The organism is Pseudomonas laurylsulfativorans, assembly GCF_002906155.1.
Taxonomy (GTDB): domain Bacteria; phylum Pseudomonadota; class Gammaproteobacteria; order Pseudomonadales; family Pseudomonadaceae; genus Aquipseudomonas; species Aquipseudomonas laurylsulfativorans.
In genome coordinates this window covers 280,415-395,757 of the sequence record NZ_MUJK01000005.1, presented here as the reverse complement: position 1 = coordinate 395,757, position 115,343 = coordinate 280,415, and the positions used below count along the sequence as shown (strand labels likewise).

Below are 115,343 nucleotides of genomic sequence, written 5' to 3'. Positions count from 1 at the left end.
AACAGCCTACCGTGGAGCAATTGATTCCACTGGTGGCAACCCCGGATCAAGACCTCAAGCACCACTGGGATTATCTGTACGAACCGGACGCCAAAGAGCTGCTAGACGGCTTGATGGTCCGTTACGTTGAGTCGCAGGTCTACCAGGCGGTGGTCGAGAACAACGCGGCTGAACAAGCTGCGCGGATGATCGCGATGAAGAACGCTACCGACAACGCCGGTGATTTGATCAGCGATTTGCAGCTGGTCTACAACAAGGCGCGTCAGGCTGCGATCACCCAAGAGATCTCGGAAATCGTCGGCGGCGCTGCCGCGGTTTAACGGTTCAAATATTCAGAGGATCCAGCTATGAGTAGCGGACGTATCGTTCAAATCATCGGCGCCGTTATCGACGTGGAATTTCCACGCGACAGCGTACCGAGCATCTACAACGCGCTGAAAGTAGTGAGCGCGGCCGAAACCACCCTGGAAGTTCAGCAGCAGCTGGGCGACGGCGTGGTTCGTACCATTGCGATGGGTTCCACCGAAGGCTTGAAGCGCGGTCTGGAAGTTACCGACTCTGGCGCAGCCATCTCCGTACCGGTCGGTAAAGCGACTCTGGGCCGGATCATGGACGTCCTGGGTAACCCAATCGACGAAGCTGGCCCGATCGACACCGAAGAGCGCTGGGGCATTCACCGTCCTGCGCCTTCGTTCGCGGAACAAGCTGGCGGTAACGACCTGCTGGAAACCGGCATCAAGGTTATCGACCTGGTTTGCCCGTTCGCCAAAGGCGGTAAAGTCGGTCTGTTCGGTGGTGCCGGTGTAGGCAAGACCGTAAACATGATGGAACTGATCCGTAACATCGCCATCGAGCACAGCGGTTATTCCGTGTTCGCCGGTGTGGGTGAGCGTACTCGTGAGGGTAACGACTTCTACCACGAGATGAAGGATTCCAACGTTCTGGACAAAGTGGCACTGGTTTACGGTCAGATGAACGAGCCGCCGGGAAACCGTCTGCGCGTAGCACTGACCGGCCTGACCATGGCCGAGAAGTTCCGTGACGAAGGTAACGACGTTCTGCTGTTCGTCGACAACATCTATCGTTACACCTTGGCCGGTACTGAAGTATCCGCACTGCTGGGCCGTATGCCTTCGGCAGTAGGTTACCAGCCGACCCTGGCTGAAGAGATGGGCGTTCTGCAAGAACGTATCACTTCGACCAAGGAAGGTTCGATCACTTCGATCCAAGCGGTATACGTACCTGCGGATGACTTGACCGACCCGTCGCCAGCGACCACCTTCGCCCACTTGGACGCTACCGTCGTTCTGTCCCGTGACATCGCTTCCCTGGGTATCTACCCAGCGGTCGATCCACTCGACTCGACTTCGCGCCAGCTGGACCCGAACGTAATCGGCCAGGACCACTACGACACCGCTCGCGGCGTTCAGTACGTGCTGCAGCGTTACAAAGAACTGAAGGACATCATTGCGATCCTGGGTATGGACGAGCTGTCGGAAGCCGACAAGCAGTTGGTAAACCGTGCTCGTAAGATCCAGCGCTTCTTGTCGCAGCCGTTCTTCGTGGCTGAAGTCTTCACCGGTGCATCGGGTAAATACGTTTCCCTGAAAGACACCATTGCTGGCTTCAAAGGCATCCTCAACGGTGACTACGACCACCTGCCAGAACAAGCGTTCTACATGGTTGGCGGCATCGAAGAAGCGATCGAGAAAGCCAAGAAACTGTAATCCCGGCGCCCGGCAACGGGCGCTAATTTAGGTTGAGGCAATCAGATGGCTATGACAGTCCATTGCGATATCGTCAGCGCGGAAGGGGAAATCTTTTCCGGTCTGGTCGAGATGGTGATTGCGCACGGTGCACTGGGTGATCTTGGTATCGCTCTGGGTCACGCGCCGCTGATCACTAATCTGAAGCCAGGTCCGATCCGCCTGGTCAAGCAGGGCGGGGAAGAGGAGGTGTATTACATCTCCGGTGGTTTCCTCGAGGTTCAGCCGAACATGGTCAAGGTACTTGCCGACACCGTGCAACGTGCTGCCGATCTGGATGAAGCCTCCGCTCAGGAAGCCGTTAAGGCTGCCGAGAAGGCCTTGCATGAACGTGGCGCTGAATTCGATTACGGTTCCGCTGCCGCACGTCTGGCCGAGGCTGCAGCTCAGCTGCGCACCGTCCAGCAGATCCGCAAGAAGTTCGGCCACTAAGGCAGCACTTGTTGTGTGATTGATTAAAAAGGGTAGCCTCGGCTACCCTTTTTTCTTTTCCGATTTTTACAACCTGGTCGCAGCCGCTGACCACCCAGGATTGGTAGCCAGTCATGTCTCTTGAAATCGTTATTCTCGCTGCTGGCCAAGGCACGCGCATGCGTTCCGCTTTGCCGAAAGTTTTGCACCCGATCGCCGGCAACTCCATGCTCGGTCATGTTATCCACAGCGCCCGGCAACTTGATCCACAGCGCATCCACGTGGTGATCGGTCATGGTGCCGATGCCGTGCGCGAACGCCTGGCGGCGGATGACCTGAATTTCGTGCTGCAGGATAAACAGTTGGGTACCGGTCACGCCGTTGCTCAAGCCGTGCCGTTCATTCAGTCCGATACCGTGCTGGTGCTCTACGGTGATGTGCCGTTGATCGAGGTCGAAACCTTGCAGCGCCTGCTCAAGCTTGTCGTACCAGGGCAAATGGGTCTGCTCACCGTCGAACTGGACGACGCGACCGGTTATGGCCGAATTGTTCGTGACACTGATGGCAAAGTCTCTGCCATCGTCGAGCACAAAGACGCCACCGAGGCTCAGCGTGCCATCAACGAAGGCAACACCGGTATCCTCGCAGTCCCGGCAGATCGCCTGGCTGACTGGACCAGTCGCCTGTCCAACAACAACGTGCAGGGCGAGTATTACTTGACCGACGTGATCGAAATGGCGGTCAACGATGGGCTGGTGGTAGCTACCGAACAACCCCACGACGCGATGGAAGTGCAGGGCGCCAACGATCGTAAACAGCTTTCCGAACTTGAGCGTCACTATCAATTGCGCGCTGGTCGCCGCTTGATGGCTCAAGGCGTGACGCTGCGCGACCCGGCGCGTTTCGATGTGCGCGGTGAAATCACGGTTGGTCGCGATGTGCTGATCGACATCAACGTGATTCTCGAAGGCAAGGTCGTCATTGAAGATGACGTGGTGATCGGTCCGAACTGCGTGATCAAGGACAGCACCCTGCGCAAAGGCGTGGTCATCAAGGCCAACAGCCATATCGAAGGTGCCATTCTGGGTGAAGGCAGCGATGCCGGTCCGTTCGCCCGTCTGCGTCCAGGTACCGTGCTGGAAGCCCGCGCGCATGTGGGTAACTTCGTCGAGTTGAAAAACGCCCACCTGGGCGAAGGCGCCAAGGCCGGTCACTTGGCCTATCTGGGCGACGCCGAGATAGGCGCGCGCACCAACATTGGCGCCGGCACCATCACCTGCAACTACGATGGTGTGAACAAGTGGAAAACCGTGCTGGGTGCGGATGTGTTCATCGGCTCCAATAACTCGTTGGTAGCGCCTGTGGATATCTTGGACGGTGCAACCACGGCAGCCGGATCGACCATTACCTCGACTGTGGATAAATCCCAGTTGGCCATCGGGCGTGCTCGCCAGAAGAACATCGACGGCTGGAAGCGCCCGGAGAAGGTTAAAAAGAGCTGAGTTATCCACAACTCCCTTGTAGGAGCGAGCTTGCTCGCGATGAATTCGAGAGCGACGCATTTTTCCAGAAGGAATGCGGAATCGTTCACGACCATCGCGAACAAGCTCGCTCCTACAAGTTATCCACAGCTCTTTTTATCGCATGGCGCTTGACGAAGTTTCGCCGATAGGTTTTGATTGCTTCCGTTATCTTTCGAAACGAAACTTACCCACTCATGTCGAAGCGCAACACACCTCAACGTCGCCACAACATCCTCGCCTTGCTCAATGAGCAGGGCGAAGTCAGTGTGGATGAGTTGGCCAAGCGCTTCGAAACGTCGGAAGTTACGATTCGCAAGGATCTGGCGGCACTTGAAAGCAATGGTCTATTGCTGCGTCGTTACGGCGGGGCGATCACCATGCCTCAGGAATTGGTGGCCGACCTTGGTCAGCCGGTTTCCAAGTACAAGCAAGCCATCGCTCGTGCCGCCGTTGCGCGGATTCGCGAGCATGCGCGCATCATTATCGACAGTGGCAGTACCACCGCCTCGATGATCCCGGAACTCGGCCAACAACCCGGCCTGGTGGTGATGACCAACTCGCTGCATGTCGCCAATGCCCTGAGCGAACTTGAGCACGAACCGGTGCTGTTGATGACCGGTGGCACCTGGGACCCGCATTCCGAGTCCTTTCAGGGGCAGGTGGCCGAGCAGGTACTACGCTCCTACGACTTCGACCAGCTGTTTATCGGCGCCGATGGCATCGATCTGGTTCGCGGTACAACCACCTTCAACGAACTGCTCGGGCTGAGCCGGGTCATGGCCGAAGTCGCCCGCGAAGTGGTCGTGATGGTGGAGGCCGACAAGATCGGCCGCAAGATTCCCAACCTGGAACTGCCCTGGAGCAGTGTCCATACCCTTATTACCGATGAACGCCTGCCACTTGAGGCTCGCGATCAGATTCAGGCCCGCGGCATCACATTGATTTGCGCGGCTGTCAGTCAGGAGAAATAGCATGTGTGGAATTGTCGGCGCAGTCGCAGAACGTAACATCACCGCCATCCTCGTCGAGGGCCTGAAGCGCCTCGAATACCGTGGGTATGACAGCGCTGGCGTGGCGGTCTACACCAACGATGAAAAACTCGAGCGCATGCGTCGTCCGGGCAAGGTCAGCGAGCTGGAACAGGCACTGACCACCGAGCCGCTGGTCGGTCGTCTGGGCATCGCCCACACCCGCTGGGCTACTCACGGCGCACCGTGCGAGCGCAATGCTCACCCGCATTTCTCCGGCGACCTGGCAGTGGTGCACAACGGCATCATCGAAAACCACGAAGCCCTGCGTGAACAACTCAAAGCCCTGGGCTACGTGTTCACCTCGGACACCGACACGGAAGTCATCGCCCACCTGCTGAACCACAAACTCAAGGATCTCAGCGACCTGACCGTGGCCCTGAAGGCGACCGTCAAAGAACTGCACGGTGCCTACGGCCTGGCGGTGATCAGCGCGCAGCAACCGGATCGCCTGGTCGCAGCCCGCAGCGGCAGCCCGCTGGTGATCGGCCTGGGCCTGGGGGAAAACTTCCTGGCATCCGACCAGTTGGCCCTGCGTCAGGTCACCGACCGCTTCATGTACCTGGAAGAAGGCGATATCGCCGAAATCCGCCGCGACAGCGTGCAGATCTGGGACGTTGACGGCCAGGCTGTCGAGCGCGAAGCGGTGCAGTATCGCGATGGCGCCGAAGCCGCTGAAAAGGGCGAATTCCGCCACTTCATGCTCAAGGAAATCCACGAGCAACCGTCCGTGGTGCAGCGCACCCTGGAAGGTCGCCTGAGTCAGAACCAGGTGCTGGTACAGGCATTCGGTCCACAGGCTGCCGAGTTGTTCGCCAAAGTGCGCAACGTACAGATCGTCGCGTGCGGCACCAGCTACCACGCCGGCATGGTCGCGCGTTACTGGCTCGAAGAGCTGGCCGGCATTCCTTGCCAGGTCGAAGTTGCCAGCGAATTCCGCTACCGCAAGGTGGTGGTGCAGCCAGACACCTTGTTCGTGACCATTTCCCAGTCCGGCGAAACCGCCGACACCCTGGCCGCGCTGCGCAACGCCAAGGAACTGGGCTTCCTCGCCAGCCTGGCGATCTGCAACGTTGGCATCAGCTCGCTGGTGCGTGAATCCGATCTGACCCTGCTGACTCAGGCCGGCCGTGAAATCGGTGTGGCTTCGACCAAAGCCTTCACCACGCAATTGGTTGGCCTGCTGTTGCTGACACTGTCCCTGGGGCAGGTTCGTGGCACCCTGGCCAAAGGCGTCGAAGCGACGCTGGTCGAAGAACTGCGTCGCTTGCCAACCCGTCTGGGCGAGGCGCTGTCCATGGCCAGCACCGTGGAAAAAATCTCCGAGCTGTTCGCCGAGAAAAACCACACGCTGTTCCTCGGCCGTGGCGCGCAATTCCCGGTAGCGATGGAAGGGGCACTCAAGCTCAAGGAAATTTCCTACATCCACGCTGAAGCCTATCCCGCCGGCGAACTGAAACACGGCCCGTTGGCCCTTGTGGATAACGACATGCCAGTGGTGACCGTGGCGCCGAACAACGAACTGCTGGAGAAGTTGAAGTCCAACCTCCAGGAAGTCCGCGCCCGCGGTGGCCAGTTGATCGTCTTCGCAGACGAAAAGGCCGGCATGACCAACGGTGAAGGCACTCACGTGGTGCACATGCCGCACATCCACGACGTCCTGTCGCCGATCCTCTACACCATCCCGCTGCAACTGTTGTCGTACTACGTCGCTGTGCTCAAGGGCACCGACGTCGACCAGCCGCGCAACCTGGCGAAGTCGGTTACTGTGGAATAAGTTATCCACAGGTAAGTTGAGCTGTTGTTTCGAAACAATTAGGTTTGTCACAAGATAAATAGCTTTGTCACAGAATAAATAGGTTTGTCACAAACCCACTTGAGCGTAAAATATTTACCGCGTCGCACCAGGTTCCAGCTTGGGCGACGCGTTCCATCAACCCTTGGTCAGCAGTGATGGTCAAGCAAACCAGCGTTCCAGCCCGTCGTATCCCCTCGCGCCTTGTCACACAGGAATGGATCGAAAAGCGAATTGCCTCCGGCGTTGGTCAGGGTGTAAGGGAGCTGTACCGTCCTTGGATCAAAGTCCGATCTGTCGCATCGCTAGGCTCCTCCCATATTGTTCCTGGGGTGAAGATTCAGCGAGCCCACCATCTTCTGTCGAAGGCGGAATTCCACTTCCATCTGATCCTGGAACACGATCCCGCAGTAATTGATATTCGCGAGCAATTCCCCCTTTTGCCGCAGGCAGAGACCTTCTCCATCGCATGCAGCCTTGGATATCGGCCAGTTTTCTATCCTCGGACCAAGGTCCCACTTGTGTTCACCACCGATTTTGTCATCACCAAGGTTGCCGAGGGTGGGGGCGAAAAAATCGTTGCTAGAACGGTCAAGTATCGCTCAGAAATTGAAGAGCTCTCTCCGAAGGAGCGTACCCGCTTGCTAGAAAAGCTTGCGATTGAGAAGTTGTATTGGAGTCGTAGGGGCGTTGATTGGAAGCTGGTGCTGTATGAGCACCTTTCTCCATTGCACATTCAAAATCTGGTCAAGCTTAGGAGCCACGCATTAGTGTCGGCGCTCTTAGCCACTGAAAAATATTTTCAAAGAGTTACCGAATTCATCGATCAGTCAAAGACAGATGAAATTTCGTTGCGGCTACTTTTAACTAAGCTCTCGAAAGCATTGTTCATAGATTACAAAGTAGTTAAATCACTTTTTTTTCATATGCTTTGGCAAAGACGGCTATTGATGGACTTCGAAAATCAAGAAATTGACCTCGCGCGACCTTTGAAAGTTTTCACACCACGTTCTATCGAACTAAACATTTGTGATGAGAGGCGAGACCATGCGTAACCTCATTGCTAACTGCATTATTACCCCCTGTGTAGAGTCGGCAATTTTCGGCTGTCCAGTGCGACTCCTTGAACTTGATTCGGCACGCCGAAAAGTTATTGTAATTGAGTATGCATTTTCTTCCAAAAAACCTTGGGTCGAGGATCTTGACCCAATACTTAGTGAGCTTGATTCAGCAGTACTTTGTATATCTCCAGAACAGGTGCCAGATTTTCTAGTTCGAGATGATGATGAGATATCAGAAAAAGAGTTAGATCTTCGGGAGAAACGATGGAACCTAGTTCGAGAGCTCGTTGAGGGCCGCACCGTTGGGGAGTTGTTAGCGGGCGGCTGCTTTGGTTCCAGGATTAATGCTCATGCGTCTGCCGTAGGCGTCGATCGAAAGCAAATTTACCGATTATTGTTCAGGTTCTGGAGTATGGGGCAAGTAAAAAATGCCTTCTTGAACAACTCTACAAATTGGGGTAAAGCCAAAAATCGGAGTATCACTCCTGGTAAGCAGCTGGGCCGCCCGCCTAAATACTTAGGTGTTGTCTATGAAGACCGGGCCATCATGCTCGGAGAAAAAGAACGGTCAGCCATTAGAATTGCCTATGATCGATTTGCCAGCGGAAAGTGCGGTACAGTTCGTGACGCATGGGACTGGATGTTAAGAAAATTCTACACAAAAATTTTACCGGGAGGTGAGCTTGGAGAGATTGCCAGAGGAACTTATCCTACAATTTCTCAGTTCAAATATCATGGGAAAAAACTTTTCGACGATATTTATGTATTAAAAGGTCGTCGGGGTTCTATACGGTGGAATAAAGATTATCGAGCATTAACTGGGTCAGCAAGTGACGGAGTTTTCGGTCCATGCCACCGATTTGAGATAGATTCGACCATCGCTGATGTTTATTTGGTTCACCGGATTAACCGTAACTGGTTGATCGGGCGTCCAGTAATTTATGTGGTTGTCGATAATTATTCTCGCATGATTGTAGGAATACATATCGGTCTTGAAGGCCCTAGCTGGAATGGCGCTCGCCATGCTTTATTTAATGCATATACTTCTAAGCAAGAATTTTGTAAGCGTTATAACGTAGAAATTTCGGAAGATGAATGGCCTTGCCATCATTTGCCTTTCGAGCTCTCGGCAGATAGGGCTGAGCTGCTCAGTGAGGCGGGTGAAACCATGAGCAATACTCTCGGGACAATACTGAAAATCGCTCCTCCTTTTCGACCCGACTGGAAATCGATTGTCGAGAGCCGATTTCGTCTGATCAACGAAGGACTTGATCTAAAATTTTACCCTGGAGGAGTCGATGCCCGGCGTTTGGAGCGAGGCGATCGCGATTACGAGTTGGACGCAATCTTAGACATAGACCAGTTTACTGAGATGGTCATTCTCGCGGTGTTGAACCACAACAAAAACCTGCGTCTGCCGCATCTCTTGACTGAGCAGATGATTGCGGACGAGGTGAGTCCGACCCCCCTCGGGATATGGCGATGGGCAATGGAACACAGTCCTATCAACGCACGAACAAAAGGGGCCGAAGAACTTAAAATCGCTTTGCTGCCGTCTCGCGAAGTCCCCATCAAACGTGGCGGGATTTACTTCCAGGGCCTGTATTTTACGTGTGAAATTTTGCAGCGAGAGCAATGGGCGGAAAACTCGCACAACGGTTCCACTCGCTATGTCCGGGTTTGGTATGACCCTAACTGTGTAGATAGTGCATGGGTAAAGGTGGGCGCCGAATTTCATCCGCTCACACTGGTGCCACACATGGCACACAAATTCAGCGGTTATCGTCTGGAGGAAATCCTGGACGTGCTGAACATTACGAAGCAGGTGTCACCTGATGAGTCGTTTCATGCAACCCAAGACCGGGTGAAACTGCAGCAGCGAGGAGAGGAGATTATTGCCGAAGCGACCAAGATGAAGAAGCAAGCCGGGAAGCCACCATCCAAAGCAAAATTCAAAGCAGATAAGCGTATAAATCGACAGGCTGAACTCGCAGTGGATCGTGCTCGCGATAGTGTTGAGCTTAAGGTAATCCATTCCGGCTCTACGGGCAGTTCTGAATCACTTCGTGAACCGGTCGCCCTTGAAAAAGGCGAACTATCTTCCCGAGGTCGGAGCTTTCTTAAACTGGTAACCGGAGAATCTAAGGGCAGCGGTCATGAGTGAAAAAAAACACCAACCCGCGGTCTATAGACCGACGGGTCTGCCTCATTATGATGGCAATCCGCTTATCGAGGCACTCCCTCCTATCCTCAGTGATGACGATGTCGCTCGGATGATTCTCCATTCACCTCTTAAACCTACGGAAGCTGAGCGCAGCCTCCCCGCCAAGCTCAGAGTCCATGGAGTGAACAGACTCACTGACGCTGTTATTCCGCTGGAAATCCATCTGCATTTGGAGGACATCTTCAGCCAGTTGCTTAGGCATGGATATACAGGCCGTCATCCTTTCCATCGAGATACAGTCGCAATGCTTCACGCCTCCTCGACCAAAGATATCAGGCATTCAGGGTTCAAGTCGTCGGCATCGACAATGACGCTCGTTGGTCTCAGCGGTATGGGTAAAACTACCGCTTTGAATGCTATTGCCCGCCTTTATCCACAGACCATAAGGCACGCTGAGTATGCTGGTCGTCCGTTCATCCAGACCCAAGTTGTATGGTTGAAAATTGAGTGCCCACACGATGGTTCTCTACGTGGATTTTGTGCCGCATTTTTCGCCGCATTGGATGAAGCGTTGAGTGTGAATCAGTACAGCAAGCTCATGACCACGCGCTTGAACATCAGCATCCTTCTTCAACGGATCGCGCAGCTGTGTCGAAGTTTCTTTATCGGTGCATTGATCATTGATGAGTTGCAGCACCTCAATTCTGCGCGTGTCGGTAACGGTAAGGAGACGCTGCTCAATTTCTTCGTCACCCTTTCAAACGAGGCAGGCATTCCCTTGGTATATGTGGGTACTAATGCCATGGTTCCGCTGTTCTCAGGTGTGTTGCGGAACGCACGACGTGCTGTGGGCATGGGAGTGGTGTCGTTTGATCGATTCAGCGCGGACGATGATTACTGGCGATACCTCGTACAAAGACTCTGGGAATATGATTGGACAGGATCCCCTGAGCCGCTAACTACGGCTTTGGAGGATAAGGTCTATGACCTGACCCAGGGCAACACAGACTTTTTGGTAAAGCTGCTCACACTGGCGCAGCGATATGTGATCTATGAAGGGCTGCCGAAGGTATCGGAGGCAATTTTGCAGCGCGTTTATAACGAGCAGATGCGTTTGTTGCATAAGCCTATCGAAGCGCTTCGCAGTGGTGACCCTCTTCAGATCGCAGATTTTGAAGACATGATGCCTGCGAAAGATCAGATCGCGCAGATGATGAATTTCGACACAGCGCGTCGGGCAAGACGGGCTGATCTAGCGTTGATTTCGAATATCAATGCGACAAGCAAGAGAGAGAAGGCCAATGAGCCAAGCGCGAATCCAATGGTCCCAGTGAGCAAATCAATAGATTCGAATATTGCTAAAGAAATCGCTGAGTCATCCGACCTAGATGCAGCTTTATCGGCAGAAGGATGGATAGACGATAAGCCTTGGTAGTCACCCTTTATGGGCTTTAGCAGGAGACAGCTATGGAGTTTTTTCCGCAAGCTTTCCCTGATGAAACAATCTACAGCCTGGCGGCTAGGTACCATCGGCTCGCAGCCAATGCCAGCTATCGCCAGACGAGTTACGACTTGTTTGGTCGGTATTCTAGGACCTGTGGCTCGGCCTTTCCTTGCTGTCTCGATGCACTCTCACAGCAATTGGCTAATAAGTTGTCAGTGAGTTACCTCATCCAGGCACATACGCTGTTACCGATTTTCGCACCGTTCCTCAGCAGTAGTCAGCTGGACACTGCAATTAAAGCAATGTCTGGACCTTCGGGAATTGGGTTGAAGATGTCTGTGGGGCTCACTGCTTCGGGCTTTGAGCGCTTCGGAGCACTGAAGTTTTGTGAGCGCTGCGTTGCTCGTGATATTCGACATGGAGGTCAAGCGTACTGGCATCGAATCCATCAAGTAACTGGTGTGCTGGTGTGCCCGTACCATCAGATTGTGCTGAAGGTCGCGAGTCCGCCATTCGATGACTGGAGGTACTTGTTTCTTCCCGATGGTCTCAAGGACCGCGGGTTTGAAGACGCAGTTCAAAATCAAAATGAGATACCAGCGTTAACTGAGGTAGCACAGCTCACGGCATGGGGGTTCCGTAATTCAGCAGAAGTATCAAAGCTACTCACCGGAGGTTTGCTTCGCTATCGGCTGGCGGAGCTGGGAATTCTTCACAGGGATCGCATTCGTTTATCACTGCTTCATGATTACCTAAATGGCGCTATGGCAGGCGCACCTCAATCACGTGAGTACCAGCTATTGAACGCCGGCGAACCCAAAGGGCATGAGTGGGTTCTCCGGCTGCTCCGTACTCCGCGAAGGTCCCATCATCCATTTCGCTTCTACTTCCTCTGTCACCTGCTTGGGCTTGATTCCGAAAGGCTTTCCAATTTGGCGTTCGCCTTTGAAGATCAAGGCTTATCAACGTTTGTTCGTGAAAATAAAATTCCTTACCAGAAGCGAAACGTCCCGGGCGAATTAAAGGTGAACGCTCATCGAGAGCGGTTCGTCGCATATCCCGAATCAACGCGGGTTCATGATCGGACTGACTATATGTGGCTATATCGGAATGATCGGATCTGGCTCACCGACTATGTCAGATCCCATCATATGGCCGCTATCAGGTACCCGTATGTAGATTGGGCTGCCAGAGATGCCGAACTAGTAGTTGAACTACAAAAAGCAAGCGATTGCCTTCTCCAATCCCATTCTTGGCCGATTAGGATCTCTTATGCAGCACTTGCCCGAGCTGTTCCACGCCATTACGATTTTCTGCGACTAGCCACGAAATTCCCTTGTGCGATTGAAACTGTGAGGGACCTTGTCGAAACGGAGCATGACTTTCAGCTTCGGAAGATCGCCTGGGTGTTTGCGACCTATCCACAAGCTAAGGAAATGTCGACTTCGAATCTGCTGCGACTAGCAGCGATCCGCATTCGGCGGGTATCGGATACAGAATTATCTATGTTGCTTCAAGGATCGCTGGAAGACTCTCGCCAGGCGTAGCGCAAGCCTTGAGTTCGGGCCGCGTACCAATCCTCAAACCTCAGAATGCTTCACTGTCCGTTGCGAAAGTGCTGCAATCCAAGGCTGCTTTCCTTTAGAGCAGCTATCGACTGAAGCAGCCAGTCAGATGCGTCTGGGAAATCAGGAGCATTCACCTCGAACCAGGCTCTATCGCGAGTGGCCTATCCACCACTGAGGAGCCGAACAGCGTGCTTGCTATAATTCAAACGAATGGTTAAAAACCTCAGCGCCTTTGGCGTTGGCGGTGGGTTTTCTAAGGTTAAGCGCAAATTCTAGCGGAGTGCGACACATGACCATGCCCTGCGAGCGTACCCGAAGTATCGTCCAAACAGGTGAGTTCTTGCGTGAGCTGTCCAGAGATCAGACACTTCCGGAATCTGTTCGTCAGCAGGCAAAACGCCTCCTGCGACATTTCCCAGAACCATGGGTAATATTTGGGATCGGTTCCTTTGAAGAGTTGCTTCAAACGAAGGATCCGAGTGACCCAACACGAGAATTCGCGATAGTGGTCCACACCCCTCAGTTGAGCTCCAGTATTGACCGTTAGGAATGGCCATGCCTCCGGACGCTGGACTGGTTATTGATAACTGCCGATGATGACACTCCGCCGTTCTGATCGTCGATTCTACTGGAGCATCACGGATTGAGCCCGGAACGTCGTCACCCTTATTCAGGTATCTAGAAAATTCTCACGATGCCTTCTGTATTTTTTGGAAAGCGTTCATTGCCCAATTTCAGCTAGCAGGGGACAGTCATTGAACGCTTTACCAAAGTATCTGTGTGCCTGTCCCATCCGCATCTACAAGCACACGACCACAACAAAAAGGCTTTGACTCGATGGAAACCACAAACCCACAACGTCAACCCGATGGATGGATGCTTCTTCTCTGTGCATGGTTGCTCTCCCTGATTTCAACCATCGCCGTATTGTTTATCGGGGAAATCATGGGGCAAGCACCCTGCGTGCTTTGTTGGTTTCAGCGGGCATTCATGTTTCCTCTCGTCCTGGTGCTCGGGGTTGCTTGCTGCATTTCGGACACGGGTGTCTGGCGTTATGCATTGCCTTTAGCGGTGATGGGCTGGTTGATCGCGTTTTATCACAATCTTCTTTATTTCGGGGTTATTCCTGAAAGTCTCAAACCCTGTGGGGCTGGACCATCATGTTCCGGTGCCGACATGACCATTTTCAGCAGTGTTCCATTGCCATTGCTATCGCTGGGCGTATTCAGCTTTCTTATCCTTCTTCTAGCCATCATTCGCCGGAGATTTTCCGCATGAGCAAACGTAGTGTCGTTCTTGTTGTCAGTCTGTTTGCCATCATCGGCTTCGCAGTTGCAGCTTTTTTTTATGATCGAGCATCCACTGATCCCCAAGCTGAAGTTCCCGTGCCGAAAGCAAGTTCACTTGTGCGCTTTCATTCGCCAAGCTTTGGTCCTGCCGATGCACCCGTGACGATTGTTGAGTTCTTCGATCCCTCCTGTGAAAGCTGCCGTGCTTTTTATCCCATCGTTAAACAGATGATGGCCAAGCATCCGTCCGATGTTCGACTGGTTCTACGTTATGTACGACTTCACAAGGGCTCAGAAGAAGCCATCCGGATCTTGGAAACAGCCCGCAAGCAAGGTGTATTCGTACCTGTACTGGAGGCCGTTCTAGAGTCGCAGGGGCAATGGCATGATGACGCGACTGCATCGGCTGCATGGACCGCAGCAGGTCAGGCCGGGCTGGATGTTGATAAGGCCCGGGAACAAATGATGTCGGCGGATATCACGGCTACGGTCGAAAAAGATGCGGCTGATGCCACGGCCGTTGGCGTGAGCAAAACACCAACATTCTTCGTCAACGGCAAACCGCTGACCAACTTCGGGGCTCAGCCGCTTTACGACTTGATCCGCGGGGAAATCGATCAGTCGCGATAGTTCGCTGTTGTGCCTGCTGGGAATAATTGACAGTTTTGAGGACAACCTTTACCGGAGAAACGCAGTTTGGTAGCACTCTTCGCGACTTCTTGCGCAGAGTGCTCCAATAAGCGAGCCATCACTCGGATTAGCCGCCTTGTTGCTGAATCTTGGGGCCAGCGTGCTGGTGGGCTCCGTCATGCGTGTCCTGCGCCATCGGCGCCTCAGGTTGCAACCGTTCGGTCTCTTCTGCCAGATAGGTGAGTACGGCACTTGTCTCTATTTCGCCTAGGCGCAGATTGGGCATCGCGATGTTGTTGTATTGCTCATACAACTGCATCGCCAGCGCGTCTTTCTCGGCCAGCATCTGATCCGGTTCTTTGATCCAGCGCTTCAGCCATTGCGGGTCGCGCTGGCGAGTGACTCCGATCAGGTCCGGGCCAATGCTGCGGATGCCAGCGTTCTGAGTGTCTCCAAGGGTATGGCAGGACGAGCAGCGTGTGCGGTAGATCTGTTCACCGGCACTCGGCGGGCGCAGGGTTGGGGCGCTGGCATAATCCTGGTCGTTGGTGCTGGCGTCTTTCCAGTTCTGTAGTGTTTTGCTCAAGCGATCGGCCAGAATGTAGGGGTTTTCCATGGGCGAGGATTTCATCCAGCGCCCCGTACTTTGGTTGCCGATGATCAGGCTCAGGTTGTGGTCCTTGTTGCGGCCGTTGTCGATGCCGTCGATGAACAGCCCCAGGCTTTTACGCAGTGCAGTGATGTCGTCCTTGTTACCGGTGAGGAATTGCCAGCCGGGGCCGATCCTGAATTTCTCGGTGTACTTCTTCAGCACTTCCGGTGTATCGGTTTCCGGGTCAATGCTAATTGAGTAGAGGAATACATCCTTACCAACCCGGTCACCGAGGACTTTTTGGACCTGGAGCAGGCGTGCAGTTTCCAGTGGGCAGGAGTCGGTGCAAGAGGTGAAGATGAAGTTAATCGCCACCACCTTATCCTTGATCATGTCATCGAAAAAACGCATTTTCTGGCCGTCTTGATTGACCAGCTCAGTATTGGGGAAGTAGTCCCGTCCCCAAGGTGTGCTTGAACCGCTGTCTTCGGCAACGGCGGCCGAGCCGCCTGTGATGCCCAAGGTAAGCAACAGCAGCAGGCGGAGAAATTTGATCGTCGGGGTCCAATGTGAAGTGATCATGATTTGTGTCCTGTCCTGAATACTGATGAAAGCCTTGCACTCCACCTGTACCGGCTGGAGTGCAAGGTGGTGCAGGTCAACGTACTGAGATAGGCGCCGTGACCGACTTACCGGAGGACGACTTGATCGTCACGGTCGCAGTCGCCGCCGGCCCGTTGCCGGTGGTGCTCGTCGATATCCGCCAGCGGGCTCCGGTGGCTATTGGCGTCATGGTTGCCGTGCCCAAGACCAGCGGCCCGCCGGTAGTGGCTGCGGTAACGGTCAGGGCGGTGCCGGTCTGCGACGTGGTCCCCGCCAGATCCCAGGTGTAACGGTTGTTGCTGCGTACCGAGACGATGGCGCTGGTCACTTGCAGGTCCTCGTTGCTGGTCGCTGCCGGTGTCACCGTAATGGTCACGGTGCCTGGCGTTGCCGAGACTCCACCCTTGGCATCGCGCACCTCATAGGTGAAGGATGCGGTGCCCGGCTCGGTGAGCGCGGCCGGCGGCGTGTAGATCACCCTGGTGCCATCGGTGGTGGCGGTACCCATGCCTGAATCTGGCTGGCTCAGGCCGACCACAGTGAGCGGTACGTTTTTGTCAGGGTCACTGTCATTGGCCAGGACGCTGAGGGTGACGGGCACACCGGCTGTTGTGCTGGCAATGTCGGGACCAGCAATCGGCAGCTTGTTAGTGCTGTTGTCGTCGCCACCGTCGTCCTCATCGTCATCACTGCCGCTACCCTTGCCGCCGGTACGGAAGGTCGGTAATGCGGCGGTTGCGACGTATTCCACGCCATCCCAGCTTGGCAGCGGCGTGGGCATCAGCTCGAATTGGCCCGGGTGCTCGATGTCCCATCGCAGCAACATCGACGAGTCCTCGTGCTGTGTGTTGTGGCAGTGCTCCATGTAGGTTCCGGCAAATTCGCGGAAGCGGATCGCCATGGTCACTTCGGTGGAGCTATCGACTTCCGGGCCGATGCGGAACACGTCCTTGCGCGCCCATTTTTCCCAGTCCGGCGGTGCTTTGCCATCGCGGTTGAGTATCACCCCTTCCTCGAAGTGCACGTGCACGGGGTGGCTCCAGCCGTTGCCGCCGTTCTTGATGTTCCACACTTCAAGGGTGCCGTCGCCACTGAAGCCGGCATCGGTCGGGCCGGTGGATAAGGCCGGCGCTGCAGTGAGCTGGCGTGGGTCCATGCTGTAGCCAAAGCCGCCGTCGGTCTTGATGGTCCAGGGCGCGAGGTCGGTACCGTCGGAGCGACCGAAAGTGAAACTGCGATGCCGGGCCAGATCGAGTTTGGCTTTGTCGGCCGGATCATCACGGTTGATGGTCAGCGGGATCATTTTTTTACCGGCCACTTTGCCAGGCTTGGCCGGTTCATAAGCGGTCGGGTCCATGCTCAGGTCCTGGCCAGAGTAGGAGTTGACGATCAGTTGCAGGAACTTACCCACCACCGGGTCGCCCTTGTCCCATTGCGGCCCCTTGCTGCTTTGCTTGAGGACGGCCTTGTACTTCTCTGACAGCACATCGGCCAGTGACAGCTCTGCTTTCTCGGGACCCTTGCCGGTCTTGTGTTCCATCAGGTTGACGAAGTAGATCTTGTCTCCGGTCTTGATCCCGTTTTTAGCGAAGTTGATGATGATGTCGTAGCGCTCGGCGATGGCCTGGGTTGGCAGGATGCCGTTGTTGTCTTTGAAGTCGCCGTCGCCATCGAGGTCCATGCTGCCGTCGAACGGAATGGCGTGTTCCATGATGTTGCCGTCGTTGCCAATCATGTGGAACGGCACGCGGTTGTAGGACACCCCCGAGCCGGACGGCCCAGGGAATTCACCGCCGGTGCCCTTGATTTCACGCACCACGGCGAGCTTGAAATAGCGTGACACCGAGCCATTGAGAATACGGAAGCGATAGCTGCGCGCGCGCACGTTCAGGAACGGCTGGTACTGCCAGTTGACCAGCATCTGGTCACCAAGGAAGCCGTCGGTGTTGAACGGGTTGAACCATAGCTGGCCGGTGGAATCCCAGGCCTTGTCGCCGATCACCAGGTTGACGTCGTAGTCGCGGTTGCCCCAAGGCATGGCTGAACCGCTGGGCAGACGCAGATTGACGCCATCCTCCAATGCCTCGTTGCCGCGATCGATGGCGCTGTAGTAATTCATCATCACCGCGTTGCCCTTGTAGACGTTCTGCGCGGTGAAATCGAGCATGTGGTCGTGGAACCAGTGGGTACTCATAGTTTCCCGCCAGTCGCCACGGATCTTGATGCTGCCGTTTTGACAAGTTTTGAGGCCTGGGGTCATGTCATTGACCCAGAGGGTTTCTCCCGGAGAACAAGGAAAGGCTGCGCGCGGATCCTCGGCCTTGGTGTTGATGGTGTCGTAGCCGGCCAATTGCACCGGCCAGCGGTAGTCGTAGTATTGGCCGGGGAAGAAGAAGGCGTTGGCATAACCATCGCTTTCGGCCGGGTTGTGACCGTTGTGCTCGTGGGTGCTGATAGTGTGCAAGCCGAAGCCGTTGTTGGCGGCCGGGTCGATGGGCAGGGCGTTGTAGTGACGCATTAACAGCGGTTGCCCATAACGAACCATCAACAGTTTCGGCGGCAGGGTACCGTCGAAAGTCCATACGGAGTTGTGGTTCTGGATCGGCATCTTTGGATGGATGCGGATGTCGATGCCCTTGGTAGTGCCATTGGTGGCCGTAGTACCTGCGGTGTTGTGGTAGAGCCCGTTAGGACCAAATTCACCTTTCGTGTAGCCGTGCATCTGTTTGCTATCGCGCAGGCCAAGGTTCTGCCGCGCACCCGCTTGCACGGTCTTGAATGAAGCTTGTGGGTAAAACTCGTTCCAGCGCTGGTGCGACCAGCCTTTTCCGCCAGGCCGTCCCTCGGCCGGGGAGCCTACCGGGGCACGGTTGAGAAAGGCTTCGATCTGCGCCTTCCAGGGGTTTCGGTCCAGTACGTTGGAATACTGAGTTGGGAACGGCGTCAGCCCCGGTTGACGCAGGAAGGCTTCCAGCGCCGTTCCCGAGGGGCCGCTGCGGGCCAAGCTGTTAGGATCCTGACTCGGCATCGGGCCCACCGTCGGCACGGGGAAGGTCATTTGCGCTGGTGGAGTTTGCGGGTCGAGTTTCTCAGGGCCGAACTCTTCGAACAGGAGCATTTGCTGGGTGTAGGGTTCCGCGCCAAACAGCGGACTGGGTTTGCCGTTGGTGGGGAAGTTGAAAGAGGTCTGCAAAGCGGGAGGCAGGACGTTTTCAGTCCGAGGCGTATCGCGGTTGCCCTGGCCACCATTAGGCAGTGCAAGTGAGCCATGGTTGGCCTCAGGTAGCGTCCTGATTTCCAGCAGTGCGGCCGCGGGGTCGGCAGGCTGTGGTCGATAGTAGGAGGGGTCGGTGGGAGATGGCTGGCTCTCATCGTCAATCGGCGATGCGCCGGCATCCGCCCCGCAGAGCGCCAACAACAATGCCGAGGCCAGGTCCGGCCGGATAAAGAGCGAGATAGGATGGGGGGTTAGATTTGTTTTCATCCTCATTGCCTCCCAGCATGATTAGGTGGTGAGCCATACATGCTGCGTGTCGATAGCACTTTGCCCTTGGTTTAGGCTGCAAGCAGAGTCCATGCCAGACACGACGAACAATTTTGAAGTATGAGGAAAGCTTCATTGAACCGACGTTCTGTAGGTGATGGAGGTCAATCCACTGGCGTCGGATGGAAAAATGAACATTGGGGAGATTCCCCTGTTTGGGGGGGGAATTGGGTAAACATGCCCAGACCGCGTTTTGAGATTCGAGCAAGCGGAGGTAGGGGTTAATGGGCGGCGATTGACACTGTCATCGTTTGGCCTGGGGCGCGCTGAAGGTCAGGAATGAGTTTCCTGAGCAGTGGATGTCTCTGCTTCGGATCTCCCCTACGCCAACTGAAAATATTCCAGTGGCATAGCGGCGGTCCATTCCTATCCCGAAACACGCTTGAACTGATTCTTAGTGCTGCATACCTTCGTTTTCTGCAAGGCCGGCATGAAACTCTGAGTTTTCTATCTGAAGTGTCGTATGGTCAATATGGAATTCATCACTCATCAATCGTGTTACTTCAGTCAATATTTCTTGTTCACCGCCTGAGGAGTGCTGGACGACGAGGTGTGCACTCATCACGTTCTTACCGCTGGTTAAAGCCCAGATGTGCAGGTCATGGATATCCTCAATGCCTTTAACCGCCCTGATTCTGAGCTCCACTTCAGCGATATCAATTCCATCCGGAACGCCCTGCAAAAGGATGTTCATGCTCTCTTTGAGCAAAACCCAAGTTCTGGGGAGCACCCAAAATCCGATCGCCGCAGCAACAATAGAGTCAATCCAGATCCATCCGGTAAAACGAATGATCAGCGCCGCTCCAATCACGCCGAGAGAACCTAACATATCGCTCCAGACCTCAAGGTACGCGCCTTTGACATTGAGGCTTTCATTACTGCCAGACATGAGCAACCGCATTGAGACAAGGTTCACAGCCAACCCTATCAACGCTACGATCAACATGGCTGTCGACTGAATTTCTGTTGGAGTCTTAATCCGCTGATATGCTTCATACAAGATGTACACCGCCACCATGAACAGCAGCATCGCATTGAACGCAGCCGCGAGAATTTCAAATCGCGCATAGCCAAATGTCCGTTTCCTATCCGCGGGGCGTTTGGCGATCTGAATAGCGACCAATGAAATTGCAAGGGCGGTGGAATCGGTAAGCATATGAGCGGCATCAGATAACAATGCCAAGCTGCCAGTGATGAAAGCCCCTATGACTTCCGCGACCATGAAGCTCGTGGTCAGCGCCAAAGCTATCCACAATTTTTTTTCGTGCCCTGCACGTACTTCACCGTGACTATGACCAGCGCTCATAGGGTTCTCCATGTTTGTGAGGGGTTAGGCAGGTGCTTTGGATGCCGTTCCAACTCAATTTCGTTCATTTACAGCTACCTGCTATCGAGAGAGAGGCGCTACAAGGCCTGCAGCTCAAAAAGGTCTCTAGAAAAATAGCACTGCTACAAAGACGCAGCTCTATGTCCGATACCGATAACCAAAAAACCACCCTACTGGAATGTGAAATAGCTTCAATTCATTGCTTGACCCTGTAGTTGGTTCAGGCTGTTGAATGGTGCCATTGTTCTTACCGGTAGAAGCACCATGAGTCAGGAAAGCAAGCCAAAACCGATCGTCCGCCTTCAGGCTGTGAAAAAAGACGATTGTTGTGGGTCCGATCATCCGCATGCGGTTGAACCTTCTCATCACAAAACGCACCAGCATGATCCTGGCTCGCATAATCACGACCATGGCGCGCATGCCCATGCCCACGACCACGACCACGACCACGACGACCCGCACGATCACGATCATGGCACGCACATTCACGATCATGCCGATGCCTGTTGTGCTCATGGCACTCACGCAACTGAGGCATTTGCACCCAGCAAGACCAATCCGGCTCCCGAGGGGACCAATAATGTTCGATATCGCATCGACAAAATGGATTGCCCCACCGAGGAACGCCTCATCCGTAACCGGCTAGAGCCGATGTCCGGAATTGTCCGCCTCGACTTCAACCTACTGAATCGTGAGTTGACCGTGCATCACCGTCTGGATGATCCGCAGTCAATCGTCACCGCATTAGTTGCACTGGACATGGGGCCGACCTTGATCGAAGCCGGCGCCGCACCTTCGGCTCTTCCGCCAGTGCTGAGCGCAAAGTTGAAAGGGTTGTTGGCCGTCAGCGGCGTCGCGGCTATCGCCGCTGAAGTCACTGCATGGACAACCGGGCAGGAAAGCTCTTGGCCAGTGATGGTGTTGGCTGCTCTGTCTATCCTGGCTGCTGGTCTGCCAACACTTAAAAAGGGTTGGATCGCGGTTAAAAACTTCACATTGAATATCTATTTCCTGATGTCGCTGGCTGTCGTAGGCGCCCTCGTCATCGGTAAATGGCCTGAAGCCTCAATGGTGGTTTTCCTGTTCGCCATTGCAGAAGCCATCGAAGCACTTTCTCTGGAGCGGGCGCGCAACGCTATCAAGTCGCTGACTGCATTGGCGCCGGAAATCGCTGAGGTCATGACTGAAAGTGGCTGGAAAGAACTGCCAGTAGCGAGCGTATTGCTCGGTAGTCGTATCCGGGTTCGCACAGGTTCGCGCGTGCCGCTGGATGCTCGGGTAGATTCTGGACGTGCGGCACTGGATCAGGCTCCGATTACTGGCGAAAGCCTACCGGTTGATAAGGAGATTGGAGATCCGCTTTACGCTGGCACCATCGTTACGGACGGTGTGGTTGAAGCTACCGTCACGGCAGTAGCTGGGGAAAGTACCCTGGCGCGCATTGCAGCAGCGATTCAAGACGCACAGTCTCAACGGGCACCTACACAGCGGTTTGTAGATCAATTCGCGCATTACTACACCCCCGCAGTAGTAGTTCTCGCTGTTCTGGTAGCTGTCCTGGGCCCTGTCCTCATCGGTGGAGCTTGGGGAGAGTGGCTCTATCAGGCGCTGGTTCTGTTAGTCATTGCTTGCCCGTGCGCTCTGGTGGTTTCAACTCCGATTACCGTCGTCAGTGGGCTAACAGCAGCAGCCAGGCACGGCATCTTGATCAAGGGTGGTGCGTATCTTGAAAGCGGCCGGTTTCTGAAGGTTGTTGCACTCGACAAGACCGGTACTTTGACTCAGGGCAAGCCGGTACTGACCGATGTTGAGCCGTTTACAGATATGCCCATTGAGCAGGCTTTGCTGATCGCCGCAAGCCTGGACGAGCATAGTACGCATCCCGTAGCCAAGGCCTTGGTCAGCGGCTGGAAATTGCAGCAGCCGGAGGGGGCGATTATGCCGGTTGAGGACTTCAGTGTACTCAACGGGCGTGGTGTCAAAGGCAATATCAATGGCCAATCCTGGCACCTGGGTAACCATCGCCTGGTTGAAGAGTTGGGCGTATGTTCCCCAGAGCTTGAGGCTCGATTGTCGCTGCTGGAAAACGCGGGAAAAACTGTAATCGTACTTTGCGCAGCCAACGGTCCAGTAGCGATCTTCGCAGTAGCTGACACCGTACGGGCTGAAAGCTTTGCTGCCGTAGCCGCTTTGAATGCCATGAATGTTGTACCGGTAATGCTGACGGGTGATAACCCGGCAACCGCCAACTCTATTGCCGGGAAATTGGGCATAAAGGATGCGCGCGGAAATCTCATGCCAGAAGACAAACAAACCGCCGTCGCTGAACTCAAACGTCGATATGGCCCGGTTGGCATGGTTGGGGATGGCGTGAACGACGCCCCTGCATTGGCACAATCCGATATCGGTTTTGCAATGGGAGCCGCAGGCACCGCTACCGCACTTGAAACCGCTGATGTAGCCATCATGGATGATGACCCGCGCAAGATCGCTGATTTCATAAGCTTAAGTCATCGATGCGCATCGGTTCTAAAACAGAACATCGGATTGGCATTGGGCATCAAATTCGTTTTTCTAGCGCTGGCATTATCTGGCCACGCAACCTTGTGGATGGCTGTTTTTGCGGATGTTGGGGCGAGCTTGCTCGTCGTATTCAACGGGCTGCGGCTGCTGCGCAGGTGATATGACTGCCGCGCCCTCGATTACTGATTAGCACGAAGGAATCAAGATTATGCAATGTCCAATTTGCAAAGATATCGCGTTGGTAATGACTGAACGTCAAAGTATCGAAATCGATTACTGCCCTCAATGCCGTGGTGTTTGGCTTGATCGAGGTGAGCTCGACAAGATTATTGAGCGCAGTCAGCAACAGGACGCTGGTCGTTTTCTCCCACAGAATTCACCAATTGCGACGCCAGATAGGGCGCCAGCGGGTCAGACAGGGTATGTCCAACCTGCGTACAACCAGCATGGTGGCGACCAAAGCTACACAGAACAGCGTGGACATAATAGTGGCGGTTGGAGGGATGAACATCATGGCGGCCATCAGAGCGGCCATCAGAGTGGCCATCAGAATCAAGGCGGACATCATGGTCAGAAGCCCCACCATAAAAAATCGTTTCTACGAGACATCTTCGATTAATTGGTCAGGCGTTGTCTTTAAATCGTAGCGATGGATTTTTCACTTCGGCATTGCGCGTGCCTGCATATGCCGAAGTCGAAGATTGGCTCCTTGCTGATTCTGCCGGCTACGATTACAGCGGATCCAAGTCCGAGGTTGGGATGAAAGAGATTCTGCGTACTGCAATAAATGAAGCCTTCCTTGAGGCTTCTGCCGCGCGTAAGAACAACGACGTTCAGGCTGCTTATCTCTGGTTGGAGCGTGCTCATATCATCGCGCAACGCATGCCTCTGGCTCATGCGAGATCGCATTGGCTCATGTTGAAACTGGGATTACAGACAAGGGATTGGCGTGAGGTTGTGGGCCAGGTTCCTCGTATTTTTGCTGCGTTATTGTTTTCCAGGATATGGGTGCCAGTCGGCAACACAGGCAGAGCACGTGTCAGTGCATTTAGTGTCATGCCGCTTTCTGCCGATCTACAGGAACTGCTGCGCGACGACTAACGCAGCCCCCTTTCTATTTGAACAGTTGGTGTGCTCAATCGAGCACGTCTTTTCCGTCTGAAGTGGAAATTGGGCATTCGAAATAATCGGAAGCTTCAGCTCTCCTATTTCCGGTGTACGTAAAAATGTACGCGTGCCCAAACAACTCAACGAATAGGCTAATGGCCTGTGCGAAAAGTCGACCCATGAAGTAGCCCAATCGCAACAATTGGGCTGTTCGTGGTGCTTAGCTCTTGGGGAAAACCAGCCTGAACACAGTTAACTCGCCAGGTTGACTTTCAACCTGAGCATCACCCTGGTGCAAGCTCATGATCGAGCGCACGATGGCGAGACCCAGCCCGGTACTGCCTTGGGAACGGGTGCGGCTGCTGTCGACCCGGTAGAAACGGTCGAACAGATGTGGCAAGTGTTGTGCCTCGATACCCGCGCCAGGATTGCTGACGAACAGTGAAACCTGTTTCGCACCGCTCTCAATGACCAACGAAATGGTGTTCCGAGGTGGGCAGTGGCGCAGGGCATTGGATAGCAGGTTCGAGATCGCCCGTTGAATCATCAAACGGTCGCCCGACACCCGTGCGTTGCCGACCACACTCAGCTTGATCTCCTTGTCCTGCGCCGGTAGGGAAAACAGTTCGACCACTTTCTGCGCCTCGGCTTCAAGATTGACCCATTCGAAAGGCGCGTGCGCCGTCGATTGGCTGGACTGCGCGAGGAATAGCATGTCGGAAACTATCCGCGCGACGCGTTCCAATTCTTCGGTGCACGACACCAGAATGTCTTTGTACTCCTCGCTCGAACGCTCCCGGGAAAGTGTCACTTGGGCCTTGCCCATCAGGTTATTGATCGGCGTGCGGAGTTCATGAGCCAGGTCGTCGGAGAATTGCGACAGTTGCTGTACGCCGTCGTCGAGGCGATGCAGCATGAAATTGATGCCTTGGGCCAATTCGCTGAGTTCCTGGGGCATGTTGACCACCGATAGCCGATGCTCGAGATCCTGCGTGGTCACTCTTGCCGCCACTTTTCGAAACTCGCGCAACGGTATCAGGCCCCGCTGTACCGCAAACCAAGCAGTGAGGCCGATAAAGATCAACAGCAGCGGCAAGGCAGTCAGTGTCGAGCGCAGATAGGCGCTGAGCAAAGCTTGATCGTGGGTGTTGTCGATCGATATCAGCACCGGCACGGGGGTACCGTCCTTGACGCGGATCAGCTTCGAGGCGGTGAGAAAATTGGTGCCCTCGACGTCGGTGCTGCTGGAGTAGACCAGTTGCTCGGTGATACCCCGCACGGCTTTCAGTTCCGGGCGCGGATCGACCATGCCTGAGCCGGACTTAAGCAGCGGTGTACGAAGATTGTTCTGGTCATAAATGCTGAGCGTCAGGTTGTCATGTCCCATGACCTGATCGAGCAGGATATGCGGTTTTCCGCTGATTTCAGCGACATTGGCGTACAACGCCAGGCTATGTTCCACCTGCTCCATTTTCTTTTCCAGGTTGTCCCTAGATAGCGCGTTCAGTTGATGAGTCAGGGCGAAGTAAGCCAATACCGCCAGGAACACCACCAGCAATGCCCCCAGAAGACTGACTGTCAAACCAAGGCGCAGCGAAAGACTGGCTGGCTTCATGTCCGTGACTCCAGTACGTAGCCGACACCGCGAAGGGTGTGGATCAGCTTGCTGTCGAACGGGTCGTCGATCTTCGCCCGCAGGCGGCGGATGGAAACCTCGACCACATTGGTGTCGCAGTCGAAGTTCATATCCCACACCAGCGAAATAATCTGGGTCCGGGTCAATACCTCGCCGGAGTGGCGCATTAGCAGATGTAGTAGGGCAAATTCTTTGGTGGTCAGGTCGATGCGCTGTTCGCCACGGAAGGCCCGGTGACGGCCCGGGTCGAGCTCCAGGTCGGCAACCTTGAGTACTTGCGGCACGGGAATGTTTTCACTGCGACGCATTAGAGTGCGCACGCGGGCTAACAATTCCGGGAACTCGAACGGCTTGACCAGATAGTCGTCGGCACCCATGTCCAGTCCGCGGACTTTGTCCGCCAAGCGCCCGCGCGCGGTGAGCATCATGACCCGGGTGGAATGAGCGCGACGCAGCTGTTCCAGCACGCCCCAGCCGTCCAGTTCCGGCAGGTTAACGTCGAGAATGATCAGGTCGTAAACCTGATGCTGGGCCAGATGCAGCCCATCGGCACCGGTTGTCGCACGGTCAACAATATAACCACTCTCGGTCAATCCCTGATGCAAATACTCGGCAGTTTTAAGCTCGTCCTCGATGACAAGGATTCGCATGGTCAATCACCACTTTTATTTAATGGGTAAGTAATTAAGGAAGTCGTGAAAATTGTTATTTTTATAAGTTCTTCCGAATGTTATTCAATAACAGTTAAATGAATTTACTGCTGTTCATTACGTAGGGCCAACGATTGATTTCACACAAAATAAAGGCTGTAGCGGCTACAGAGTCAACTGAAAACGGTTGAGTGGAGGCTCTAAATCAGTCCTCTGCGACAGCCTGTCGCAGAGGTTGGGACTTGCACGTCCTCATTTCATGAGAACGGAAACACAGCTAGTGCTGTTCGGCGGATAAGCATGGAGTATTTGTTTCTTGGTGTTGCTGTGTAGGTTTGAGCGTTTCGAATACTAGATCAAAATAACTTGCTGTAACAGTGGATAACGTATTTGTAATGTTCCAGTCACCTTGTCGATAAGTTCAAAAACATAACGTGGCAGTATCGAAATTTCTCTATTTTAAAGGAAGTGTTCAATTGCCCGGTCCAAGAGAACTGACGGCGCGATTACGCCTGAAAAAAGCATTGCGAATCGCGGGTACTACAGGCTTTTTTTTAATGGCCAATCCTGGTTTTGCGGTTGCTTCGTCAACGACACTGACCCTTGATCAGGCCCTGCAAACGGCGCTCGCCGCAAACCCCGATCTCGCAGCAGCGCAGTGGGACATCGGCATTGCCGAAGGTGACCGAAAACAGGCTGGTTTGATCCCCAACCCCACAGTGTCGTTGGAGGCCGAAGACACCCGACGTGACTCGCGCACTACTACGGTGCTGCTCAGCCAGCCGATTGAACTGGGAGGCAAGCGCGGCGCGCGTATCGAAGTCGCCAGCCGCGCGCAGGACGCTGCCGGGATCGAACTGGAGCGCAAGCGCAACGCGTTGCGTGCCGATGTGGTTCAAGCGTTTTCCAGCGCTCAAACAGCGCAGCAACGGTTGCAGTTGTCTCGTCAGTCTCTGCAACTCGCCGAGCAAGGTGTGCGCGTAGCCCAAGGGCGTATACAAGCCGGCAAGTCCTCGCCGGTCGAAGGGACGCGGGCGCAGGTGCAATTGTCTGAGGTACGGCTTGAACAGAGTCGTGCCGAGCGCGACCAGGCCAATGCGTATCAGCAACTGGCTCAAGTCATGGGTGCCCCTTTGCCGGTCTCGGTCGATGTGCAGGTTGCCCGACAATCAACGCTCGCCGTGCCGTCGACAAAGTTACTTGAACGCCTGAATGAGACCGCCGAGATGCGCCTGGCCAAATTGCAGATCAATCAGCGTGAGGCTTCTTTGGGGCTGGAGAAGGCACAGCGAATTCCCGACCTGACCGTAAGCATCGGCAGCCAGTACGACGCGACGGAGCGCGAGCGGGTGAACGTAGTCGGGCTGTCGATGCCGATTCCATTATTCAACCGTAATCAGGGCAACGTACTGGCAGCCGCTCGACGCGCAGATCAGGCGCGGGACTTGCGCAATGCCACCGAGCTGCGTTTGCGCACGGAAACCCAGACTGCCCTGGAGCAATGGCGGACCGCGAATGGTGAAGTGAAGGCGTTCCACCAGACCATCCTGCCCTCCGCGCAGAGCGCTGTCGACAGCGCTACACGAGGATTCGAGATGGGTAAGTTTGGCTTCCTCGATGTACTCGATGCCCAACGCACCCTGATCAGCGCCCGCACCCAATACATCCAGGCGGTTGCAGAGGCGACAGACGCGCGGGTGCGGATTGAGCGCATTTTCGGCGATCTCGACGCGCTCGCTGTCAGCCCTTGATTTTCAACTTTCACAGAAATGCGTGATGGCTTGGCGCAGAGGAGTTTCCATGAACAAAAAACTGATCGTTGTCGCCGTAGCAACTTTGGCGCTGGGTATTGGCATCGGTTCGATTCGCACGGGTAACTCGTCCATCGAGGCGCATGCCAATGAAGCGGCGGAACATGCCGAGCATGCTGAACACGCCGAAAATGGCGCCGCAGCTGAGGGTGAACATGCTGCAGGTGAAGAGGGACATCTGACCCTCAGCAACGAGCAGATCACTGCGGCAGGTATTCAATTGATCGAAGCCGGTGCGCAGAGTATCAATCTCGGTTTGCCATTCCCCGGTGAAGTGCGTTTTGACGAAGACCGAACGGCCCATGTTGTGCCTCGAGTCCCCGGCGTGGTCGAGTCAGTGTCGGTCAATCTCGGGCAATCGGTGAAAAAGGGTCAGCTGTTGGCAGTGATTTCCAGTCAGCAGATTTCTGATCAGCGCAGTGAACAGGCCGCGGCGCAGCGGCGTCTGACACTGGCACGGACCACTTACGAGCGTGAGAAGCAGTTGTGGGAAAGCAAGATTTCCGCTGAACAGGATTTCCTCCAGGCTCGACAGGCGCTGCAAGAAGCTGAAATCGCCCTGAACAACGCTCAACAGAAAATCAGCGTACTCAGCGGCAGCGTGGTCGCCACCGGCGGCAATCGCTATGAGCTGCGCGCTCCGTTCGACGGCGTTGTGGTGGAAAAACACCTGACGCCGGGAGAAGTGGTCGACGTGACCAGCAATGCGTTCATCCTTTCGGATCTTTCCCGGGTTTGGGTGACATTCGGCGTTTCACCCAAGGATTTGACCAAGGTGCAGGTGGGCAAACCCGTGACGATCAGTGCCCCGGAGCTGAACGCCGAGGTCGTTGGCAACGTGGCTTATGTGGGCAGCTTGCTCGGTGAGCAGACGCGTACCGCCACCGTGCGCGTGACTCTGGAGAACCCCCAAGGCGCGTGGCGTCCGGGCCTGTTCGTCAACGCACTAGTAGCCACCGACAGCCGTGAGGCCAGAGTCGCCGTGCCGGAAACCGCGATTCAGACGGTCGAGGACAAACCTACAGTATTCGTGCGCACCGACGACGGCTTCAAGGCGCAGGCGGTGGAGCTGGGTAGTCGAGCGGACGGGCAAGTGGAAATCACCAAGGGGCTGGAGTCCGGGGTTCAGGTCGCAGCTGCCGGCAGCTACGTTCTCAAATCGGAACTGGGTAAAGCCTCGGCTGAGCACTCTCATTGAAACAGCGCTTTAACAACACCCACCGATCTGCCCCCTCGACGAGAAGGTTCTCATGTTCGAACGCTTGATCCAGTTTGCCATCGAGCAGCGCATCATTGTGCTGCTCGCCGTTTTACTCATGGCCGGCCTAGGTATCGCCAGTTACCAGAAACTGCCGATCGACGCCGTGCCCGATATCACCAACGTCCAAGTACAAATCAATACCGGCGCCGCCGGGTTCTCGCCGCTGGAAACCGAGCAGCGCATCACCTTCCCGATTGAAACTGCCATGGCCGGTCTACCGGCATTGGAACAGACCCGTTCGCTGTCGCGGTCGGGGCTGTCGCAAGTCACTGTGATATTCAAGGACGGCACTGATCTGTTCTTCGCCCGGCAGTTGGTCAATGAGCGCCTGCAAACAGCTAAAGAACAATTACCCGAAGGCGCCAAAGCGGTGATGGGGCCGATTTCGACGGGGCTTGGGGAGATTTTCCTGTGGACCGTCGAAGCGCGGGAAGGCGCGCTCAAGGAGGACGGCACCCCCTATACGCCGACGGACCTACGGGTAATCCAGGACTGGATCATCAAGCCGCAGCTGCGCAACGTTCCTGGCGTGGCGGAGATCAACACCATCGGTGGATTCGCCAAGGAGTATCAGATTGCACCTGATCCGAAACGGCTGGCAGCGTACAAACTGACTCTCACCGATCTGATCACTGCGCTTGAGCGCAACAATGCCAACGTCGGCGCGGGCTACATCGAGCACATTGGCGAGCAACTGCTGATCCGCGCGCCTGGACAAGTGGCGAGCACCGAGGACATTGCCAACATTGTCATGGCTAACGTCGACGGCACACCGATTCGGGTGAAGAACGTTGCCACGGTGGATATCGGCCGTGAACTGCGCAGCGGGGCCGCGACTGAAAACGGTCGCGAAGTGGTGCTCGGCACCGTATTCATGCTGATCGGCGAAAACAGCCGCACCGTCTCCCAGGCAGTTGCCAGCAAGCTTGAGCAGATCAACCGTTCGCTGCCGACCGGCGTCGTCGCGGTGCCGGTTTATGACCGTACGCACTTGGTCGACAAAGCCATCGCCACGGTGAAAAAGAATCTGGTCGAAGGTGCGATTCTGGTGATCGCGATTCTCTTCCTGTTCCTGGGCAACATCCGTGCGGCTTTGATCACGGCCATGGTGATTCCGCTGTCGATGCTGTTCACCTTCACCGGCATGTTCAGCAACAAGGTCAGCGCCAATCTGATGAGCCTCGGCGCACTCGACTTCGGCATTATTGTCGACGGCGCGGTGGTAATCGTTGAAAACACCCTGCGACGGCTGGCCCACGCACAGCAGCATCACGGACGATTGCTGACCCGATCCGAGCGCTTCCATGAAGTATTCGCAGCGGCCAAAGAAGCGCGGCGACCGCTGATTTTCGGCCAGTTGATCATCATGGTCGTGTACCTGCCGATCTTCGCCCTCACCGGTGTCGAAGGAAAAATGTTCCATCCAATGGCATTCACTGTGGTGATCGCGCTGCTTGGCGCCATGTTGTTGTCGGTGACCTTCGTACCAGCGGCCATCGCCCTGTTTGTCACCGGTAAGGTCAAGGAAGAAGAAGGCGTGGTCATGCGCGGCGCACGCCGGTTTTATGCGCCGGCGCTGGCTTGGGTGATGTCCCATCGCGCCGTGGCAGTGGGCATGGCCTTGATCGTGGTCGCGCTCAGCGGCGTGATGACCAGTCGCATGGGCAGCGAGTTTGTACCGAGTCTCAGTGAGGGCGATTTTGCCCTGCAGGCGTTGCGCGTACCCGGCACCAGTCTCACGCAGTCGGTGGACATGCAGCAGCGTCTGGAAACCTTGATTCTCAACAAAGTGCCGGAAGTACAGCGCGTATTCGGCCGCACCGGCACCGCCGAAATTGCTTCTGACCCGATGCCGCCGAACATTTCCGACAGCTACGTGATGCTCAAGCCCAAGGAGCAGTGGCCGGATCCTGGCAAATCCCGCGAAGCCCTGATGGCCGAACTGCAACAAGCCGCCGCGACGCTACCGGGCAGCAACTATGAACTGTCGCAGCCAATCCAACTGCGCTTCAACGAACTGATCTCCGGTGTGCGCAGCGATGTGGCGGTCAAGGTTTTCGGTGATGACATGGACGTGCTCAACGCCACGGCGGCGAAGATTGCCACTGCTATGCAAAAGGTTAACGGTGCGTCCGAGGTCAAGGTTGAGCAAACTACAGGTTTGCCGGTGCTGACCATCAACATCGATCGTGACAAGGCTGCACGTTACGGACTCAACGTTGGCGATGTACAGGACACCATTGCGGTAGCGGTGGGAGGACGCCAGGCAGGGACGATGTATGAGGGCGATCGGCGTTTCGACATGGTGGTGCGTTTGTCCGATGCCATGCGCAAGGACATCGAAGGTTTGTCGACCCTGCTGATCCCGGTGCCGGCACCGCAGAATGGCGCGTCCAATCAGATCGCTTTCATTGCTCTTGAGGAAGTTGCCAGCCTTGATCTGGTGCTGGGGCCGAATCAGGTCAGTCGCGAAAACGGCAAGCGCTTGGTGATCGTCAGCGCCAACGTGCGTGGGCGCGATATCGGTTCGTTCGTCGCAGAAGCGGGTGAGGTAATCGAGCGCGATGTCGAGGTTCCGGCGGGTTACTGGACCAGTTGGGGCGGGCAGTTCGAGCAATTGCAGTCGGCGGCCAAGCGCTTGCAGATTGTGGTGCCGGTGGCCTTGCTGTTGGTGTTTGGCTTGCTGTTCATGATGTTCAACAACCTCAAGGACGGGCTGCTGGTGTTCACCGGGATTCCGTTTGCCTTGACCGGTGGCGTAATGGCGTTGTGGCTACGGGACATCCCGTTGTCGATCTCGGCGGGCGTCGGGTTCATTGCGCTGTCGGGAGTCGCGGTGCTCAATGGCTTGGTGATGATCGCGTTCATCCGCAACCTGCGGGAGGAAGGACGTTCCCTCTCCGATGCCATCAGCGAGGGCGCCCTGACAAGGCTGCGTCCGGTGCTGATGACTGCACTGGTGGCGTCCCTTGGCTTCATTCCGATGGCCCTGGCGACCGGTACCGGTGCGGAGGTGCAGCGGCCGTTGGCGACGGTGGTAATTGGCGGGATTCTGTCCTCGACCATTCTCACGTTGCTGATATTGCCTGCGCTGTATCAGCTGGCGCATCGACGTGATGAAGAGGCCATCCCAGTTAAATAGACGTACCCCTTGTGGAAGCGAACCTGCTAGCGATGACGGTGAGTCAGTCAGCATTGATGCCAACTGACTATTTGCTATCGCAAGCAGGCTCGCTCCCACAGTTCATTGGTGCTGATTCAATTCAACTCCCACGACATAACGGATATGTAATTTTCGCGCCACCGTGGCGATAGGTTCGGATTGTTACCCTGACCTCGTCAATCAAATGAGGCCTGAAAACATGAAACTTGCACAATTGAGCATCTTTGCAACAGCGTTGGTGATGTCGTCCATGGTGTTAGCTGAAGGCGGCGGCGACAGGGCTTTCGAGAAAATGATGGCGGCTAAAGAACGCTCGATGGAACTGTTTGTAGCCAAAGAGAAGACGCATGATCCCGTTGTTGTAAATGAAAAGAAAGACGACAAAGCCCAAGACATGTAAGCGCGTCGCACTTGGATAAGCCTGCCATCGCCCCCCGATGCCGGGCTTTTTTTTGCTGGTTCTTCTTAAGGAAATGGATATGAAATTTATCAAGTCGATGACGTTCATCGCGGTCATGGCCCTGTCCCTGAATGCGCTCGCTGAGGGCGGTGGTGACAAAACGTTTGAGAGGGCCGTCAGCGCAAATACAAAAGCAATGGAGCAGTATGCTGCCAACCAGGGCAAACCTGCACCAGTGATGAAAGACTATGAATACGGGATGAAGTTGGACGTGGTCAAAGTAGTGAGCACCGTGCGACCGCAAGTTTCATGCGCCGCAGTCCCTACCGTGATGACCTATGAGGACTCCCAAGGACAGCTCAACACCATTAGATACACCGTAGGAGGCGAATGCCGCAGAAACGGTCGGTGAACCGGTATCGCCCCGTAAGGACTGTCGAGTGCTTCGATTTTTCGATTTTCAAGACAAGTTCGCAAGATTGCAGCACGTTGCACTTTTCAACTTCAGTGAATGCGACCCGCGAAAATAAAAAGGGCGCCCCGAAGGACGCCAAAAGATTCACCTCTTACCAAAGGAGCAAGGAGCTTCTAAAGGTGAATTTGTATCAACCGCGATGTCAGAGAATCGCCAACGGGTATTCGATGATCACCCGGACCTCATCCAGATCCGATTCAAATGCCGTAGCGCGGGTAGTGGCTTGACGCAACCGCAGCGACATATCTTTCAGCGAACCTGTCTGCACGACATATTTGACTTCAATGTCACGCTCCCATCGCTTCTGATCGGTCAGCGGGTTGCCGTCGGCATCACGGCGCATGTACGTGGCGTTGGCGTTGGAGTAGTCGGCATCGGTGCCGCGGGCGTAACGAGTCATGAACGACAGACCCGGAACTCCGTAGCTCTCCATGTCTAGGTCATAGCGCACCATCCACGAACGTTCCTTGGGTGAGTTGAAGTCGCTGTACTGGATGGAGTTGTCGAGGAAGATCGAGTCGGACTGGCGCAGATAATCGAAGTCGTCGTTGCCGTTGTTGCGCTGGTGGGACAAGGCCACGGAGTGCGCACCGAGTTTCACCCCGACCCGGCCGCTCCAGATGTTGTTGTCGAACTTTCCAAGCAGTTGTTTGCCTTCGTCGACCGCCTTGTAATAGTTCAGGTCACCGAACAGTGAAATGTCATCCGATAGCGGATAAGTCCAAGCGTTCCCGGCGTAGTACTGGTTCCAGGCATCTTTTAGGCGACTGGAATACAGGCTGAAACTAAGGTTCTTGTTCAGCGAATAGTCTCCGCCGAAATATGCGATCCACGGCGAGTTGACCGGGCCGGCATAGAAGGTCGCGAAGTTCTCGCGCATGTCGCTGGACGTCGGCTGGCTCATCGCGTGCAGTCGACCGCCCTGGACCGACAGGCCTTCGATGCTGGTGTTGGTAGCCGTCACACCGCGGAAGCTTTCCGGCAGCAATCGAGAATCACCCGCGGCCACTACGGGGTTGGCGGGGAACACGTCACCGACTTTTACCACCGTATCGAAGGCCCGGACTTTGGCGGCACCACCCACCTTGGTGTATTCGTCCCGCGCCTCTCCGTCACTGTTGACTGGCAGCACATCAAACGAACTCTGGCCGCCGTTGCGGCCATCCCCGGTATCGAGCTTTAAACCGATCATCGCAAACGCATCGACACCGACCCCGACGGTGCCTTGAGTAAAGCCGGATTCGAACTTGCCAATAATGCCCTGAGCCCAGGCTTCCGAATAACCATTGCCGGTGGGGCTGGACTGACCTTTACGGTAATCACGATTAAAGTAGAAATTGCGGTTGAGCACCGTCAGGCTGCTGTCCTCGATAAAGCCCTCTGCCTTATCTTCCGCAAACACCATGGACGGCCCTGAGCCGACAACTACAGCTAAAGCGGCTATCGACATTTTTGAATTGTTAAGCATCAATCACTCCTTGGTTTCGGCAGAACTGGAAGCTGCGTCGGCGTGGGTTTTATTGTTCGGCGGAAAAAGGCCCGCCGGCATGGTCGCCGGGTGACATCGTTGCAAGCTGCAGATAACGCCAAGGTGATTGGAGGATTACAATTTCGTCAGGTGGGTGTAGTCCAGGACTTCTGAGTTTTGGCAATAACCGCTAAAGACAACTGGTTTGAAAGGGTCGACGAAGGCGGGCTAAAGATGCAGCCCTACCTCATCCGCTATCGCGAACGAACTCCGGTTCTCTGCGCTGCCATCTGCCAGTATCCAATTGCCGAACATGAAGCAGGTGAGCACGACGGATTCGTCATCATCACTGGCAGCGTCGGCGGAGTGATGGATATCCACGACCGCCGATCAGTGAGTCTGCCAGGAAAACTTGCCCAAGAATGGTTGTCTCCGGCGACACCCAAAGAGAGTGCAAAGCAGATGGTGCTGCTACTGGATGAATCTCCGGAGGCTTTCGAATGGTTCAAAATTGACCGAGCGATCGGCAACGTACGTAATCAAGGGCGAGCGCTCATCAAACTCACCGGACAGATCCAATGCGGTGACTATAAGGGTAACGGTTAAAGCAGCCGGTATTGCCTTCAATGCGACATCGAATGTGCCACTAACGAGGCGACAATCTAGCAATACCAACCTACCAGCACGGCTGGTAGCTAGGTCCTATCAATGGAATGAAAAGATTGTTATCAATGATGCCTTTTGCTCAGCGCCGTCTCCCACAAGCACGTATACCGTGTTTCGCGTCTCAAAAAGAAACCCGTCTAGGAACTGAACACACATGCTGGAACGGACCCAATCGCCGGGTTGAAAGCGGCCCTTACTGTCGTAGACAACTTCAAAGGCATACACAAAGAGCGGGAGGTGGCCGGCCCTTTCGACGGTTTCAAGCTCTTCGGGTGTGAGGTCCGCAAGGAAGAGCGTCCAATCTCTGACTAGGCAGTAAGGCTTAGCTGGGTAACGTGAGATAACCATTGTTGTCAGCTTTTCTAAGTCCAAAGACGTTCCATGCCTTGCGTCTCGGGGACCACCCAAAAACTCGTGGCGTTCATGTCCATCGTCTGTATTCATGAAATCACCTTCTCAAGTGATCGCAGACTGGATCTCTACATTTGCGCGAGTAAGCTCAAGGCTCACAATGCTGGAGTTATCCACAAACCTGCATATGGGCTGCTTGGTCTGCGTCATACCTTGCTTAGTGGAGTCCGCTCACAAGAAACGATCCTGCGAGCAATTTTCAACCGCGCTATTTTGAGTCGCCGAAGAAATCATCCTTAGCGATCATGCCGAAGTCGTCGCCGGCAAAAGCCCCTTCCTCATCGTTAAAGAGATTTTGGGTTCGCCGTTCCCGCTTGAGGTAGCCACGCGTCTGAAAGAAGCAGGTTTCGCAGAGGTGCAGTTCATACCGCTCACCGTCATGCTTTGCTCCATATCCCCAGTGCGCCTGAACGATGGCAAACTGAAGTCCGCCACCGTCCACACGGGTGGAGCACAGACAAATGTCGCAAACGATATCCGTAACTGCGTCGACCTCAATTCTCTCGATAATCTTCATCAGCTATCTCCAACCATGGGGTCGAGATCAAGCATTAGCATACTGCTGCTCACCGAAGATCACTGCTCAATCCAGAGGGCAGTCGTGTCCGTTGATCGGGTAAACCTTTTGTGATGGCGGGGAGCCGTAGTATCCATTGGATAACGCCGTTCAGAGGGACAGCAGTGAAAAAGAATGACCGAATGGAAGTGCTGATATTTTTGCGCTACCGAACTGAGGCTCAAGTCGTGTTGGCGAAGCGCACTGACAAGCGCAACCGATTCTTGGACTCTGCCTTATCGAATGGGCCTGAGTTTGAGCCCATTGGCTGTCTAGCAGGCTGCCGCCAAACCGCGGCGGAGGATCACCTCGTCAATAGGTGAGGCTACGAATAGTTAATCTCTGTCTCGGTCTATTTGGAGCCATATCTGGTTTAACGTCGTTGAATGGCCGATTATTGCTTCACGCTAAGGGGCCAACAGCGGTCGGAAGATAGATAAACCTGTTTCCGGCACGAATCCCCAAAGCTGAGGCATCCATTCAAGCAGCGGCGCATCTAGCCGTGAATAATCCCGTCCACCTCGTCTTGCGCGGCTAATATCACATGAACCGCATCCGTGGAAACCAAGTCTCGTGGACGTTTGCCACCGAGCATTCCATTCGGCGAAAAAAACCAGAACGCCATCGACCAACTGCCTTTGGTAGGAGAGAGAATAGAGATTATTTCTTTTAATTCTGGATAAGGGCTGAGCCCAGCTTGAGTGGAGAACGCATAACAGGGAAATAGACTACAGCCTTGATGTTCGATCGAGAAAATTCGATTGCCTACCCCCCACTCAACCAAGGCCGGAGTAAGTATTTCCGCGGGAACACTGAGATGCTGTGCAAGCCTATTAACAGGCAAGAAGTCGCCGCATCCTAAAATTTCGTTCTTGGCTTGAGCGAGCATTTCCTGCTCTCTAGCGAGAATTCTGCACCGGATCTCGTCTTTTTCCACAACGCCACCTCGATTCGGATTTTTTCCCAATCGTACTCCGCTGGCAAGTCGACGTAACGGTGTAATCTCGCCACTCATCTGGCACGTAGACCACCGAACATTCCAACGTCTAGCCATTACCCGGCTGAATTGCGGCTCGGCGGCACCGTAGATCGGACCGCTAGACTTGGCGAATTTAGTGCTCTGAGGCCCCTATAGGAATCTTAGACACATGGCTGTTGAGGACGTCGTAAGGAGTAAGGCAACGAGCCAAGGCGGCTGTCTTATGTTTAAGGAACTGCCGAGCATCTATAAGGCATAGCCCTCTGCGATTTGCAGCAGCATCAACTCGACCTGATTTAAGCCGCTAAGTGTCGTCAGCATCCTAGCTGGCGTTTGGCCGCTAAAACGAGCTTTAGGCTTATCGAGCCAACGCATTGCATTTTCCGGACGTCCAAAGACAGCCTGGGCCATTGAAAAAATATGCGCATATCTGAACAGACGGTCGCTTTCAGCGACGTTCAATGACTGTCCGCTTTGGACTCGAGATTTCAATGCTCGCAACGAGATTATCTGGCTTCGTTGGGAGATTGAGACTAACCCGGCGGCGGCAAGATCCATCAACTTTGTGGCCGGGAAGCCGTGCGTTATCAACGTGTGAATCTCTAGGTCACTTGCTGACAGCGGAATGCCCAGAAACAGTTGGAGATTCGCGCGGTAAGCGGCGTACCCTTGCTCAGGTAGAGATTCAGCAATCATGACGCACCTCCTGCACATCGACGGCCCTGGAGCTAAAAATCTTTCTACGAGGTACGTGGAGAGGCTGGTTTCACCTCTGCTGGTGGCGTGAGCATTCTACCGCGACTCTCAGTCTTACTGAGTCGCCCTGTGTTTTATATACGCCTCTAGGCCTTACAATGAGACCTTGTAGAAGATGCCTGGCCGACTTGAATCGCTTCGGTACCCTCCAGCCAGCAAATTTCTCGCCCGTTCTTTGTTATGACGAAACTGTGACCTTGGGCGACTAGAGCCAAAAGGCGGCGGAGTCGCCGGCGAGCTTGGCTACAGCTGACGTGTGTACGCATAACTGAGGCACTCGTAAATAGGTTGTTCTAGAGCATAGCGTCCTACTGGCCTCACGTTTGGTGCCCGAGGCCCCCCGGAGCGACTGATCGCTCTTGATCCCATCTTCCTGGTGCGCGTCAATTCGTTAGTGGACGGCATCTATGTTGATATCAACGCTTCGCTGCCGGCGGATGATGAATGTCACACTCTGCGAGATACTACGCCATTTACCCAACTCGATTCCTTTCCTGACCGCTCGCTCCCGCTCGTCTCTTGTGCTTGCATTGCACACCGGATGCAAACGGTGGTCACCACCAACGCAAACGCTTGGTCAGTAAAATTGCAATTTGGTGGTCATGTGCGATGCAATTACGCAGTCTTGAGAACCCGACCGGGCAACCACGAGCTGATTCACTAGCGCGCGGAGCGATTGTTAGCAGATAGATACGGACCCAACCGCTCAATTCGCCGAATCATGTCCGGAGTCGATTTAGCGGTTCAGGGGTCGATAATCACAGGCAACGGAAAATGCCTAGGGAAGTGAAGTCTCCCTGCCGTAGGCCGAATGCTTCATTTGACGTAAAAACACATTGCAGGGTGGAGTAATAATGCCCACATCAACAACGCCTCGGCGACGTGCAGAAACGACAAACAAACCGTGTGAAGCAATAGTCGCCGCTTTCTGGGAATTCTGTTCAAAACAGAATTCGCTTATGGAAGCTGAACGGTTGTTACAAATCAAGGAAGGTTTATCTGCTCACCTTGTCCATGCTGTTCGCGACACCTTTGATCTTCAGAAGGGCACATTGGAAACGCTCTTTAATGCGTCCTACTCAACGCTGGAACGGTTTCGGCGCAGACAAAAGCCCCTCGATCCTGTCGCATCAGAACGCCTCGATCGAATTGCTGTGGTCTGTCTCCTTGCTGAGGATATCTTCGAGAGCAGAGCGGCTACCGTTCGGTGGATGTCCACACCGAATAAGGCTCTCGGCGGAAGTACACCTGTTTCGCTTTGCGTTACCGAGATTGGCGCCAAACAGGCTTGTCGTGTACTTCACGCTCTGGAGTCGGGCGGTGGTGGCTGATTCTGTACAAGCGAAGAGCGCAGGCCAAACACGCAATTTGCTTTGGAGTGGCGTCTCTCGATACGTTTAGACATTCTATCAGTGACTATGCCTGCCACCTTACGTTGCTATAATTGCTTTCGATTTATAACACTGTGTTAGTTAGATAGCCATGATACATGGCATAACAGGCCAGGATGCCTAGCTCAAATGTTAAAGATTCTCCTGGGCGGGATAGTTGATATTTTTGATGGTTAGGATTCTAGAAGGTGCCATGGGTATTTATTTTTTTCGTGCTCGCTAGAGTACAAAAATGACAGAAAACAAATGAATCAATTAGACTGTATTGAATTATTTCCATGTCCGTTCCCTGATGAAAGTTTAGAGTCTGTAATTTATAGATATCACTTGCTCATTGGGTCAAACAGTGAGACGGCCACATCCATTGCTATGTTTAATGCGTACCGGTATCCTGGAAGTTATAATCTAGAGCATGTTCGCGTGCTAGTAGATAAGTTGTATGGAGTTGCTAGCGGAAAGTTTGATTTATTTTTGGTAAATCATACTTACTATAGGTTGACTAAAAACTTTCATTTGGGAGATGTCTCGGGTTCGATTCGAGATGGCGTTTGGCTAATTAAAAGCTTCGGACTCTCAAAGTTTTGCCCAATGTGCGTAAGAAATGATATCGAAGTTTTTGGTGTTCCGTATATCCATAGATCTCATCAGCCAAGTTTAGTTGATTTTTGCTGGGAACATCATGCGAAGTTGATTGAAATTAAAGATAGGCCGGTGCGTGGTATATATTTGTGTGCGAAAGATTTCTACCAGTGCCTAAAAGAAATTGCCAATCAAGAAGTAGAGACGACAAGCTCTAAATTTCAAATTAGAGTCGCGAATTTTGTGCATAAAATTTTGAATAATCATCTTCCTGAAATAAAGCGCTCCGATCTAGTTAGAGCTGTGGAATATAAGTTGTGGCGCTCTGGGAAGATAAAGAAAAAAGTTGGTTTCAGTGGCCGAGTGCCAAAAAAACACAGGAATCGGTGGGTGGTGGATTCGCTTACTAAAGCGTCAGTATATCGCGATTTAACAGAGCTACTTCCTGGCAGTCTTTCAGTTTCAGCACTGCTGCTAGCTTTTTTTAATAGTTTTGAGGAGTTTCAGTTAGCTATATTAGAGGCTGTTAAGTATCGCGATATTTCTCAAGTCCCAGGAGATGTGAAAAATAAAAGCCTCGTATGGTTCTATCGCAGGCATGCTTTGGCCCTAGAGGGACGTCGTTTCAATGATGAAACTATAAGCCAGTGGCTAACAGTAAATGATAAGGAGTGGCATGATGAGTATTTATCAGTTGTTAGTAGGATTCCACCCGATAAAGATTATTTTAAAGGGTGTTTAGACGAGCTAAAGAGTTTTGCTTATGAATCAACATACATAAGCCGCTGATAAAAATTCCAGCCAACAGAAGTGTCAACTCGATGGATACAATCAGTCATCGTACAGTGTTGAACAATTCCGCCATCGATTGGGTAGCAGATACAGCCCCGGAGTATTGAAGTTGGGGGAATGCACAGAGCTCTCCCAGTTGTATTAGATCTTTCCAGCGATTCGAGTCGATGTGACAACCATGTTTCAGGTGCATTGACTGCCAGGTCCTTCGAACCAAAGCGTATCGCTCCTATCATTGATCCCAATGAGCACAGCAGCGCTGCGGTCCAGCCCCATGGTGCAGTGGACTGGCTCATCTCGAGGATCGTTTACTCATTGTAGAAATGAAGAGCTATGGCCGGGCGCCTACATTTTTGTTGATGACGGGGCATGAGCAGATGCGGTCAGTTGTCGCGGCGTTGGCAGGTGATTGGGATGCAGCCAAAAAGGTTGAGCTGGACCTCCCGGAGACTGGCGTACCTGATCGTGTCCTACGCCAAGGAAGATGGCGTGTCGCTAGATGTGGGGTTTTACTACATGTCGAACGCAATGGGGCGACCGATCGGCACTGTGCTCTCCGGCTGGGTTTATCAGGTGTATGGGCTGGAGGCTTGCTCGTGGATATCGAGCGCATTCGTGTTGCTCACAGCACTGATCTCTATTGCGTTACCGAGGTATGCCGAAGCGTTTTAATCAACCTAAAGGCGGCTTGGAATCGAACGCTGTGTGAGAATGTCATTGATCTCAAACAAGGATGCCACTCTCATGGCGAAGCTGCCGATCAGAGCAAAGAGTTTCGACGAAGGCTTGACGGAAATTCAACGCATTATTCGACACTACGACCCGCTCAGCTTATTGGAAGCGGCGTTGAGGTATCTATACAGTCCCACCAAAGATCGCTTTGAGCAGGCATCCAAGCAGCCATGGTTGATCATGTTGTTTATTAAATGGATTTTTCTAGATCCATTAGTAAATAGCCCATTGAGGCGCCCCTCAATCTCTCAGAATGAAATGCTTGAGTTGCTACAAAAGGTCCTTGATCTGACGGAAACCGGTAGCCTGCCCGATGAGTACGAAGACGTACGGCTTTTTTTCCGGGCGGTGGCCTACCAGCAGTTTTTTCATCAGACAGAGAGCGGCTTGGTTGATATTGCTCGTCAGGAGCTTTTGTTCGCAAAAGTCCCGGAAAATCATTATTTCAAAACTCGTTTCCTGAATGGCACCGGGGTTTCCATACGGGACTTTCTGCGTCTTTCTTTTGCGGTCCTTGCTAGCACGAAGAAAAGTGGTCCTGTACTTCAGCGAGCCACTCTTTTTGGTCTCTGTCCAGCCTTTACACCGATGGCTGTAGACGCCTATCTACGTACAGTTTCTGTCGAAGTTGGAGATTTGCATCGCACCTTAGAAGAGGTAGATAAGGACGGACGCCACCCGAACGAGTATTTGCAGCAAACGCCCTTCCTAAAATTCCCATTCATCAAGGTTCGCTCCGAATATTTGTGTGTGTCCCATCATGTTCTTGAGCGATCCTTGGGACATTTCATCTACGACTACCTCAAGCGAGCTGACGTAGACGGGTTCAATAACGCTTTTGGAAAGTCGTTTGAAAAATATGTAGGCGACTGGTTGAGCAAGTCAGGGTTGCCGACAGCCAATGAGAGCGAATTGAATCTGGTCCTGCCTGGTCAAGGGAAAGTCGTCGATTTCATTGTTGCCGATGGTGATTCGAATGTGCTGATCGACGCCAAAGGTGTGGAAATGGCGCAGCGGGGTATGGTTGCGTTTCAACGGGGGGATGTTCGTCGAGCGACCCAAACGTCCTTGATTAAAGCTTTCGAACAAGGGCATGAGGTTGCTGCTCGAATCGCTTCGATGGGCGGTGATCATCCCGTGATTAGTCAGCGCTCCTCTACCTACCTGCTGGCTGTTACATACAAAGAGCTGTACATCGGGAACGGAGTTACTTTCGCAGCCGTTGTAGGAGATGCAGTGCTCGAAAAAATTCGATCCAAATATGCTGAGCAACATTTGATCCCCGTCGAAAATATTTACTTCCTCACGATTCATGAATTTGAAGAGCTGATGAGTCTGGTAGCAAGCGAAAAAATTGGTTTAGTAGAAGCCTTGGAGAAGGCTAAACAAGCTGATTCTGAGCGGATGACCCAAAAATTCAATTTCGAGCTGCATCTCCATGAGTGGTCGAAGCAACTGGGCAGAGAGCAACCATTACGAGAAATCCTCAAATCGATGGTGGATGAAATGCGCGTTGCGTTTCCTGCTCAGTCCGAGACAGCGGCGCAGAAATAAATCGGGACGCAGTTCGTCAATCACTTCAATTTCGCACTGATAATGCTGGCTTAATTTAGAACCAGTGATATCGCCTGGATCAGGGCCTTTCGATAGACCGCTGAGAACATTCATCCAATTGTAAGAGCCATTTTCAGCGACTACACTCCAGCCCATGAAACGCTACCTGCGGTTTTGCATCATCTTCATGATCAGCTTGGCGCTTCCCCTCAGCGGGATGGCGGGTGTTCAGGCACCAACAGAACCATGCCCAATGAAGGCAATGGGCATGGCGATGATGGACGACATGGGCATGGACTGCTGTAACGACATGAAAAGCCCTACCGAGCACGGCAAACCTTGTAAGCCGGGCCAGGAATGCAAGACAGGCGGCATGCTGCAAGTCTCGATCTTCAAGCCTCCTGTAACCGAACTCAGCCCCGTCGTGATTTCCTTCTTCAGCGATTCCCTACCCGTACAGACCCCGTCCGGGGTATGGCGACCGCCTCGCGTTTGATTCCTGTCCCACGTTGAGCCTCTTTCCGCATTAGCGGGATGGACTAGCTGCGCGCGTGTCTTTTTCCGCGCGCAGTGGATGATCACAGGAATCGTAACCATGAACTCCAAGTGCTATTGCACAGGTTGGTCCCTCGTGGCCGGTCTGGCGGCAAGCGTATTAGTATTGCCGAGCTTCGCTGCCGCCTTGACACTCGATGAAGCGTTGCGGCTGGCCGAAAACAATGCACCGTCGCTGACTGCACAAGACGCCAAAATTCAGGCTGCCAGCAGCGCGGCTATTCCAGCCGGTGAGCTACCTGACCCCAAACTGCTGCTGGGCGTGCAGAACTACCCCATTGGCGGTCCGGATCGCTGGAGCATCGACCAGGATTTCATGACCATGCAAATGGTTGGGGTCAGGCAAGAGATGCCCAATAGTGACAAGCGCAAAGCGCGCGTCGAGGTCGCCGATGCGGCCATTGATCGCGCCGCTGCGGAGCGTCGAGTCGAACGCCTGAAGGTTCGCCAGTCCACGGCGTTGGCCTGGATCAGCAGCTACTCGGTTGAGCGCAAAGACGCGCTGTTCCAGGACTTCTACAAAGAAAACCGCCTGTTGACCGATACCGTCCGGGCCCAGATTGCCGGAGGCCGCGCTCAACCCGCCGATGCGGTGACGCCCAAGCAAGAAGCGGCTCAACTGGCGGAGCAACAGGACGATCTGATGCTCCAGAGAACGCAGGCCAGAGCAGCCCTCAAACGCTGGATTGGTTCCGCCGCCAACGACAAGCCTGTGGGCAGCCTGCCTGAATGGCCTGTCGAAACCTCAAGCTACTCCCATAAACTGCAACACCATCCAGAGTTGGCCGCATTCGCGCCGATGACCCGTGAAGCGCAAGCCAAAGTTAATGAAGCGGTGTCGGAGAAGCAGTCGGACTGGAGTTGGGAACTGGATTACCAGCACCGTGGCCGTGAGTTTGGCGACATGGTCAGCGTGCAGTTTTCATGGGATCTGCCGCTGTTTCCTGACTCTCGCCAAAACCCCAAAATCGCAGCCAAACAGGCTGAACTCAGCCAGCTTGAGGCCGAGCGTGAAGCCTTGTCACGCGAGCACACTCAGCAACTGGAAAACGAACTGGCTGACTATGAGCGCCTGAATCGTGCCGTGCGCCGAAACCAGGAAAGCCTGGTACCACTGGCCAAGGAAAAGGTCGAACTCAGCATGGCCAGTTACCGGTCGGGCAAAGGCGATTTAAACGCCGTTGTTGCCGCCCGACGTGAACTCATCGAAGCCCGTCTCAAACAGGTCGAAGTGGAAGAGCAGCGAGCGCTGACCAGTGCGCGTCTGTATTTTGCTTATGGGGAGTCCAGCCAATGATCCTTAAAAAAGGGAATGGGGCATTGCTGGTAGGTATCTCGCTGGCATTGGGTGTTGTTGGTGGCTACTGGTTCGCTCACCAGCGCATGAGCGGAGTACCAGGTACCGCGCCGGAAAAGAGCCTCAGTTCACCGGATGAACGCAAGGCTCTGTACTGGAACGACCCCATGTACCCGCAGCAAAAGTTCGATAAGCCGGGCAAGTCGCCCTTCATGGACATGCAACTGGTCCCCCAGTACGCCAGCGGCACAGGGGACCGTGCGAGCGTCAGTATCGATCCGAGCCTGACCCAGAATCTCGGTCTGCGTTTTGCGACTGTCACTCGTGGGATCTTTGACTCCAGCCTCGAAGTAACCGGTGCCTTGACGTTCAACGAACGTGATGTCGCTGTGATTCAGGCACGCACCACTGGCTTTGTGGAGCGGGTCTATGACCATGCTCCCGGCGATGTACTCAAAGCCAACGCGGTGTTGGCAGATATCCTGGTGCCTGAGTGGGCCGCTGCCCAGACAGAGTTTGTAGCACTGAAGCGCAACGGGGATGCTGACCTGTTGGCTGCGGCTCGCCAGCGACTACGACTTACCGGGATGCCGGCAACACTGATTACTCAGGTAGAGCGTGACGGTAAGGTTCAGCCCTACCTGACGCTCACCAGCCCCATTGCCGGTGTGCTGCAAGAATTGAACGTACGTGCGGGCATGACCGTGGCGGCTGGCGATACGTTGGCACGCGTCAATGGCTTGAGCAGTGTCTGGCTAGCCGTGGCCGTTCCAGAATCGGATGCCGGATCGATCACCGTGGGGCAGGCGGTCGAAGCGCGTCTGCCAGCCTTCCCAGGGACAACGCTCAATGGCAAGGTCAGCGCGATTTTGCCCGAGACCAATCCGGACAGCCGCACCCTTCGTGTGCGGGTAGAACTAGCCAATCCGGACGGACGCCTCAGACCGGGTTTGACCGCGCAGGTACGCCTGAATCGTTCGACCGGGCAAAGTGTGTTGTGGGTGCCGAGCGAAGCCGTCATTCGCACTGGCCAACGTGCTCTGGTGATGCTGGCCGAAGAAGCGGGTCGCTATCGCCCCGTGGAAGTGCAGCTTGGCCAGGAAAGCGATGGCAGGACAGCCATAATCAGAGGTCTGGAAGAGGGCCAGAAAGTGGTCACGTCGGGTCAGTTCCTGCTCGACTCGGAGGCCAGTCTCAAGGGGGTCGTGGCCGGTTCAGTGCAAGAGTCGCCTCCCAACGTAGCTACCTCTGGTTTGCATGAGGCAGACGGGCAGATCGTCGAGATCAACGACAAAGAAGTCACGCTCGCCCACGGTCCCTTCAAGACACTGGGCATGCCTGGCATGACGATGACGTTCCCACTCGCCAATCCGACTCTGATGCAAGGTCTCAAAGCGGGCGATAAGGTTCGGGTTGCGGTGAGTCAGACCGATGATGGTTTGCGTGTTGAACGTCTGGATAAATCGGGGAGCCATCTATGATCGCTGCCCTGATTCGTTGGTCCGTGGCCAACCGATTCCTGGTGCTACTGGCGACACTGTTTGTCACGGCTTGGGGCATTTGGTCGGTGCAGAGCACGCCCATCGATGCGTTGCCAGATCTCTCGGATGTTCAGGTGATCATCCGCACCCCTTTTCCGGGACAGGCGCCGCAGATTGTCGAGAACCAGGTGACCTATCCGTTGGCCACCACCATGCTCTCGGTGCCGGGAGCCAAGACGGTGCGTGGCTATTCCTTCTTCGGTGACAGCTTCGTTTACGTGCTGTTCGAAGACGGCACTGACTTGTACTGGGCTCGCTCGCGGGTGTTGGAGTATCTGAGCCAAATACAAAGTCGGTTGCCGGCCAGCGCCAAGCCGGCGTTGGGACCGGATGCGACGGGGGTGGGCTGGATCTATCAGTACGCGCTGGTGGATCGCAGTGGAGGACACGACCTGGCGCAGCTACGCGCACTTCAGGATTGGTTCCTCAAGTTCGAACTCAAGACCCTGCCCAACGTGGCGGAAGTGGCCACCGTGGGAGGCATGGTCAAGCAGTACCAGGTGCAGCTCGATCCGCTCAAACTGGCCAGCCTCGGCATCACTCAGGCTGAGGTGACCGAAGCTATCGGCAAGGCCAACCAGGAAACCGGTGGTGCGGTGCTGGAGATGGCAGAGACCGAGTTCATCGTGCGCGCTTCCGGATACTTGAAGACGCTCAATGACTTTCGGGCGATCCCGCTCAAACTGGGTGCGGGTGGCATACCGGTGACCCTTGGCGATGTCGCCACAATCCAGTTGGGGCCGGAAATGCGGCGTGGCATTACTGAACTCGACGGCGAAGGCGAGACCGTCGGCGGCGTGGTGATTTTGCGCAGCGGCAAGAATGCTCGCGAGACCATTACGGCAGTCAAGACCAAACTTGACGAACTGAAAAGCAGCCTGCCGGCCGGGGTGGAAATCGTCACCACCTACGACCGCAGCAAGCTGATCGACCGCGCTGTGGAAAATCTCAGCCACAAGCTAATCGAAGAGTTCATCGTCGTCGCGTTGGTATGTGGGATCTTCCTCTGGCACCTGCGCTCATCCCTGGTGGCGATCATCTCCTTGCCTGTTGGTGTGTTGATTGCCTTCATCGTCATGCGCTACCAGGGCATCAACGCCAACATCATGTCCTTGGGTGGGATAGCCATCGCCATCGGCGCCATGGTCGATGCCGCCGTGGTAATGATCGAGAACGCCCACAAGAAGATTGAGGCTTGGCACTTGGCCAATCCAGGGGAGGAACTGAAGGGTGAGCGTCATTGGCATGTAATGACCGAAGCGGCAGCAGAGGTAGGCCCGGCGCTGTTCTTCTGTTTGTTGATCATCACTCTGTCGTTCATTCCGGTGTTCACACTGGAAGCCCAGGAAGGTCGGCTGTTTGGCCCTTTGGCTTTCACCAAGACCTACGCCATGGCCGCAGCGGCTGGATTGTCAGTGACCTTAGTGCCAGTGCTGATGGGTTACTGGATCAGAGGACGAATCCCCAATGAGCAACAGAACCCGCTAAATCGTTGGCTGATCCGGATCTATCAGCCAGCCCTGGACGCAGTCTTGCGTCGACCAAAGATAACGCTGTTCGTGGCGCTATTGGTTTTTGTCAGTGCGCTGTGGCCAATGTCTCGATTGGGTGGTGAGTTTCTTCCACCGCTGGACGAAGGCGATCTGCTCTACATGCCTTCAGCTTTGCCGGGGCTGTCGGCGCAGAAGGCCGCGCAACTGCTGCAACAGACCGACCGTTTGATCAAGACCGTTCCAGAGGTCGAACACGTCTTCGGTAAAGCCGGCCGCGCTGAAACCGCCACCGACCCGGCACCGCTGGAGATGTTTGAAACCACTATCCAGTTCAAGCCGCACGAGCAATGGCGTCCAGGCATGACGCAGGAAAAGTTGGTGGAAGAACTGGATCGAGTGGTACGAGTCCCTGGGCTGACGAATATCTGGATACCACCGATTCGCAACCGTATCGACATGCTAACCACTGGGATCAAGAGTCCCATCGGAGTGAAAGTTGCCGGCACCAACCTGACGGAGATCGATGCTGCGACTCAGGCCGTCGAGCGAGTGGCAAAGGGCGTGCCCGGTGTCAGTTCGGCTCTGGCCGAACGACTGACCGGTGGCCGCTATATCGATGTGGATATCGACCGCAAAGCCGCCGCTCGCTACGGACTGAATATCGCCGATGTGCAGTCGATCGTGGCCGGCGCTATCGGTGGTGAAAACGTCGGCGAAACCATTGAAGGGCTTGCACGCTTCCCGATAAACGTCCGTTACCCACGGGAGTGGCGGGATTCGCTCGGCGCTCTGGAGCAGTTGCCAATCTACACCCTGCTAGGCAGCCAGATCACCCTTGGCACAGTGGCGAAGATCAAGGTCAGCGACGGGCCGCCGATGCTCAAAAGCGAGAACGCACGGCCTTCAGGCTGGGTGTACATCGATGTGCGTGGTCGGGACATTGCCTCGGTGGTTGCCGATCTGCGCCGGGTCGTCAATGAGCAGGTCAAGTTGCAGCCCGGCATGAGTCTGAGTTACTCAGGGCAGTTCGAGTTTCTCGAAAGGGCCAACGCACGACTCAAGCTGGTAGTACCCGCGACGCTGTTGATCATCTTCGTGTTGCTTTACCTGACGTTCGCCCGCTTCGATGAGGCCTTGCTGATCATGGCCACGCTGCCTTTTGCACTGACTGGAGGTGCATGGTTCCTCTACCTTCTGGGGTTCAACCTGTCGGTGGCCACCGGGGTCGGCTTTATCGCACTGGCCGGGGTTTCTGCTGAGTTTGGCGTGATCATGTTGCTCTATCTGAAGAATGCCTGGGCCGAACGTGAAGACCTTGGTGACAACTCCGAGCGCGGGCTGGTGGCGGCGATACGTGAAGGTGCTGTGCAGCGAGTTCGTCCCAAGGCCATGACCGTGGCCGTCATCATTGCGGGTCTGTTACCCATCCTGTTGGGCAGCGGCGCGGGTAGCGAAGTGATGAGCCGCATCGCCGCGCCGATGGTCGGCGGTATGGTCACGGCGCCCTTGCTTTCCCTGTTTGTCATTCCGGCGGCTTATCGTTTGATGCGCCGCCGAAACCTCCCCGTTGAACCCGTCATCCGTGAAGGAAAAATCGTATGAAACTGACCCTGATTGCAGTTGCAAGCACCATAGTCACACTGTCTCTTTCTGCCCTGGCGGAGGACATGCCCGGCATGAAAATGGACGGTATGGAGGGCATGCAAATGACGCAGGACGTAAAGCAGACTCCAGTAGCCAAAGCGGAGGGCACGATCAAGGCTATTAACTCCGAGAAGCACACTGTGACTATCGCTCATGGCGCCGTACCGGCGGTGCAGTGGCCTGCTATGACAATGGCATTTTCTGCCACGGCGGACCAATTGGCGGGTCTAAACCCTGGAGATCAGGTGATTTTCGAATTCAGGTCTGAGGGCGCGAAAGCGACAGTAGTGTCCATTAAAAAGATGAAATAACCACTAGACGCTTAGCCCCTCTCTCACACAATGAAGGAGGAAAGGGGCTAGCGTCTGTTTGAGATTTTGTTGTTATCCAACCGCGATCACATTCAACCGCCGCGACTTGAAGCCTGTGACAAACCTAATTGTTTCAAAAGCGATCTGAATAATCCTAAGCGAGTATCTTGTGACAAGGCTATTTTCTGTTTTCGACGTCGCACCGACTTCTCAAAGCCTTGAATTTCCCCGTTAGCTGTGACAAACCTAATTGTTTGGGCACAGCTGTTTGTTCTTAAGAACTATTTGAGACCATCAGCTCAACACGGTTGAGGGGTGGCAAAGTTCACCTCCGTCGGCTATTAGACTGATTACTCTGGTGCTGGCTGCGATCGGTGCCAGCGCTACACGGTCCGAAAGCCCTAGCATCAGAACTGAGGTCCGATCCTTAGCCGGATCACACAGGAAACCGATACTGTCCCTGTTATCAAAATATTGGCCTTAGCAGATCTGTTCATGTCGAGCAGGTTCGGGTCGATCCTTGGACTCCGGCATCTTGAACGGCCACTCCGTTTTTAAGGGAGTAAGTACAACGAGGCACATTAGTGCGCAAACGCCTTAGGGTATTTATCCAGGTAGGCATCATTGAGTTGCGTATCTTGGGAGCGCATGAAAAGTTTAAAGTCCGGTACCAATAGAACCAGCAGTGATAACAGCAGCACCATGATGCCGAGCAGCGCAATTGTCAGTGTGACTCCCAGATAAGAGATCAGGGCGGTCATCGCAAAACTGCCGGCGGGGCTAGCCGCTGCAGACAGAAATGAAACCGTGGCAAAAATCCGGTTGCGATGGAGGGTGGGCGTCGCCAGCAATCTCACCGCAGAGGTAGGAATATTGATCAACATCAGGCCGATGCCGCCGCAGAAAAAGGCCGCTGGTACGATGAACGACGATGAAATAGTGCCAACCACCACAAGGTTGCCTCCCAGTAGTGCAAAACCTGCGGAGACGCACATGTCACGGGGGACTCGTTCGGATAACCACCCGATGATTTTGTAACTTCCTGCCAAAATGCCCAGTCCGAAGCACGAATCCAGAAGGCCAATGTAAGTGACCGGATATTGGATGACGTCCTTTACGTACAGTGGAATCAATATAGTGAAAAATGGAAACAGCGCGAAATTGATCAGCATCGCAATAATGGCCAGGTAAAATTCGACTTTCACGCCGTAAACCACTTTGAAGCCTGAATAGATCATGCTGAAGCCACTTGCGCGTGGTGTTTTTTCGCTTGGGTCAACTGCACCGATGTGGCTCGGGATGGTTGCAATCAATGTCCCGGCGATGAAAATTGCAAAAAAATCGGTGACAAAGGCCATAGTGATACCGACCCCGTAAATCAATCCACTGGCCAGTACCGGTCCCAGAAGAATAGAAAAAGACGACATCACACTTTTGGTCCGAAAGGCCAAGGAAACTTTATCGTCGTCTGCAAACAAAGGAATGATCGACGCCTGGAGCGGGTCGCGAATACCGATGATCGTACTGCTGAGCATCATCAGCACGCCCACCGCCCAAGGATTAAAAGCCTCCGCGGTGGACAGCAGCGCCATCAATAACGCTGTCAGCAGGCTGATCCATGAGGTCAGTTTGATAAGGAGGATCTTGTTGTACTTGTCGCCCAGCCATCCCAGCAGGGGTTTGGCTAACACTTCCGCCGCGATGGAGCAGGCAATAATGTTGGCGAAGTAGGTCGTAGAGCCTGTTTCCTGCAGGGCCCACCAGGCCACCGCCAGTTGATTGCACCGTCCACCCAGAGTGATTAGCAAAAAGCTGAATTGTAGTTTCAGTAGGCGCCGGTCGATATCGGGAAGAGCCCAAGTAATACCTGAAAAATTTCCATTCATGAATGTATCTTTGATTCAGATAGGGGCGACTGCACAAGCAGGATGTTCAAGAATCTTTTTTTTACGGATACAGCCTTCACTGACTAGAGAGTTTTCTTACAGTAACTGGATGGGCCCGAGGAATGTGAGGGGGGCTAGCATATTCAAAACACTTTCCCGGTTCGTACCGTGTGATTAACCGGGCTGTCCCTCTTCAGGTGTCGGCTTGGGGGCATGGCGACGCCGCCGCCGCGTATCCAACAGATAGACCATCACACAGGCATACAAGGTCACCAGAATGAACAACCCCATGCGGATGGCAAAGGCGGTATAGACATCCTTACCCGCAGCACTGTCCTGCACCGATTGGCCAAGCAGAATGATCAGGGTCGCCAGGCTGTTGAGCCAGAAACTCGGCGGTTGTCGGGTCCGGGCCAGGCCGTAGAGTTTTCTGGCCACCAGCAAACCGAACAGCAGCATCCACAGAAAAAACATCCACAGATTCACGAACAGGCTCAGCGCGCACCAGAAAAGAATCGCCATCAAGCCGCCGAGCAGCGTCGAGCCGAGCAATTCCTGGCCGGCGTTGCGGGCGCTGGTTGCGCAGCTTTGTTGGCCGAGGCTGACGGCTTTCATGATGATCGGCAGGTAGCTGGCCGGGTCGACCATGGCCAACAGGAACGTTGGCAGCACCACCAGCGTTGCCCGTAGGGCCAGCCAACTGCTTTCGGTGGGAGAAAGGCTCGGGCCGGGCTTGGCCGGTGGGGCGCTGGCGGGGTCGGGAAATAGCCAATGGCTGATGGTCAGCGTCGTGACGGCTAGGAACAATCCCTTGACCAGGGCCACGATCACCTCAAGTGCCAGGGCGAATTCAGCGGTTCCGGCCGCACTGATCAAGGTCAAGCCCACCACCAGGAACGTCGCCACCAACGGGTTGCCGCCGCGCAGGCCGTAACCAAACGCCATGAACAGGCACAGTCCGACCAGCAACACGCCACTGAACGGGTAGTAACGCAACAGGGGGATCAGCAGCAGGCCGGTCCCGGTAGTCAGCATAAGGATCAGGATCAGACCCAGGCTGGCTTTGAACGGCAATGGTCGGTTCATCGCTGCCAGCATCATCAGCGCCAGCATCGGCGCGAGGAACGGGATGGGCAGGGCCAGGCCGAAGCTCGCCGCCAGGCACAGCGCCGTACCGAAGCCCAGGCGCAGCGCGCGCTGAACCCGGGCCGGGCGCTCAATACGCATAGGACATCCAGCTCATCAGGCGCAGAAACACGCCCCCAAGAACATTCAGCGGGTTGCCTTCGCTCGGGAAGGCCATGACTTCGGCCTGTCCGCCGGAGCGGATGCCTTGTGGACCGGTCAACTCACCGGGCTCGAACTCGATGATGACCGGAAAGCGCTGGGCAGGGCGTAGCCAGTCGCGGCTGTTCTCCACTTTCGGCAGGCTGCCCGGCTGGGTGGTCTGGCCGATATCGACGCCATAACCGACGCTGCGCACATGGCCTTTGTAAATTTTCCCTGGCAGGGCGTCGAGGACGATGGACACCGGCGTCCCGGGCTGGACACTGCCGAGGTTGTTTTCGGTCATGTCGGCGCTGATCCATACGTCGTGGATGGCGATCAGGGTCATCACCGGCGCACCGGCGGCGGCGAACTGGCCGATATCGGTGCGAAGATCGGTGATCAGGCCGGCCGAGCGCGCGTGGACCTTGGTATTGCTCAAGTCCAGCTCGGCTTTTTCGAGGTTGCTGGCGGCGCTGAGCAACTGGGCGTTTTCGTCTTCGCTACCGCCCTGTTGTTCCCGTGCACGTTGTACTTCGGCCTTGGCCGCGGCGACTTGACTGATGGATTCTTCCAGGGTGGCGCGGGAGATCTCCAGGCGTCGCAGCGAGATGGTGCCCGGGTCTTCGCGGTATAGGCGCTCGAGGCGCTGGATGTCCTGACGTGCCTTGAGTTCGTTGGCCTGGGACGCGCGCAGGGACGCTAGCTTGGAGTCGACGCCAGCCGTGTTGGCACCCACCTGGCGACGGGTCGACTCAAGGTCGGCGCGGGCGCGATCGACGGCAATCTGGTACTGCTCCGGATTGACTTCAAACAGCAATTCGCCAGCCTTGACGTCCTGGTTGTTGCGTACGTGTACCTTGGTCACTCGGCCGGATACCTCGGCCGCCACCGGCACAATGAAGGCCTGCACCCGTGCCTGTTGCGTGTAGGGCGTGTAACGGTCGGCCATCAGGTACCAGACCAGGCTCAGTATGATCAGCAGCACGACCCAGTTGATCGCTTTTTTGGCCGGGTCGGCGGTGGGGGTCGAGGCGTTCTCGGCGGCCGGTTGTTGGCTGTCAGTCATGGGCACTTTCCTTCGGTTCGTCGAGCAGATCGCCCCAATCGGTCCGTTGTTGCATCTGTTGGCGGGTGGCCGGGTCAATCATTGGCTGGTCGCTGTACCAGCCACCGCCCAGGGCCTTGTACAGGGCGATCAGGCTGTTGACGGCGGTGCCACGATTGACCAGGTAGATATCCTGCTGGGCAAACAGGGCGCGCTGGGCATCCAGCACGCGCTGGAAATCTGAATAACCTTCGCGGTATTGGGCATTGGCCAGGGTCACCGAACGTTCGGCGGCCACCGATGCTTCGCTGAGGATCCGGTCGCGCTCCAGCGCCTTGATCAAACCGGTCGCGGCATCGTCAGCCTCGCGTGCAGCCTGGCGTACGCTGTCCTGGTAGATCACGATCAACTGCTGCAAGCGCGCATCCTGCACGCGGACGTTGTTGGTGATCCGGCCGTGGTCGAAGATGTCCCAGCGCAGACTGGGGCCGGCCACCATGTCCAGGGTGTTGGACGCACCGTTGAGCGAGCTGGCGGACCAGACGATGCTGCCCAGCAGGCTGATGGAGGGGTACAGGTCGGTCTCGGCCACACCGATCAACGCCGACTGCGCCGCCACTTGCAGCTCGGCAGCGCGAACATCGGGGCGCCGCACCAGGAGGTTGGCCGGCACATCCTGCAGGACAGCAGTATCGAGCAGCGGCACTACCCCGGTGTTGCGACTCAGGTCAGGGATCGAGCCAGGCGGCTGGCCGATCAGGGTGGACAACGCGTTTCGCAAACTCGCTACCTGGCTCTCGAAATCCGGGATGGTGCTCAGGGTACCGAGGTACTGGGTCTTGGCTTGTTGCAGGTCGAGTTCAGCTTCGGCGCCGCTTTTGAACAGGCGTTCGGTGATTTCGTAGCTGCGTTTTTGCAAGGTGGCGTTACTGCGGGCGATGGCCAGGCGTGCCTCGGCAGTGCGCAAGGCGTAGTAGTTTTGCGCCAGTTGCGCGTGCAATAACACCAGGGCATTTTCATAGTTGGCCTGGGCGGCAAACCAGGATGCGTCGGCTGACTCGATGGCGCGACTGAAACGCCCCCAGAAATCCAGTTCCCAACCAATATCGAAACCGGCGCTGTATTGCCAGAAATGCGTGTCCTGGGGGTTGGCGCCGCCCGATTGCCGACGGTTCAGGTACAGGCTGTCGGCGCTGGCCTGCTGCAATTGCGGGTAGCGTCCACTCAGGGCGATGCCCAATTGCGCGCGGGACTCCATGACCCGCAGGCCAGCGACCTGCAGGTCGGCGTTATGGGCATCGGCTTCGGCGATCAGGTGATCCAGCACCGGGTCGTCGAACACACGCCACCATTGGCGGCTATCCGGTTGTGCACGTTTTTGCCCGGCAATTTCCAGGGCCGGACTGTTCCAGTGTTCGACCCAAGGCTGGGCCGGCGACTGGAAATCCGGACCCAGTTGCACGCAGCCCCCCAGAACGACGGTGCCAAAGAGCAGCAGCCGGCTGACGCGAGCAGGGCGAGGCATCAAGCGCACACTCCTCAGAGGGGACGCTGATCGTTCATTGCCTCTATTTGCCGTGTCTCGTTCAACGCCTCGATCTCTGGTGTCTCGCTCAGTATCTCGGCAGAGGGTTGGTCCTGGACCCATTGCCAGAACAGTTGGTAGCCCACCGCCAATGCAACCGGCCCGATGAACAAACCAATGAAGCCGCCACTGACCATGCCGCCCAGGGCGCCAATCAGAATCACCGGCATGGGCACATCAACGCCGCGGCCAAGCATCAACGGTTTGAGGACGTTGTCGGCCATCCCAGCAATCAGGCTGTAGATGCCAAACACAACAGTGGCCAGGGTGGTGCCTTCGGTGGCGAAGACATAAGCGATCACCGGAAGAGTCACCAGCAGCACGGGCAACTGCATGATCCCCATCAACAGCGCCACCATGGCCAGCAGCCCGGCACCGGGGACGCCCATGAGCACGAAACCCACACCGACCAGCAACATCTGAATGAACGCAATACCCACCACACCTTGGGCGACTGCGCGGATGGTGGCAGTGCACAGCTCGGTGATGCGTGGGCCACGTTCTGGCCCGGAAAGGCGCGAGGTGATGGCAAGGGCGCTTCTTTCGCCGTTTTCGCCATAGGCCATGAGCACGCCGGCAATGATCAGGGCGCCGATGAACAACAGAAAGCCCACGCCAACGTCGGCCATTTTGCCCAACAAGGTCAGGCCGACTGACTTGATGTAAGGCATCACCTTCATCAGCACGCTGCCCATGTCGGTAGCGGCTTGCATCCAGTAGCCATACAGCGGCTTGCCAATGAGCGGCAGGGAAGCGATTTTTTCGCTGGGTAGCGGAACTTGCAGCGTATCGGACTTGAGAATGGCCAGGGTGCCCTGGATCGATTCACTGATCGAGGTGCCCAGCAGGTAGATCGGCACCATCAGCAAGGCCAGGGCGACCACCACAATCAGGGTGGCGGCGCGACCGTCCTTGTTGACCAGCTTGCGCTTGATCAGCGCATGCAGTGGATAAAGCGTAATGGCCAGGATCATCGCCCAGAGCATGAGGTTGAGGAACGGGTGGAAGATCTGGAAGCAGAACAGCACCAGCACGGTAATCAGCCCGGCGCGTATCAGTACATCGAGCAATCCACCGGACAGTGCTCTTGCGGAAATGTTTGTGCGCAACATTTTCGAACTCCTTTCGGTGTCACCAGGTTAGCCAGCTAGTTGAAGTTCACTCTTTCCTACTCAGTGAATCTTGAAAGCAGGATCGATGGACAGTCGTCCAAGCGTTAACAACTAACGCCTTATTTCATGTAGGGAAAATTCAACGAGGTACCTACTAAAACTCAATAGATAACAGGGTGGTTTGTAGTATAGGAGCAGTCGAATATTCCGCCTGTTTAACCAGGATGGAATTGCGCTGCAGTGGATGGCGTTCGCTGACGAGCCCTTGCCTGGAGGCGGTCGGGTGCCGAGCCAGTGACTCTTTTCCCCGTCAGGCAACAGCCGTTGCAGTGGTAGGTCCGGATAATTGCGAACCGCCGCACCCGTCGCAAGAAAATGATCGTCATTAATTATCAATAATTCCCGGGCCGTTTTTTCAGGCTTGTGACACGCTTCGCTTTGACGACTCAGGCGCTAGAGTGCAGTAGCCGATTGATTTACTTGATGGTCGGGCGCGCCACTATGTTGTTGAACGCCTTAGCTGAAACTCCGGCCTTCGATTGCAATTCATCTATCTGAAAGGAGGGCATGCCCATGGACCGCTTCCAGGAAATGCAGGTCTTCGCTGCCGTCGCCCAGGAGCAGGGTTTTTCGGCGGCGGCGCGGCGTTTGGGGCTGTCAGCGGCCAGTGTTACCCGAGCGGTGGCGGCGCTGGAGCAGCGTATTGGCACGCAACTGCTCACGCGGACTACGCGCAGCGTGCATTTGAGTGAGGCCGGCCAGCGTTATCTGGAGGACTGTCGGAGAATTCTCGCCGAGGTGCAGGAAGCCGAGGATTCGGCAGCGGGCAGCCATATCCATCCGCGTGGGCAACTGACCATCACCGCACCGGTTTTGTTTGGCGAGCTGTTTGTCACGCCGCTGATGGTGAGCTACCTGACGCAATTCCCCGAGGTCTGCATCAATGCGCTGCTGGTCGACCGGGTGGTCAGCGTGGTCGAGGAAGGCGTCGATGTGGCCATTCGCATCGGCGAGCTACCTGACAGCAATCAGCATGCGATCCGCGTGGGTGAGGTACGGCGGGTGATCTGCGCATCGCCACAGTATCTGGCCAGCCATGGTCGGCCCAGGCATCCACAGGAACTGGCTCAGGCGCCAATTATCGCGACCTCTGCTATCGGCCAGCTGAGGAGTTGGCCTTTCATTGAAGACGGCGAAACCTTGAGTGTCCGGGCCGAGCCGCGACTGGTGGTGACAGCGAATCAGGCGGCTATCACGGCAGCCTGTCTGGGGTTGGGCTTCACGCGGGTGCTGTCTTATCAAGTGGCGAGCAAGGTGGCCGCTGGTGAGTTGGAAATCATTCTGGCCGACTTCGAACTGCCGCCGCTGCCCATCCATGTGGTCTATCAGGGCGGGCGCAAAGCACCGGCCCGGGTGCGCAGTTTTGTTGATTTTGCGGTGAAGACGCTGCGCGAGCATCCGGCGCTTGAGCGTTGAACTATTTCACCCAATGAAATAATGGATTGCGTTTGCTGGTGATTCTGTTGTTTTGGTTGTCGGTGGAAGATACGACCCATCTCACTCCTGAACAGAACCACTGACCCGAGGTGTCGACCATGCAAGCGATCAAACTCTACAACTTCCCACGTTCCGGCCATGCTCATCGTGTCGAGTTGATGCTGTCCCTGCTGAAATTGCCGACCGAATTGATCTTTGTCGATCTCGCCAAGGGCGAGCACAAGCAACCGGCGTTTCTGGCGCTCAATGCATTCGGTCAGGTGCCGGTGATTGATGACCAGGGCGTGGTACTGGCCGATTCCAACGCGATTCTGGTTTATCTGGCGCAAAAGTACGGCAACGGTCGCTGGCTGCCGGCTGATCCGGTCGGGGCGGCCAAGGTTCAGCGCTGGTTGTCGGCGGCTGCCGGCCCGATTGCCTTCGGCCCTGCCCGGGCAAGATTGATCACCGTGTTTGGCGCGCCTTACAACGCTGAAGAAGTGATTCCCTACGCCCACACCGTGCTTAAAGTGATCGATCACGAGTTGGCCACTACGCCGTATCTGACCGGCACTGAACCGACGATTGCCGACGTCGCCGCCTACAGTTACGTCGCCCATGCACCGGAGGGCAATGTGTCGCTGGACGAGTACGCCAACATTCGCGCCTGGCTCTCCCGCATCGAAGCCTTGCCAGGTTTTGTCGGCATGCCGCGCACCGTCGCCGGTCTGCAAAAAACTGCCTGATGCTGGCGGCCCGGAGTTGCCGGGCCGCCCCGTTCTGCGCCACTGGCGCAGGGGAGAAACCGTATGGACCGTTCACCCTGGCATGCCGGCGAGAAACAACTGCAGGCGCATGTGGGCGTTGCCGAGCGAATGGAGGTGTTCGGTCGTAAGGTGATTCGCAGCGAGATGCCGGATCAGCACCGCACGTTCTATCAGCAGTTGCCGTTCATGCTGTACGGGGCGGTGGATGCCGACGGTCATCCCTGGGCCAGCATCCTTGAAGGCCAGCCCGGTTTCGCCCACTCGCCAGAGCCAGGCCTGCTGCAATTTCGCAGCCTGCCTGCCTTTGATGATCCCGCGCAGTTGCACGACGGCTCGGCCATCGGGCTGTTGGGTATCGAACTGCACACCCGTCGTCGCAACCGCATCAATGGCCATGTCCGCGCCATGACGACGGATGGTTTCGGGGTGACGGTGGATCAGTCCTTCGGCAATTGCCCGCAGTACATTCAGTTGCGCCAGTTTCGCTCGGTGCCGCTGACCGATCCTTCGACGCGTGCCGCCCAGCATTTCACCGAACTGGATGACGCGGCCAAAGCGATGATCGTCGAGGCGGACACGTTCTTCGTTGCCAGTTATGTAGAGGTCGACGGTGAGCGTTCGGTGGATGTGTCTCACCGCGGCGGCCAGACCGGTTTCGTACAGGTGGAAGGGAATCGCCTGACCATTCCGGACTTCGCTGGCAACCTGCATTTCAACACCTTGGGCAACCTGCTGCTCAATCCCCGGGCCGGACTGTTGTTCATCGATTTCAATACCGGTGATTTGCTGCAGCTCAGCGGACGCACCGACATCATCCTGGAAGGCCCTCAGGTCGAGGCGTTCCAGGGGGCCGAGCGGTTGTGGACAATCGATGTCGAGCACGTCGTCCGCCGTCCCGCCGCACTGGCATTGCGCTGGCGCTTCGACGGCGTGTCGCCCACCAGTTTGCTCACCGGCACGTGGGAACAGGCCGCGGCGCGCTTGCAGGCCAGAGCTTTGGGCGATCAATGGCGGCCATTGCGGGTGGTGCGCATCGAAGCGCAAAGCCACAACATCCGCTCGATTTACCTGGAGCCCGCTGACGGAGCCGGGTTGCCGTTGTTTCAGGCCGGGCAGCATTTGCCCCTGCGCTTCAACATTGACGGTGAAGTGCACATCCGCACCTACAGTTTATCGAGCGCACCGTCCGATGATTTTTTCCGCATCAGCGTGAAGCGTGACGGGCGAGTGTCTACGCATTTGCATGAGCAGATTCGTGTCGGCGACCTGTTGGAGGTGCGTGCGCCCCAAGGGCATTTCACCGTGGCGCCCCATGAGCGGCGGCCATTGGTGTTGTTGGCGGCCGGGGTGGGTATCACGCCGCTGTTGTCGATGTTGCGGGAGGTGGTTTACCAGGGACTGCGTACCCGCCGTATACGCCCGACATTGTTCATCCAGAGTTCGCGCACGCTGGCCGACCAGCCGTTTCGCCAGGAACTGGATCGCTTGCTCGAAGACGCCGGAGACGCAGTGCGGGTGGTGCGTTTACTCAGCCAACCAGAAGCTGAGGCAGCGCCAGGTGAGGACTTCGACCTTCAGGGCCGTATCGACGTCGCGCTACTCAAGGATCTGCTGACAGTCGAGGACTACGATCAACTGGATTTTGTCGTCTGTGGCCCCGGAAGTTTTACCCAGGCGCTGTACGACGGCCTGCGTGAACTGGACATTCGCGATTCGCGGATTCATGCCGAAACCTTCGGCCCGTCCACTTTGCGCCGGCGTCCGGATCCCGATGCCGTGGTCATCGAGCAACCGCCAGCCGCCACTACGTCCGTGCCCGTGGTGTTCCAGCGCTCGGCCAAGGAGGCGCGCTGGCAGCCGGAGGGCGGCAGCTTGCTGGAGTTGGCGGAAAGCCGTGGCCTGCGCCCTGAATTCAGTTGTCGCGGCGGCTCCTGCGGCACCTGCAAGACGCGTTTGATCAGCGGCCAAGTGCATTATCCACTGCCGCCAGCGGAGGTGCCGGATGACGGACAAGTGCTGATTTGCTGTGCGATTCCGGCGCAGGGGGCGCAGCCGTTGGTGCTCGATATCTGAAGGAAGATTACGGGCGAACATTGCCCACCGGTCGATGACTGAGTAGGGTGGGGCCGGAACGAAAAAGGGCCGCAGAGGCCCTTTCTGCATTTCAGGAACAGGCGTTTCAATGTGTTTTCTCACTCGCTCGATCATCTTGTTGATGGCGCTGGCACTGACCGCCGGTTGCGAAAGACAGGACGCACCGCCGCTGGATCAGCAACTCTACGTATGGCAGCGGCAGTGGACACCGGCCCATGACGCCGCCCTCAGGGACAGCCGTGCAGACTTTTCGACGCTGCGGGTGTTGGCATTGCAGGCTTTCCCCAACGCCGGCTGGAGCCGTGCCCGAATTGACCCGGCACTGCTCAAGCGCGATGGCCGGCCGGTGATTGCAGTGGTGCGCCTGGATGGGCAGCTCAAGTCACTGGATCAGGAAGAGGTCACGGCGCAGATCCGCCAGGTGATCAGCGATTGGCAGAAACAAGGGTTGAACCTCGCCGGTGTGGAAATCGACCACGATGCGGGTAATGCCCGGCTACCGGCGTACCGCGAATTCCTTGCGCATTTGCGTGAGGCGTTGCCGACTTCGCTGCCGCTGAGCATCACCGCATTGCCGTCCTGGCTCGACAGTCGCGAGCTGCCGGCGCTGTTATCCACAGTCGACAGCAGCGTGTTGCAGGTGCACGCCGTGAGCGATCCGCGTCGCGGCTTGTTCGATGCCGAGCAGGCCCGGCAATGGGCGAAGGCCTGGAGCCGAATCACGACGAAACCCTTCTATCTGGCGCTGCCGGCCTACGGCGTGGCGTTGCTGCCGTCATCGGGCGGCGCGCCTGTGGTGGAAAGCGAAGTCACGCTGGAGCGCGAAGGCCTGCGCCGGGAGTTGCTCGCCGATCCGCAGTCATTGCGCACCCTCGGCATTGAGTTGCGCACCGATCCACCCCAGCATCTCGCGGGCCTGATCTGGTTTCGCCTGCCATTGGCCAACGACCGTCGGGCCTGGAGCTTGACCACCTTACGCGCGGTAGCGCGTGGTGATGTCCTCGACAGTCAATTGCAACTGAAACTCTCGGCCGACAATGGCCTCTATGACATCGGCATCAGCAACCAGGGCAATCTCGACCGCGCCTGGCCCGAACGCCTGACACTGGGGGTCAGTGGCTGTGAAGGGGCCGATGCCTTGGCCGGATACGCGTTGCAACAGAGCCCGGATCTGCTTACCTTCACCCGCCTGCGCGATGGCCGACTACCGGCCGGCGGGCAGCGTGCCATTGGTTGGGCTCGCTGCGCACACATTGATCAAGGAGGTTCGAATGTTCACCCGTAACTGGCCGCGTCATTTGCTTTGCCTGAGCCTCAGCCTGCCGTTGGGCTCGGCGCTGGCCTGCGGCCCGGACTTCCCCATGCGCCTGCTGGATAACCGTGGCCATTCGCTGGCGGAATTGCCGGAGGGTAACTTCAGCTTCGAAGTCAGTCGCCTAGGCCACGCTATCAAAGGATTGAAGAACGTCACCACTGGCGCCGACAACACGGATGAACCTGACTCTGTAGCGCTGCGGGATCAGGCCGAGCAGGCTGGACTTTCCGCTGAGCAACAAGTGTTGGTGAAACATCTGCGCAGCCTGACCGATGCTCGTCAGGTTGAAACCGAAGGGGCGCAACTGCCGCCCGAGCTCCGGTTGTACCTGGCGGGTGCTGTGGCATTTGGCGCGGGTGATCGTGCCTTGGCCGTCGGGTATTTCAAGAAGGTGCTGGCGTTGCCCGCCGAGCAACGGGCCTCGCGCAGCACCTGGGCGGCTTACTCGCTGGGGCGTGCGTTGTACGCCATGAGCGCCGAAGCCAACGCAGCCCCGAATCTGCTCGAGCAATCTGCCAAGGCTTTTGAGCAAACCCGGCAACTGAGCATCGACGGCTTCAGCGATCCACTGGAACTGGGCGTCGCCAGCCTCGGCGAAGAAGCCCGGGTGGATCGCACCGCCGGCGACTGGAACCGCGCTATCGAGCTGTACGCCACGCAAAATCTGCACGGCTCCGCAGTGGGCTACACCTCACTGAAGGTGATGATGGCGGACCTCCTGGCGCTGCCGGACGATCAAATGGCCGAATTGCTCAAGGGCCAGTCCGTGCAGCAATTGGTGACCGCGTCGCTGATCAGCCGGTTGGGCTTGTCATTTGACGGTCAACCCGCCAACGAACAAAAAATGATCAAGCTGCTGCAAAACAGCACCCGCGGCAGTCTCGACAATGCCGATCGCCTGGCGGCGATGAATTATCAACAGGGTGATTACGCCAGCGCCAAGGCCTTCCTCGAACATGCCGGCGATGGCGGTTTGGCCTGGTGGCTGCGGGCCAAGCTGGCAGTGCGCGATGGCGATAGAACCGCGGCCGCCGCAGCCTACGCCAAAGCGGCCCAGGCCTTCCCGCAGAATGAATCCTGGGGCGAACGGCGGACCCCGGACTTCGATTACGAAACGATTCAGCCCAAATGCCGGGTCGAGGGTGAAAGTGCGATCCTGGCCCTGCAACGCGGGGATTACCTGCAAGCTTTCGATCAGTTGTATCGCAGCCAAGGCGTTTACTGGCTCGACGCCGCCACCGTCGCCGAGCGCGTATTGACCCTCGAAGAACTCAAGCACTACGTCGACACCCAAGTGCCGGCCCCGCCGGCGCTTACCCAGCAGGAGCGCGACAACTACGTGCCCTTGCCGGTGGCGGCGAGCCTGCGCAATCTGTTGGGCCGGCGTTTGTTGCGCGAGGGGCATTACGAGGAGGCGTTGGCGTATTTCGATAATGACGGCTTGCGCCACAAGGCCAAGTTGTATGGCGAGCAACGTCTGGCGGCTGATTCTGCCTGGTGGCCGACCCGTCGCGCCGCTGCGCTGTTCAATGCGGCCTGGACGGCACGCGAGTGGGGCATCGACATTCTGGGCTACGAGATGGCGCCGGATTACGCCACGTTCGGGGGCAATTACATCCTTGAAAATGCCGAACTGAAAGTCGGGCCATTGGTGGCCGAGGACGAAATAAAGCGCCAGCAGGCCAGCGCTGCCCAGCCCGATCAGCGCTACCACTATCGTTTCGTGGCCACGGCACTGGCGAGCAAGGCCGCAGATAACTTGCCTCACACCAGTCAGGCGTTTGCGGCGGTGCTGTGCGAGGCGTCGGGGTGGAACAGCAGCCTCGAAGAGCAAAGTGCGATTTATCAGCGTTATGTCAAAGAAGGGCCATACGTTGAATGGGCCGCCGACTTCGGCCACCAGTGCCCGTATCCCGACTTCGAGAACGCCGACAAACGCTACGTGACGCAGGTCACCGACGCTGCGCGTTCGTCATTGCGGCCATACAAGATGCCGTTACAGGTCGGTGGCGTACTGGCGCTCGCGGCAGGCGCGTTGTTGCTGTTCAAGCGCCGCCGCAAAGCGCAGTGAGGTTCAAGCCTGTTGCACAAAAGTCAGCCGTACGGCGAAACCGATCAACAGGCTGCCGAACAACCATTGTTGCAGGCGCTGGGCTGAAGGGCTGCGTTGCAGCCACCGGCCGAGTGCCGCGCCGACCAGGGCGTAAGCGCTGTCGAACAGCAAACCGACGCCGACCAGTACCACGCCCAAGGTCGCAAATTGTCCGAGCACCGCTCCGGCCTCTGGGTTGATGAATTGCGGTAGCAGCACAGAGCAGAACAGCAGCGCCTTGGGGTTGAGCAGGTTGGTCAGCAGTCCGCGTCGGATGGCTGCGCTCCAGCGCGGTTTTTCACCGGTTGCATCAGCGCTGGTGAGGCTCGGTAGCATCGTGGTTCGCAGGCACTGAATACCGATCCACAGCAGATACGCGGCGCCTGCCAGGCGCACCACGTCGAAGGTCCAGGGCGCAGCCTTGAACAGTGCCGCCAACCCCAGCGCCGCCAATGCCACATGACAACCCCGGGCGATGCCCAACCCCACGGCCGTGGCCAGCGCGGCGCCTTTGCCCTGGCGGGCACCGGTCTGCAACAGCAGGATCATGTCAGGCCCCGGCAGAAGATAGACCACTGCCAATGCCATGAAAAACAGCCAGAGCCCTTGCATGTTGCACCCCCATTCGTTGTCGATTTGGTGGTGCCAGTCTAGGGCTGAAGGGCGGGGCAGGTGCTTGCGTTGTCAGCTTCTATCGGGCTCTGAATTGGCATAATCTGCCACTTTCTTTCGCGTAAACCATCGGGATCTGCCAAACCATGAAACTCGACGCCTACGACCGCAAGATTCTCGCCGCGCTGCAACGGGATGGTCGCCTGAGCAATGTGCAACTGGCAGACGAGATCGGACTGTCGGCGTCACCCTGCTTGCGCCGGGTACGGATGCTTGAAGAGGCGGGGGTGATTCGCGGCTACCAGGCCAATCTGGATCGCGATGAGGTGGGGTTGGGGCTGACGGTGTTTGTCGGGGTCAAGGTCGAGCGTCATAACGATGAACAAGCCGAAAGTTTTCGCCAGGCGGTGACGGCATTGCCCGAGGTTATTTCGGCGTTTCTGGTGTCTGGGGAGTCGGATTTTCTGTTGCAGGTGGTGGTGCCGGACTTGCGTGCCTATGACCGGTTTCTCACCGGGCGTCTGTTGAAGCTGCCGGGTGTGAGCGACATCCGCAGCAACTTTGCGATTCACACAGTGAAGGCGCCGGGGGCGTTGCCGCTGGAGCATTTGCCGCTTTAGACCGAGTCGCCTGATTCGCGAGCAGGCTCCCACAGGTACAGCGCAAACCCTGTAGGAGCGAGCTTGCTCGCGATGCCAATAGACCAGGCAGCCAAGCCTTTCGGGTCTTACATCTGTGTAGCCATCCCCGCCACATCCATCGCCGCCTGACGCAAGGCCTCGGAGCGGGTCGGGTGTGGGTGGCAAGTCAGCGCGATGTCTTCGGCCGAAGCGCTGAACTCCATGGCCACGCAATACTCACCAATCATTTCACTGACGCTGGGGCCGACCAGATGCACGCCAAGGACTTCGTCCGTGCGCTCATCGGCCAGCACTTTGGCGAAGCCTTCGGTTTCATGGTTGATCTTCGCCCGGCTGTTGGCGGTGAAGGGAAACTTGCCGACCTTGTACGCCCGGCCTTCAGCCTTGAGCTGTTCTTCGGTCTTGCCGACGCTGGCCAATTCCGGCTTGGTGTAGACCACGCTGGGGATCAGATCGTAGTTGACCTCGCCGGCCTTGCCGACGATCTGCTCGACGCAGGCCATGGCTTCGTCCTCAGCCTTGTGGGCGAGCATAGGTCCTGAGGTCACGTCACCAATCACCCAGACCCCAGCGGCTTCGGTGCGATGGCCCTTGTTGGCGAGCATGCCGCGTTTGTCCGTGGCTAAGCCGACGTTCTCCAGGCCCAGGCCCTGTGTATAAGGTCGGCGCCCGATGGCCACCAGCACGTAATCGGCTTCCAGCAGCTCGGCAGTACCGCCAGCGGCAGGCTCGATGCTCAGTTGAACGCCGTGGGTGGAGCTGGTGGCGCTGGTCACTTTTGAACTCAATTTGAAACTCAAGCCTTGCTTGCTCAGGGAGCGTTGCAGGGTTTTGCCGGCTTCGATGTCTACGCCGGGACAGATCCGGTCGAGAAACTCGACCACCGTTACCTGCGCCCCGAGACGTCGCCATACCGAACCCAGCTCCAGGCCGATCACGCCAGCGCCGATCACCACCAGATGCTTGGGCACCTCGGTCAGTGCGAGGGCGCCGGTGGAGTCGAGGATGCGTTTGTTATCGATGTCCACGCCAGGCAGGGGAGTGGGCTCGGAACCGGTGGCGATGATGATGTCCTTGGCGCTCAGTTGGGTCTTGCCGCCGGCGCTATCGGTCACCGTGACTTTGCCCGGGCCGTCGATGTGGCCCCAGCCCTTGATCCAGTCGACTTTGTTTTTGCGGAAAAGAAACTCGATGCCCTTGGTCAGCCCGGTAACGCTTTCATCCTTTTGCTTCATCATTTGGGCAAGGTTGAGGCTGGGTTTGACGTCGATCCCCAGGTTGGCGAATTCCGCGCCCATGGCCGCGTCGTACAGTTCGGAGGCATGGAGCAACGCCTTGGATGGCATGCAACCAACGTTCAGACAAGTGCCGCCGAGTGTGGCGCGTCCTTCCACGCAGGCTGCCTTCAGACCCAGTTGTCCGGCGCGGATTGCCGCGTTGTAACCGCCAGGGCCTGCGCCGAGTATCACGACGTCATAACTGCTCATGGATCTGTACTCCTGGATCGAATGGGAAAGGGATCGTTAAAAGTAGTTTCTGAAGAAAATTACGATCGTAATATGTGCGTTGTACAGCATTTCGGTCAAGGCTTCAGGTAAGCGACAGGTTGGGCATCTTTAGATGGCGCGCTTGAGCACGGAAATTTCACCACTTTCGTTATATCGTAACGAATTGCCATGTAAGCGAAGACTCTCTGGGGTGGTATGCAAGTCGATCTCGATGTTGATGAAACGCCGTTAGCCGGGTTGCCGCGTTTCCAGCAGGCGTTCATTCAAGGGCGGCGTTTGCGCAAGTTCGCCACCGGTGCGGGCGTACTCGCAACGGTGGGTGTGCTACTGGCGTTTTTTGCCGGGCTGTTTGCGTCGCAAACACTGTGGCCAGCGTTGCTATTGAACCTGAGCGCGGCGTTGCTGGTGTTGATGGCGGGCCTGCAATCGGCCTGGTGGGTGGCCAGGTGGCGTGCCCGCGCCATGAATCCCACCGTGCCCGAGGTCGCTGTCGACGAATCTTTTGCGCCTTCGGGATGGTATGAACGCTTACTGGACCGCATCAGCCGGCAATCGCAGCACCTGCTCGGGCAAATCGGCGCGCCGACGCTATGGCTTGGTGGCTGGGCATTGTTGGCATTGTTGGGTGTGGAACAGGTCTGGAATCTCGCGTTACCCCCGGCAGCACTTGGCCTGGCGGCCACTGTCGGTGCTGCGTGCTCCTTGCTGTTGGCATTCGGCCTGTTGGTGATGGAGCGCCATCTGGCGCAGGAAAACCCCGCGCAATGGCCTGAAGCCGCCGCGTTGGCGCAATTGACTCGCGTGGCGATCATCAGCCTGGTACTCGGTGCCTTTTGTCTGTTGTTTGCCGATGAAGCGTCGGTATGGCCCGTACGCCTGGCGGTGTTGATCGGATTGTTGCCGGGGCTGGTGGCAGCTGAGCTGTTGCTGCGTGCGCTTTTGTCATTGTTCAGCCCACGCCGCGAGCGCCTTGAGCCGGAGCTGTTGGCGCGTAGTTTCGTCGCCGACATGCTGCGCTGGCCACCCCAGCCATTGCTGGCTTTGCAGCACGAATTGCATAACCGCTTCGGCATCGATCTGCGGCAGATCTGGGCGTTTACTTACATGCGTCGGGCGTTGCTGCCGGTGTTGGCGGTGGTGTCGCTGGTTGGCTGGTCGCTGACCGGCATTCACGAAATTGCCCTGCAAAGCCGTGGTATCTACGAGCGATTCGGCAAGCCGGTAGAGGTGTTTGGCCCCGGTTTGCATATGGGTTTGCCGTGGCCACTGGGCCGGGTGTTGAGCGTCGAGAATGGCGTGGTTCACGAACTGGCTACCAGTGTCGGTGATACCTCGGCTCCCGCCCAGTCAGACCCGGCCGAAGGCCCGGCCCCGGCGATTGCCAATCGCCTGTGGGACGCCAGCCATGTAAACGACAAATCCCAGGTGATCGCCAGCAGTCGGGCAGACAAGCAGAGCTTTCAGATCGTCAACATGGACGTGCGCTTCGTCTATCGCATCGGTCTGAGTGATCAGGCGGCGTTGGCCGCTACCTATAACAGCGCCGATGTGCCGATGTTGATTCGTAGCACCGCCAGCCGAATCCTGGTTCACGACTTCGCCTCGCGCACCCTCGACGGTTTACTGGGCGAGGACAGGGTAGGGCTGGCCGAAGACATCGGCCGCGCCGTCCAGGCTGACCTGCAAAAACTCGACAGCGGCGTGGAGATTCTCGCCACGGTGGTCGAGGCGATTCACCCTCCGGCCGGTGCAGCCAATGCCTATCACGGTGTGCAAGCGGCGCAGATTGGCGCGCAAGCCTTGATCGCCCGGGAACGTGGCGCCGCTGCCGAAGCCACCAACCAGGCGCAGTTGCAGGCCAGCATCGCCCGCGATCAGGCGACGGCCAGTGCCCGCGAAATCAAAGCCGGCGCCCAGGCTGCGGACCTGAATTTCAACGCCGAGCAAAAAGCCTATGCCAGTGCGGGCCAGGCCTTTGTGCTGGAGCAGTATTTCAGCCAGTTGTCCCAGGGTTTGGCCAACGCCAAATTGTTGGTTCTCGATCATCGACTGGGTGGCAGCAGCAATGCGCCGACCATCGACCTCCGTACGTTCACGCTGCCGGTTGACCCTGCGCCGTCGCGTAAAACCGCTCAGCCAGGAGCTGCCAATTGAACCAGTCCCATACCCACGATCACGATGACCACGCCGGCCACGATCACGGCCATGGCGGGCATCACCACCACGGCCATCACCATCATCACCACGGCGATCCTCAGGAGGCCGGTCCATTCCCATGGCGTCGGATGGGGTGGGCGGCATTGCTGGTGGCGTTTGCAGTCGCCGCCGCGAGCCTGGTGCAGGTGCGTTCGGGGGAAGCCACGGTGATCACGCGCTTCGGCAACCCTTCACGAGTCTTGCTGGAACCGGGACTGGGCTGGCGCTGGCCTGCACCGTTCGAGGCGGCGATCCCGGTGGATCTGCGACTGCGAACCACGTCCAGCGGTTTGCAGGATGTCGGCACGCGGGATGGTCTGCGCATCATCGTCCAGGCCTATGTGGCGTGGAAGGTGCAGGGCGACCCGGACAATGTGCAACGTTTCATGCGCGCGGTGCAGAACCAGCCTGATGAAGCCGCGCGGCAGATTCGTACCTTTGTTGGCTCCGCACTGGAAACCACCGCCAGCAGTTTTGATCTGGCGAACCTGGTGAATACCGATGCCAGCCAGGTGCGCATTGCCGATTTTGAAGCACAACTGCGCAAGCAAATCGATCAGCAGTTGCTCACCACTTATGGCGTACGCGTGTTGCAGGTCGGCATCGAACGGTTGACGCTGCCTTCGGTGACGCTCACCGCGACGGTCGACCGGATGCGCGCCGAGCGTGAAACCATCGCCACTGAGCGCACGGCCATCGGCAAACGTGAAGCCGCGCAAATCCGTTCCGCCGCCGAGCGTGATGCGCGAATTGTGCAGGCCGATGCCACGGTGAAAGCGGCAGATATCGAAGCGCAATCCCGCGTCGAAGCGGCGCAGATTTACGGTCGCGCCTACGCGGGATCGCCTCAGCTCTACAACTTGCTTCGCTCACTCGACACCCTGGGCACGGTGGTGACGCCGGGAACCAAGCTGATTTTGCGCACCGATGCTGCACCGTTCCGGGTGTTGGTTGACGGTCCGCCGAGCCTCGACAATAAGTCCGGATCGCAGCCATGAGTTTGGTTCCACGTGGAACAAATGAGTTGAGCGGCCCCTGGATTCAGGCCGGGCGATTGGCGTTTATTGCCCTGTACGCGGTGACGGTGCTGGCGGCGTTGGCGTGGGCGTTTTCCAATGTGCGGCAAATCGATCCACAAAACCGCGCCGTGGTTATGCATTTCGGTGCGCTGGATCGTATTCAGAATGCCGGGCTGTTATTGGCCTGGCCGCAGCCCTTTGAACAGGTGACTTTGTTGCCAGCCGCGGACCGGGTCATCGAGCGGCGTGTGGACAGTCTGTTGCGCAGTGATGCCGCGATACAGGCAGATCGCGTGGCCAGTTTTGCCTCGCCCATCAGTGATGCCTTCGCGGGCTCCGGCTATCTGTTAACCGGTGATGCCGGGGTGGTGCAACTCGATGTGCGGGTGTTCTACAAAGTCACTGAGCCATACGCATTCGTGCTTCAGGGCGAACACGTGTTGCCGGCGCTGGATCGACTGGTGACCCGCAGCGCGGTCGCGCTCACGGCCGCACGGGATCTGGACACCATCCTGGTCGCTCGCCCGGAATTGATCGGCGCCGATAGCCAGGCGGCGGAGCGACGCGAGCGCCTGCGTGGTGATCTGGTGCAGGGTATCAATCAACGGCTGGCTGAGCTCAGTGCAACAGGGCAGGGCTTGGGGATCGAAGTGGCGCGGGTCGATGTGCAATCGAGTCTGCCAAGTCCTGCTGTGAACGCTTTCAACGCGGTACTGACGGCGAGCCAGCAAGCCGATAAGGCCGTCGCCAATGCGCGTACCGAAGCCGAGAAATTGTCGCAGGCCGCCAACGAACAAGCCGACCGCACGCTGCAGGTGGCCCATGCCCAGGCGAGTGAACGATTGGCCAAGGCGTCGGCTGATACGGCCACCGTGTTGAGCCTGGCCAAAGCACAACAGCAAGGCATTGATCCGCAAATGCTGCTGCGCATCTATCGCGAACGCATGCCGAAAATTCTCGGCCAGGCCGGATCGGTCACCACGGTCGATCCCAAAGACGATTCCCGCCTGATCATTCAGGGAGCTGCACAATGACCGCTCAAACCGCTGCACCGAGCCTGTTGTCTTCGGCCGAACAGCGCCGCGCCGCGCGTCAACTGACACTGGCCATGCTCGCGTTGGGTCTGCTTGCGCTGGGCTTGATCTGGCGTTGGCTGGCACCGGAGCAAACGGGTGTCAGTCAACTGCTGCTGGGTGTTGCCTCGCTGTTGGTCGCTGTACCGGTCATGCGTTCGGCCTGGTACAGCCTGCGTTATCCGAGTCTGCACGGCATCACCGACCAATTGATTGCATTGGCCATGCTGGGTGCCTGGGCTACCGGGGATCTGCTGACGGCGGCGCTGTTGCCGATCATCATGATCTTCGGCCATGTGCTGGAGGAGCGCAGCGTGATCGGCTCCCAGGAAGCCATTCACGCCCTCGGTAAACTGACCCGCAGCCACGCGCGCAAGGTGCAGGCCGACGGTTCCATCATTGAGGTCGACAACGGCACGCTCAAAGCCGGCGATCTGGTGGAGGTGCGGGCCGGTGACCGGGTGCCGGCGGATGGCCGGGTGATGTCCGGTCAGGCGAGCCTGGACACCGCCTCCATTACCGGCGAATCGGTACCGATGGAGGCGGGCGTTGGCATGTCGGTGTATGGCGGGGCGATCAATCTCGATGGTCTGCTGCGAATCGAAGTGACCCGCACTGGTCACGAGTCGACCCTCGGCAAAGTGATTGCGCTGATGCAAAACGCCGAGCGCTCCAAGCCGCCGATCACTCGTCTGCTGGAGCGTTACGCCGGCAGCTATATGGTGCTGGTGTTGCTGCTGGCGGCCGTGACCTGGTTCATCACCAACAATGCTCAAGCGATGCTCGCGGTATTGGTGGCGGCCTGTCCTTGTGCGCTGGTGTTGTCGGCGCCGGCCACGGCAATTGCCGGGGTGGCGGTGGCGGCACGCCACGGGATTCTGATCCGCAGTTCCGCATTCCTCGAAGAGTTGGCGGACCTGACTTCGCTGGTGGTCGACAAGACCGGGACGCTGACCTTTGGCACCTTGCGCCTGCAATCCATCGACAGTCCGCTGGAGGATCGCAGCCATGTCCTGAAACTCGCCGCCAGCCTCGGCTCGGCCAGCAGTCATCCGGTCAGCCGTGCGCTCGCGGGGTTGGTGACCCAGGAGCATTTTCTGCTGCTTTCTGACATTCATGAGCGCCAGGGTCTGGGCGTGGTAGCGATGACCGAGCAGGGCGAAGCGGCACTCGGCCGACCGGAATTGTTTGCACAACTGGGCATCAGCACTACGGCGGTTCCCGATCACGACGGACCGATTGCCGGGCTGGCGCTCAACGGCGAATTCCTCGCCTGGCTGTTGTTGGCCGACAGCGTTAAACCCGAGGCGCAGTTTGCCTTGGGTGAATTGCGCGACCTCGGATTGGGTCGTCAGTTGTTACTCACCGGTGATCGGCGCAGCGTCGCGCAATCGCTCGCCCGGGATGTCGGGATCAGCGACGTCGAAGCGCAAGCGTTGCCCGAGGACAAACTGAATCGCGTGCTAAAGGAAATCAACAGCGGCTTCCGGCCGATGGTGGTCGGCGATGGCATCAACGACTCCCTGGCCCTCAAGGCTGGCGTGGTCGGTGTGGCCATGGGGGCAGGCGGCGCAGATATCGCCCTGGCATCGGCCGACATCGTGTTGATCGGCAGTGACCTGCGCCGGCTCGGCACCTGCGTGCGTCTGAGTCGGCAGTGCCGCCAGACATTACAGGTCAACGTGATCATCGGCCTGGGCTGGACCTTGGCCATTGTGGTCTTCGCCGCGTTCGGCTGGCTCGGTGCTGCCGGGGCGATGATTGCGGCGTTGTTGCATAACCTCAGCACTTTGTTGGTATTGGGCAATGCCGGTCGTTTGCTGCGGTTCCAGGAACCACTGCTCAAAATCAAGGACGAAGCCTGAAGTCGAATGCTCTAAACCAAGCAATCACGGGGTTTCAATTTTTTAGAACTGTGCGCCCGGTTCGTAGTCATTGGAGATGAGGGCACATCATTTTGTGCATTGGCGGCGGCCGGTTCTGGCGCAGCGAATCATTGGAAATGGCTATTAATTCGATAGCCAGCTATTTTTCATAGATGGTCTACCCTCTGTTCAGACGTCTGAAACAAGGGGGTTATCCATGCTCGCGCAACTACCACCGGCCTTACAGAATCTGCAATTACCGCTTCGCCTGAGACTCTGGGACGGCCATGAATTCAACCTGGGGCCGACGCCCAGTGTCACGATTGTGGTCAAGGACCCACAAATGGTCACCCAGTTTACCCATCCAAGCCTGGATGCCCTCGGTGCTGCATTTGTCGAAGGCAAACTGGAACTTGAAGGCTCCATCAGCGATGTGATTCGCATCTGTGATGAATGGAGCCAGGCGTTGCTGAACGAAGACGACGACAATCAGCCTGTTCGTAGCGCCCACGACAAAGAGATGGACGCTAAGGCGATTTCCTACCACTACGACCTGTCCAACGAGTTCTATCAACTGTGGCTCGACAGCGACATGGCGTATTCCTGCGCTTATTTCGAGACCGGCAGTGAATCGCTCGAACAGGCCCAGCAAGCCAAGTTCCGTCATTTGTGCCGCAAGCTGCGCCTGCAGCCTGGCGAATATCTGCTGGATGTGGGTTGCGGTTGGGGTGGATTGGCGCGTTTTGCGGCGCGCGAGTTTGGCGCGAAAGTGTTCGGTATCACCCTTAGCAATGAACAGTTAGCCTTGGCCCGGGAACGCGTAAAAGCGGAGGGCCTGGAGGACATGATCGAACTGCAACTGCTCGACTATCGCGATCTGCCACAGGATGGCCGTTTCGACAAAGTGGTCAGTGTCGGCATGTTCGAACACGTCGGCCACGCCAATCTGGCCGAGTACTGCAAGACCCTGTTCGGCGCGGTGAAAGAGGGCGGACTGGTGATGAACCATGGGATCACCGCCAAATACAATGATGGCCGTCCGGTGGGTCGCGGTGCCGGTGAGTTCATCGAGAAATATGTGTTCCCTAACGGCGAACTGCCGCATTTGTCGATGATCTCTGCCGAGATCAGCGAGGCCGGGCTGGAAATCGTCGACGTCGAAAGCTTGCGCCTGCACTACGCTCGCACGCTCGATCACTGGAGCGAACGCCTGGAGGACAACCTCGAAACGGCGTCCAGACTCGTACCGGAACAAGCCCTGCGCATCTGGCGACTGTATCTGGCGGGTTGCGCTTATGCGTTTGCCCGCGGCTGGATCAACCTGCACCAGATTCTCGCGGTGAAGGCCCATGCCGATGGCAGTCATGAACTGCCATGGACCCGCGACGATATCTATCTCTAAAGAATCGGTGAAATAAGCCGGGCGACCCGCATGCCGACCTGTTGGATGCGGCGGGTCTCCCGGCCTTCTTCTTTGGCGATTTCGTGGGCGTTGGCGAAGTCATCGTTGAGCATCTGTTCCACCTCGGCGGCAAAAGCACTGTCGACGGTCAGCAACATCACTTCGAAATTCAGCCGGAACGAACGGTTGTCCAGGTTGGCGCTGCCAATGGCGCTGATTTCACTGTCGATCAGCACCACTTTCTGGTGCAGGAAGCCGGGTTGGTAACGGAATACCCGCACGCCGGCGCGCACAGCTTCGAAGGCATAGAGGCTGGAGGCGGCATAGACGATTCGGTGGTCGGGCCGGGACGGCAACAGCAGGCGCACATCCACACCGCGCAGTACCGCCAGGCGCAAAGCAGCGAACACGGCTTCGTCGGGGATGAAGTACGGGCTGGTAATCCATACCCGTTCTGTCGCCGCATGGATGGCTTCGACAAAGAACAGAGAACAGGTTTCGCAGGCGTCTGCCGGCCCGCTGGCGAGCAACTGGCACAGCACGCCGTCTTCCGGATAAACCTCGGGCAGGATCAGTGGCGGCAGTTCACGAGCAACCCAGAACCAGTCTTCGGCGAAAGACTCCTGCATGCATGCCACTACTGGCCCGCGCACTTGCACGTGGGTATCGCGCCAGGGGGCCAGGGGCGGTTTCTCGCCCATGTATTCGTCACCGACGTTGTGCCCGCCAACGAAGCCGAGAATGCCGTCCACGACCACTATCTTGCGGTGGTTGCGAAAGTTCACCTGAAAGCGATTGAACCAGCCACTACGGGGGCCAAAAGCTTTGACCTCGACCCCGCCATCACGTAAGGCCTGCACATAACCCTGGGGCAGGGAGTGGCTGCCGATTCGGTCATACAACAGATAAATCGCCACGCCTTCGGCGGCTTTCTTCAATAGCAAAGTCTGCAGGCGTTGGCCAAGGCGGTCGTCGTGAACGATGAAAAACTGGATCAGCACGGCTTCTTTCGCCTGGCTGATGGCCGCGAAAATGGCCTCGAACGTCGACTGGCCATTGATCAACAGTCGCATCTCGTTGTTGGCCAGGCAGGGCATGTGTCCCAGCTTGGGCATCGCTCTGAGTGAGGCGTATGCAGACGAAGCGCGAGCAGTGAGTGCTTCTTCCACCCAGGGTCGCCAGTTGAGTTCGGAAACGGCCTTGCGCATCTCCTCGTTCGCCTGCCGCCGGGCCTTGATGTAGCCATCAAAGGTACTGCGGCCGAACATCAGGTACGGGATCAACGTGAGATAAGGGATGAAAAACAGCGACAGGGCCCAGGCGATAGAGCCTTGGGCGGTACGGACGGTCAACACGGCGTGTATGGCCGCGATCATGCCCAGCGAGTGCAACAGGGCGATGGTATAACCGAAAATATGCGGTCCGAAGTAATCCATGGGGGCTGCCTTGCTCCTGAAGATTCAGTGCTTAACAGACCATGTTCCGTGCAGAATGTCGCTAATTAATTGGGCCATGAACCGAAGCCTGCGGCTGACGTCTAACGGCCACTACTGATCAGGAGTTACTCGATGAACGTTCGTCTGCTGGGTTTGGCCATGGCACTGGGTTTGGCACTTCCTGTGGCGGCTCACGCGCAAATGCTGCAACCGGGATTGTGGGAGCTGACCACGAGCAACATGAAGGTCGATGAGCAGAATATGCCGGACCTGCAATTGATCCTCGGCCAGCTCCAGAGCCAGATGACTCCTGAGCAGCGTGCAATGCTGGAAAAACAGGGCATCACCATGGGCGGCAAAGGGATCCGGGCGTGCTTGACCCCAGAGCAGGTCAAGACCGATAACATTCCGCTGACCGATCCGCAGTCGGGCTGCAAACAGGAAATCACCGACCGCTCTGGCAATCAGTGGAAATTCCGCTTCAGCTGCCCGAAAGCCCAGGGTGCGGGCGTGGCGACTTTCCTCAGTGATCGCGAATTCACCACCAAGGTCAACGGGACGTTCAACGCCACCGGTATTCAGCAGAAGGGTAGCCTCGAATCCCGCGCCGTTTGGTTGGGGCAGGATTGCGGCACTGTGAAGCCAAGAGCTTAAAGGCTTCGCGAGCAGGCTCGGCTCCCACAGGGGGATGTGTGATCGACACACAGTCAATGTGGGAGCGAGCCTGCTCGCGAAAGCGTCAGTTCAGCCGCCCAGAATCCCGGGCTGACTCAGCCACTCACAAGCCGCCTCAACAGCCATCCGGCCAAAATCCTCCCCCGTGCGACTGCGCACACTGACAAACCCCCCAGCCTGTTCTTTTTCACCAACCACCACCAGGTAAGGCACGGTCTGGCTGTGCTGGCGAATCTTGTAGCGGACTTTTTCGTTACGCAGGTCGGCCTTGGCGAGCACGCCCCGTTGGCGCAAGGAATCGGTCACTGCTTGAGCATAAGTCGCCTGACGGTCATCCATGCTCACGACGACCACGTGCGGTGGAACGCTCCACTGTTGCAGTTCCTGGTGGCTGGACCAGCAGGTGCCGTAGATACGTTGTTGCAACGTGCCGCTGATGTGATCGAGGGCAAACGCCTGCAAGACTTTGGTGGTGGGGACATGCGGTCCATGGCTCTGGTACTCGGTGTCCCCCAGCCGGTACAGCGACATCTCTTCGCGATGGGGTCGACGGCGGATAGAGTGATTGGTCGCTGCCAGTGATTGCATGCGCGCTTCGATGAGGGGCAGGTCTGCCGGAGTCAGGGGGCGCTCGACGGTAAACTCGTAAAAGAAACCATCGCCCAATTCCTTGCCCGCGCGCATTTGCGCATGCGGGTGGAGTTGCTTGACCGCCATGGCCAGCATCAAGGCACAGGAGCGGCGCAAAATCTCCAGGCCGTCCGGCTCCCGGGGGGTGACAATGTTGACCCGGGCATCCGCCTCGATTATGTATTCGCAGTCCACCAGTACACCATTGACTCGGCCCGCTACGGCTGCGCTGGCCAGGTCAGGGCCGATGCTGGCGGCCACCTCATGTACGGACAGCGGTTGGTCGTACTCACGCAATGAACCATCGGGCAGGGTGATCTGGATCATGGTCGGCGTACTCACGTGCTTCTAACGAGCTTTATCGCATGAACCGTAGGGGCAAACCCTGGCAGCTGTCATTTAGACGTTTGTCGTGCCAGGCCATTTGCCCCGACACGATCGTGGTGCTGACACTGTGCCGAAAGCTGCGGGGGGCGAAGGGTGTCCAGCCGCATTGCGACAGGATCGGTTGCATGGAAACGGCAACGCCGCCGGGTTCGGGCTTGATCAGCACCAGATCTGCCCAATAGCCTTCTCGAAGATAACCGCGATCGGGAATGGCGAACAGGTCCGCGACACGGTGGCTGGTTTTGGCCACCAGCGTGGTGATTGGCAAAATCTGCTCGGCAACCAGTTCCAACAGCGCGGGTAGTGCATGTTGCACCAGGGGCAGACCGGACGGTGCCTGCCAGTAAGGCTGTTGTTTTTCCGACCAGGTGTGCGGCGCGTGGTCACTGCCGATGATGTCCAGCCGGTTGCTCGACAGTGCCTGGCGCAGGGCATCGCGGTCAGCTTGTGTCTTGATCGCCGGGTTGCATTTGATCAGGTTGCCAAGGTCGGGATAATCGCGGTCATCGAACAGCAGATGATGCAGGCAGACTTCAGCCGTAATGCGTTTGTGCGGCAGCGGCTTGTCCTCGAACAAGGCCAGTTCCCGAGCCGTTGTCAGGTGCAGGACGTGCAGGCGCGTGCCATGTTTTCTCGCCAGGTCGACCGCCATTGATGATGAGCGAAAGCACGCTTGGGCATCGCGGATCAGTGGATGAGCGGCGGGAGGGGTGGAGTCGCCAAAGTGTTCTCTGAGTCTGGCCGCGTTGGCTTCGATGCTGGGCGTGTGCTCGCAGTGAGCCAGTAGCAAGGTCGGCACTTCGGCGAATAACCGTTCGAGAATGCCCGGGTCGTCCACGAGCATGTTGCCGGTGGAGGCGCCCATGAACACTTTTACCCCGGCCACCTCGCAAGGCTTGAGCGCGGCGACGGTGTCGAGGTTGTCGTTGCTCACGCCGAAATGAAAGCCGTAGTTGGCCACGGAACTGATCGCCGCGCGGCGCTTCTTGTCGGCCAGTGCTTCGAGGGTCAGGGTCGGCGGGCTGGTGTTCGGCATGTCCATGAAGCTGGTGATGCCGCCCGCCACTGCAGCCCGGGACTCGGTGTAAATGCTGCCCTTGTCGGGCGCGCCGGGATCACGGAAATGCACCTGATCGTCGATCATGCCGGGCAGCAGCCATTGGCCCTCGGCATCGATTTCCACCTTGGCGTTTTCATCGTGAATGCAGCGAGCGATTTTCACTATTCGACCGTTGCTCACCAACAGATCGCCCTCGAACTCACGGCCTTCGTTCACCAGCCGGGCATTGCGAATCAGCACGCTGCTCATGGTCAGAACTCGTTTTGCAGGGCTTTGTAGCCGCGCACCAGATCGACGTTGGTGCGCGCCACGTCTTCGGAAAACTCCGAAGCACTGACACTCACCGGCGGGTATTGCGAGAGGTCGGTGTTAGGTCCGATCCGTGTGGTCGAGGGCACGTAGAAGGCCTCGGGCAGGTCACGCCCGTCGACCACCGAGTTGTGTCGTACCACGCAACCGTCACCGACTGCGCAGTTGAACAGCACGCTGTTGAAGCCGATGAACACCCGATTGCCCACGGTGCAGGGGCCGTGCACGATCGAGCGGTGGGCGATGGAACTGAATTCGCCGATGGTCACCGCCGCACCGGATTTGGAGTGGATCACCACACCGTCCTGGATGTTCGAGTTGGCACCGATGGTGATCGGCTGCATGTCACCTGAGTCATTGACTTCGTCAGCGCGGATCACCGCGTAGGGCCCGACGAACACGTTCTCGCCGATCACCACTTTGCCGCAGATGATCGCCGTCTTGTCGACATAGGCCGACTCGGCAATCAGCGGTAAATCTCCGGAAGGATTCTTGCGGATCATGGCTTGCTCAACGCGTTGTACAGGGTGTTGAGGTTGTGCTCGAACAACCCGGTGAAGGTGCTGGCCGGACCGCTTGCCGCAAGCGCATCGGAATACAAAGTGCCGCCGATCTGCGCGCCGCTTTCATCCGCGATCTGCTTGAGCAGGCGGGCGTCCTTGATGTTTTCCATGAACACCGCCTTGACCCTGGCCTGACGAATCTGGGTGATCAGTGCGGCCACTTCGGCGGCTGAAGGTTCGCGCTCGGTGGACAGGCCTTGAGGCGCCATGAACTCGATGCCGTAGGCCTGGCCGAGATAACCAAAGGCGTCATGGGACGTCACGATCCTGCGGTTGCCCGGTGGCAGTGAGCCGAGTTTGGCCTTGGCTTCGGCGAGCAGGGCGTAGACCTGTTTCAGGTACGCCTTACTGTTGCGCTCGTAATCGGCGGTGTTCGCCGGGTCAGCGGCGATCAGCGCCTTGGTGATGTTGGCGATGTACAGCTCGGTGTTCGCCAGGTTGTGCCAGGCATGCGGGTCGGGAACGGTATCGCCGTCTTCATCCAGACTACGCGGTATGACACCGTGGCTTGCACTGATGACGGCTGCCCGGGTCTCTGTGCTCGTTACCAGGCGATCCAGCCAGGGCTCGAAACCCAAACCGTTCTTGATGATGAGCCTGGCTTTGAGCAGCGCCTTGGCGTCGTCCGGTGTCGGCTCGTAGGTGTGGGCATCCGCGTCCGGGCCGACCATGTTGGTGATCTGGACATGATCCTTGCCGACCTGTCGGGTCATGTCGGCCAGGATGCTGAAGCTGGTGACCACCTGAAGCTTTTCGGCGGCAGACAGCGACATCGACACCATCAAGCTGAACAACACGAGTAAAGCGCGCATCGGGTAACACCTCATTGGGATGTGAGCAAAGGCGGGCGGCGCAGCAAGCCATGTACCGGCCCGAACACCACGGACAACAGATATCCACCGCCGGCTACCAGCACGATTGCCGGGCCACTGGGCAGCGAGAAATAGAACGAGATTAATAAACCGAGCCATACCGAGAGGCTTCCGAGCATCGCGGCAACGACGATCAGCACCGGCAAGCGGCGACTCCAGAAGCGCGCCGCGGCGGCCGGCAACATCATCAGGCCGACCACCATCAACGCGCCGATCGCCTGGAAGCCGATGACCAGGTTCAGCACCACCAGCGTCAGAAACACGCCGTGGGCCAGAGGGCCGAGCCGGCTGACGGTTTGCAGAAAAAGCGGGTCGAGGGTGTCGAGCAACAGTGGTTTGTAGATCAATACCATGGCAATCAGACTCAGACCCGAGACCCAGAGCATGCCGGTCAAGGTCGGGCCATCGACCGCCAGCGCCGAGCCAAACAGCAGGTGCAACAGGTCCAGGCGCTTGCCGGCGATACCGAGAATCAGCACGCCACTGGCCAGGGAAATCGGGTAAATCGCCGCGAGGCTGGCGTCCTCTCGCAGGCCGGTGCGTCGGGTAATCCAGGCCGCGAGGCCCGCCATGCTCAGGCCGGCGCCGAGGCCGCCGATGGTCAGCGCCGGGAGGCTCAATCCGGCAAACCAGAAACCTAACGCCGCACCGGGAAGGATGCCGTGGGCGACGGCATCGCCGATCAGGCTCATGCGCCGCAGGATCAGAAACACTCCCAGTGGCGCCGTGCTGCATGCCAGGACCAAGCCACCGAGCAACGCCCGCCGCATGAAGACGAATTCGTGGAAGGGTTGCCAAAGATGCGCGGCAGCGATCATCAGGCCACCTGCGCTTGTGGCTGTTGGCGGATCAGTTCGAAGCTCGGGCCGAATACACAACCGCTGTGTTTGATCAGCAATGTGTGTGGGATGTGCTCGCGGACAGCGGCGAGGTCATGGCACACGACCATCAGTGTCCGGCCTTCGTGGTGCCACTCGTGTAGGTGCTTCCAGAGCAACTCTTGACCCCATTCATCGAGCGCCGCGTGGGGTTCATCGAGCAGCAGCAAAGGTGCGTCGGTCAGGCTCAAGCGGGCGAGCAGGGCACGTTGCAATTCACCGCCGGAGAGGGCCATCAAGGGCCGATCTTCCAGACCGTTCAGGCACCAGTTTTCGAGGACAGTATTCAGTCGTTGGCTACGGATCTCCGGTGACTGTTTGTTGCCCCAGAAACCGGCGGCGACCAATGCCTGAAGGCTGATCGGAAATTGCCTGTCCAGGTGTTGTTGCTGGGGCAGGAATGACACGCCGCCCTTGAGTGGAACACTCAGTCGCACTTTTCCGGCCAACGGCTTTTGCAAGCCTGCGATGACCTTCAGCAGGCTGCTTTTGCCTGAGCCGTTTGCACCGATGATAGCGGTCAGGCTGCCCCTCGGCAGTTCGAGCTCGAGCGCAGGGGTGAGAGGCTGACCCGGTGCGCCCCAGCGCAAAGCGTGGCAACCAATCATGCGACCTCCCAGTTGAAACGGCTTTCGGCCACGGCATCATGGGCGTGCAGACTTTCGGCGTGGATCACACGAATGTGGAAGGCATTGATGCCTGTGGAGCGTTTCAGGGCCAGATTCAAACGGCGTGCAGCGTCTTCGCAGAACATCAGGTTCTGACCATTGGCCAAGGCGAAGGCTTGTTCGTCGGCGCGTTTTACAGCTGTTTGTACGGCTGTGCCGAGTGCGGCTTCGGCATCGTTGATGATGGCGATCAGAGGCAAATCGTCCAAAAAATCAGCCAGCCGTACGCACAACAGTGCGCTGCTGCGTTGGCTGTGAGGTGTAGCGACGATGCCGTTCGTGGAACCCAGCCACGCTAAAACGTCAGCGTGTTGCAGTGACTTGTTGGCGAAATCGTCGACGAATTGCTGCTGAATCAACTGTCGAGAAAGGGCCGCAGAGCATGGACAGGTTGAGGAATAAGGCAGTTCGATTTTTAGTTCCACGTGGAACATCGCGTTTTTCAACCGCGCTTCGATGCTGACCGGATAGCTTTTCCAACCTGCCAATGGGCTGATCAGCGCTGGCCTTTTTAGCAACACATCGGTGTGAATGGTTAAGTGAGCGCTGCTGGAAAGCCCTTCATGGCTCTCAAGAAAACGCTGCAAAACCCGCCGCAATAAAGCCGGAGAAAGGCTTTCCTGCTCTAGCAACTCAAGCGCCAGATAGAGCCGTGACATATGAATGCCGCGCACATTGCCATCGTCGAGGCTCACGCCGGCATCGGCCTTTGCATTCAATCGTTGGCCATCAAACAAAACGGGAAGAGCAATGCCGCACATGCCCACCCACTCCAGTGGCAGGGCTTGGCGTGAGGCCTGCGCGGCGATATCCGGCAGAGTCAGCGCATTCATGAGCAGGTCCATCGTGGGAGTTGAATTACAATGTTATAGTATAACAACACATCCGACGATGCCTTTTTCATGAACAGGCTTTCATCATGCACAGACGCCACTTGCTCAACTTGATTCTGGCCAGCGCGGCCTTCGCTTTACCCTTCGGCGCGGCGGCTACGCAACAGTTAGCTCGCCTGGCAGCAGGAGCAGAAAACAGGCAGGCCTAACAGCCCGTGATCCGGCTACAGGTGAACTTGGCACTGCTGCCGCCGGAACTGGAAAAACGGTTGATCGTGGTCCAGCCGATGCGCTGGTTGTAGCCAACCCAGGTCTCGCCATCGGAGGCGATGCCGGTGAAAAACGTAAGCTGACCGTAGCGGCTGTTGGTCTGCACCCAATAGCGTTTTCCGGCTGCCTCTAAACCCCGCAGATAGATGGTGCTGCCAGCGGTGTTGACGCTGTAGGTATTGCCGTCCGCATCCACGCAGGCCAGCAGATTGGCGCTGCGAGTGCACTTGGCCAGGCTCGGGGCCTGGGCCATCGCGTCGGCAGCCGCCAGCAGGGAAAGCATGATCAATGCAGGTTTCAGGATGCTACGCATTGGGGGAGCCTCACGAAGGGAGCGGCGTTCAGCATCCTGTCCTTTGCCCTGTTGAGTAAGGGGATGGCTAATTTTTACAGTTATACTATAACATTGCTTTAGGCCCGACACCGCGACCGGGCATCCCTGTGAGGAATATGCAGATGTCCAATCGACTCCCCGTGACGGTTCTCTCCGGCTTTCTTGGCGCCGGAAAAAGTACACTTCTTAATTACATACTACGTAATCGCGATGGTTTGCGGGTTGCGGTCATTGTCAACGATATGAGCGAAATCAACGTTGATGGCACCGAAGTTCAGCGTGATGTCAGCCTTAATCGGGCTGAAGAACGGTTGGTGGAGATGAGTAACGGGTGTATTTGCTGTACGTTACGTGAAGATTTGCTGGAGGAAGTGAGTCAACTCGCCAAGGAAGGTCGCTTCGACTACCTGCTGATCGAGTCCACAGGTATTTCCGAACCGCTGCCAGTGGCGGAAACCTTCACTTTTCGCGATGAAAACGGCCAGAGCCTCAACGACATCGCACGCCTGGACACCATGGTCACGGTGGTCGATGGCATGAACTTCCTGCTTGATTACCAGGCTGCCGAAAGCCTGGCCTCCCGAGGAGAAACAATTGAGGAAGAGGACGAGCGTTCGATTACCGATCTGCTGATTGAGCAGGTCGAGTTCGCCGATGTGATTTTGCTCAGCAAGATCGACTTGATCAGCAGCCACGAACGCGAGGAACTGATCGCCATACTGGAACGGCTCAACGCCCAGGCGGAAATCATTCCGATGTCGATGGGCGTAATCCCCTTGAACAAGATTCTCAACACGGGGCGTTTTGATTTCGAAAAAGCGGCCCAGGCACCGGGATGGTTGAAGGAACTGCGCGGTGAACACGTGCCGGAAACCGAAGAATACGGCATTGCTTCGAGCGCCTACCGGGCTCGTCGGCCGTTCCACCCGCAGCGGTTCTTCAGCTTCATCGACGGCCCTTGGGACAACGGCAAGCTGCTGCGTTCCAAGGGTTTTTTCTGGCTGGCGAGCAAGCACATGGACGCTGGCAGCTGGTCCCAGGCCGGTGGCCTGATGCGCTATGGCTTTGCCGGACGCTGGTGGCGTTACGTACCGAAAAACCAATGGCCGCAGGACCCGGAAAGTACCACCGGGATCATGAAAAACTGGACCGCCGACAGCGGGGACTGTCGCCAGGAGCTGGTATTCATCGGCCAGAACATCGACTTCACGCAGCTCACGGCCGAACTGGACGCCTGCCTGCTGACCGATGAGGAAATGGCACTGGGCGTTGAGGGCTGGGGTTTGCTGTCTGATCCATTCGGCCCTTGGTACGAAGAGGCAGCCTGATCCTGAACTGGCGCTTCAAGGCTTGAGCCAGGTGCCCTGGCTCTGGGCTTCGCAGTACGGCTGCAAATACGCCGCGTCGGTGGCAACGCCGTAATAGTGAATATCCTGGCGGTAGGGCATATTGGCGACTTGGGCGTTGCTGCAGATACCAAATGCGCCGCCGGGGCATTGATCGACATACTGCACTTCGACTTTCTGCCCCGCCAGGTTCGGTTGACAGAAACCATCGGCGAAGAGCTTTGGCGGGATGTTGCGGTTCTGCTGGCACACCTGGACATCAAGCCGCTCGGCCTGGCTGTGAACCACACAAGCCTGGGCCAGCGCCTCGCCTGAAACGAGTGCCAGGAGCAACGACAAGCCAATCAACCGCATCCATCACCTCCTCAGAAATCATCGACCATGCTTCAGAGTATCCCCACTCATGTCATTGCCGGGCCGTTGGGCGCCGGCAAGACCAGCCTGATCAAGCACCTGTTGGCCCAGCGACCGGCTGGCGAGCGGTGGGCGGTGTTGATCAACGAGTTTGGCCAGATTGGTCTCGACGCGGCGCTACTGACCCGGGACGCCGATGGTATCTCACTGGGCGAAGTGGCCGGGGGCTGCCTGTGTTGCGTCAACGGTGCGCCGTTTCAGATTGGTCTTGGGCGTTTGTTGCGCAAGGCGCAACCGGATCGGCTATTTATCGAGCCCTCGGGGCTGGGCCATCCAGCGCAGTTGCTCAGGCAATTGAGCGAAGCGCCGTGGCAAGGCGTATTGGCTGTGCAGCCTTGCGTGCTGGTGTTGGATGCTCAGTCGCTCGCCGCTGGAAAACTGTTGCCGGATGCGCAACAGCAAGCGCTGAGCCATGCGGGATTACTGCTGTTGAACAAGTCTGAAGGCCTCGAGGAAGACAGTCGCCAGCGAATCGCCCGGCAATTGCCACCGAGTCCTTTGTACTGGACGCAACAGGCAGTTTTACCCTTGAGCGAGCTGCCGGGACTGAATGCCAAAGCGTTGGCTGGTGTGGATAACTTCATCGTGCCCAAGGGGTTGGCGCAGCTGCCGGCTGTCTGGAGCGATCGTGCATTGCCGATTTGCTTGAGTCAGGAACAGGACGGAGGCTGGAGCATTGGTTGGCGCTGGCATTCGAGCCAGGTGTTTGAGGCTGCCCAGGTTGGCCGCTGGCTTGAAAGCCTTGGCTGGAAGCGGGCGAAGCTGGTTATCCACAGCATTCATGGGTGGATCTCGGCGAACGCGGTGGATAACTCGGTGCTGGACTGGCAGCCCAGTGAATGGCGGCAGGATTCGCGTATCGAGCTGATTTTCAGTGAGCCGCAGAATGCAGAACGGTTGCAGAGTGAGCTGGCAGCGTGCCGATCCGAATCGGGTTAACGGCTCAAGGCCGCCACTTGGTATGGTCCTGACGCCACTGGCTCAGCTCGATCACTTCTGCGCGAGGTTTTACCACATCGACCACCGGTTCGGTTTCATCGAACGGGACCGGGTAGGGCGCCAGTTCAATCTGTGCGCTGTGGGCGCCGAACTGAGTGATGGTGCCGTTGTGGCGGGTTTCACCGGTCACGGTGAATTCGAAGTTGTACACGCGGGCCAGGCGTCGCCGCCCACTGGCATCCCTGATGAACGCGATTCTTTTCAAGGCCACGTTGCCGTCGAGCAATTCGATCCCGAGTTTGCTGCAATGCTGCTTGACCCGATCCAGCGCGCGCTCGCGCAAGCCGTGGTTATGCCAAAGCCATGCGCCGGCAGTGGCGAACAGCATCAGCACGAATATATTTCCAAGGGTCAGCATCAACAGGGTGCTCCAACAAGATAGTGTCAGCTTAACTGCGTCGCTGGTCTGTCGTACAGGCTGCGTTTAGTCGCATACTGCGCGGCTAGAATTTCAATCGTTTTACGGAAATCCACCGCATGAAACGTACACCGCATTTGCTCGCTATCCAGTCCCACGTGGTATTCGGTCACGCCGGCAACAGTGCCGCGGTTTTCCCGATGCAACGGGTCGGGGTGAATGTCTGGCCGCTCAACACCGTGCAGTTTTCCAATCATACCCAGTACGGTCAGTGGGCCGGTGAAGTGCTGGCGCCGCACCAGATACCTGACCTGGTCGAAGGCATCGCGGCGATTGGCGAGTTGGGCAATTGCGATGCGGTGCTCTCCGGTTACCTCGGCAGCGCGGCTCAGGGCCGGGCGATTTTGACGGGGGTGGCGCGGATCAAGTCGATGAATCCCAAGGCGCTGTACCTGTGTGACCCAGTCATGGGGCATCCAGAGAAGGGCTGCAGTGTTCCGGCGGAAGTCAGTGATTTTCTGCTGGAGGAGGCCGCCGCCGTAGCGGACTTCATGTGCCCGAACCAACTGGAGCTGGACAGTTTTTCCGGGCGCAAGCCGCAATCACTGTTCGATTGCCTGGCCATGGCGCGTGCCTTGCTGGCGCGGGGCCCGAAAGCGGTGCTGGTCAAGCATCTGGACTATCCCGGCAAACCGGCAGAGGTCTTCGAGATGCTGCTGGTGACGGCCGAAGGCAGTTGGCATTTGCAGCGCCCGTTGCTGGCGTTTCCGCGTCAGCCGGTGGGCGTGGGCGATCTGACGTCGGGCCTGTTCCTGGCGCGTGTGCTATTGGGTGACAGCCTGGTGGCCGCGTTCGAGTTCACGGCGTCGGCGGTGCATGAAGTGCTGCTGGAAACCCAGGCGTGTGCCAGCTACGAGTTGGAACTGGTTCGGGCTCAGGACCGGATTGCCCATCCGCGGGTGCGGTTCGAGGCGACCCCGATCAGCCTCTGATTGAGCGTTGAACCCATTCGTCGGAACGCCGCCCGGAGCAAGCGGGCCTGCTCCGGGCGGCGTTCCGACGAAGGCTTTCTAGAGAACACCATCAGCTTGCCTGAACAACTCAGGCGTCGCCCTTGATCTCCTGGTAACGCTTTTCCAGTTCCTGACGAATCTGCCGACGCTGCTGAGCCTGGATAAAGCGGCGCTTGCTCTCGCTATTGTCCGGTTGCAGCGGCGGTACCTGGGCAGGCTTACGTTGGTCATCCACCGCAACCATGGTGAAGAAGCAACTGTTGGTGTGGCGCACCGAGCGTTCGCGAATGTTCTCGGTCACCACTTTGATGCCCACCTCCATGGAGGTGTTGCCGGTGTAGTTCACCGAGGCGAGAAAGGTCACCAGTTCGCCGACATGGATCGGCTCGCGGAAAATAACCTGGTCTACCGACAGGGTCACCACATAGCGGCCGGCATAACGGCTGGCGCAGGCGTAGGCCACTTCGTCGAGGTATTTGAGCAGGGTGCCGCCGTGAACATTGCCAGAGAAGTTGGCCATGTCAGGGGTCATCAATACCGTCATCGACAGCTGGGCGTTTCCGGGTTCCATAGCATTCTCACGGGTCAAGGCCAGGTTTGAGGGATGCACCTCTGCGGGTGCCTCGGCGGTTTTTTTCAAACCAACAGTTATCGGGACGCCGGGTGCAGAGTCGCCGTCACGCCGGATCGATCTGTTTCCATATATTGCACCGCCTTTCTGCCAGAAGTCGCGGTGTTACCCTGCAAAAAGCCCCGTCATAAGGGCATTTCCTACGCGCAAAGCAGATTTTTACTCGACTCGATCAGTCCATTCCTGAGTCTGAGAATCGAGCAACGTTAATCAGGGAGCGGCTCGCCATGCATGCCATCAGTTTCATTCAGGATCTGGCAGTGATCATGTTGATCGCAGGCGTGGTAACCGTGGTTTTCCATCGCCTGAAACAACCGGTGGTGCTGGGCTACATCGTCGCCGGTTTCATCATTGGCCCGCACACCCCGCCATTCGGCCTGATCCATGACGAAGAAACCATCAAGACCCTGGCTGAACTCGGGGTGATTTTCCTGATGTTCTGCCTCGGCCTGGAGTTCAGCCTGCGCAAGTTGTTCAAGGTGGGGGCCACGGCATTCATCGCGGCGTTCCTGGAAATCGTGCTGATGATCTGGATCGGCTACGAAATTGGTCGCTGGTTCGACTGGAACACCATGGATTCACTGTTCCTCGGTGCGATCCTGGCGATTTCCTCGACCACCATTATCGTCAAGGCACTCAACGATCTGAAGTTGAAGAACGAGCGATTTGCACAGCTGATATTCGGTGTGCTGATCGTTGAAGACATTCTGGGTATCGGCATCATCGCGCTACTGTCCAGCATCGCCGTCAGCGGTACGGTCAGTTCCGGCGAAGTGTTTTCTACCGTGGGCAAACTGTCGCTGTTCATGATCGTCGCATTGGTTGTCGGCATTCTGATGGTGCCGCGGTTGCTGGCCTACGTGGCCAGATTCGACAGCAACGAAATGCTGCTGATTACCGTGCTGGGCCTGTGCTTCGGCTTCTGCCTGCTGGTGGTCAAGCTTGAATACAGCATGGTCCTCGGGGCGTTCCTGATCGGTGCGATCATGGCTGAATCCCGGCAACTGCTGAAAATCGAGCGCTTGATTGAACCGGTTCGCGATCTGTTCAGTGCGATTTTCTTTGTGGCCATCGGGTTGATGCTTGATCCGGCGATCCTGCTTCAGTACGCCTGGCCAATCGCCGTAATCACAGTAGCCGTGGTGCTCGGCAAGATGCTGTCTTGCGGCCTGGGGGCGTTTATCGCCGGTAATGACGGACGTACCTCGCTGCGGGTCGGGATGGGTCTTTCACAGATTGGCGAATTTTCTTTCATCATCGCGGCACTGGGCATGACGTTGCAGGTCACCAGTAACTTTTTGTACCCCGTGGCTGTGGCGGTATCGGTGATCACGACCTTGCTGACGCCTTATCTGATTCGCGCGGCTGATCCATTGTCGATCAAGCTCGCGGGCGTCATGCCAGAACGTCTGGGGCGAGTGTTGGGGATGTACGGTGAATGGCTGCGCAGCATCCAGCCTCAGGGGGAGGGGGCGTTGCTGGCTTCGATGATTAGAAGGATTTTGCTGCAGGTTGGGGTCAACCTGGCGTTGGTGATCGCGATCTTCTTCTCGGGCGCGTTCTTCGCCGAACGCATGTCAGCTTACTTGCAAGGCTGGATCAGCGATCCGAGCTGGCAGAAGGCATTGATCTGGGGTGGGGCGCTGTTGTTGTCGCTGCCTTTTTTGATTGCGGCGTACCGCAAGCTCAAAGCACTGTCGATGTTGCTGGCGGAAATGGGCGTCAAGCCAGAGATGGCCGGGCGTCACACACAGCGAGTGCGCCGGGTAATCGCCGAAGTGATTCCGATCCTGTCGCTGCTGGTGATCTTTTTGCTGTTGGCAGCCTTGTCGGCCAGTATTCTGCCGACCAACAAGTTGCTGGTATTGATCGCCGTGGTCGCGGCCGCCGTGGCGGCTCTGCTATGGCGCTGGTTCATTCGTGTACATACGCGGATGCAGGTGGCGTTGCTGGAAACCCTCGACAATCACAAGGAGTCGTCCGGGCATTGACCACCCTGCGGCGTTGACTGGATCAACTTTCCAGCCAGACGTCGCGTGCCCAGTGCCATACCGACTCCCAGGTTTCTTCGGCGATCAGCTCTTCTTCGGCCTGCCAAAGCACTACGGTGCCGTCCTCTTCGACGCAATAGTAGTCGTCACCGTCCTGGCAAATCGGGATCAGGCTACGATCGACGCCGGCATCCCAGGCGTTGGCGGCAACGTCGGGCAGGTAGGTGTGGGATTGCGGGTCAGTCACTGTGACCGGTTCCAGGCTACCGTAGACCACGTCGCTGACGGTCAGCAGAAACTCTCTGAAGACAAACGGAATGTCGATGAACAGTTGCTCTTCGATTTCTACCAGCAGATCTTCGTCAGGCAATTCCAAGGGGACCGGTACCGGTTCGTTGGCTTCACGCAGTTGTTCGATGATTTCTTCCACGTCCGGGATCCTCTTGCTTGTATGGCGCGGTTTATATGGGGCGGTTTATACAGTAGCTCGCTATAGATGCAACCGCGAAATAGAAAACCCCGGCCGAGGCCGGGGTTTTTATTGCAGCAAGTGAAACGTGGGGAGTAATCAGCCGTTCTGGCGGATACCTGCCACCAGCCAAGGCTGGTTTTCGCCCTGTGCACGTTCCATGTTCCAGCTTTCGCTGAAGACTTCGCCCTGGTCGAAACGCGAGGTTTTCGACAGGCCGGTGAAGGTCAGGGTGGCGATGGTCTTGTCGGCGCGATCGTCCACGCCGTCCAGTTGTACATTGAGGTTATCAATGTAGGTGGACTGGAAACCATCGCCCAGGTCGGCACGCTCACGCTTGAGGAACTCCAGCATTTGCGGGGTCACGAACTCGGCGATCTTGTCCATTTCGTTGGCGTCCCAGTGCTGTTGCAGGGACTGGAAGTGATTGCGCGCCGCTTCGACGAAGTTTCTTTCGTTGAACCAGGCTGGAGCGTTGATCACTGGACGAGCGGCAACAGGCGCTGCCGAACCACCGAAGATCGAACCGCCGGCAGGCTTTTGTTCAAACGCCTCGCGTTGCATCGGCGCGTGGCCGGCTGGAGCGTAGTGCTCCTGCTGCTTGCGACGACGGGCGGCGATAAAGCGGAAGACCAGGAACGCAATGACGGCCATGATCAGGATGTCGAAGATCTGCATGCCCTGGAAGCCATCACCCATGAACATGGATGCCAGCAGGCCACCGGCGGCGATACCGGCCAGAGGGCCGAGCCAGCGCGAAGCGCCACCGGCCTTGGCGGCGGCGCCAGCGGCACCGGCAGCACCAGCGGTCGCCGCGGCGCCGCCCATGCCTGGGGAAGAAGGAGCCATCTGGCTGGTCTGGTGCGTCGGCGCAGCGCCGGCGCTTTTGCCACCACCGAAGCGCTTGGCGGCATTGACGTCGAGACTCATCGTCAGGCCAATGCACAACGCCATGGCGATGCTAAGAAAACGTTTCATAAAGGGAATTCCCATTTGTGGAAGGCACGCGCGCCATGTTGCACAGCTGAAGTGTTACTGGCTAGCGGCAGAGTGTTTCGGGCTTTTGCCTGACAGGTCGTGTTCAGCTTCAGTCAGTGCAATAGGGCCTTTTGACTTTGATATGTCAGATGAGTGGACAGGGTCTGTAGGACGGTCGCCTAGCGTCGCAGGGACAGCATGACTACCCCGGCCGTGATCAGGCCGATTCCGCCCCATTGACGCAGGTCGAGTTTTTCACCCAGCAGGACAACGCCAAGAACAGCCACCAGCACCACGCTGAGTTTGTCTACTGGGGCAACCAGTGACGCCGGACCGACCTTGAGTGCGCGGAAATAGCAGATCCACGATGCACCGGTGGCCAGGCCCGACAACAGCAAGAACAGGTAGCTCTTCGCAGAGATCGATCCTAATGACTGATATTGGCCCGTGGCGTACAAAATCAAGGCCAGGCTGACCAATACCACTATTGTGCGTAGCAGGGTGGCGAAGTCGGCGTTGACGTTTTCGATGCCGACTTTGGCGAAAATGGCGGTCATTGCCGCGAATGCCGCCGATAGCAGGGCCCAGAATGTCCAGGAGGAAAAAAAGCCTGAGCCCATCTCATGGCTCCTTCGGTCAGATCAACCTGTGGGAGCGGGCTTGCCCGCGATGAGCCCGAGAACGCGGCGCGGTGCCAGGCTTGCCGCGTTATCGTTGACGACCATCGCGAGCAAGCTCGCTCCTACAGAAAAGCTAGATTGCTTCCAGTTTCGCATACCCCAGCATCAACCATTTGCTGCCTTCGCTGAAGTTCACCTGCACCCGGGCCTGGGCCCCGGCGCCTTCGAAGTTGAGGATCACGCCATCGCCGAACACCGAGTGGCGGACAGTCTGGCCGAGGCTGAAACCGGTCTGTGGAATTTCGCTGCCGCTGAACAGGCTGCTGCCACTCATCGACTGGTTGCCACCAAACGGACGGCTGACGCTGTTGGACAACCGTACTTCCTGAATCAGGCCTTTGGGCACTTCGCGTACGAAACGCGACACCTTGTTGTAGGTCTCGCTGCCATACAGGCGCCGGGTTTCGGCATAGGTCATCACCAGGTTTTGCATGGCCCGGGTGATGCCGACGTAGGCCAGACGACGTTCTTCCTCAAGGCGGCCAGGTTCTTCCAGGCTCATCTTGTGCGGGAACAGTCCTTCCTCCATGCCCACCAGGAACACGTAAGGGAACTCCAGGCCTTTGGCGCTGTGCAGGGTCATCAGTTGGATGCTGTCTTCGTGCTCGTCGGCCTGGGTATCGCCGGCTTCCAGCGACGCGTGACCGAGGAACGCTGCCAAGGGCGTCAGGTCCTCGTCTTCTTCGCTGTTTTCGAAGTTGCGCGCAGCGCTGACCAGTTCCTCAAGGTTTTCTACCCGGGCCTGGCCTTTCTCGCCTTTTTCCGCTTCGTGATAGGCGATCAGCCCCGACTGCTCGATGACGGTCTGGGTCATCAGGTGCAGCGGCATTTCCATGCACTTGGCGGCGAGATTCTCGATCAGCTCGATAAACGCGCCCAAGGCGCCGGCCGCACGACCGGTCAGGCCTTTGTTGGCCACCAGTTGGCGCATCGCTTCCCACATCGACACATCGCTGTGGCGCGCATGGTCGCGGATCGCTTCGACGGTTTTCTCGCCGATGCCACGGGCCGGTACGTTGATGACCCGTTCAAGCGCGGCATCGTTACCACGGCCTTCGAGCAACCGCAGGTAAGCCATGGCATTTTTGATTTCGGCGCGTTCGAAGAAGCGCTGGCCGCCATAGATACGGTATGGAATGCGCTCGCGCAGCAAGGCTTCTTCCAGTACCCGCGATTGGGCGTTGGAGCGATACAAAATCGCGATATCGCTGCGAGACAAGCCGGTTTTCAGCGCACTTTCGATGGTTTCCACCACGTAGCGTGCTTCGTCGTGTTCGTTGAAAGCGGCGTACAGGTTGATCGCTTCGCCGTCGCCGCCGTCTGTCCACAGCTCTTTGCCCAGGCGCCCGGTGTTGTTGGCGATCAAGGCATTGGCAGCCTTGAGGATGCCGGCGGTAGAGCGATAGTTTTGCTCCAGGCGAATGGTTTCGGCGTCCGGGAAGTCTTCGGAATACTGGTAGATATTCTCGATTTTCGCGCCACGCCAGCCGTAGATCGACTGGTCATCGTCGCCCACCACCATCAGGCTGTCACCGCCCTTGGCCAGCAGGCGCAGCCAGGCGTATTGCACGGCGTTGGTGTCCTGGAACTCGTCCACCAGGATGTGCCGGAAGCGTTTTTGATAGTGAGCAAGCAGGCCCGGGTGATCGCGCCACAAATCGAGGGCGCGCAACAGCAATTCGGAGAAGTCGATGACGCCGGCGCGCAAGCAGGCGGCCTCGTAGGCCTCATAGATGCCGCGCATGGTCGCCAGGAACAGGTCACCACTGGCTTGAATGTGTTGTGGACGCAGGCCTTCGTCTTTCTGGCCATTGATGAACCATTGGGCCTGACGGGCCGGCCAGCGCTGTTCGTCCAGGCCGAGCTCGCGGATCACCCGCTTGACCAGCCGTTGCTGGTCATCGCTGTCGAGAATCTGGAAGGTCTGGCTTAAGCCCGCTTCCTGCCAGTGCGCCCGCAACAAGCGGTGCGCCAGGCCGTGGAATGTGCCGACCCACATGCCGGCCGGGTTGATACCCATCAACTGCTCGATGCGCTGGCGCATCTCGGCAGCTGCCTTGTTGGTGAAAGTCACCGACAGGATGGAGTGGGGCGAGGCGTTTTCGACCTGGATCAGCCAGGCGATACGGTGCACCAGCACTCGGGTTTTACCGGAACCAGCACCGGCCAGGACCAACTGACGACCCACGGGGGCCGCTACGGCCTGGCGTTGGGCATCGTTGAGAGAGTTCAGCAGAAGGGAGAGATCATCGCGCATCGGGGCATTCTAGGGGGCCGCGACACACCGGGCAAACCCCGCTTCGCTTTAACCGATGAAAGTTATGCGAAGGACGACCGGTCAGTCATCGGCTGCAGGCGTTGGCGGAGCTTGCCTTCAGCATTTTCAGTGGCGTCGGCGGCTGAAAAATTTGGCGATTTATTGATCAGCAGCAGTTTGGTCCGGGCAATTGCTTGTGTATGCTCCGAGCAGTTTCGGGCACATGCTCATCATTATAAGAACAAGAACATCGCCTATGACCCTCAGCTTCGACCTGTCGGGCCCCACTGTGGAGCCCCGGGTGATCCGTAAACAGTACGCCATGGAAATGGCGGTCGAACGCACGCGCCTGCTGTATCAAGGCTCGCTGCTGCCCACGTTGTTCATGCTGATCAATGGCCTGGTCTGTGCCGGTTTGCTCTGGAGCCCGCAGCGCTATTTCCTGGTCAGTGTCTGGCTGGTGTGGTTGTTGTCTTTGGTGGCATTGCGGGTGATTCAGGTCGCAGCCTTCGATTCGGCCATTCCCAATCGTCAGGCCCACCCCATTTGGCGACGGATGTTTTGGCTGGGCTCCGGCCTCACCGGTCTGACCCTTGCCGGTGCCGGCATCGCCCTGGTTCCCGCCGACAACTTCATTCAGCAAGCCTGGGTCTTCGGTCTCATCGGTGCTGCTGCGCTCTCAGCCAGCGTGGCTTATGCGGTCAGTTTGCCGGCCTTTCTGTCTTTCACCTTGCCCTGCCTGTTGCCGGCCATCGCCTATATGTTTTTTGGGGAGGACGAACAGCAGCAGGGTTGGGGCTGGTTCGGGCTGATCCTGCTCGGTGCATTGAGCGTGGTTGCCTGGCAGGTCAATCGATTGATCGATCGGGGCTTGATGCGCCGCTTTCAGAATCAGGCACTGATCGAGCATCTGCAACAGGCGCAAAACTGCAGTGATCAGCTCAATCAAAAGCTGGCCAAGGAGATTGAACAGCGCCGACGCGCCGACAACGAATTGCGAGAGATACAGGTCGACCTGGAAAACCGCGTTGCTCAACGCAGCCTGGAACTGGACGCCGCCAACCAGGCGCTGAGCAAGAGCGAGGCACGCCTGGCGCTGGCATTGAAGGCCAGCGAGCTGGGGTTGTGGGACTGGAATCTGCAAACCGACGAAGTCCATCACACGCAGATTCAGGAATTGTTCGGTCTGGAGCCGGAGCAGGTCACGGCGCTACTGCGCCACCTCAAGCCGCGTCTTCACCCCGAGGATCTTCCTGCGCTGAAAAGGGCGCTGGTCGAGCATTTGAAGGGCCGTACCGAGGACTATCAAATCGAGTATCGCGTGCGCCATGGCGACGGCCACTGGGTCTGGATCGAGGACCGCGGGAGGGCGGTCGAGCGTGCCGAAAACGGCAGGGTGATTCGCATGGTTGGTACTCGTCGCGACATCAGTGTCAGCAAAGGTCTGGAAGAGCAGCGGCAACTGGCGGCGACCGTGTTCGAGGCGGCCAGCGAGGGGATCGTGATTTTCGATCCGAACTACGCCCTGATCGCGATCAATCAAGCCTTCAGTCGGGTGACCGGTTATGACATCGAGGACATGATTGGGCGCAATGTCGTTGAGCTGCCATGCAGTCGTGATGCGCGTCGGCATTACGCCGCCATACATCAGGCGCTGGAGCAGGAAGGCAGTTGGCAGGGCGAATTGGTGGAAACCCGCAAGAACGGCGAGATGTATCCGCAATGGCTGCAACTGAATGCTGTGCGCGATACGCGGGGAAATGTGAGCCATATTGTGGGCTTCTTCGCTGATCTCTCCGCTCGTCGAGAGTCCGAAGAGCGCATGCGTTATCTGACCCATTACGACGAGCTTACCGGCCTGGCCAACCGCGCGATGTTTCGCGAACGTCTCAGCGAGGCTCATCAGCGAGTGCGACAGGGCGGGTATCGTAGCCTGGCGTTGCTGCACATCAATCTCGATCGGTTCAAGCAACTCAACGACAGCCTGGGGCATGAAGTCGCCGACCAGTTGTTGCAGAAAATGGCCCGGCGACTGGTCAATGCATTGCCTGAAGCAGACACCATCGCGCGCCTTTCCGGTGATGAGTTTGCCGTGCTGTTCAACTCCTACGGCAACCTTTCCAGCCTGGCCCGGGTGGCGACTCGTCTGGCGAGCAAGTTGCGTTTGCCGGTGACCATTGACGGGCATGAGCTGGTGGTCAGTGCATCGATGGGGATCAGCTTGTTGCCGGAGAGCGCGCGGGAAATTTCCGCGTTGGTCAGTCAATCGAACATGGCCATGCAGCACGCCAAACATTTGGGTGGCAACAACTTCCAGTTCTACACCGACAGCCTGCAAGCCAGCACACTGGAACGTTTGCAACTGGAAAACCAACTGCGTAAAGCCATCGAAGAGAAGCAGTTGAAGGTGTTCTACCAACCCAAGCTGTGCCTCGCCACCGGCAAGCTGAATGCTGCCGAGGCGCTGGTGCGCTGGGATCATCCGACCATGGGGCGCGTGCCGCCGGGGGACTTCATCGGTCTGGCTGAAGAAACCGGATTGATCGGCCCGATCGGTGAGTTCGTGCTGCGTCAGGCCTGCTGGCAAGCCTGTGAGTGGCAACGGCAGGGGCTTGAAGCGATTCGGGTGTCGGTCAATCTGTCGGTGCATCAATTGCGCCAGGGCAAACTCGTCAGCCTGGTGCGTCAAGTGCTGGAAGAAACCGGGCTGGAGCCACGCTACCTGGAGCTGGAGCTAACCGAAAGTCAGTTGCTGGACAGCGTGGAACACATCATCGCGACTTTCCAGCAGTTGCGTGATCTCGGGGTGAAACTGGCGATCGATGATTTTGGCACCGGGTATTCGTCTTTGAGCTACCTCAAACGCATTCCGGTGGACTACGTGAAGATCGACCAGGCGTTTATCCGCGGATTGGGCGAGGGCACCGAAGATGCCGCGATCACCCGGGCGATCATTGCCATGGCCCATGGCTTGTCGCTGAAGGTCGTCGCGGAAGGGGTGGAACACCAGGAGCAGCTTGAGTTTCTCAAGGCTGAGCGCTGCGATGAGGTGCAAGGTTATCTGATCAGTCGGCCGGTCGAGGCGCGGTTCCTGGCTGTTCTGCTGCGAGAGAATGGTGTGGATTGACCGAAATGGCTTCCCGTCAGACCATGGCGGTCTGACGAGAAGTTTGCAGCAGGTAGTTCTTTAATCGGTGATCAGTACTTTATCAATATGGTGCAGTAACTTTCCTTCGAAAAAGATACTGACACCGGTGACGCTGGATGGCCCCATTTTTTTATATTCGACGAACTTGTCTGTCAGGACTTGCAATGCAATTTCGTGGGTTGTTTCAAGTTCCAGGTCGAGTCGCAAATCAAAAGACTTGTCCTGTATCTCGCTCATTACCAGCCTCGGCGTAATGCCAGAGTTGTTAACGGTTACCGTGCCAAATGTGCGGAAAGAAGCCGCGCCGGGCATGCGGTCAATTTGTGCGGTCCAGTCTTTGGTTGTAATGGTCATAGTTAAGTTAGTTGCTTCCTGCGCAATCAATTTACCAAGCCTGACTGGATTGTGAATAATAAGTTAGAGCGATCTTGTAAGATTGTGTTGATCGATTACAGAGCTATGGATATCTTGATATCCACCATGTAATATAAGCTTCTAGGTAATTGTTTGGCCATGAAATATATCTCTTTCCCTGGTAATTGGTTGCGTGCCTGACTGTTATCGCTTTCGACGAGTTTTCTGGATACAGGTTGAATATCGAGTCTGTTGATGTAGGGAAGAAGGTTATAGATGACAATCTTCCGTTAATGAAACTAAGCTGGGCGGTTCCAATAATTTGATCATCATTTATTCTGTAGTTGTCTATTTCAAATATTTGTAGATGAAATTTTGCCCTAAGTAATCTGCCACTTTGCCTAGTGTTTTCGATCAGAACAGGATCATAGCCATTCGACTTAAGATGTTTCAAAGCGTGATCAACTAAACTGCAACTGTTTATTTGGTTTGCTAGCGACGGTGAGGCCTCTTTGCAGGCACGCTCAATGTCCACCGGTTTTTGATATTTGATCATAATGGCCGTAAAAAATATAAGCGTCAAAACGACCAATGTTGATTTTGTTGCCTTGGTCTTGAAATTAATGGTATGCACCCAAAGAGCTTTCCTTCATCATTAATTCTCTATTGATTAGGTTGCAAATTGCATCAGTGTTCATGAGATACTAGACCTTCCGCTAGTTTTTACGGTAGGTTTGAAATTTTTTTACCTGCTTCAGCGATGTATAGATCATGGTTCATTTGCTTTTAATATCGTTACTTGGCATATAGGTAAAAAAACCATCTGTCCAATGGTCTTTGCCTAGCTGATAGCTTTCAATAAAGAAGCCATCCTGGGTCTCAGAGAATCCAGCCTTAAGACATGCTCTTTTTACAGCTTCCTCAGCCGATTCCTGAGAGTCATAGACGCCGATAAATTTAATATCTTCATTGCCGCTTGGTAGCTCATGCGTGTGCGTGACTATATAAACAATGCTCATACTGCGATCTCCACAATTAAATGGTTACTCGAATGCACGATCCCCCCACTTCCTTATTTTATTATGCTCCGATGCCGGCCCCTTGTCGTAATCATTTTTACCATATTTTGCTCCTAAAAGCCGATCGGCAAAATCTTTTCCAGATTCACCTTTAAGTGGTCTCTCACCTTTCGCCCAACTGGGTATATCTTTTGCCCCATCTTTTCCGGAAAGACCCGCCACTGGTTTTTTCTTCTCAGCATCCGTTCCAGACTCATTGAATAAATTGGTGCCAAGATACCAACTCAGACCTGCACCTACGCCGGCACCAATCGCCCCTCCAATGGCAGTTCCTACTCCAGGGCATAAAACTGTACCACCCGCCGCGCCAACTTCGATACCTGCTATCAGAAGAGCATTTTGCCCGGTCGGATCAATGTACTTAAGGGGATTTCCATTTGCGTAGGAATAGGTGTTTAGACCGCCATTCAATCCAATAGGATCACTTTGGATGTAGCGGCCAGTTTCTGGCTCATAATCACGACGGTAGTTATAGTATAACCCGCTCTCAATATCGTAATACTGACCGGGAAAACGGAGGTTAACGGTCAGCTCACCGCCGGCTTTTCCAATGCCAAAAGCGTCGGATTCCCACTGCCACACTACATCCTGCTCGGTGTTTGTTGCGATGCGTGGCGTATTGAGGTGGTCGCTGTGAAGATAAAACAGAGTGCTATTGGAAAGCAGCCCGGTCTTATCGTAATTCACGCTTACGCCACCCAAAGGCAAGCCTTCGAGCCAGATATAAAACTGACTCGTAAGTTTCGTACCGTGGGTGTCAAATAGTGATTCGCCCAGCAATTCACCACCAAGCCCATAGAGAAATGTTGTTACGCCTTGCGGGGTGATTTTCTGAGTTCGTTGACCTAAAGCGTTGTAGTGGAATTGAGCCAGTATTACCCCGTCAATCTCCACTGTGCTTAGACGATTTTGTTCATCGTATGAGAGTTGGCGATCAGAGTGGTCTTTGATCAGGTTGCCAACATCATCGGTGGCCATCAGATGTTCGTCTATTTTGATCAAGCGATTGTTGCTGGCGCCATATTCGTAGGTCGTGACAGCACTATTTTGTACGTTGCCTTCGACTAGAGTAGAAAGGATTTTTTTGGTTCGATTGCCTACGGCATCATAAGTAAAGGCTTGCTTTCTAGTGACATTTGCTTCTTCTGTCAGGCGGTCGAGCGCGTCATAACTATAACTCAGTTCACCGAGCGAGCCATCTTTAACCTTAGTGATGCTTCCGATGGCATCATAGGTAAAAGTTGTACTCCAGCCAGCGACGGATTGTGCCGTTAGCTGATAATCCAGATCGTAAGTACGTCGAAGCGTAGTCCCGTTGTTCCAGGTCAGACTCTTGAGTGGACCGAAAGGTAAATACGTAATGTCGCTGACTAAGGTCGCGGTCTCCTCTGTGTCGCGCCGAATTTGTACTTGATTGACCTGACCGGTGGAGTCGCGCAGATAAACCACGCTAAAACCTGTCGGATAGTCGATGCGATTGAGGCGATTGGCCGCATCGTACCCATAACCCACGTTATCCAGGCGATTTGCTTTATTCTCTTGTGGTGCATGCAATTTGGCTGTGAGGTTGCCTTGTGCGTCATAGACATAATTCTGTGTGCCGTTGGTATCTTCCACAGCAGTTAGTCGACCGACACCTTTATTGCCGGTAATAATGGAGTCGTAGTGGAACCGAGTATCCAGCTCTGGTTTTGCCGGATAGCGGCGGTCGGTCAAACGATTGAGGGCATCGTAGGTGAAAGATGTGATTACGCCGCGTGCGTCTGTCTTTTGGATGATGTTGCCAGCTGTGTCATATTTATAGGTGCTGGTTCCGCTGTCAGGGCTGTCTATCATCGTCAGATTACCTAGCCCATCATATTGATATCGAGTTTTAACTTCGCGCGGGTCAGTGACTTGCGTGAGGTTATCTTGGGCGTCGTATTCAAACCGGGTGATTCCGCTTAGCGGGTCAGTATTCTTTACAAATCGGTCGAGTGAGTCATAGGATCCGGTATGTATGTAATTATTTTGGTTGGTTGAGGAAGTCGGATTATCATTCAAGTCATACCGAGTGCTACTGATTTGGCCAGCAGCTCCCACAGACTTCAGCAAGCGACCGAGCTCGTCATATACCATTCGATGTAGCTTGGTTAGATTACCCTCACTATCACTTAATCGTATGGCTGTGCGGTTTCCCATTGGATCGAGATCAAATTCGATTTTCTCCTCAAGGCTGTTAGTTATACGTATTAGCCGCCTTGCGTCATCCCAGGTGTAAGTCAACCAGCTATTATCGCCTTGGATCGTCTTGATAATGTCACCTACAGCATTGTATTCGAAGCGGGTGACACCGTTGGACGTGTCCACTGATGTTACCCAACCTTGTGACGAATAGTTCAAGGTTGTGGCGACCCCATTTGGGTCAACTATAGTTTGTGGATTACCAAAATAGTCGTAATCCGAAAACTCGGTGATGTGGCCGAGTGCATTAATGACGCGTGCCAACTTTCCTTTCGAATCATATTCGTAGTGGGTGGTGTCGTTCACATCGGTTCGGGGTCCATTCGACGATTCGATGAGTCCCGCAGCGTTGTAGATGAAAGACCAGTTGCGCTCTGCGGCTTGCGTGAGTGCGGCGGAAAAAATGGTGCCTAGGGCGAGCACAAACAGCCTGGCCCGAAATATCGATTTGTTCATGATCAGATCCTTCTGAATCAGCGTGGTGTCACGGAACGGGTGAGTTGTCTTCCATAATCGTCGTAAGTGTATTGTGTGATCCGGCCTGGCTCTGTCACGGTAACCGGTAAAAATAATGAGGGGTGCCACTCTGTAGATATTGTTCGCGCTTGAGGTGTTCCGCTGGCTTGTGTACGAGAAGACTCCAGGCTGCGATCATTGTAAGTGTAAGTCGTAATATTTCCCTTGTTATCTGTCTGTGTCTCAAGTAAGCCGCGCTCATCGTAAGTAAAAGTTGAATTGCTACTTGGACAACTAGGGGTGGGTTTGCCTTCAATAGCGGTAATGCGCTTGGCACCGTAAATGTACTTAAAATAATATTTGGTTTTTTTACCTAGTTCATTTGTCACGGTCGTTGAGCTGTCTACGTTGTAGCTAATCAGCACCTTCCCTGCACCATTGGCGTGCTCACTGGAGATGGCGCGCCCTTGCTCATCATAGGCCCAGGTTGCGAATAACATATCGCGCTCGTCGATGATTGCAGTTAGAAGCCTGCTGTCTCTTGGGTCTTCGTAAACATATTTTCTTTTGTAATAGTTGTCAGGGTAAGTGCGAGTCACGGATATCAGCTGTCGATAGTTGTTGTACTTGTAGTCAATTTGGAGGTTTTTCGCGATGAGTTTTTTGGGTTGCTTTTTGTTGTCTTCTGATATTCGTATCGATGTACCATACGCGTCGATAACTACTATTTCATCTTCGGTGTAGCTTATTAGTTGCGAAATCCCCTGTTTTATAATTTTTGAAAGTCGACCAAAATTATCGAACTCATAAATAAAATTTTCGGGTGAATGATAGCTCCAGTTGTTTTGATGTTTTGTTAGTACCCCAAATTCTGGTTGTTTTGGAGTGTAAGTGTCTCCTGTTTTTTCGAAGATGAGTTTTTTACCGTCGGTTTGAATAAGGGTAGTGAGATTTGATTCTATAATAATCCGGGAGGAGTAATTATGAATCCATAAGCCATTTGCGCTGTTGTAAAATCTTGAAAATTCAATTTGATTAGATTGATGATTACGAGGGGCGAAATCAGTTTCTGATTGGATTTTGTACCCAGTTAAGAAATCTATTGGGTTTCCGGTGATGCTTGATGGGCAACTATTATTTATCGCTTGGGCCTCACACTGCCCTGTCAAATTGTTAAATTCTTTTTCGGGGGGGCAAGAGCTACCTTTTCTTTCGACAAAATACAGATCTTGATCGGTTGCATCCTTGGGGTCATTTTGTACGGGGCATATCCAAATGTTATCATTTGGGAGGTCATCATCATACCACCACCTATCTTCCTCAGAAAGAGGCCTGGCGGGCAGATAAAATGCATAGTATTGGAAATTATAGTCGAAACCCCATCTACAAGCTGATTCCGGCGATGAGTGCTTTCCCTGTATTTGTGGATCGAATAGTTGTGCGGGAAATTGCCATGTGTATTCTTCTGCTAACGAAGCCTGATGTAAAAAAATTTCTAATAATAAAACAGTAGCGATGAATTTATTTGCACGCATGGTTAGGATCTTCCTTGATCGTTGTGTCGGACGGCTTGATAGCTTCCAATCTGTTTGTAATCTACTTTTTGTGAAAAAAGCAAGATTTGAAATATGATGGCTTACTTGTTTTTGAGTGGCGTGAAGATGGTTAGTTACACGATGGAGTAATGCTCCAATATTTTTTCTAACTTTGCATTCTGAGACAATACTTGTTCGTTCCTATAACGCTTGCTATAGCCCACGGGTTAGTGTTGAAAGAGCTTGTAGCAGTTGAGCTATTGAAGGCCGAACAATGAAATGAAATGAGATGTAGAGGAAACTCGCTACGGGACCGGCTAAGGCAGTCGGGCTGCTTTGCTTCACTCCGACGTACATTCTTAATTGCCGCTAACAAAACTGCATTAAGCCTTGACGGGGCTTCAGGGGGGCATAAAGCAATGACTGGTCGGCAATCGATCATAGCCTGCGCGAACTGCTACACAGTGTATGTCTCGCCAAAATAGGGAGGTAGCAAGGCAGTTCAGTTACGCATTGAGGAGGCAAAAAGCCGATTCATGTAGTATAACTACAAGCGTGCTACATCCCCGGCACCTGCCAATAACAAAGAGTCCAGCCCTTTGAATCTGCTGCAACACATCGCCCAGTCTCGCCACCTGTTACGCAAGTCGGAGCTCAAGGTCGCCGACCACGTGCTGCTTGATCCTGCGGCCGTGATGCACAGCTCCATGGCCGACCTGGCCCACAGCGTGGGTATCAGTGAACCGACCATCGTGCGTTTTTGCCGTGCCATCGGTTGTTCCGGCTTTCAGGACCTGAAGCTGAAGCTGGCCCAGAGCCTGGCGGCGGGTGCGAGTTTTGGCCAGTTTGCGATCCATGAAGACGATTCGGTCGCCGACTACAGCCTGAAAATCTTCGACACCACCCTGCATACGCTGATGGAGGTTCGCGAGAAGCTCGATCCGCTGGAACTGCAGCGGGCGGTGACGCTGATGTCCCAGGCCCAGCGTGTCGAATTCTACGGCTTTGGCGCCTCGGGTGCGGTCGCGGCGGATGCGCAACACAAATTCTTCCGCTTGCTGCTCACCGCAGCGGCGTACTCCGACCCGCACATGCAGGCGATGTCGGCGGTGACATTGAAGCCGACTGACGTGGCCATCTGCATTTCCCAGTCGGGTCGCTCCAAGGACCTGCTGATCACCGCCAACCTGGTGCGCGAAAGCGGCGCCTCGTTGATCACCTTGTGCCCGAGTCAGACGCCATTGGCCGAGCTGTCTACGGTCAATCTGGCGATCGACGTGCATGAAGACACTGAAATCTATACGCCGCTGACGTCGCGTATCGCCCACCTGGTGGTGATCGATGTGCTGGCGATGGGCGTGGCCATGGCGCGTGGCCCGAGCCTGGTCAACCACCTCAAGAGCGTCAAGCGCAGCCTGCGCAGCTTGCGGTTGTCGCCCAAGTCGGTGAAGGCGCTGGACGACTGATCTAAAGACCGACACGGACTCTGTGGCGAGGGGGCTTGCCCCCGTTCGACTGCGCAGCAGGCGCAAAATACTCCGGGCCGCTGCGCGACCCAGCGGGGGCAAGCCCCCTCGCCACAGGAATGGTGTCGCCTGACAAACATTCATCGGTCTGTAACCATCGAGCCGCCAAACCGTCATCCCCCGCGCCTATCTTGAAACTCCCGTACTCGCCTTGGGAGACTCGAAATGGCCATGCCCTACGAAGAACGCAACAGCGCTGTCAAAACCCGTCGTCAGCAAGAAGATCAGCGCCGCATGGAATTCCGTCGCGCCATTGAAGATCGCTGCGAACGCCGTCAGCTTCTGGCCGAGATTGGCGATTTTCCAGAGCTGGAACTCAACTTCTGGCAGACGTCTCCCGTAGCTTCCCGTCGAAACGCTCAACCAGCGCGCTGATCTGAATCCGTTCGCTACGGATAAACGCCAGGAAGGCGTGAGCCACCGGTGACAGGCGCTTTGCCTTGGCCTGCACCAGGCACCAGCTACGGAATAGCGGCAGTTCTTCGACCGGCAATTCGATCAGCCCGCCGGTCGCCAACTCAAGGTTCAGGGCGTGACGCGTCAGCAGCGCAACGCCCAGACCTGCCAGCACACATTCTCGCTGAGCTTCTGCGGACGAGACTTCCTGAGTCTGGTTGAAGTGCACGCGCTTCTCTTTGAAGTATTCTTCGCACGCAAGCCGCGTCCCGGAGCCCGGCTCACGCAGCAGCAATGTGTAGGGCTCGAGGTCCTGCAAGCGCAGCGGCCCCATGTGACACAGTGGGTGATCCGGTGGCGCCACGGCGACGATCGGGTTGTTCAGGAACGGCAGGAATTCCAGGCCCATGTCCTGCGGAACCATGGACATGATCACCAGGTCGTCGCGGTTGTCCGACAGGCGCCGGATCACCTGGCCGCGATTGACCACCGTCAGTTGCAGGTTCACTTCCGGATGCTGGCGTTTGAAGGCGGCAAACAGATGCGGCACGAAATACTTGGCGCTGGATTCAATCGCCAGTTTCAGTTGCCCCTGCAATGAGCCCTGCATATCCGACAACTGCATGTCGAGGTTTTCCAGGCGCCCGAAAATGTCCCGGCTGGCTCGCTGTAACGCTTCAGCTGCTTCGGTCATGTAGAGTTTTTTGCCGACGTAATCGAACAAGGGCTGGCCAATCAGCTCCTCAAGTTGACGAATCTGCAGGCTGACGGCCGGTTGTGTGAGCGACATTTCTTCGGCTGCGCGGCTGTAGGAGCGCAAATCACAGACCTCGTTGAAGATTTGCAATTGCCGCAAAGTCATACGCATCAATGACTTACGCATTATCTGGTCGCTCTCGTCGCTGGCTGGAGCATCAACTATAAGTCTTTACTTATGCATGACCCAATTTTTATTCATTTTTGTTAATCCCTTGTGGGCGCTAGTGTGGGCCTGCGACTAAATTGAAACATTTGGTCACGCGTCGACCTGGGTTTAGCAGGTCGTGGGTGCCACCGGCTCAAGGGAAACTCCAAGTGATAACAAAGATCCTGATCGCCAACCGTGGTGAGATTGCCGTACGAATCGTACGTGCCTGCGCCGAAATGGGCATTCGCTCGGTCGCGATCTATTCCGACGCCGACCGCCATGCCCTGCATGTGAAGCGTGCGGACGAGGCCCACAGCATTGGTGCCGAGCCGCTGGCCGGTTACCTGAACCCGCGCAAGCTGGTGAACCTGGCTGTGGAAACCGGTTGCGATGCACTGCACCCGGGCTATGGCTTCCTTTCGGAAAACGCCGAACTGGCGGAGATCTGCGCCGAACGCGGGATCAAATTCATTGGTCCATCGGCTGAAGTCATTCGCCGCATGGGTGACAAGACCGAAGCCCGTCGCAGCATGATCAAGGCTGGCGTGCCGGTCACTCCGGGCACCGAAGGCAACGTGTCGGGCATCGAAGAAGCCCTGATCGAAGGCGATCGCATCGGCTACCCAGTGATGCTCAAGGCTACTTCCGGTGGTGGCGGTCGCGGTATTCGTCGCTGCAACAGCCGTGAAGAACTCGAACAGGCTTTCCCGCGGGTCATTTCCGAAGCCACCAAGGCTTTCGGTTCCGCGGAAGTGTTCCTGGAAAAATGCATCGTCAACCCGAAGCACATCGAAGCGCAGATCCTCGGCGACAGCTTCGGCAACGTGGTGCACCTGTTCGAGCGTGACTGCTCGATCCAGCGCCGCAACCAGAAGCTGATCGAGATCGCCCCGAGCCCGCAACTGACCCCGGAACAGCGCGCCTACATCGGCGACCTGTCCGTGCGTGCGGCCAAGGCCGTGGGTTACGAGAACGCCGGCACCGTGGAGTTTCTGCTCGCCGAGGGCGAGGTGTACTTCATGGAGATGAACACCCGGGTGCAGGTGGAACACACCATCACCGAAGAAATCACCGGTATCGACATTGTCCGTGAGCAGATTCGCATTGCCTCCGGCCTGCCGCTTTCGGTGAAACAGGAAGACATCCAGCACCGTGGTTTCGCCCTGCAATTCCGGATCAACGCCGAAGACCCGAAAAACAACTTCCTGCCGAGCTTTGGCAAGATCACCCGTTACTACGCACCCGGCGGTCCCGGCGTACGTACCGACACGGCGATCTACACCGGCTACACCATTCCGCCGTTCTACGACTCCATGTGTCTGAAACTGGTGGTGTGGGCGCTGACCTGGGAAGAGGCGATGGACCGTGGCTTGCGCGCCCTGGACGACATGCGTCTGCAAGGGGTCAAGACCACCGCCGCGTACTACCAGGAAATCCTGCGTAATCCGGAATTCCGTAGCGGCCAGTTCAATACCAGCTTCGTTGAAAGCCACCCTGAACTGACCAACTACTCGATCAAGCGCAAACCCGAAGAGCTGGCCCTGGCCATCGCCGCCGCCATCGCCGCCCACGCAGGCCTGTGAGGAATAGAACAATGAGCAAGCAAATCCACGTTACCGACACTATCCTGCGCGACGCCCATCAATCGTTGCTCGCGACCCGCATGCGCACCGAAGACATGCTGCCGATCTGCGACAAGCTCGACAAAGTCGGCTACTGGTCGCTGGAATGCTGGGGCGGCGCGACCTTCGACGCCTGCGTACGTTTCCTGAAAGAAGACCCGTGGGAGCGTCTGCGCCAACTGCGCGCCGCGCTGCCTAACACCCGCCTGCAAATGCTGTTGCGCGGCCAGAACCTGCTGGGCTACCGCCACTACAGCGACGACGTGGTCAAAGCCTTCGTCGCCAAGGCCGCGGTCAACGGCATCGACGTGTTCCGCATCTTCGACGCCATGAACGACGTGCGTAACCTGCGCGTGGCCATCGAGGCGGTGAAAGCCGCCGGCAAACACGCCCAGGGCACCATCGCCTACACCACCAGCCCGGTGCACACCATCGACGCGTTCGTGGCGCAAGCCAAGCAGATGGAAGCGATGGGTTGCGACTCGGTTGCGATCAAGGACATGGCTGGCCTGCTGACCCCGTACGCCACCGGTGAACTGGTCAAGGCACTGAAAGCCGAGCAATCGCTGCCCGTGTTCATCCACTCTCATGACACCGCTGGTCTGGCTGCAATGTGCCAGATGAAGGCCATCGAAAACGGCGCCGACCACATCGACACCGCGATCTCCAGCTTCGCCTGGGGCACCAGCCACCCGGGTACCGAGTCGATGGTCGCCGCCCTGAAAGGCAGCGAGTTCGACACCGGCCTGAACCTGGAGCTGCTGCAAGAGATCGGCCTGTACTTCTACGCCGTGCGCAAGAAGTACCACCAGTTTGAAAGCGAATTCACCGCCGTCGACACCCGTGTTCAAGTCAACCAGGTACCGGGCGGGATGATTTCCAACCTGGCCAACCAGTTGAAAGAGCAGGGCGCACTCAATCGCATGAGCGAAGTGCTGGCCGAAATTCCGCGGGTTCGCGAAGACCTCGGCTTCCCGCCGCTGGTGACCCCGACGTCGCAGATCGTCGGCACCCAGGCGTTCTTCAACGTGCTGGCCGGCGAGCGCTACAAGACCATCACCAACGAAGTGAAGCTGTACCTGCAAGGCGGCTACGGCAAGGCGCCTGGCACCGTGAACGAACAACTTCGTCGCCAGGCCATTGGCAGCGAAGAAGTGATCGACGTTCGCCCCGCTGATTTGCTCAAGCCGGAAATGGCCAAGCTGCGCGCGGACATCGGTGCACTGGCCAAGTCCGAAGAAGACGTGCTGACCTTCGCCATGTTCCCGGACATCGGCCGCAAGTTCCTCGAAGAGCGTGCGGCTGGAACCCTGACACCTGAAGTTCTGTTGCCGATTCCGGAAGCAGGCAAGGTTGCTTCGGCGGGCGGCGAAGGTGTGCCGACCGAGTTCGTCATCGACGTTCACGGCGAAACCTACCGCGTCGACATCACCGGCGTAGGCGTCAAGGCTGAAGGCAAGCGTCACTTCTACCTGTCCATCGACGGCATGCCGGAAGAAGTGGTGTTCGAACCGCTCAACGAATTCGTCGGCGGCGGCAGCAGCAAGCGCAAGCAAGCCTCTGCACCAGGTCACGTCAGCACCACCATGCCGGGCAACATCGTCGATGTACTGGTCAAGGAAGGCGACACCGTCAAGGCTGGTCAGGCTGTGCTGATCACCGAAGCGATGAAGATGGAAACCGAAGTCCAGGCGGCCATCGCTGGCAAAGTCACCGCCATTCACGTGGCCAAGGGCGACCGGGTGAACCCGGGCGAAATCCTGATCGAGATCGAAGGCTGAGTTAACAGCCTCGATACAACGCTTTATACCTCGGGGGAGCATGTGCTCCCCTTTTTTTTGGTTCTTCACGCATTCCCGGGAAACTGTAGGAGCCGGCTTGCCGGCGATGGACTCAAGTGCGCCGCGTTTATCCAGTTCACGCGCGTTATCGTAAACGACCATCGCTGCGATGCGGCGACCCGACAAGCCAGCTCCTACAAGGGACCGCGTCCGAGTCGACAATGAAGCGGCCTCCAAACCAGTGAAGGCCAAACAAAGGTTCGCGTTGTTAGCCGAGTCGTTTTTAGGGTGTCACCACGTCTTAAGTGAACTCATCGGTTATGCAAATACGCCTTCCCGTAGTGTCGCTCCATCCTTGCCTGAACCAGCTCCAATCCAATCGACATCACCCAATAAATCACCGCCGCGGCCGTTAGCATCTCGATGTACCGATAGCTCGACCGCCCATACGATTGCGCCAAAAACATCACTTCCCAAACCCCCATCACTGAGATCAGCGACGAGTCCTTGAGCATGGAGATGAACTGGTTGGTGGCCGGCGGGATGATGGTGCGCATGGCTTGGGGCAGGGTGACGCGCCAGAAAATCACGGTTTCGCGCATGCCCAGGGCCAGTGACGCTTCCCGTTGGCCGTGGGAAACGCCGAGGATGCCGGCGCGGAAGATTTCGCTCAGGTAGGCGCCGTAGTTCAGCGACAGGGCGATGATCCCGGCCGCGATGGCGCCCGGTACGACGCCCAGTTGCGGCAGGCCGAGGTAGATCAGCAGAATCTGGATCAGCAATGGTGTGCCGCGAAAGAACGAGGCGTAGAAACTGGCGATGCCGAACGCCACGGCGCTTTTCGACAGCCGCCCCAAGGCGGTGATGAAACCCAGCAGCGACGAGGCGACTATTGAGCACAGGCACAGAAACAACGTCAGCGCCGCGCCTTGCAGAAAGCCGTTGGGCGCCAGGTGCAGGCCAACGAGGTTGGGCAGTTTGTCGAGGATGATCGAGAACTTCAGGTCGAAGCTCAGGAAGAAACTGGCGAACAATCCGAGCATCGCCGCCCAGGTCAAGTACAGCCGCGTGCGGAAACCGAAGATCCGTTGCAGCCGTGACTCAGCCGGCGGCTGGGGAGGTTTGGGGAAAGAAGTCATTTACTGATATCAGCGCCGATCCATTTTTGCGAGAGCTTGCTCAGTGTGCCGTCCTGTTTCAACTGGGCGAAGACTTCACGTACTTTGCCGTCCCACTGGGCGTCGCCCTTTTCAATGGCTACCGAGTTCGGTTCTGAGTACAGCGGGTCGCCGGCCAGTTTGAAACGTTTATCTTCGTTCAGGCGCGGTTGCGCGGTCACCAGGTTGGTGAGAATCGCGTCCAGTCGAACCCCGGCGCCCAGGCCCAGGTCCTGGAAGGCGACGTTGTCGGTGTCATACGGGGCGATCTGCACGTCTTCGAACGGGTACTGCAATTTCGTGTCTTCGGCGCCTTCGATCACCAGGTTTTTGTTCAGGTAGCTTTCGTAGCTGGAGGCGCTGGTGAGGCCGACTTTCTTGCCGCTCAGGTCCTTGGCGTTGTGGATGCGTTCATCCTTGGCATTGACCACGATCACCGCCGGCGAGGCGTAGTACTCGACCGGGAAATCGAAGACTTCGGCGCGGGCCTTGCTTGGGGTCATGGAGCAGATGCAGATGTCGTAACGACCGCTCCAGCGGCCAGCGGCAATCACGTCCCAGGATGGGGTTTCGAGGCGCAGCTTCACACCCAGTTTCTCGGCCACGGCTTTGGCCACATCAACGTCAAAACCGTCGAGTTGGTTCTGGTCGTTGAGGAACGAGAACGGTGGATAACTTTCCATCAATACGCCCACCAGTTCTTTCTTTTGTTCGACGCGATCCAGCGTGGCGCCGCCAAAGGCTTGGGTGGAAGCAGCCAGAATCGTCAGGCCCAGGGCCAGTAGTGGTTGAAATTTCACAGTCGATCCCTGATAAAAAAATGGTTGTTATTAAACGAATGGTGCGTATTAAATAGTTATAACAATGACTCTGATAGTGAGTTTTTTTTCATAAGCTTATGAGTGGAAAGCATATGGGCGCAGGAAGCACAGTGATTCTGGATGGCGGCATGGGCCGTGAGCTGCAACGCCGAGGGGCACCATTCAGGCAGCCAGAGTGGTCGGCGCTAGCCTTGAGCGAAGCACCGCAAGCGGTAGAAGCGGTGCACACGGCTTATATCGAAAGCGGTGCGAATGTGATCACCAGCAACAGTTACGCGGTGGTGCCATTCCATATTGGCGAAGAGCGTTTTGCCGCTGAAGGTCAGGCCCTCGCGGCCTTGGCCGGTGAGCTGGCGCGACGTGCGGTCGATGCGGCCGGTAAACCGGTGCGCGTGGCAGGTTCATTGCCTCCGCTGTTTGGCTCTTATCGTCCGGACCTGTTCGACGCCGAACGTGTCACTGAATTGCTGGCGCCACTCGTGAAAGGGCTCGCGCCGCATGTTGACCTATGGCTGGCGGAAACCCAGAGCTCGGTCGTCGAGGCACGAGCGATCCACGCCGGTCTGCCGAAGGACGGCAAGCCGTTCTGGCTGTCATTTACGTTGAAGGATGAAGACACCGACGAAGTGCCGCGTTTGCGTTCCGGCGAGCCAGTGGCCGAGGCGGCGGCAGCCGCGGTTGAGCTGGGCGTCGAGACGTTGCTGTTCAACTGCAGCCAGCCGGAGGTGATAGGCGCGGCGATTGATGCGGCGCGGGAAACGTTTGAGCGGTTGGGGGTGAGCATTCAAATCGGCGCGTACGCCAATGCCTTCCCGCCACAACCGAAAGAGGCGACGGCTAACGATGGGCTGGACCCGTTGCGCGACGATCTCGATCCGCCGGGTTACCTGCAATGGGCGGCGGATTGGCAGAAGCGTGGGGCGAGCCATTTGGGTGGGTGCTGCGGGATCGGGCCGGAGCATATTGAGGTGCTTGCCCAGAAATTGGCGTGAAGCCATCCGCGAGCAGGCTCGCTCCCACAAGGTTTTGGGTTGGCCACGTCATTGTGACCAACGACTAACCCCTGTAGGGGCGAGGCGTGCCCGCGAAGGCGTCCGTCCAGGCGCTAAAGATTTACCCGCGGCACTCTGCCAGGGTTTTCACCTGCCCCGACTCCGTCTGGTTCTCATCGCTCAACCAGCGCTCGAATCCGGCTCCAATCGCAGCCCATTCCGAATCGAGGATCGAGTACCACGCCGTATCGCGGTTCTGGCCCTTGACCACCATGTGCTGGCGGAACACCCCCTCAAAACTGAAGCCCAATCGTTCGGCCGCGTATTTGGAGCGGGCGTTGGCGTTGTTGCATTTCCATTCCAGGCGGCGGTAACCCAGGGCAAACGATTCCTTGGCCAACAGGTAAACCGCCTCGGTGCTTTTCGGTGAGCGCTGCATTGGGGCGCCGAAGGAGACGTGGCCGATTTCGATGCGGCCCTGGGCCGGAACGATGGACATCAGGCTCAAAATGCCCTGGACCTCGCCGCTGGAGCGGTCGATCACACTGAAGAAATACGGGTCGCTGCTGGCCGCGTGGTTGTTCAGCCAGTCGTTGAAGACACTGCGCTCCGGAAAGGGGCCGTAAGGCAGGTAGTCCCACAGCTTCGGGTCGGCGCCGGGACCTTGCAGGGCTTTGAACAGGTCGTCGCCGTGGCGTGCGGGGTCGAGTCTTTCCAGGCGGATGTAACGCCCTTCGATCAGTTGAGTCGTGGGGGCCGGGACGCCTTTCCAGTCCGTGAGTGAAGTCGACATGTTGTTCTCCTTGAACCTTAAATGGCTTTGCGAAACTGGATGAAACCCGGGCGTTCGGCGATGCGCTCGTAAAGCTGGATCGCGGTGGCGTTGGTTTCGTGGGTCAGCCAGTGGACTTTGTTGCAGCCGTCAGCCTTGGCCGTGGTGTAGACGAATTCGATCAGCTGGCGGCCGACGCCGGTGCCTCTGGTTTCCGGGACCACCAGCAAGTCTTGCAGGTAGCAGGCGTTTTCGATGGCCCAGTTCGAACGATGGTAGATGAAGTGCACCATGCCCACCGCTTTGCCATCGGCCCAGGCGAGGGCGGCGTGGGTTGGCTCATTCGGGTCGAGCATACGCTGCCAGGTGCTTTGGGTGACGGTTTGCGGCAATTCGGTTTTATAGAAGCGCAGGTAGGCTTGCCACAGCGGCAACCAGGCCGCGTGATCAGCGGCGGTGACTTGGCGAATGTCGATTTGACTCATGGTGATTTCCTTAGCGCATCAATTGGGCGAGGGTCTGGTCGTTGACGTCGGGGCTGGCGGCCAGGCCTTCGCGTACGCCGGCGATGTCGGCGGGGCTGCGGTTCTGGCTGAGCTTGCGCTTGCCTTCCAGACGGTCGATGGGAATGGCGAAACCGACGATCGCCTTGAGCATGCCGTCGATGTAGTCGGCGGGGGCGTCGGCCACTGACCACGGTTGGGCGCGGCCAGCTTCATGACGGTCGGTGAGGGTGCTGACGATGTCGAGCAGCCGCCCGCCATCGCTAAAGGTTTCGGCTCGGCCATAGGCGTGTACGGCGACGTAGTTCCAGGTTGGCACGACTTTGCCGTGTTCGGCCTTGCTCGGGTAGAAGCCGGGGCTAACGTAGGCGTCGGCACCGGCAAAAATCAGCAGGGCTTCGGCACCGTCGCGCAGGTCTTTCCACTGTGGATTGGCTTTGGCCAGATGCCCGTACAACGTGCCGTTCGTGCCTTGTTCGCAATGCAGCAGCACCGGCACATGACTGGCTTGCAGGCCGCTTTCGCCGTGGGTCACCAATATGGCGAGACGGGTGGCGAGGATCAGTT

General features: G+C 56.7%; 96 protein-coding genes and 2 pseudogenes (2 of these 98 running past the window's edge). 53 read left to right on the top strand and 45 right to left on the bottom strand.

Going from position 1 to position 115,343, the window contains the following annotated elements; translation table 11 throughout:
• The 13 genes from atpG to B0D71_RS18535 all read left to right on the top strand — a co-directional run.
• A protein-coding gene (gene atpG / locus B0D71_RS18595) for a F0F1 ATP synthase subunit gamma (protein WP_008045673.1) crosses the window boundary here: on the top strand, positions 1-320 show its 3' end. 541 nt of this gene lie to the left of the window's left edge; the window shows 320 of its 861 coding nt (coding positions 542-861); its start codon lies beyond the left edge, outside the window; its stop codon occupies positions 318-320.
• Positions 321-347: 27 nt separating this feature from the next.
• Positions 348-1,727 carry a F0F1 ATP synthase subunit beta gene (atpD, locus tag B0D71_RS18590; protein WP_007911961.1) on the top strand — a complete coding sequence of 460 codons (1,380 nt, stop codon included), beginning with the start codon at positions 348-350 and terminating at the stop codon, positions 1,725-1,727.
• Positions 1,728-1,772: 45 nt separating this feature from the next.
• A complete protein-coding gene (locus B0D71_RS18585) occupies positions 1,773-2,198 on the top strand; it encodes a F0F1 ATP synthase subunit epsilon (protein WP_007969909.1) in 426 nt (141 codons plus the stop codon).
• Between the two features lie 113 nt (positions 2,199-2,311).
• A complete protein-coding gene (gene glmU, locus B0D71_RS18580) occupies positions 2,312-3,679 on the top strand; it encodes a bifunctional UDP-N-acetylglucosamine diphosphorylase/glucosamine-1-phosphate N-acetyltransferase GlmU (RefSeq protein ID WP_103396061.1) in 1,368 nt (455 codons plus the stop codon).
• Positions 3,680-3,894: 215 nt separating this feature from the next.
• Positions 3,895-4,671: a DeoR family transcriptional regulator gene (locus B0D71_RS18575; RefSeq protein ID WP_008018362.1), complete on the top strand. Its 777-nt coding sequence runs from the start codon at positions 3,895-3,897 to the stop codon at positions 4,669-4,671.
• A gap of 1 nt (position 4,672) precedes the next feature.
• Positions 4,673-6,505, top strand: a complete 1,833-nt coding sequence (gene glmS / locus B0D71_RS18570) for a glutamine--fructose-6-phosphate transaminase (isomerizing) (protein ID WP_103396060.1) — start codon at positions 4,673-4,675, stop codon at positions 6,503-6,505.
• Between the two features lie 176 nt (positions 6,506-6,681).
• Positions 6,682-7,578, top strand: a complete 897-nt coding sequence (locus tag B0D71_RS18565; RefSeq protein WP_103396059.1) for a TnsA endonuclease N-terminal domain-containing protein — start codon at positions 6,682-6,684, stop codon at positions 7,576-7,578.
• Positions 7,571-9,748 carry a Mu transposase C-terminal domain-containing protein gene (locus B0D71_RS18560; RefSeq protein ID WP_103396058.1) on the top strand — a complete coding sequence of 726 codons (2,178 nt, stop codon included), beginning with the start codon at positions 7,571-7,573 and terminating at the stop codon, positions 9,746-9,748. The genes B0D71_RS18565 and B0D71_RS18560 overlap by 8 nt, the downstream gene beginning before the upstream one ends.
• Positions 9,741-11,183, top strand: coding sequence for an ATP-binding protein (locus tag B0D71_RS18555; protein WP_103396057.1), 1,443 nt, complete (start codon positions 9,741-9,743; stop codon positions 11,181-11,183). The genes B0D71_RS18560 and B0D71_RS18555 overlap by 8 nt, the downstream gene beginning before the upstream one ends.
• Positions 11,184-11,215: 32 nt before the next feature.
• Positions 11,216-12,739: a TniQ family protein gene (locus B0D71_RS18550; RefSeq protein ID WP_103396056.1), complete on the top strand. Its 1,524-nt coding sequence runs from the start codon at positions 11,216-11,218 to the stop codon at positions 12,737-12,739.
• A 310-nt stretch (positions 12,740-13,049) separates the two neighbouring features.
• Positions 13,050-13,307 (top strand): BPSL0761 family protein, encoded by a 258-nt coding sequence (locus B0D71_RS32405; RefSeq protein ID WP_103396055.1) that lies wholly within the window; start codon positions 13,050-13,052, stop codon positions 13,305-13,307.
• Between the two features lie 290 nt (positions 13,308-13,597).
• Positions 13,598-14,038 (top strand): disulfide bond formation protein B, encoded by a 441-nt coding sequence (locus tag B0D71_RS18540; RefSeq protein ID WP_103396054.1) that lies wholly within the window; start codon positions 13,598-13,600, stop codon positions 14,036-14,038.
• Positions 14,035-14,679: a DsbA family protein gene (locus B0D71_RS18535; RefSeq protein WP_103396053.1), complete on the top strand. Its 645-nt coding sequence runs from the start codon at positions 14,035-14,037 to the stop codon at positions 14,677-14,679. The genes B0D71_RS18540 and B0D71_RS18535 overlap by 4 nt, the downstream gene beginning before the upstream one ends.
• A gap of 127 nt (positions 14,680-14,806) precedes the next feature.
• On the opposite strand, the gene B0D71_RS18530 is transcribed toward B0D71_RS18535, so the two are convergent.
• From B0D71_RS18530 to B0D71_RS31880, 4 genes are all read right to left on the bottom strand, one after another.
• Complete coding sequence (locus tag B0D71_RS18530) at positions 14,807-15,853, bottom strand: SCO family protein (RefSeq protein WP_103396052.1); 1,047 nt, start codon at positions 15,851-15,853, stop codon at positions 14,807-14,809.
• A 76-nt stretch (positions 15,854-15,929) separates the two neighbouring features.
• Positions 15,930-19,358 carry an Ig-like domain-containing protein gene (locus tag B0D71_RS18525; RefSeq protein ID WP_103396051.1) on the bottom strand — a complete coding sequence of 1,143 codons (3,429 nt, stop codon included), beginning with the start codon at positions 19,356-19,358 and terminating at the stop codon, positions 15,930-15,932.
• Positions 19,359-19,812: 454 nt separating this feature from the next.
• Positions 19,813-20,724 (bottom strand): cation diffusion facilitator family transporter, encoded by a 912-nt coding sequence (locus B0D71_RS18520; RefSeq protein WP_103396050.1) that lies wholly within the window; start codon positions 20,722-20,724, stop codon positions 19,813-19,815.
• 159 nt (positions 20,725-20,883) lie between these two features.
• Entirely contained in the window at positions 20,884-21,261 is a 378-nt protein-coding gene (locus tag B0D71_RS31880; protein WP_133160946.1) for a hypothetical protein, read from the bottom strand.
• A 135-nt stretch (positions 21,262-21,396) separates the two neighbouring features.
• On the opposite strand from B0D71_RS31880, the gene B0D71_RS18510 reads away from it, so the two are divergent.
• Genes B0D71_RS18510 through B0D71_RS18500 form a run of 3 tightly spaced genes read left to right on the top strand, consistent with a single transcriptional unit; the run spans position 21,397 to position 24,369 of the window.
• Positions 21,397-23,427 carry a heavy metal translocating P-type ATPase gene (locus B0D71_RS18510; protein WP_420825141.1) on the top strand — a complete coding sequence of 677 codons (2,031 nt, stop codon included), beginning with the start codon at positions 21,397-21,399 and terminating at the stop codon, positions 23,425-23,427.
• A 49-nt stretch (positions 23,428-23,476) separates the two neighbouring features.
• Positions 23,477-23,887 carry a TFIIB-type zinc ribbon-containing protein gene (locus tag B0D71_RS32185; RefSeq protein ID WP_103396048.1) on the top strand — a complete coding sequence of 137 codons (411 nt, stop codon included), beginning with the start codon at positions 23,477-23,479 and terminating at the stop codon, positions 23,885-23,887.
• Positions 23,888-23,898: 11 nt separating this feature from the next.
• On the top strand, positions 23,899-24,369 hold the full coding sequence (locus B0D71_RS18500) for a DUF3703 domain-containing protein (RefSeq protein ID WP_420825140.1): 471 nt from the start codon (positions 23,899-23,901) through the stop codon (positions 24,367-24,369).
• A gap of 226 nt (positions 24,370-24,595) precedes the next feature.
• Here B0D71_RS18500 and B0D71_RS18495 read toward each other — a convergent pair whose 3' ends face one another.
• Both B0D71_RS18495 and B0D71_RS18490 read right to left on the bottom strand, forming a co-directional pair.
• Positions 24,596-25,990: a heavy metal sensor histidine kinase gene (locus B0D71_RS18495; protein WP_103396047.1), complete on the bottom strand. Its 1,395-nt coding sequence runs from the start codon at positions 25,988-25,990 to the stop codon at positions 24,596-24,598.
• Positions 25,987-26,661 (bottom strand): heavy metal response regulator transcription factor, encoded by a 675-nt coding sequence (locus B0D71_RS18490; protein ID WP_103396046.1) that lies wholly within the window; start codon positions 26,659-26,661, stop codon positions 25,987-25,989. Before B0D71_RS18490 ends, B0D71_RS18495 begins: the two co-directional genes overlap by 4 nt.
• 476 nt (positions 26,662-27,137) lie before the next feature.
• On the opposite strand from B0D71_RS18490, the gene B0D71_RS18485 reads away from it, so the two are divergent.
• The 5 genes from B0D71_RS18485 to B0D71_RS18460 all read left to right on the top strand — a co-directional run bounded on the left by B0D71_RS18485 (position 27,138) and on the right by B0D71_RS18460 (position 33,708).
• On the top strand, positions 27,138-28,412 hold the full coding sequence (locus B0D71_RS18485; protein WP_103396045.1) for a TolC family protein: 1,275 nt from the start codon (positions 27,138-27,140) through the stop codon (positions 28,410-28,412).
• Between the two features lie 49 nt (positions 28,413-28,461).
• Positions 28,462-29,670 carry an efflux RND transporter periplasmic adaptor subunit gene (locus B0D71_RS18480; RefSeq protein WP_103396044.1) on the top strand — a complete coding sequence of 403 codons (1,209 nt, stop codon included), beginning with the start codon at positions 28,462-28,464 and terminating at the stop codon, positions 29,668-29,670.
• A gap of 52 nt (positions 29,671-29,722) precedes the next feature.
• On the top strand, positions 29,723-32,875 hold the full coding sequence (locus B0D71_RS18475; RefSeq protein WP_103396043.1) for an efflux RND transporter permease subunit: 3,153 nt from the start codon (positions 29,723-29,725) through the stop codon (positions 32,873-32,875).
• A 220-nt stretch (positions 32,876-33,095) separates the two neighbouring features.
• On the top strand, positions 33,096-33,296 hold the full coding sequence (locus B0D71_RS18465) for a co-regulatory protein PtrA N-terminal domain-containing protein (RefSeq protein WP_103396042.1): 201 nt from the start codon (positions 33,096-33,098) through the stop codon (positions 33,294-33,296).
• A gap of 79 nt (positions 33,297-33,375) precedes the next feature.
• Positions 33,376-33,708 carry a DUF2790 domain-containing protein gene (locus tag B0D71_RS18460; RefSeq protein WP_103396041.1) on the top strand — a complete coding sequence of 111 codons (333 nt, stop codon included), beginning with the start codon at positions 33,376-33,378 and terminating at the stop codon, positions 33,706-33,708.
• A 205-nt stretch (positions 33,709-33,913) separates the two neighbouring features.
• Here the strand turns inward: B0D71_RS18460 and B0D71_RS18455 are convergent, their stop codons facing one another.
• Positions 33,914-35,239: an OprD family porin gene (locus B0D71_RS18455; RefSeq protein ID WP_103396040.1), complete on the bottom strand. Its 1,326-nt coding sequence runs from the start codon at positions 35,237-35,239 to the stop codon at positions 33,914-33,916.
• 180 nt (positions 35,240-35,419) lie between these two features.
• Here B0D71_RS18455 and B0D71_RS18450 point away from each other — a divergent pair.
• Positions 35,420-35,845: pseudogene (locus B0D71_RS18450) on the top strand (SOS response-associated peptidase family protein); the annotation flags it as partial.
• Positions 35,846-35,944: 99 nt separating this feature from the next.
• Here the strand turns inward: B0D71_RS18450 and B0D71_RS18445 are convergent.
• From B0D71_RS18445 to B0D71_RS18420, 5 genes are all read right to left on the bottom strand, one after another.
• Entirely contained in the window at positions 35,945-36,349 is a 405-nt protein-coding gene (locus B0D71_RS18445; protein ID WP_103396039.1) for a DUF6957 family protein, read from the bottom strand.
• A 175-nt stretch (positions 36,350-36,524) separates the two neighbouring features.
• Positions 36,525-36,833, bottom strand: coding sequence for a hypothetical protein (locus B0D71_RS18440; protein WP_103396038.1), 309 nt, complete (start codon positions 36,831-36,833; stop codon positions 36,525-36,527).
• Between the two features lie 535 nt (positions 36,834-37,368).
• The gene (locus tag B0D71_RS18430) at positions 37,369-37,809 is read right to left on the bottom strand and encodes an MbcA/ParS/Xre antitoxin family protein (protein ID WP_240629016.1); all 441 of its coding nucleotides are present in this window, start codon (positions 37,807-37,809) and stop codon (positions 37,369-37,371) included.
• A gap of 288 nt (positions 37,810-38,097) precedes the next feature.
• On the bottom strand, positions 38,098-38,547 hold the full coding sequence (locus B0D71_RS18425) for an antitoxin Xre/MbcA/ParS toxin-binding domain-containing protein (protein WP_103396036.1): 450 nt from the start codon (positions 38,545-38,547) through the stop codon (positions 38,098-38,100).
• A gap of 146 nt (positions 38,548-38,693) precedes the next feature.
• A complete protein-coding gene (locus B0D71_RS18420; protein WP_103396035.1) occupies positions 38,694-38,873 on the bottom strand; it encodes a type II toxin-antitoxin system prevent-host-death family antitoxin in 180 nt (59 codons plus the stop codon).
• 588 nt (positions 38,874-39,461) lie between these two features.
• Between B0D71_RS18420 and B0D71_RS18415 the strand changes: the two genes are divergently transcribed.
• The 9 genes and pseudogenes from B0D71_RS18415 to B0D71_RS18375 all read left to right on the top strand — a co-directional run bounded on the left by B0D71_RS18415 (position 39,462) and on the right by B0D71_RS18375 (position 50,496).
• A complete protein-coding gene (locus B0D71_RS18415; protein WP_103396034.1) occupies positions 39,462-39,938 on the top strand; it encodes an antitoxin Xre/MbcA/ParS toxin-binding domain-containing protein in 477 nt (158 codons plus the stop codon).
• A gap of 306 nt (positions 39,939-40,244) precedes the next feature.
• Positions 40,245-41,366 (top strand): TniQ family protein, encoded by a 1,122-nt coding sequence (locus B0D71_RS31135; protein WP_108724266.1) that lies wholly within the window; start codon positions 40,245-40,247, stop codon positions 41,364-41,366.
• A 456-nt stretch (positions 41,367-41,822) separates the two neighbouring features.
• Positions 41,823-42,041 (top strand): annotated as a pseudogene (locus B0D71_RS18405) (organoarsenical effux MFS transporter ArsJ); the annotation flags it as partial.
• A 72-nt stretch (positions 42,042-42,113) separates the two neighbouring features.
• Positions 42,114-43,655, top strand: a complete 1,542-nt coding sequence (gene gapS1, locus B0D71_RS18400; protein WP_103396033.1) for a GapS1 family protein — start codon at positions 42,114-42,116, stop codon at positions 43,653-43,655.
• 154 nt (positions 43,656-43,809) lie between these two features.
• The gene (locus tag B0D71_RS18395) at positions 43,810-44,151 is read left to right on the top strand and encodes a hypothetical protein (RefSeq protein WP_103396032.1); all 342 of its coding nucleotides are present in this window, start codon (positions 43,810-43,812) and stop codon (positions 44,149-44,151) included.
• Between the two features lie 99 nt (positions 44,152-44,250).
• Positions 44,251-45,507, top strand: a complete 1,257-nt coding sequence (locus B0D71_RS18390; protein ID WP_103396031.1) for a TolC family protein — start codon at positions 44,251-44,253, stop codon at positions 45,505-45,507.
• Positions 45,504-46,988: an efflux RND transporter periplasmic adaptor subunit gene (locus tag B0D71_RS18385; RefSeq protein ID WP_103396030.1), complete on the top strand. Its 1,485-nt coding sequence runs from the start codon at positions 45,504-45,506 to the stop codon at positions 46,986-46,988. Before B0D71_RS18390 ends, B0D71_RS18385 begins: the two co-directional genes overlap by 4 nt.
• Positions 46,985-50,143, top strand: coding sequence for an efflux RND transporter permease subunit (locus B0D71_RS18380; RefSeq protein WP_103396029.1), 3,159 nt, complete (start codon positions 46,985-46,987; stop codon positions 50,141-50,143). Before B0D71_RS18385 ends, B0D71_RS18380 begins: the two co-directional genes overlap by 4 nt.
• The gene (locus B0D71_RS18375) at positions 50,140-50,496 is read left to right on the top strand and encodes a copper-binding protein (protein WP_103396028.1); all 357 of its coding nucleotides are present in this window, start codon (positions 50,140-50,142) and stop codon (positions 50,494-50,496) included. The genes B0D71_RS18380 and B0D71_RS18375 overlap by 4 nt, the downstream gene beginning before the upstream one ends.
• 581 nt (positions 50,497-51,077) lie before the next feature.
• Here B0D71_RS18375 and B0D71_RS18370 read toward each other — a convergent pair.
• The 5 genes from B0D71_RS18370 to B0D71_RS18350 all read right to left on the bottom strand — a co-directional run bounded on the left by B0D71_RS18370 (position 51,078) and on the right by B0D71_RS18350 (position 57,393).
• On the bottom strand, positions 51,078-52,382 hold the full coding sequence (locus B0D71_RS18370; RefSeq protein ID WP_103396027.1) for an MFS transporter: 1,305 nt from the start codon (positions 52,380-52,382) through the stop codon (positions 51,078-51,080).
• A 174-nt stretch (positions 52,383-52,556) separates the two neighbouring features.
• Positions 52,557-53,609, bottom strand: coding sequence for a DUF2955 domain-containing protein (locus tag B0D71_RS18365; protein WP_103396026.1), 1,053 nt, complete (start codon positions 53,607-53,609; stop codon positions 52,557-52,559).
• Positions 53,599-54,717 carry an HlyD family secretion protein gene (locus B0D71_RS18360; RefSeq protein WP_103396025.1) on the bottom strand — a complete coding sequence of 373 codons (1,119 nt, stop codon included), beginning with the start codon at positions 54,715-54,717 and terminating at the stop codon, positions 53,599-53,601. Before B0D71_RS18360 ends, B0D71_RS18365 begins: the two co-directional genes overlap by 11 nt.
• Positions 54,710-56,221, bottom strand: a complete 1,512-nt coding sequence (locus B0D71_RS18355) for an efflux transporter outer membrane subunit (RefSeq protein ID WP_103396024.1) — start codon at positions 56,219-56,221, stop codon at positions 54,710-54,712. Before B0D71_RS18355 ends, B0D71_RS18360 begins: the two co-directional genes overlap by 8 nt.
• A 14-nt stretch (positions 56,222-56,235) precedes the next feature.
• Positions 56,236-57,393 (bottom strand): AI-2E family transporter, encoded by a 1,158-nt coding sequence (locus B0D71_RS18350; protein ID WP_103396023.1) that lies wholly within the window; start codon positions 57,391-57,393, stop codon positions 56,236-56,238.
• Positions 57,394-57,966: 573 nt separating this feature from the next.
• Between B0D71_RS18350 and B0D71_RS18345 the strand changes: the two genes are divergently transcribed.
• From B0D71_RS18345 to B0D71_RS18325, 5 genes are all read left to right on the top strand, one after another.
• On the top strand, positions 57,967-58,869 hold the full coding sequence (locus B0D71_RS18345; protein WP_103396022.1) for a LysR family transcriptional regulator: 903 nt from the start codon (positions 57,967-57,969) through the stop codon (positions 58,867-58,869).
• Between the two features lie 119 nt (positions 58,870-58,988).
• Positions 58,989-59,615, top strand: coding sequence for a glutathione S-transferase family protein (locus tag B0D71_RS18340; protein WP_103396021.1), 627 nt, complete (start codon positions 58,989-58,991; stop codon positions 59,613-59,615).
• 63 nt (positions 59,616-59,678) lie between these two features.
• Complete coding sequence (locus B0D71_RS18335; protein WP_103396020.1) at positions 59,679-61,709, top strand: 2Fe-2S iron-sulfur cluster-binding protein; 2,031 nt, start codon at positions 59,679-59,681, stop codon at positions 61,707-61,709.
• 109 nt (positions 61,710-61,818) lie between these two features.
• Complete coding sequence (locus tag B0D71_RS18330) at positions 61,819-63,015, top strand: DUF3142 domain-containing protein (protein ID WP_103396019.1); 1,197 nt, start codon at positions 61,819-61,821, stop codon at positions 63,013-63,015.
• The gene (locus tag B0D71_RS18325; protein WP_103396018.1) at positions 63,002-65,116 is read left to right on the top strand and encodes a hypothetical protein; all 2,115 of its coding nucleotides are present in this window, start codon (positions 63,002-63,004) and stop codon (positions 65,114-65,116) included. Before B0D71_RS18330 ends, B0D71_RS18325 begins: the two co-directional genes overlap by 14 nt.
• 3 nt (positions 65,117-65,119) lie before the next feature.
• Here B0D71_RS18325 and B0D71_RS18320 read toward each other — a convergent pair whose 3' ends face one another.
• The gene (locus B0D71_RS18320) at positions 65,120-65,749 is read right to left on the bottom strand and encodes a LysE family translocator (RefSeq protein WP_103396017.1); all 630 of its coding nucleotides are present in this window, start codon (positions 65,747-65,749) and stop codon (positions 65,120-65,122) included.
• A 146-nt stretch (positions 65,750-65,895) separates the two neighbouring features.
• Between B0D71_RS18320 and B0D71_RS18315 the strand changes: the two genes are divergently transcribed.
• Positions 65,896-66,369 carry an Lrp/AsnC family transcriptional regulator gene (locus B0D71_RS18315; RefSeq protein ID WP_103396016.1) on the top strand — a complete coding sequence of 158 codons (474 nt, stop codon included), beginning with the start codon at positions 65,896-65,898 and terminating at the stop codon, positions 66,367-66,369.
• 107 nt (positions 66,370-66,476) lie between these two features.
• Here B0D71_RS18315 and lpdA read toward each other — a convergent pair whose 3' ends face one another.
• On the bottom strand, positions 66,477-67,877 hold the full coding sequence (gene lpdA / locus B0D71_RS18310) for a dihydrolipoyl dehydrogenase (RefSeq protein ID WP_103396015.1): 1,401 nt from the start codon (positions 67,875-67,877) through the stop codon (positions 66,477-66,479).
• A gap of 216 nt (positions 67,878-68,093) precedes the next feature.
• On the opposite strand from lpdA, the gene hflK (B0D71_RS18305) reads away from it, so the two are divergent.
• From hflK (B0D71_RS18305) to cfaB, 5 genes are all read left to right on the top strand, one after another.
• The gene (hflK, locus tag B0D71_RS18305) at positions 68,094-70,052 is read left to right on the top strand and encodes a protease modulator HflK (protein WP_103396014.1); all 1,959 of its coding nucleotides are present in this window, start codon (positions 68,094-68,096) and stop codon (positions 70,050-70,052) included.
• Entirely contained in the window at positions 70,049-71,092 is a 1,044-nt protein-coding gene (hflC, locus tag B0D71_RS18300; protein WP_103396013.1) for a protease modulator HflC, read from the top strand. Before hflK (B0D71_RS18305) ends, hflC begins: the two co-directional genes overlap by 4 nt.
• On the top strand, positions 71,089-72,147 hold the full coding sequence (gene hflK / locus B0D71_RS18295) for a protease modulator HflK (RefSeq protein WP_103396012.1): 1,059 nt from the start codon (positions 71,089-71,091) through the stop codon (positions 72,145-72,147). The genes hflC and hflK (B0D71_RS18295) overlap by 4 nt, the downstream gene beginning before the upstream one ends.
• A complete protein-coding gene (locus B0D71_RS18290; protein ID WP_103396011.1) occupies positions 72,144-74,051 on the top strand; it encodes a heavy metal translocating P-type ATPase in 1,908 nt (635 codons plus the stop codon). Before hflK (B0D71_RS18295) ends, B0D71_RS18290 begins: the two co-directional genes overlap by 4 nt.
• A gap of 217 nt (positions 74,052-74,268) precedes the next feature.
• Complete coding sequence (gene cfaB, locus B0D71_RS18285) at positions 74,269-75,453, top strand: C17 cyclopropane fatty acid synthase CfaB (RefSeq protein ID WP_103396010.1); 1,185 nt, start codon at positions 74,269-74,271, stop codon at positions 75,451-75,453.
• Here the strand turns inward: cfaB and cls are convergent.
• On the bottom strand, positions 75,450-76,889 hold the full coding sequence (gene cls / locus B0D71_RS18280; protein ID WP_103396009.1) for a cardiolipin synthase: 1,440 nt from the start codon (positions 76,887-76,889) through the stop codon (positions 75,450-75,452). The genes cfaB and cls overlap by 4 nt on opposite strands.
• Before the next feature lie 132 nt (positions 76,890-77,021).
• Between cls and B0D71_RS18275 the strand changes: the two genes are divergently transcribed.
• Positions 77,022-77,543, top strand: a complete 522-nt coding sequence (locus tag B0D71_RS18275; RefSeq protein WP_103396008.1) for a DUF3617 domain-containing protein — start codon at positions 77,022-77,024, stop codon at positions 77,541-77,543.
• A 90-nt stretch (positions 77,544-77,633) separates the two neighbouring features.
• On the opposite strand, the gene B0D71_RS18270 is transcribed toward B0D71_RS18275, so the two are convergent.
• The 8 genes from B0D71_RS18270 to B0D71_RS18235 all read right to left on the bottom strand — a co-directional run bounded on the left by B0D71_RS18270 (position 77,634) and on the right by B0D71_RS18235 (position 84,347).
• Positions 77,634-78,521, bottom strand: a complete 888-nt coding sequence (locus B0D71_RS18270; protein ID WP_103396007.1) for a His/Gly/Thr/Pro-type tRNA ligase C-terminal domain-containing protein — start codon at positions 78,519-78,521, stop codon at positions 77,634-77,636.
• 31 nt (positions 78,522-78,552) lie between these two features.
• Positions 78,553-79,890, bottom strand: coding sequence for a dihydroorotase (locus B0D71_RS18265; RefSeq protein WP_103396006.1), 1,338 nt, complete (start codon positions 79,888-79,890; stop codon positions 78,553-78,555).
• Positions 79,891-79,892: 2 nt separating this feature from the next.
• Positions 79,893-80,453 (bottom strand): gamma carbonic anhydrase family protein, encoded by a 561-nt coding sequence (locus tag B0D71_RS18260; RefSeq protein WP_103396005.1) that lies wholly within the window; start codon positions 80,451-80,453, stop codon positions 79,893-79,895.
• Entirely contained in the window at positions 80,450-81,325 is an 876-nt protein-coding gene (locus B0D71_RS18255) for a metal ABC transporter substrate-binding protein (RefSeq protein WP_103396004.1), read from the bottom strand. The genes B0D71_RS18260 and B0D71_RS18255 overlap by 4 nt, the downstream gene beginning before the upstream one ends.
• 11 nt (positions 81,326-81,336) lie before the next feature.
• On the bottom strand, positions 81,337-82,203 hold the full coding sequence (locus B0D71_RS18250) for a metal ABC transporter permease (protein WP_103396003.1): 867 nt from the start codon (positions 82,201-82,203) through the stop codon (positions 81,337-81,339).
• Positions 82,203-82,871 carry a metal ABC transporter ATP-binding protein gene (locus tag B0D71_RS18245; RefSeq protein WP_103396002.1) on the bottom strand — a complete coding sequence of 223 codons (669 nt, stop codon included), beginning with the start codon at positions 82,869-82,871 and terminating at the stop codon, positions 82,203-82,205. The genes B0D71_RS18250 and B0D71_RS18245 overlap by 1 nt, the downstream gene beginning before the upstream one ends.
• Positions 82,868-83,764 carry a GTP cyclohydrolase FolE2 gene (folE2, locus tag B0D71_RS18240; protein WP_103396001.1) on the bottom strand — a complete coding sequence of 299 codons (897 nt, stop codon included), beginning with the start codon at positions 83,762-83,764 and terminating at the stop codon, positions 82,868-82,870. The genes B0D71_RS18245 and folE2 overlap by 4 nt, the downstream gene beginning before the upstream one ends.
• A 205-nt stretch (positions 83,765-83,969) precedes the next feature.
• Positions 83,970-84,347 (bottom strand): glutamine synthetase, encoded by a 378-nt coding sequence (locus tag B0D71_RS18235; protein WP_103396000.1) that lies wholly within the window; start codon positions 84,345-84,347, stop codon positions 83,970-83,972.
• 143 nt (positions 84,348-84,490) lie between these two features.
• On the opposite strand from B0D71_RS18235, the gene zigA reads away from it, so the two are divergent.
• A complete protein-coding gene (gene zigA, locus B0D71_RS18230) occupies positions 84,491-85,696 on the top strand; it encodes a zinc metallochaperone GTPase ZigA (protein WP_103395999.1) in 1,206 nt (401 codons plus the stop codon).
• Positions 85,697-85,711: 15 nt separating this feature from the next.
• Here the strand turns inward: zigA and B0D71_RS18225 are convergent, their stop codons facing one another.
• Entirely contained in the window at positions 85,712-86,068 is a 357-nt protein-coding gene (locus B0D71_RS18225; protein ID WP_103395998.1) for an NADH:ubiquinone oxidoreductase, read from the bottom strand.
• A 27-nt stretch (positions 86,069-86,095) separates the two neighbouring features.
• On the opposite strand from B0D71_RS18225, the gene B0D71_RS18220 reads away from it, so the two are divergent.
• Positions 86,096-87,067 (top strand): CobW family GTP-binding protein, encoded by a 972-nt coding sequence (locus B0D71_RS18220; protein WP_103395997.1) that lies wholly within the window; start codon positions 86,096-86,098, stop codon positions 87,065-87,067.
• Between the two features lie 4 nt (positions 87,068-87,071).
• Here B0D71_RS18220 and B0D71_RS18215 read toward each other — a convergent pair whose 3' ends face one another.
• The gene (locus tag B0D71_RS18215; protein ID WP_103395996.1) at positions 87,072-87,485 is read right to left on the bottom strand and encodes a DUF3301 domain-containing protein; all 414 of its coding nucleotides are present in this window, start codon (positions 87,483-87,485) and stop codon (positions 87,072-87,074) included.
• A 119-nt stretch (positions 87,486-87,604) separates the two neighbouring features.
• On the opposite strand from B0D71_RS18215, the gene pdxY reads away from it, so the two are divergent.
• Complete coding sequence (gene pdxY, locus B0D71_RS18210; protein WP_103395995.1) at positions 87,605-88,477, top strand: pyridoxal kinase PdxY; 873 nt, start codon at positions 87,605-87,607, stop codon at positions 88,475-88,477.
• A gap of 109 nt (positions 88,478-88,586) precedes the next feature.
• Here pdxY and B0D71_RS18205 read toward each other — a convergent pair whose 3' ends face one another.
• Positions 88,587-89,069, bottom strand: a complete 483-nt coding sequence (locus tag B0D71_RS18205) for an acyl-CoA thioesterase (protein WP_007971685.1) — start codon at positions 89,067-89,069, stop codon at positions 88,587-88,589.
• 287 nt (positions 89,070-89,356) lie between these two features.
• Between B0D71_RS18205 and B0D71_RS18200 the strand changes: the two genes are divergently transcribed.
• The gene (locus B0D71_RS18200) at positions 89,357-91,120 is read left to right on the top strand and encodes a cation:proton antiporter (protein ID WP_103395994.1); all 1,764 of its coding nucleotides are present in this window, start codon (positions 89,357-89,359) and stop codon (positions 91,118-91,120) included.
• A gap of 22 nt (positions 91,121-91,142) precedes the next feature.
• Here the strand turns inward: B0D71_RS18200 and B0D71_RS18195 are convergent, their stop codons facing one another.
• The 4 genes from B0D71_RS18195 to uvrD all read right to left on the bottom strand — a co-directional run bounded on the left by B0D71_RS18195 (position 91,143) and on the right by uvrD (position 95,504).
• The gene (locus tag B0D71_RS18195) at positions 91,143-91,550 is read right to left on the bottom strand and encodes an SMI1/KNR4 family protein (protein ID WP_003187120.1); all 408 of its coding nucleotides are present in this window, start codon (positions 91,548-91,550) and stop codon (positions 91,143-91,145) included.
• A gap of 138 nt (positions 91,551-91,688) precedes the next feature.
• Positions 91,689-92,567 (bottom strand): Tim44 domain-containing protein, encoded by an 879-nt coding sequence (locus B0D71_RS18190; protein ID WP_103395993.1) that lies wholly within the window; start codon positions 92,565-92,567, stop codon positions 91,689-91,691.
• A 179-nt stretch (positions 92,568-92,746) separates the two neighbouring features.
• Positions 92,747-93,187 (bottom strand): EamA family transporter, encoded by a 441-nt coding sequence (locus B0D71_RS18185; protein WP_103395992.1) that lies wholly within the window; start codon positions 93,185-93,187, stop codon positions 92,747-92,749.
• Between the two features lie 133 nt (positions 93,188-93,320).
• Positions 93,321-95,504 (bottom strand): DNA helicase II, encoded by a 2,184-nt coding sequence (uvrD, locus tag B0D71_RS18180; protein WP_103395991.1) that lies wholly within the window; start codon positions 95,502-95,504, stop codon positions 93,321-93,323.
• A 256-nt stretch (positions 95,505-95,760) separates the two neighbouring features.
• On the opposite strand from uvrD, the gene B0D71_RS18175 reads away from it, so the two are divergent.
• A complete protein-coding gene (locus B0D71_RS18175) occupies positions 95,761-98,631 on the top strand; it encodes an EAL domain-containing protein (protein ID WP_103395990.1) in 2,871 nt (956 codons plus the stop codon).
• Positions 98,632-98,691: 60 nt separating this feature from the next.
• Here B0D71_RS18175 and B0D71_RS18170 read toward each other — a convergent pair whose 3' ends face one another.
• The 4 genes from B0D71_RS18170 to B0D71_RS31130 all read right to left on the bottom strand — a co-directional run bounded on the left by B0D71_RS18170 (position 98,692) and on the right by B0D71_RS31130 (position 104,299).
• Complete coding sequence (locus B0D71_RS18170) at positions 98,692-99,006, bottom strand: hypothetical protein (protein ID WP_103395989.1); 315 nt, start codon at positions 99,004-99,006, stop codon at positions 98,692-98,694.
• Positions 99,007-99,782: 776 nt separating this feature from the next.
• Positions 99,783-100,025: a DUF7336 domain-containing protein gene (locus B0D71_RS18165; RefSeq protein ID WP_103395988.1), complete on the bottom strand. Its 243-nt coding sequence runs from the start codon at positions 100,023-100,025 to the stop codon at positions 99,783-99,785.
• A gap of 24 nt (positions 100,026-100,049) precedes the next feature.
• Positions 100,050-102,764, bottom strand: a complete 2,715-nt coding sequence (locus tag B0D71_RS18160) for an RHS repeat-associated core domain-containing protein (RefSeq protein ID WP_103395987.1) — start codon at positions 102,762-102,764, stop codon at positions 100,050-100,052.
• A 17-nt stretch (positions 102,765-102,781) separates the two neighbouring features.
• On the bottom strand, positions 102,782-104,299 hold the full coding sequence (locus B0D71_RS31130; RefSeq protein WP_108724265.1) for a DUF6531 domain-containing protein: 1,518 nt from the start codon (positions 104,297-104,299) through the stop codon (positions 102,782-102,784).
• A gap of 599 nt (positions 104,300-104,898) precedes the next feature.
• Between B0D71_RS31130 and hexR the strand changes: the two genes are divergently transcribed.
• Together hexR and B0D71_RS18150 are read left to right on the top strand one after the other, a co-directional pair.
• Entirely contained in the window at positions 104,899-105,765 is an 867-nt protein-coding gene (gene hexR, locus B0D71_RS18155; RefSeq protein WP_007954250.1) for a transcriptional regulator HexR, read from the top strand.
• Between the two features lie 225 nt (positions 105,766-105,990).
• Positions 105,991-106,200, top strand: a complete 210-nt coding sequence (locus tag B0D71_RS18150) for a PA3496 family putative envelope integrity protein (RefSeq protein WP_085723603.1) — start codon at positions 105,991-105,993, stop codon at positions 106,198-106,200.
• Here the strand turns inward: B0D71_RS18150 and B0D71_RS18145 are convergent.
• A complete protein-coding gene (locus B0D71_RS18145) occupies positions 106,142-107,104 on the bottom strand; it encodes a LysR family transcriptional regulator (RefSeq protein ID WP_103395986.1) in 963 nt (320 codons plus the stop codon). The genes B0D71_RS18150 and B0D71_RS18145 overlap by 59 nt on opposite strands.
• Positions 107,105-107,295: 191 nt before the next feature.
• Between B0D71_RS18145 and B0D71_RS18140 the strand changes: the two genes are divergently transcribed.
• Entirely contained in the window at positions 107,296-108,711 is a 1,416-nt protein-coding gene (locus B0D71_RS18140; protein ID WP_103395985.1) for an acetyl-CoA carboxylase biotin carboxylase subunit, read from the top strand.
• An 11-nt stretch (positions 108,712-108,722) separates the two neighbouring features.
• Positions 108,723-110,531: a sodium-extruding oxaloacetate decarboxylase subunit alpha gene (oadA, locus tag B0D71_RS18135; RefSeq protein WP_103395984.1), complete on the top strand. Its 1,809-nt coding sequence runs from the start codon at positions 108,723-108,725 to the stop codon at positions 110,529-110,531.
• A 311-nt stretch (positions 110,532-110,842) separates the two neighbouring features.
• Here the strand turns inward: oadA and B0D71_RS18130 are convergent, their stop codons facing one another.
• Together B0D71_RS18130 and B0D71_RS18125 are read right to left on the bottom strand one after the other, a co-directional pair.
• The gene (locus B0D71_RS18130) at positions 110,843-111,670 is read right to left on the bottom strand and encodes an amino acid ABC transporter permease (RefSeq protein ID WP_103395983.1); all 828 of its coding nucleotides are present in this window, start codon (positions 111,668-111,670) and stop codon (positions 110,843-110,845) included.
• On the bottom strand, positions 111,667-112,488 hold the full coding sequence (locus tag B0D71_RS18125) for an ABC transporter substrate-binding protein (RefSeq protein WP_103395982.1): 822 nt from the start codon (positions 112,486-112,488) through the stop codon (positions 111,667-111,669). The genes B0D71_RS18130 and B0D71_RS18125 overlap by 4 nt, the downstream gene beginning before the upstream one ends.
• Before the next feature lie 113 nt (positions 112,489-112,601).
• Between B0D71_RS18125 and B0D71_RS18120 the strand changes: the two genes are divergently transcribed.
• Positions 112,602-113,501: a homocysteine S-methyltransferase family protein gene (locus tag B0D71_RS18120; RefSeq protein WP_103395981.1), complete on the top strand. Its 900-nt coding sequence runs from the start codon at positions 112,602-112,604 to the stop codon at positions 113,499-113,501.
• A gap of 121 nt (positions 113,502-113,622) precedes the next feature.
• Here the strand turns inward: B0D71_RS18120 and B0D71_RS18115 are convergent, their stop codons facing one another.
• The 3 genes in view from B0D71_RS18115 to B0D71_RS18105 are tightly spaced (at most 17 nt apart) and all read right to left on the bottom strand, a layout consistent with a single transcriptional unit that may run on beyond the window.
• On the bottom strand, positions 113,623-114,294 hold the full coding sequence (locus B0D71_RS18115) for a GNAT family N-acetyltransferase (RefSeq protein WP_103395980.1): 672 nt from the start codon (positions 114,292-114,294) through the stop codon (positions 113,623-113,625).
• Positions 114,295-114,311: 17 nt separating this feature from the next.
• Positions 114,312-114,758 carry a GNAT family N-acetyltransferase gene (locus tag B0D71_RS18110; RefSeq protein WP_103395979.1) on the bottom strand — a complete coding sequence of 149 codons (447 nt, stop codon included), beginning with the start codon at positions 114,756-114,758 and terminating at the stop codon, positions 114,312-114,314.
• A 10-nt stretch (positions 114,759-114,768) separates the two neighbouring features.
• Positions 114,769-115,343, bottom strand: the 3' portion of a protein-coding gene (locus B0D71_RS18105; RefSeq protein ID WP_103395978.1) for an FMN-binding negative transcriptional regulator. 49 nt of this gene lie beyond the right edge of the window; only the last 575 of its 624 coding nucleotides appear in the window; the start codon falls outside the window, past its right edge — the gene reads right to left on this strand; it ends in the stop codon at positions 114,769-114,771.

What these genes read in the sequence shown, in the direction of transcription:
- atpD (WP_007911961.1), top strand. Translation starts at nt 348, where the DNA reads ATGAGTAGCGGACGTATCGTTCAAATCATCGGCGCCGTTATCGACGTG.
- B0D71_RS18585 (WP_007969909.1), top strand. Translation starts at nt 1,773, where the DNA reads ATGGCTATGACAGTCCATTGCGATATCGTCAGCGCGGAAGGGGAAATC.
- glmU (WP_103396061.1), top strand. Translation starts at nt 2,312, where the DNA reads ATGTCTCTTGAAATCGTTATTCTCGCTGCTGGCCAAGGCACGCGCATG.
- B0D71_RS18575 (WP_008018362.1), top strand. Translation starts at nt 3,895, where the DNA reads ATGTCGAAGCGCAACACACCTCAACGTCGCCACAACATCCTCGCCTTG.
- glmS (WP_103396060.1), top strand. Translation starts at nt 4,673, where the DNA reads ATGTGTGGAATTGTCGGCGCAGTCGCAGAACGTAACATCACCGCCATC.
- B0D71_RS18565 (WP_103396059.1), top strand. Translation starts at nt 6,682, where the DNA reads ATGGTCAAGCAAACCAGCGTTCCAGCCCGTCGTATCCCCTCGCGCCTT.
- B0D71_RS18560 (WP_103396058.1), top strand. Translation starts at nt 7,571, where the DNA reads ATGCGTAACCTCATTGCTAACTGCATTATTACCCCCTGTGTAGAGTCG.
- B0D71_RS18555 (WP_103396057.1), top strand. Translation starts at nt 9,741, where the DNA reads ATGAGTGAAAAAAAACACCAACCCGCGGTCTATAGACCGACGGGTCTG.
- B0D71_RS18550 (WP_103396056.1), top strand. Translation starts at nt 11,216, where the DNA reads ATGGAGTTTTTTCCGCAAGCTTTCCCTGATGAAACAATCTACAGCCTG.
- B0D71_RS32405 (WP_103396055.1), top strand. Translation starts at nt 13,050, where the DNA reads ATGACCATGCCCTGCGAGCGTACCCGAAGTATCGTCCAAACAGGTGAG.
- B0D71_RS18540 (WP_103396054.1), top strand. Translation starts at nt 13,598, where the DNA reads ATGGAAACCACAAACCCACAACGTCAACCCGATGGATGGATGCTTCTT.
- B0D71_RS18535 (WP_103396053.1), top strand. Translation starts at nt 14,035, where the DNA reads ATGAGCAAACGTAGTGTCGTTCTTGTTGTCAGTCTGTTTGCCATCATC.
- B0D71_RS18530 (WP_103396052.1), bottom strand. Translation starts at nt 15,853, where the DNA reads ATGATCACTTCACATTGGACCCCGACGATCAAATTTCTCCGCCTGCTG.
- B0D71_RS18525 (WP_103396051.1), bottom strand. Translation starts at nt 19,358, where the DNA reads ATGAAAACAAATCTAACCCCCCATCCTATCTCGCTCTTTATCCGGCCG.
- B0D71_RS18520 (WP_103396050.1), bottom strand. Translation starts at nt 20,724, where the DNA reads ATGAGCGCTGGTCATAGTCACGGTGAAGTACGTGCAGGGCACGAAAAA.
- B0D71_RS31880 (WP_133160946.1), bottom strand. Translation starts at nt 21,261, where the DNA reads ATGAGCACAACAGGCATCGGCATGATCGTGAATGTGCGTGCCATGATC.
- B0D71_RS18510 (WP_420825141.1), top strand. Translation starts at nt 21,397, where the DNA reads ATGTCCGGAATTGTCCGCCTCGACTTCAACCTACTGAATCGTGAGTTG.
- B0D71_RS32185 (WP_103396048.1), top strand. Translation starts at nt 23,477, where the DNA reads ATGCAATGTCCAATTTGCAAAGATATCGCGTTGGTAATGACTGAACGT.
- B0D71_RS18495 (WP_103396047.1), bottom strand. Translation starts at nt 25,990, where the DNA reads ATGAAGCCAGCCAGTCTTTCGCTGCGCCTTGGTTTGACAGTCAGTCTT.
- B0D71_RS18490 (WP_103396046.1), bottom strand. Translation starts at nt 26,661, where the DNA reads ATGCGAATCCTTGTCATCGAGGACGAGCTTAAAACTGCCGAGTATTTG.
- B0D71_RS18480 (WP_103396044.1), top strand. Translation starts at nt 28,462, where the DNA reads ATGAACAAAAAACTGATCGTTGTCGCCGTAGCAACTTTGGCGCTGGGT.
- B0D71_RS18475 (WP_103396043.1), top strand. Translation starts at nt 29,723, where the DNA reads ATGTTCGAACGCTTGATCCAGTTTGCCATCGAGCAGCGCATCATTGTG.
- B0D71_RS18465 (WP_103396042.1), top strand. Translation starts at nt 33,096, where the DNA reads ATGAAACTTGCACAATTGAGCATCTTTGCAACAGCGTTGGTGATGTCG.
- B0D71_RS18460 (WP_103396041.1), top strand. Translation starts at nt 33,376, where the DNA reads ATGAAATTTATCAAGTCGATGACGTTCATCGCGGTCATGGCCCTGTCC.
- B0D71_RS18455 (WP_103396040.1), bottom strand. Translation starts at nt 35,239, where the DNA reads ATGCTTAACAATTCAAAAATGTCGATAGCCGCTTTAGCTGTAGTTGTC.
- B0D71_RS18445 (WP_103396039.1), bottom strand. Translation starts at nt 36,349, where the DNA reads ATGAATACAGACGATGGACATGAACGCCACGAGTTTTTGGGTGGTCCC.
- B0D71_RS18440 (WP_103396038.1), bottom strand. Translation starts at nt 36,833, where the DNA reads ATGAAGATTATCGAGAGAATTGAGGTCGACGCAGTTACGGATATCGTT.
- B0D71_RS18425 (WP_103396036.1), bottom strand. Translation starts at nt 38,547, where the DNA reads ATGATTGCTGAATCTCTACCTGAGCAAGGGTACGCCGCTTACCGCGCG.
- B0D71_RS18420 (WP_103396035.1), bottom strand. Translation starts at nt 38,873, where the DNA reads ATGCGTACACACGTCAGCTGTAGCCAAGCTCGCCGGCGACTCCGCCGC.
- B0D71_RS18415 (WP_103396034.1), top strand. Translation starts at nt 39,462, where the DNA reads ATGCCCACATCAACAACGCCTCGGCGACGTGCAGAAACGACAAACAAA.
- B0D71_RS31135 (WP_108724266.1), top strand. Translation starts at nt 40,245, where the DNA reads ATGAATCAATTAGACTGTATTGAATTATTTCCATGTCCGTTCCCTGAT.
- gapS1 (WP_103396033.1), top strand. Translation starts at nt 42,114, where the DNA reads ATGGCGAAGCTGCCGATCAGAGCAAAGAGTTTCGACGAAGGCTTGACG.
- B0D71_RS18395 (WP_103396032.1), top strand. Translation starts at nt 43,810, where the DNA reads ATGAAACGCTACCTGCGGTTTTGCATCATCTTCATGATCAGCTTGGCG.
- B0D71_RS18390 (WP_103396031.1), top strand. Translation starts at nt 44,251, where the DNA reads ATGAACTCCAAGTGCTATTGCACAGGTTGGTCCCTCGTGGCCGGTCTG.
- B0D71_RS18385 (WP_103396030.1), top strand. Translation starts at nt 45,504, where the DNA reads ATGATCCTTAAAAAAGGGAATGGGGCATTGCTGGTAGGTATCTCGCTG.
- B0D71_RS18380 (WP_103396029.1), top strand. Translation starts at nt 46,985, where the DNA reads ATGATCGCTGCCCTGATTCGTTGGTCCGTGGCCAACCGATTCCTGGTG.
- B0D71_RS18375 (WP_103396028.1), top strand. Translation starts at nt 50,140, where the DNA reads ATGAAACTGACCCTGATTGCAGTTGCAAGCACCATAGTCACACTGTCT.
- B0D71_RS18370 (WP_103396027.1), bottom strand. Translation starts at nt 52,382, where the DNA reads ATGAATGGAAATTTTTCAGGTATTACTTGGGCTCTTCCCGATATCGAC.
- B0D71_RS18365 (WP_103396026.1), bottom strand. Translation starts at nt 53,609, where the DNA reads ATGCGTATTGAGCGCCCGGCCCGGGTTCAGCGCGCGCTGCGCCTGGGC.
- B0D71_RS18360 (WP_103396025.1), bottom strand. Translation starts at nt 54,717, where the DNA reads ATGACTGACAGCCAACAACCGGCCGCCGAGAACGCCTCGACCCCCACC.
- B0D71_RS18355 (WP_103396024.1), bottom strand. Translation starts at nt 56,221, where the DNA reads ATGCCTCGCCCTGCTCGCGTCAGCCGGCTGCTGCTCTTTGGCACCGTC.
- B0D71_RS18350 (WP_103396023.1), bottom strand. Translation starts at nt 57,393, where the DNA reads ATGTTGCGCACAAACATTTCCGCAAGAGCACTGTCCGGTGGATTGCTC.
- B0D71_RS18345 (WP_103396022.1), top strand. Translation starts at nt 57,967, where the DNA reads ATGGACCGCTTCCAGGAAATGCAGGTCTTCGCTGCCGTCGCCCAGGAG.
- B0D71_RS18340 (WP_103396021.1), top strand. Translation starts at nt 58,989, where the DNA reads ATGCAAGCGATCAAACTCTACAACTTCCCACGTTCCGGCCATGCTCAT.
- B0D71_RS18335 (WP_103396020.1), top strand. Translation starts at nt 59,679, where the DNA reads ATGGACCGTTCACCCTGGCATGCCGGCGAGAAACAACTGCAGGCGCAT.
- B0D71_RS18330 (WP_103396019.1), top strand. Translation starts at nt 61,819, where the DNA reads ATGTGTTTTCTCACTCGCTCGATCATCTTGTTGATGGCGCTGGCACTG.
- B0D71_RS18325 (WP_103396018.1), top strand. Translation starts at nt 63,002, where the DNA reads ATGTTCACCCGTAACTGGCCGCGTCATTTGCTTTGCCTGAGCCTCAGC.
- B0D71_RS18320 (WP_103396017.1), bottom strand. Translation starts at nt 65,749, where the DNA reads ATGCAAGGGCTCTGGCTGTTTTTCATGGCATTGGCAGTGGTCTATCTT.
- B0D71_RS18315 (WP_103396016.1), top strand. Translation starts at nt 65,896, where the DNA reads ATGAAACTCGACGCCTACGACCGCAAGATTCTCGCCGCGCTGCAACGG.
- lpdA (WP_103396015.1), bottom strand. Translation starts at nt 67,877, where the DNA reads ATGAGCAGTTATGACGTCGTGATACTCGGCGCAGGCCCTGGCGGTTAC.
- hflK (WP_103396014.1), top strand. Translation starts at nt 68,094, where the DNA reads ATGCAAGTCGATCTCGATGTTGATGAAACGCCGTTAGCCGGGTTGCCG.
- hflK (WP_103396012.1), top strand. Translation starts at nt 71,089, where the DNA reads ATGAGTTTGGTTCCACGTGGAACAAATGAGTTGAGCGGCCCCTGGATT.
- B0D71_RS18290 (WP_103396011.1), top strand. Translation starts at nt 72,144, where the DNA reads ATGACCGCTCAAACCGCTGCACCGAGCCTGTTGTCTTCGGCCGAACAG.
- cfaB (WP_103396010.1), top strand. Translation starts at nt 74,269, where the DNA reads ATGCTCGCGCAACTACCACCGGCCTTACAGAATCTGCAATTACCGCTT.
- cls (WP_103396009.1), bottom strand. Translation starts at nt 76,889, where the DNA reads ATGGATTACTTCGGACCGCATATTTTCGGTTATACCATCGCCCTGTTG.
- B0D71_RS18275 (WP_103396008.1), top strand. Translation starts at nt 77,022, where the DNA reads ATGAACGTTCGTCTGCTGGGTTTGGCCATGGCACTGGGTTTGGCACTT.
- B0D71_RS18270 (WP_103396007.1), bottom strand. Translation starts at nt 78,521, where the DNA reads ATGATCCAGATCACCCTGCCCGATGGTTCATTGCGTGAGTACGACCAA.
- B0D71_RS18265 (WP_103396006.1), bottom strand. Translation starts at nt 79,890, where the DNA reads ATGAGCAGCGTGCTGATTCGCAATGCCCGGCTGGTGAACGAAGGCCGT.
- B0D71_RS18260 (WP_103396005.1), bottom strand. Translation starts at nt 80,453, where the DNA reads ATGATCCGCAAGAATCCTTCCGGAGATTTACCGCTGATTGCCGAGTCG.
- B0D71_RS18255 (WP_103396004.1), bottom strand. Translation starts at nt 81,325, where the DNA reads ATGCGCGCTTTACTCGTGTTGTTCAGCTTGATGGTGTCGATGTCGCTG.
- B0D71_RS18250 (WP_103396003.1), bottom strand. Translation starts at nt 82,203, where the DNA reads ATGATCGCTGCCGCGCATCTTTGGCAACCCTTCCACGAATTCGTCTTC.
- B0D71_RS18245 (WP_103396002.1), bottom strand. Translation starts at nt 82,871, where the DNA reads ATGATTGGTTGCCACGCTTTGCGCTGGGGCGCACCGGGTCAGCCTCTC.
- folE2 (WP_103396001.1), bottom strand. Translation starts at nt 83,764, where the DNA reads ATGAATGCGCTGACTCTGCCGGATATCGCCGCGCAGGCCTCACGCCAA.
- B0D71_RS18235 (WP_103396000.1), bottom strand. Translation starts at nt 84,347, where the DNA reads ATGCGTAGCATCCTGAAACCTGCATTGATCATGCTTTCCCTGCTGGCG.
- zigA (WP_103395999.1), top strand. Translation starts at nt 84,491, where the DNA reads ATGTCCAATCGACTCCCCGTGACGGTTCTCTCCGGCTTTCTTGGCGCC.
- B0D71_RS18225 (WP_103395998.1), bottom strand. Translation starts at nt 86,068, where the DNA reads ATGCGGTTGATTGGCTTGTCGTTGCTCCTGGCACTCGTTTCAGGCGAG.
- B0D71_RS18220 (WP_103395997.1), top strand. Translation starts at nt 86,096, where the DNA reads ATGCTTCAGAGTATCCCCACTCATGTCATTGCCGGGCCGTTGGGCGCC.
- B0D71_RS18215 (WP_103395996.1), bottom strand. Translation starts at nt 87,485, where the DNA reads ATGCTGACCCTTGGAAATATATTCGTGCTGATGCTGTTCGCCACTGCC.
- pdxY (WP_103395995.1), top strand. Translation starts at nt 87,605, where the DNA reads ATGAAACGTACACCGCATTTGCTCGCTATCCAGTCCCACGTGGTATTC.
- B0D71_RS18205 (WP_007971685.1), bottom strand. Translation starts at nt 89,069, where the DNA reads ATGGAACCCGGAAACGCCCAGCTGTCGATGACGGTATTGATGACCCCT.
- B0D71_RS18200 (WP_103395994.1), top strand. Translation starts at nt 89,357, where the DNA reads ATGCATGCCATCAGTTTCATTCAGGATCTGGCAGTGATCATGTTGATC.
- B0D71_RS18190 (WP_103395993.1), bottom strand. Translation starts at nt 92,567, where the DNA reads ATGAAACGTTTTCTTAGCATCGCCATGGCGTTGTGCATTGGCCTGACG.
- B0D71_RS18185 (WP_103395992.1), bottom strand. Translation starts at nt 93,187, where the DNA reads ATGGGCTCAGGCTTTTTTTCCTCCTGGACATTCTGGGCCCTGCTATCG.
- uvrD (WP_103395991.1), bottom strand. Translation starts at nt 95,504, where the DNA reads ATGCGCGATGATCTCTCCCTTCTGCTGAACTCTCTCAACGATGCCCAA.
- B0D71_RS18175 (WP_103395990.1), top strand. Translation starts at nt 95,761, where the DNA reads ATGACCCTCAGCTTCGACCTGTCGGGCCCCACTGTGGAGCCCCGGGTG.
- B0D71_RS18170 (WP_103395989.1), bottom strand. Translation starts at nt 99,006, where the DNA reads ATGACCATTACAACCAAAGACTGGACCGCACAAATTGACCGCATGCCC.
- B0D71_RS18165 (WP_103395988.1), bottom strand. Translation starts at nt 100,025, where the DNA reads ATGAGCATTGTTTATATAGTCACGCACACGCATGAGCTACCAAGCGGC.
- B0D71_RS18160 (WP_103395987.1), bottom strand. Translation starts at nt 102,764, where the DNA reads ATGAACAAATCGATATTTCGGGCCAGGCTGTTTGTGCTCGCCCTAGGC.
- B0D71_RS31130 (WP_108724265.1), bottom strand. Translation starts at nt 104,299, where the DNA reads ATGCGTGCAAATAAATTCATCGCTACTGTTTTATTATTAGAAATTTTT.
- B0D71_RS18150 (WP_085723603.1), top strand. Translation starts at nt 105,991, where the DNA reads ATGGCCATGCCCTACGAAGAACGCAACAGCGCTGTCAAAACCCGTCGT.
- B0D71_RS18145 (WP_103395986.1), bottom strand. Translation starts at nt 107,104, where the DNA reads ATGCGTAAGTCATTGATGCGTATGACTTTGCGGCAATTGCAAATCTTC.
- oadA (WP_103395984.1), top strand. Translation starts at nt 108,723, where the DNA reads ATGAGCAAGCAAATCCACGTTACCGACACTATCCTGCGCGACGCCCAT.
- B0D71_RS18130 (WP_103395983.1), bottom strand. Translation starts at nt 111,670, where the DNA reads ATGACTTCTTTCCCCAAACCTCCCCAGCCGCCGGCTGAGTCACGGCTG.
- B0D71_RS18120 (WP_103395981.1), top strand. Translation starts at nt 112,602, where the DNA reads ATGGGCGCAGGAAGCACAGTGATTCTGGATGGCGGCATGGGCCGTGAG.
- B0D71_RS18115 (WP_103395980.1), bottom strand. Translation starts at nt 114,294, where the DNA reads ATGTCGACTTCACTCACGGACTGGAAAGGCGTCCCGGCCCCCACGACT.
- B0D71_RS18110 (WP_103395979.1), bottom strand. Translation starts at nt 114,758, where the DNA reads ATGAGTCAAATCGACATTCGCCAAGTCACCGCCGCTGATCACGCGGCC.